This is a genomic window from Pseudonocardia sp. ICBG162 (genome assembly GCF_020496225.1).
Classification (GTDB): Bacteria; Actinomycetota; Actinomycetes; order Mycobacteriales; family Pseudonocardiaceae; genus Pseudonocardia; species Pseudonocardia alni.
In genome coordinates, this window is record NZ_JAHLJD010000017.1 from 503,539 (window position 1) to 618,881 (window position 115,343).

Below are 115,343 nucleotides of genomic sequence, written 5' to 3' on the forward strand. Positions count from 1 at the left end.
CAAGATCGAGGACCCGTCGGTCGGCGGTGACGTCGGCCGCGCGATCCCGCCCTACACCGCGCCGGGCGACTCGCTGTTCTTCCAGTCCTTCAACCGGGACAAGTCCTCGGTCACCCTCGACGTGCGCACCCCCGAGGGCCGCGAGGTGTTCCACGACCTGGTCCGCACCGCCGACGCCGTGTTCTCCAACCTGCGCGCCGACGTCCCGGCGACGCTGGGGATCCGCTACGAGGACCTCAAGGAGGTCAACCCGCAGATCGTCTGCTGCTCGCTGACCGGGTTCGGGATGACCGGCCCGCGCTCGGCGGAGCCGGGCTACGACTACGTCCTGCAGGCACTGGCGGGCTGGATGTCGCTGACCGGCGAGCCCGGCGGCGCCCCGCAGAAGACCGGGCCGAGCCTGGTCGACTACTGCGGCGGCTACGTCGCCGCGATCTCGCTGCTGGGCGCGATCCACGGGGCGCGGCGCGACGGCGTCGGCACCGACTGCGACGTCTCGCTCTACGACACCGCGGTGAGCCTGCTCGCCTACCCCGGGACCTGGCACCTGACCGCGGGCTTCGAACCGGTGCGCACCCGGCAGTCGGCCCACCCCTCGCTGGTGCCCTTCCAGGCCTTCGAGGCCTCCGACGGCTGGCTGGTCGTCGGGTGCGCGAAGGAGAAGTTCTGGCAGCGGCTCACCGTCGTGCTGGGCCGCCCGGACCTGGCCGAGGACCCCCGGTTCGCGACCTTCGCCGACCGCAACCTGCACCGCGACGCGCTGCTGCCCGAGCTGGAGGCGCTGTTCCGGACCCGCACGGTCGCGGAGTGGCTCGCCCCGCTCTACGCGGCCTCGGTCCCGTGCGCCCCGGTCCGCGACGTCGCGGGCGCGCTGACCGACCCGCACACCGTCGAGCGCGACCTCGTCGCCGAGACCCCGCACCCCGACTTCGGCCCGGTCCGCACCCTGCGCAGCGCGGTCCGGGTGGGCCCGCCCGGCGCCGACCGGGCCCCGACCCGCGCCGCACCCGTGATGGGTGCCGACACCGACCGCGTCCTGCGCGAGCTGGGCTACGACGACACCAGGATCACCGCGCTCCGGAGCTCCGGCGCGCTGGGGAAGGACTGACATGGACTTCCGGTTCACCGACGAGCAGCGCCTCTACCGGGACACGCTACGCGCCTTCGTCGACAAGGAGATCGTCCCCGTCGCGCGGGAGTGGGAGCAGTCGGGCCGCTACCCCACCGAGATCGTCGAGGGGATGAAGCAGCTCGGTCTGTTCGGCCTCGCCGTCCCGGAGGAGTACGGCGGCCTGGCCGCCGACACCGTCTCGTTCGCGCTCACCTTCGAGGAGATCTCGCGGGGCTGGATGGGCATCGCCGGCATCCTCGGCAGCCACTCGGTGTCCTGCTTCCTGCTCGCGAACCACGGCACCGAGGAGCAGAAGCAGCGCTACCTCCCCGAGCTCGCGACGGGCGCGCGGCGCACCGGGATCGCGCTGACCGAGCCCGGCGCCGGCACCGACCTGCAGGGCATCCGCACCACCGCCCGCCGCGACGGCGACGACTACGTCATCGACGGCACCAAGATGTGGATCACCAACGCCCGGCACGCCGACCCGCTCCCGGTGCTGGTCAAGACCGACCCGTCGGCCTCGCCCGCGCACAAGGGCATGAGCATCCTGCTCGTCGAGGCGGGCACTCCCGGCTTCGAGGTCACCGCCGACATCGGCAAGCTCGGCTACAAGGGCACCGAGTCCTGCGAGGTCGTGCTCGACGGCGTGCGCGTCCCGTCGTCGCAGCTGCTCGGCGGGGTCGAGGGACGCGGCCTGCAGCAGGCGCTGTCCTCGCTGGAGACCGGGCGGATCAACATCGCCGCCCGCAGCGTCGGGATCGCCCAGCGCGCCTACGACGAGGCCCTGTCCTACGCCCGCGAGCGCGAGGCCTTCGGCAGGCCGATCGGCGACTTCCAGGCCGTCCAGCAGCGGCTCGCCCAGACCGCGGTGCGGCTGCAGGCGGCCCGGCTGATGACCTACTGGGCGGCGTCGCGGATGGACGACGGCGTGCGGATGGACACCGAGTCCGGGATGGCGAAGATCTTCGCCTCCGAGCAGGCCCTGGAGTGCGCGCTCGACGCGATGCGCATCCACGGCGGCTACGGCTACTCCACCGAGTTCGAGGTCGAGCGGCTCTACCGCGACGCCCCGCTCATGTCGATCGGCGAGGGCACCAACGACGTGCTGCGCGGCGTGGTGGCGAAGGCGCTGCTCAGCGGCAAGGCCACCGTCCGGTGAGCACGGCCGACGAGCTGGGCGCACTCGCCGCGCGGCTCGGGTACACCCTCGACCCCGGCCAGGTGACGGCGATGCACGACGCGGTCGCGGGCGCCGAGCCCGCGGTGGCGGCGCTGCGGGCGGCCCCCGTCCCGGCGGCGGCCGCCGACCCGGCGCGGGGCGAGGCGTGGCTCGCCCCGCCCGCCGTCGCCGGGAGCGCCCCCACCGGGCCGGACCCCCGCGCCGCGGAGCTGCGTGCGGAGTGGTCCGGGCACGCGGCCGGGGCCGCGCAGCGGCTGGAGCGCCTGCACGCCGAGCTCAACTGCACGATCCGGGTGCTGCACGAGCGGGCCCGCGACCACCGCGCGCCCGAGGGGCCGCCCCGGCCGCTGGAGGGCGTGCCGTTCGCGGTCAAGGACGTCATCGACGTCGCCGGGGTGCCGACGACCGGGGCCTCGCGCACCCGCGCGGACGCCGCCCCGGCGGCGGCCTCGGCGACGGTCGTCGCCCGGCTGGAGGCGGTGGGCGCGGTACCGGTGTCCAAGGACGCGACGACCGAGTTCGCCGTCGGCGGGCCGCACCCGCCGCTGACCGGGCCGTGCCGCAACCCGTGGGCCCCCGGGCGGTGGGCGGGCGGTTCCTCGACCGGGACCGCGGCCGCGGTCGCCGCCGGCGTCGTCCCGTTCGGGCTCGGGACCGACGTCGGCGGCTCGGTCCGGCTGCCCGCGGCCTGGTGCGGCCTGACCGGGCTGAAGCCCACGGCCGGGGCGGTGCCGCGCACCGGGGTGATGCCGCTGTCCTGGACCACCGAGACGGTCGGCCCGCTGGCCCGCGACGCCCGCACCGTCGGTCTGCTGTTCGGCCTGCTCCGCGGCCCGGACGGCGTCGACCCCCGGGTGCCGCAGCTGCCGCCGCTGCCACCCACGACGGTCCCGGCCGACCTGCGCGGCCTGCGGGTCGCCCGTCCCGGCGGCTACCTCACCGCGCTGTGCGACGCGGCCGTCCGGGCGGGCGTGGACCACCTCGTCGACGTCCTCACCGACGCCGGGGCCACCGTCGTGCCGGGCGAGATCCCGTCGGCCGAGCAGGCGCTGCCCATCGGCTACCAGGTCGTGTTCACCGAGGCCGCCGCGGTGCACCGGGTCGACGCCGACCGCTGGGGCGACTACGACCCGGTGACGGTGCGCCGGATCAGCCAGGGCATCACCACACCGGCCGCCGACCTCCTGCGGGCCCTGCAGTTCCGGGTGCAGCTGCAGGCCGAGCTGGACGCCGTGTTCGCCGGGGCCGACCTGGTCGTCGTCCCCACCACGCCCGCGACCGCGCCGCGGCTGCCGGACTGCACGGTCGTCGTCGACGGGGAGCGGTACCCGCTCTACGCGGCGCAGTCGCGCGCCACGATGCTCGGCAACCTCACCGGGGCGCCCGGGCTGGCCCTGCCGACCGGCCTCGCCCCCGACGGCTGCCCGGTCTCGGCGCTGCTCATCGCCCGTCCGCACGACGAGATCACCGCGCTGCGGGTCGCCGCCCTGTTCCAGGACCGCACCGACCACCACCGGCGCACCCCACCGGTCGCCGACCGGATCACCTGACCGTCCCACTCCGACCCGGAGGTCACCGATGACCACCATCCCGGCCCCGTCCACGACCACCTCGCTGGCCGCCACCGTCGGCGCGTTCGCGGCCCGCGCGACCCTCGACGACGTCCCCGCCGAGGTGCAGGAGCGGGCCCGCCACCTGATCCTCGACGCCGTCGGGCTGGCGTTCGCCTCCACCGCCTACGGCTTCCCGGGGGTCGCCGTGGCGGCCCTGTCGTCCTTCGGGGGCGCGGGCGACCAGCCCGTGCTCGGCCTGCCCGACCGGCTCCCGGCCCGTGACGCCGCGGTGCTCAACGGCGTGCTGATCCACGGCATGGACTTCGACGACACCCACATCCCGGCCGTCACCCACGTCTCCGCCGCGGCGCTGCCCGCCGCGCTCGCCGCGGCCGTCGCCCGCGGGGCGGACACCCGGACGCTGCTCCTGGCCTACGTGCTCGGTGTCGAGGTCTCGGCCCGGGTCGGCATCGGCGGCGCGGGCGGGTTCCACGACGTCGGGTTCCACCCCACCGCGGTGGCCGGGGCGTTCGGGTCCGCCGTCGCCGCCGGGAAGGTCGCGGGCCTGGACGCCGACGGTCTCGCGACGGCACAGGGCGTCGTCGGCTCGATGAGCTCCGGGCTGCTGGAGTTCCTGGCCGACGGGGCCTGGACCAAGCGGCTGCACCCGGGCTGGGCCGCGATGTCCGGGCTCACCGCGGCCGGGTTCGCCGAGGCGGGCTGGAGCGGGCCGGGCGCGGTCTACGAGGGCCGGTTCGGCCTCTACAACTCCCACCTGGCCGGGCGCGAGACCCGGCCCGGCGCGGTCGGCGAGGGTCTGGGCGGGACCTGGGAGCTGATGCGGACCGCGGTCAAGCCGTACCCGATCTGCCACTTCATCCACGCCTTCGCCGACGCCGCGCTGCTGCTGCGCCCCGAGATCGGCGACACCGCGATCACCGGGATCCGCTGCGCGATCCACCCGGTGCCCGGCAAGGTCGTGTGCGAGCCGGCGGAGGCCAAGTGGACCCCGCGCGACGAGTACGACGCCAAGTTCAGCCTCCCCTACGTCGTCGCGACCACGCTGCTGCGCGGCCGCTTCGGGCTGACCGAGCTGTCCGACGCCGCGCTCGCCGACCGCGCCGCGCTCGACCTCGCCCAGAAGGTGCGGGTCACCGACGACCCGGACAGCGCCTTCCCGGCCGCCTACTCCGGCGCGATCGAGATCGAGCTGGCCGACGGCCGGGTCCTGCGCCACCGCGAGCAGGTCAACCGCGGCCACGACGAGCGCCCGCTCACCAACGACGACGTCGTCGCCAAGTTCCGGGAGACGATCGGCACGGTCGCCCCGGCCGCCGTCGCCGACCGGGTGCAGCGCGCGGTGCTGGGGCTCGGCGACGACACCCCGGCCGTGGAGTTCGCCGAGGCCTGCCGTGGCTGACCACCCGGTGCGGGTGGGGGTGTTCCTGACCCACCAGCAGCCCGCCGGGCGGGACCCGCTGCTCGCGCTGGCCGAGCAGCTGTCGCTGGTCCGCACCGCCCGCGACGGCGGTCTGGACTCGGTGTTCGCCGGCCAGCACCACCTGCCGGAGTCGTTCTCGCACATCCAGCCGCTGCCCTGGCTCGCCCGGCTGGCCGCCGAGGCCGGGGACATGCGGATCGGCACCGGCATCCACCTGCTGGCCCTGCACAACCCGGTCGACACCGCCGAGAGCTTCGCCGGCCTCGACGTCGTGACCGGCGGGCGCTCGGTGTTCGGGGTGGGGCTGGGCTACCGCGAGGTCGAGTACGCCGCGTTCGGGATCCCGCCCGGGGACAAGGTCCGCCGGTTCACCGAGAACCTGCGGATCGTCCGCGCGCTGTGGACCGGGGAGCCGGTGCACGCCGACGTGGACTGGTGCCGCCTCGACGGGGTCCGCGCCACCACGCTCCCGGCGGCCGTCCCGCCGGTCTGGATGGCCGCGAACTCCGACGGCGCGGTCCGCCGCGCCGCCCGGCTCGCCGACACCTGGATGATCAACCCGCACGCGACCGCGGCGACCGTGCGCCGTCAGCTGGACCTGTTCCACGCCGAGCGGGCCGCCGCCGGGCGCGGTCCGCTGCCCGAGCTGCCGCTGATGCGCGAGATCTACTGCGCGCCCACCCGGGAGCGGGCCGTCGAGCTGGCCCGGCCGTACCTCGCCGGGAAGTACGAGGTGTACGCGGACTGGGGTCAGGACCGGGTGCTGCCCGGCGCCGAGACCTTCCGCACCGGCTACGACGCGCTGGCCCGCGACCGGTTCGTCGTCGGGACCCCGGAGGACTGCCTGGCCGCGCTGCTGCCCTGGCGCGACGAGGTCGGCGTCGACCACTTCGTGCTCCGGACCGACTGGGCGGGCATGCCGGTCGAGGACGCCCGCGCCTCCCTGGACCTGCTCGCCCGCGAGGTGGCACCGGTGCTGCGTGCCGCCCCCGCCACGACCTCCCGACCGCACCCCCGACCCGAGGAAACCGGACTGTGAAACGAGTGGGAGTCGACGTCGGTGGCACGTTCACCGACATCATGTACTGCGACGACGACGGCGGGGTGGCCGTGCACAAGGTGCCCTCCACCCCGCACGACCCGTCGGTCGCCACCGTCGACGGTGTCCGGGAGCTCTGCGCCCGGCTCGGCGTCGACCTGGCCGAGCTGGACCAGTTCCTGCACGGCACCACGGTGGCCACGAACATCGTCCTGGAGCACGACGGTTCCGAGGTCGGCCTCATCACCACCGAGGGCTTCCGCGACATCCTGCACATCGCGCGGAAGAAGCGGCCGTTCAACTACTCCTCCTACCAGGACCTGCCGTGGCAGAAGTGGCAGCTCGTGCGGCGCCGCCACCGCCGCGTCGTCCCGGAGCGGGTGAACGCCGCCGGGGAGGTCCTCGTGCCGCTCGACGAGGACGCGGCGCGCGAGCAGGTCCGGCTCCTGCGTGACGCCGGGGTCACCGCGGTCGCGGTGTGCTTCCTGCACTCCTACCGCAACCCGGCCCACGAGCAGGCGGTCAAGCGCATCCTCGCCGAGGAGGCGCCGGAGATGTTCGTCTCGCTGTCCAGCGAGGTGGCACCGCAGTACCGCGAGTACGAGCGGTTCTCCACCACGGCGCTCAACGCCTTCGTCGGCCCGAAGGTGTCGGGCTACATCGACCGGCTCGCGACGACCGTCCGCGACGCCGGCGTGCGCGGTGACGTCGGGCTGATGACCTCGGCCGGTGGCCTGGTGACCGCGCGGCGCGCGGCCGAGAACCCGGTCCTGCTGCTCACCAGCGGTGTGGTCGCGGGGCTGCTCGGCGGCTGCGCGATCGGCAAGGCGTCCGGGTACCCGAGCGTGATCACCCTCGACGTCGGCGGGACCTCCGCGGACGTCGGCGTCGCACCGGACGGCGGGCTGCGGATGAAGCACCTGCTCGACACCCGGATCGGCGACTACCACGCGATGGTCCCGATGGCCGAGGTCGACACCATCGGCGCCGGGGGCGGCTCGATCGCCTTCGTCGACGAGGGCGGGATGTTCCGGGTCGGCCCGCGCAGTGCCGGGGCCTCCCCCGGCCCCGCCTGCTACGCCCGCGGCGGCACCGAGCCGACCAGCACCGACGCCATGGTCGCGCTCGGCTGGCTGCGCGAGGACAGCTTCCTGTCCGGGTCGATGCGGATCGAGCCGCAGCTGGCGGCCAAGGCCATCGGCGAGCACGTCGCCGACCGGCTCGGCACCTCGGTGCACGCGGCCGCGATCGGGATCTTCCGGATCGCCGCGCACGCGATGACCGAGGCGATCAGCCTGCACTCGGTCCGCAAGGGCTACGACCCGCGCGAGTTCTCGCTGGTCGCCGAGGGCGGCGCCGGTCCCCTGTACGCCTGGCACATCGCCGACCAGCTCGGCATCCCGCGGGTGGTCGTCCCGCACCACCCGGGCATCGCCTCGGCGATGGGTCTGCTCGCCACCGACATCCGCTCGGAGATCCCGGCGACGGTGTGGACCTCGACCGACGACCCGGACCTGGAGCGGATCACCGCCGAGTTCGACCGGCTCGCCGGCCAGGCCGTCGAGCAGCTCGGCGCCGACGGCCTCGACCCGGCCGACGTGCTCGTGGAACGCAGCCTGGACTGCCGCTACCTCGGCCAGGGCTACGAGCTGCGGGTCCCCGCCCCGGACGGCCCGATCGACGACGACTGGATCGCCCGGGCCTCGCGCACCTTCCACGAGGTGCACGAGCGGACCTACTCCCAGCGCTTCGACGACAAGCCGGTGCACATCGTCAACGTCCGCGTCACCGCCGTCGGCCGGGTCGGCGAGGTCCCCCTCGCCGAGATCGAGAGCGGCGGACCCGACCCGTCGGCGGCCGTGCGGGCCACGGTCGAGGCGATCTTCTGGGACGCCTCCGGGACGGCGGGCGCCGTGCCCACCACCGTCTACGACCGGGACCGGCTGCGCGCGGGGAACGTCGTCGACGGCCCGGCGATCATCGAGCAGTTCGACTCGACGACGATCGTCGGCACCGGCCAGCGCGCCGTCGTCGACCGGGTCGGCCATCTCGTCATCTCGACCGGGGCCGCCCGGGAGGACCAGCAGACCGGAGGAGACCCGCGATGACCGCTCTGGACCCCCGCGGGGTGTCGCTGGCCGGGACCGCGCCCGGCACCCACACGACCGTCGAGGTCGACCCGATCACGCTGCGGGTGATCGGCGGCGCGCTGAACTCCATCGCCAAGGAGATGGCGCAGATCCTCTACCGGATGGCGTACTCCAGCCTCATCCGCGAGTCCGAGGACCTCGGGGCCGGCATCTTCGACGTCAACGGCCGCGAGCTGTGCGAGTCCGACTCGACGCCGATGCACTGCGGCTCGATCCCCGCCTACATCCGCGGCATCGACCGGAGGCTGGCCGGCACCTACCGGCCGGGTGACGTCGTCCTGCACAACCACCCGTACCACGGCGCGGCGCACAGCCCGGACTACGGCATCGTCATCCCGATCTTCTTCGGCGGCGTGCACGTCGGGTTCGCCGGCTGCACCGGGCACGTGTCCGACGTCGGCGGCAACTTCCCCGGTCTGTGCATGGACGTCGTCGACGTCTGGGCCGAGGGCAAGCTGCTGGACTCGGCGAAGATCTACGACGGCGGCGTCCGCAACGACGCGCTGATCCAGCACGTCCTGGACAACGTCCGCACCCCGGAGCAGAACCTCGGCGACCTGGAGGCGCTGATCGCCTGCGCCCGGCTCGGCGAGCGCCGGTTCACCGAGCTGCTGGAGCGCTACGGCCTCGACGTCGTGATGTCGGCGGCCGACCGGTGGATGGACTACAGCGAGGAGATGCTGCGGCGCCGGATCCGGGAGCTGCCCGACGGCGAGTACGCCGCGCCGGTGTCCTACCTCGACGACGACGGCAAGAACCGCGACGTGCCGCTCGCCGTCGCCGTCACGGTGCGGGTCGAGGGCGACGAGGTCGTCGTCGACCTGACCGGGTCGAACCCGCAGGTCCCGACGGCGTTCAACGTCCCCTTCGAGGGGTCGGTGCTCCCGACCGTCGCCTCGGCGATCCGGACGCTGCTGCTCGACGAGGCGCTGACCGAGGAGTTCGTGCCGCAGAACGACGGCTGCTTCCGCCCCGCGAAGGCCTACGCGCCCGAGGGCACGCTGTTCAACCCGGACTTCCCGGCGTCGTGCTTCGCGCGGTTCTCCCAGATCAACCGGGTCTTCGACTCGATCAACCTGGCGCTGGCCGACGTGCTGCCCGATCGTGCGGTCGCCGGGTCCTCGGCGGCGCTCTGCGCGATCGCCTACTCCGGGCTGGCCCCGGACGGGCAGTCCTACTGGGTCTACATCGAGATCAACGAGGGGTCCTACGGCGGGCGCAACGGCAAGGACGGCCTCGACTGCGTCGACTCGCTGATGGCCAACACCCGCAACAACCCCATCGAGGAGGTCGAGCTCAACCACGCGATGCTCGCCGAACGCTACGAGCTGCGTGACGAGCCACCGGCGCCCGGCCGGTGGCGCGGCGGGGTCGGCAGCGTGCGGCAGTGGCGGATGCTCACCGACACCTTCATGGGGACCGAGGCCGACAACCGCACGGACCCGCCCCGGGGCCTCGCCGGTGGGCACGACGGTCTGCCCGGGTCCTTCGTCCGGAACGCGGGCACCGACCGCGAGGAGGTCCTGTACTCCAAGGTGACCCAGGAGCGGTGCGCGGACGGGGACACCCTGGAGATCCGGCTGCCCTCCGGCGGCGGCTACGGCGACCCGTTCGAGCGGGACCCCGCCGCGGTCCTCGACGACGTGCTCGACGACTACCTGTCCGCCGACGACGCCCGCATCCACTACGGCGTGGTGGTCGACGTGGCTGCGGGCACCGTGGACCGGGAGGCCTCGGCCCGGCTGCGCGCGGCGGCCCGGTGACGCGCGGGCGGGCCCCGGCCGGCACCGGGGCCCGCCCGCGCACCCGGGTCAGCGCACCGGGACCGGCCGCCCGGCCCGGTGCAGCAGCGCGACCGCGCGGTCGACGACCGGCTTGTCGACCAGCGCCCCGTCCAGCACGGCGACGGCGCCGGTCTCCGCGGCCGCCACGACCCGGTCCGCCCAGGCCAGCTCCTCCGCCGAGGGGCGGAAGGCCGCGGCGACGCCGGCGACCTGGGCGGGATGGATGCACAGCTTCGCGGTGAGGCCGAGGGCGAGCGCCGCGGCGCTGTCGGCGGCCAGCCGGGCGTCGTCGCGGACGGCGGTCGTGACCCCGTCGACCGGTGCCGTGACCCCGGCGGCGCGGGCGGCCAGGACGAGCTCGCAGCGGGTGTGGCGCAGTGCGACGTCGTCGAGGTGGTCGACGCCGATGTCCACCGCGAGGTCGACACTGCCGAAGGCGGGACGCACGACGCCGGGGGCGGCGCAGATCTCCTCGGCCCGGCGGACCCCGAGCGCGGTCTCGACGACGGGAACGAGCGGGGTGCCCGCGGGCAGCCGCTCGGCCAGCGCGACGAGCTCCGCGCCGCTCTCGGCCTTGGGCAGCACCACCGGGCAGCCGAGCGCGGCGACCACGGCGACGTCGTCGTCGAACCAGGGCGTGCCGGTGCCGTTCACCCGCACCGCGGCCCGGTCGCCGGCGGCCAGCCACTCCCGGACCTGCTCCCGCGCGGCGGTCTTGCCCTCGGGCGCGACGGCGTCCTCGAGATCGACGATCACGACGTCGGCACCGCTGGCGACCGCCTTGTCGTAGCGGTCCGGGCGGGAGCCGGGGACGAAGAGGAAGGTGGTCGCGGCTTCGATGGCGAGCATCTGTCCATGGTTAATGTCTGATGTTTAGCTGTCAACGCCGAACTCCGCGCATCGAGCGCTCCAAGGTGTCGTCGGGAAAACATCTGATGATTCCTTGAAACCGCGGTCGGCGCCGTGCGACGCTCCCTGTGACGCCCCACACGGTCCACCCCCGGACCGTGCCACCCCGACCGGTCGCCGACGCCCGGCCGGTGTCGTGGCCGCGCCCGCCCCCGCGTGCGCGGCGCGGCGCCGTTCCCGCGCGGTCCGCCCGGGACGACGCCGAGAGGAACCGATGAGGACGCTGGGCAAGGGAGCCGGGCTGACGACCTGCCTCGTCGCCGCGGTCGCGCTGCTGACCGCCTGCACACCCGCACGGGAGGCACCGCCCGACGGGGTCCGGACCCTCGTGGTCGCCGACTCCTACCCGGTGACCCACCCCGCGTCCCGGGACGGGATCGTCCACTTCACCGACCGGGTCCGCGAGCTCACCGGCGGTGCCCTGGACGTCGAGTACTACCCGTCCGAGCAGCTGGGCAAGTCCACCGACTACGTCAAGCTCGTCGCGAGCCGCGCCGTGGACGTCGGCGTCGTGTCGCCGCCCTACCTGTCCGACAAGCTCCCCCTGTCCAACGTCGGCGACCTGCCGGGCCTCAGCACCGACTCGTGCACCACCGCCCGCGCGGTCGGCGAGCTCACCCGGGAGGGCGGGCTGCTGCACCGCGAGGAGTTCGCGCCCCGCGGGCTGCGGACGCTGTTCGTCGGCGTCGTCCCGCAGTACGAGCTGTTCACCAACGGCCCGGTGACCGACCCGGCGCAGCTCCCCGGCCTGCTCACCCGCTCCCCCGGCGGTGTCGTCGACCAGACGCTGCGCACCCTGGGCGCCACCCCGGTCTCCATCGCCGGACCCGAGGTCTACGAGGCGATGTCCCGCGGCACCGTCGACGCGATGACCCTCCCACCGATGAGCGCGGTCCCCTTCCGCCTCGACGAGGTCGCCTCGCACGCCACCGAGGGCGCCCCGCTCGGCGGCTTCACCCTCACCTTCGCCATCTCCGAGGCGCTGTGGCAGGAGCTGCCCGAGGCCCACCGCGACGCCATGACCCGGGCCGGCGAGGAGACCTCCCGCCACCTCTGCGCGGTGATGGGCGAGCAGACGGCGCAGGCCCGGTCGACCCTCGAGGACGGGGGCATGACCTTCACCGCGCTGACCGCCGCCCAGCAGCAGCGCTGGCAGGACGCGGTCGCCTCGGTGCGCGCCGACTGGGCCGCGGACATGGAGGCCCGCGGGCGACCCGGCCGCGCCGCGCTGGAGGAGATGGAGGCGGCGCTCGACCGGGCCCGCGACGAGACCCCGGAGGCCGCACGATGAACGCGGGCACGACGAACGCGGGCACGACCCGGCCGGACCCGGTGGACCGCGTACTGCGCACGGTCGAGGACGCGGCGGCCGCCGTCGGCCTCACCGGCGTCGTCGTCACGGTCGCGCTGATCGTGATCGACGTGGCCCTGCGCTACCTGGTGGGGGCGCCGCTGTCCTGGTCGGTGGGCTTCGTCGGCGACTACGCGCTGGTGGGACTGTTCTTCCTCGGGCTGTCCTACACGGTCCGCGAGGGCGCCCACGTCCGGATCGACCTCGTCCACAAGCGCCTGGGACCGGCCGGACGACGCGTGCTGGCGGTCACCGGGTCGGCCCTGACCGCCGGGTTCCTGGCGCTGGTCGGCTACGGCGGGCTGCTCCTGACCGCGGGCGCGCTCCGCCACGGCGACGTCCCGCTGGCCGGGGCCTCGGAGCTGTCGTGGCCGGTGTGGACCTCGGCGGTGCTGGTGCCGATCGGCGCGGGGCTCGCGGTGCTCCGGTGCCTGCACACGCTGGTCCACGACCTGCGCGGCCCCGCGCCCGCCGCCCCCGAAACCCCCCTCACCTCGGCCGCGGAGGAGATCGCCTGATGGTGCTCGCCGGAGTCCTCGTCCTGCTGTTCGTCCTGCTGCTGGCCCGGGTACCGGTCGGTGTCGCGATCGGGGTGAGCGCCGTCGTCGGACTGCTCGCCCACGGCGGCCCGTCCGCCGCCGTCGGCTTCCTGGAGACCACCCCGTACGCGGCGGTCTCGACCTACACCCTCGCGGCGATCCCGCTGTTCATCCTCATGGCCCAGCTGGTGCTCAAGAGCGGGGTCACGACCGAGCTGTTCGCCGCGGCCCGGGTGTGGGTCGGGCGGGTCCCGGCGGGTCTGGGCGTCGCCACGACGACGACCGGCGCCACCTTCGCCGCGGTCTCCGGGTCGAGCACCGCGGCCGCGGCCGCCCTGGCCTCGACGACCATCCCGGAGATGGAGCGCGAACGCTACGACGGCCGGCTCGCGAACGGCCTGGTCGCCGTCGTCGGCACGCTCGCCGCCATGGTGCCGCCCAGCATCATCCTGGTGTTCTACGCGATCCTGGCCGAGGTCAGCGTGGGCCAGATGCTCGTCGCGGGCCTGGTGCCCGGGCTGCTCGTCACGGTGACGATCATCGTCACGACGCTGTTCCTGGTGCACCGCAAGCCCGCGCTCGCGCCGGCCGGCCGCCGGTACAGCCTGGCCGAGAAGCTGCGGACGGTCCCCGTCCTCGGCCCCGTCGCGCTGCTGTTCCTGCTGGTCGTCGGCTCGATCTACCTGGGGCTGACGACGCCGACCGAGTCGGCGGGCCTCGGTGTCGCCGGTGCGCTGGTCATCGGGCTGGCCCGGCGGCGGCTCGACCTCGCCCGGATCCGCGACGCGCTCGTCGAGACCCTCACCTCGACCGCGATGATCCTGCTGATCATCGCCTCGGCGTACCTGTTCGGCTACTTCATGACGCTGACCCGGATCACCGGGACCCTCGTCGACGCGATCGCCGGCGTCGCCGCGCCGCCGCTGGCGATCTTCGCCCTGATCGCGCTGATCTACCTCGTGCTCGGGGCGTTCCTCGACCAGCTCGCGATCCTCGCGCTCACCGTCCCGGTCGTGCTGCCGGTGGTCGAGCAGCTGGGCTACGACCCGATCTGGTTCGGGGTGATGGTCATCCTGCTGGCCGAGATCGGCCTGGTCACCCCGCCGCTGGGGATGAACGTGTTCATCGTGTCGAAGGCGACCGGACGCCCGGCCGAGGAGATCTTCGTCGGGGTCCTGCCCTACGTGGCGGCGCTGCTCGTGCTCGTGGCCGTGCTCGCCGCGCTGCCCGGTGTGGTGCTGTGGCTGCCCGAGACGATGGGCGGGTGAGCCGGGCTCAGCCGCGCCAGCGCCGCTCGTAGCGCTCGCGGGCCGCGTCCCGCTGCCCCGCGTCGGCCTGCTCCCGCACGGCGGCCGCGTGCCCCACGGGGTACCCGGCCTTCGCGACGCGGTGCTCGGCGGACTCGTACATGTAGGCCACCGAGTAGAAGTAGCCGAGGATCGCCCCCGCCAGCACCGACAGCGCCCGGACGTACACGGGGCCCGGGATGAGCAGGAACAGCAGCACCCCGACCGGCAGCAGCTGGACGGTGGTGCGGACGAGGTGACGCAGCTGCCAGGTCCGGGTCGTGACGTCGTGCAGCACCCAGCCGCGGTGCCGGGCGGGCAGCCCGGCGCCGTAGGCGTAGGCCAGCCACCGCAACGGGTTCGGCCGCTCGCCCACTGTTGGTCCCCCAATTCTTGGTGCACCAACAATGTACGATGGCCACCATGTCGAGCGCAGCCCCGGGGGACGGTGACACGGGTGACGGTGACGCGGCCGCCGGCGCCCCGGGTGGGGATCTGCTGCGGCTCGACCGGCAGGTCTGCTTCGCCCTCGCCGTCGCGGCCCGCAACGTCATCGCGCTCTACCGGCCGCTGCTCGAGCCGATGGGCCTGACCCACCCGCAGTACCTGGTGATGCTCGCGCTGTGGGAGGACTCCCCCCGCTCGCTGGGTGAGCTGGCCCGCGCGCTCGCCCTCGACCCGGGCACGCTCTCGCCGCTGCTCAAGCGGCTGGAGGCGGCCGGGCTGGTCGACCGCCGCCGGGTCCCCGGCGACGAGCGGACGATGGCGGTCTCCCTCACCGGCGCCGGCCGGGCCCTGCGCGCCCGGGCCGAGGCGATCCCGCCGGCGATCGTGGAGCGGCTCGGGATGCCGCTGCCCGAGCTGGAGGAGCTGCGGGCGGTGCTGGACCGGGTGATCGACGCGTCGCGGAGCTGAGACCGGCCTGCTCCCGGACCGGTCCGGTCCGGGAGCAGGAGCTCAGGCGCCGACGGTGGCGTCGGCCCGGTCGACGGCCGCCCGCAGCTCGCGCAGGCGCGGCAGCGCCCGGTGGGTCAGCAGGTCCTCGCGGACCGCGGAGGCGACCGAGAGGGAGTCCTTCCACAACGACCGTCCGGCCATCGCCCCACTGGCGCCGTGGGCCACCGCGGTGCGGACCTGCCCGATGAAGGTGCTGTGGTCGACACCCGCCGAGAGGACGGCCCACGGGACGCCCGCCGCGGCCTCGGTGACCGCGGCGCAGGCCTCCGCCGAGCCGGGGTAGGGCAGCTTGAGGACCTTGGCGCCGGCCTCGACCGAGAGGCGGGCGGCGTCGGCGACGAGCTGCGGGAAGCGCTCGGCGTACTGCTCGTCGGTCTCCCCCTCCAGCCGGTAGAGCAGGATCTCGACGATCAGCAGGACGCCCTCGGCGGTGCAGGCCTCGACCAGCTCGCGGATCCCGCGGACCACGTCGGAGTCGGCGCCCTGCCGGTCGGGGCGCAGGTACCAGAGCATCTTCGCGGCGTCGCCGCCCAGGTCGCGCACGGTCCGCGGGGTCACGCCCGCACTGAACCGGGTGTGGCGCAGGCCGTCGACGGTCTCGTAGCCCGAGGCGTCCATCCCGACGACGAGCGCGGTGCCCGAGGCGTCGAGCGTGCCGTCGTCGACGAGCTGCGGCAGCGCCACCTCGGGGTCGAGCAGGATGGCCGGGCCGTGGCTCGCGAGGTGGCGGACGAGGTCGCCCTTGGCCTGCGCGAGCTCCTCGCGGCTGATGGACTCCGGGCCGTCGGGGGCGTCCTGCATGACGGCCTTCATGCTGTTGCGCTGGTCGGCGGCGACGATGAGCATGTGGCCGTCGGCGGTGCTGATGCGCGCCATCGCGCGCTTCTCGAGGGTCGTCAGCTCGTTCACGGTGATCCTTCTCCTGGGTGGGCGGGTTCGTGGGACGGGGTCGCGCCGACGCCGACGGCGCGCGGCGGGCCCCAGTCGGCCAGCACGGCCGCGAGGCCGGTCTGGTCGGTGGCGCCGGTGGCGGCCAGCGCACCGAGCGCCGCCGCACCGCGGCACCCGGGCAGCGCGACGGAGGAGAACTCCAGACGCGGCAGTACGTCGTGCTTGAGGGCGCGCACGCTGGCCATCCGCGTCCAGCCGCCGACACAGAGCGCCGAGACGTGCGGTCCGACGGCCGAGGTGACGAGGTCCAGCAGGGCCGAGGTCCGTTCTCCGACGTGGTGCAGGGCGGCGGCCAGGAGCTCGGCGGGGTCCGCCTCCCGGGTCAGGACGATCTGCACGTCGTCGCTGCCGCGGCCGCCCGCCCGCACCGTGACGCCCGGGACGGGGCGGGGCACCCGCGCGGCGGCGGCGTCGACGGCGTCGCGGCGGTCGCCCTCGGTGGCGCCGGCCAGCGACAGGATGCGGCGCAGGATGACCCCGGCGCTGACACCGCAGAGCACGGCGCTGAGCCCGTCGACCACGTGCGCACCCACCGACACGCCCGCGTCCGCGAGCCGGGCGCGGTCGGCCGGGGAGACCGGGGTGGCCGCCGAGCGCAGCAGGACGTCCGCGGTGCCCGCCCCGTTGAACAGGTGCTCCGGGTCGGTGGCGCCGGCCCCGAGGGCCGCGACGGGGTGGTCGTGCCCGGCGACGGTGAGCACCGCGCCGCGCAGCCGGGCGTCGACGTCGGTCCGGGTGATCCGCCCGGCGCCGATGCCGGCGGGGCGCAGCGGGGGCAGCAGTGTGGGGGGCAGGCCCAGCGCGTCGGCGACGTGGTCGGCGGGTGCGAGCCGGGCGGTGTCGAGCAGCCCGGTCCGCGAGGCCAGCGACGGCTCGGCCACACGCTCGCCGCCCAGGGCGGCGACCACGTGCTCCGGCACGCTCAGCCAGGTCGACGACGGCGTGACGCGCCACCCGTGCCCGAGCCCCCAGGCCAGGGAGGCGGCGCTGGGCTGGGCGTCGGCGCGCAGCCCGGTGGCGGCGGTGAACGCCTCCCGGACCGGCGCCGGCAGCGCGGCCATCTGCGCGCCGCCGCGGGGGTCGTACCAGGCGACGACGGGTGCCGCCTCCGCCCCGGTGCCGTCGAGCAGGACGCCGCTCTCGGCCATGCCCGTGACGCCGAGGGACAGCACCGGCCCCCGTTCGGGCGGCAGCCCGGCGAGCAGGCCGTGGAGCACGGCGAGCACCCGGTCCACCAGGGCCGCGCCGGTCGTCTCACTCTCCCCGGTCCGCGACACGCGCCACGGGGTGTCGGCGCTGTACCGGCCCAGTGCGGTGCCCCGGTCGTCGTAGGCCACGGCCTTGGTCTGGGTCGAGCCGACGTCGAGCCCGATGTGCATGCCGTTCGCCATGCCCGTTCCCTCCTGGACGTATCGGTGGTGCTGAGCGGTGCTCACGGTCATGTCATCGGTGTCATGCACGCCACTGCGGCATCACCGGCCTCCCACGGTCGGGAGGGGGTACCGGTCGCTCAGCGGCAGCTGTAGCCGCCGTCGACCGGGAGCGACACGCCGGTGATCATCGAGGCGCCGTCGCCGAGCAGGAAGACGATGGGCGCGGCGATCTCGTCCTCGGTGGCCCAGCGGTGCAGCGGCATGGCCTCGAGGAACGGGGGCCCGACGTCCTCGCGGCCCCAGTACCAGGCCGACATCGGCGTCATGACGACGGTCGGGTTCACGCTGTTGACCCGGATCCCGTACCGGCCCAGCTCCAGGGCCGACACACGGGTGATGTTGTCCAGCGCCGCCTTGGACGAACCGTAGGAGACGTGCCCGGGCAGTGCCACGAGGCTCGCCTGGCTGGAGACGTTGACGATGGAGCCGCCCCGCCCGAGGCGGACCATCGACCGCGCGGCGTACTTGGTGACCAGCAGCGCGCCCCGCGCGTTGACGCTGATGACCTTGTCGAAGACCGCGATGTCGGTGTCCAGGGGCGTCGCGATCTCCCCGCCGACGCCGCCGCAGTTGACCACCCCCCAGAGGTCCAGCTCCTCCAGTGCCCCCCGGACCTCGTCCTCGGACTCGAGGTCGAAGGCCAGCGGGCGGGCACCGGTCGCGGCGACGATGTCGGCCAGGCCCGCCTCGTCGCGGCCGGCGGCGACGACGTCGGCACCGGCGGCGACCAGCCGGCGCACGGTGGCTCCCCCGATCCCGCCGGCGGCTCCGGTGACCAGGACGGTGCGGCCGTCGACGTCGGACATGGTGGTGGGTTCCTCTCGGGTGGCGTCGGCCCGGACGGGCGGGGATGGAGCCCCTCCGCGGGCCCGAGGACTCCGGGCCCGCGGAGGGAGGCGGGTCAGCCGGAGCAGTCCGACTTGTAGACGGCCGCCTGGCTGGCGGGCGAGTCGAGGTTCTGCGCGGTGATGATCGTGAAGTCGGTCTGGATCTTCGCCTCGGTCGGCTTGCCCTCGATCGCGTCGACCGCCTGCTGCACGCCGTCGGTGCCGATGGTTCCCGGCTGCTGGGCGATGAGCGCCTGGATCGTGCCCTCCTGCAGCGCCTTGACCTGGTCCGGTCCGGCGTCGAACCCGACGATCTTGACCGCGCCCTGCTTGCCCGCCTGGCGGACGCCGGTGGCGGCCCCCTCGGCGCCGAACAGGTTGGTCGCGAAGACGCCGACGATGTCGGGGTCCTTCTGCAGTGCGGCGGTCACCAGCTGCGCGGCCTTCGCGACGTCGTTCTGGGCGTACTGCACGCCGAGGTCGGTGTAGGCGGCGTCCTTCTTCGCGGCCTCGGCGAAGCCGGCGGTCCGCGCGTCGGAGGTGCTGATGCCGGGCTGGTTGTCGATCACCAGGACCTTGCCGCCGCCGGGGGCCAGCTGCTTGATCGCATCGAAGGCCGCCGCGCCACCGCCGAGGTTGTTCGACGAGATCTGCGAGGACACCTTCGCGGTGTCGTTCAGCGTGGTGTCGACGAGCACGACCTTGATGCCGGCGGCGATGGCCTGGTCGATCGGCTGCTGCATGGCGCTGACGTCGGTGGGCGCGATCATGATCGCGTCCGGCCGGGCGGCGATCGCCGAGGACAGGATCGGCGTCTGCAGGGTGGGGTCGAACTTCTGCGGGCCCTGGGTGTCGAGCGAGACGCCCAGCGTGCGGGCCTCCTGCTCGGCGGCGCACTGCATGGAGATGTAGAAGTTGTCACCCGCCACGCCCTGGATGAAGGTGATCTTCTTGGCGTCCCCGCCGGTGCTCCCGGCGGGGGCGTTGCCCTCCGCCGCACCGCAGGCGCTCAGCGAGGCGACGAGAGCCGCGGCCAGGCCGACGGAGAGAACGACACTGTTCCTGCGCACTTCAGTTTCCCTTCGAGGAGCCGCGCCCCAGACGGGCGAGGACGGACTGACGGGGTCTGCCCGACTGGGCGTTCGTGCGGCGCTTCTGGTCCAGCCAGACCGCGGCGACGAGGACGACACCGACCACGACCTGCTGCCAGAACGGCTGGACCCCGATGATCACGAAGCCGCTCTGCAGGGTGGTGGGGATGAACAGACCGATGACGGTGCCGAAGATCGTGCCGAGGCCCCCGAAGAGGCTCGTGCCGCCGATGACGACGCCCGCGATGACGTTGAGGTTGGTGTTCGACTGCCCACCGATGGTGGTGGACTGGAAGAAGGCCAGGTTGAGGATGCCGGCGAACCCGGCGAGCAGGCCGGCGAAGGCGTAGACCTTGATCGTCTGCAGGTCGACCTTGATGCCGGTACGGCGCCCGGCCTCGATGTTGGAGCCGATCGCGTAGGTGTGGAGCCCGAAGCGGGTCCGGTGCAGCAGGACCATGCCGAGCACGACGACCAGGCCCGCGATCACCGACAGGGTCGGGACCTGGCCGACGACGTTGCCGAAGCCGACGGTGTCCACGAGGACCTCCGGGGCCGCACGCAGGTCGATGCCGCCGGTGATGATCTGCGCGAAGCCCAGGGCCGCACCGAAGCTGCCCAGGGTGACGATGAGCGGGGGCACCTTCGCCTTGGCGATGAGGACGCCGTTGACCAGCCCCCACATCAGGCCGGACAGGCAGGCGACCACCGCGCCGAGCAGGGCGACCCCCCACCCCTCGCCCCCGGCGGCGACCATGACCTTGCTGGCCACGACGCCGGAGAAGACCAGCACGCTGCCGACGGACAGGTCGATCCCGCCGGTGATGATCACGAACGTCATCCCGACGCCGAGCACCGCCAGGATCGAGGTGTTGATGACGATGCTGCGGATGTTGAAGCCGGACAGGAACGAGACCGGGGCCAGCGTCCCGAAGATCGCGACGATCACCAGCAGGATCAGGACGATCTGCAGGGCCTGCAGGCGCAGCAGGCGCTGGACGCGGCGGGGCTCGGCCGGCGCGGCGGCGGCGGTCGTGGTCACGGGAGATTCCTTCGCGGCAGCGGACGTGGGGCCGGCCGGGCGTCGTCCCCGGTCGCCCGTCCGGGAGTGGGTGTCGGTGCTCATGCCCCCGCCTCACGCAGGTCGAGAGCACCGGTCATGGCGCCGACGAGCTCCTCGACGCTCGTCCCGGAGCCGCGGTAGACGGCGACGCGACGGCCGTGGCGCATCACCTGCACACGGTCGGAGACCTCGAGCACGTGCGGCATGGAGTGGCTGATGAACACGACGCCGATGCCCTCGTCGCGGACCCGGCGGATGAGGTCGAGCACGCCCTTGGTCTGCACCACACCGAGCGCCGCGGTCGGCTCGTCCAGGAAGATGACCTTGCTGGCCCACGCGGCGGCCCGGGCCACGGCGATGGACTGCTTCTGGCCGCCGGACATGGCGCCGACCGGGCTGGAGAAGCTGCGCACGGTGGAGCCGAGGCTGGTGAAGTTCCGCTCGCCGGACTCCCGCATCGCGGCGGTGTCCATGAAGCCGAGCTTGCCGAGCAGGCCCTTCCGCATGACCTCGCGCCCGAGGTAGAGGTTCTGGATCGGGTCCAGGTGGGGCGCCAGGGCGAGATCCTGGAAGACGGTCTCGATGCCGAGCTCGCGGGCCGCGATGGGGCTGCCCAGCACGACCTCACGGTTCTCGAACTCGATGCGACCGGCGTCGGGCTGCTCGCTGCCCGACAGCATCCGCACGAGCGTCGACTTGCCGGCGCCGTTGTCGCCGATGAGGGCGACCACCTCGCCGGCGTGGACGTCGAAGTCGGCGCCCTGCAGCGCCGTGACCTGGCCGTACTGCTTGGTGATCCCCTCGGCCCGCAACAGCGGCTCTGACATCTCTCACTCCTTTGTGGCGTCCGTGGCGGTGCTGCCGGCGTCGCGGCGCGCGCGGTGCCGGGTGCCGCCGTACCGGGCGGCACCAGAGGCTCGAGGCCGTGCGAGCGGGCGAGGGGCTGCGGTGCCGGTCGTGCTGATGGCCGCTCGATGACATCGGTGTCATCTCGCGCCGGAGAGAAGGAAACCAGGCCATGTCATCGGTGTCAAGGCGCGTCGTGGGGCGCCTTCCACCCCGGAACGGACGGGGTCAGGGCCGGGCGTCCCCGCCGGACGGGGTGGTCGACGGGAACAGCTCGACGAGGTCGTGCGGGGGGCGGCAGGAGGCCCGTTCGATGAGGCGCACCGGCAGGGTCACCAGGCTGCTCGGCTCCCGGTCGTCGCCCTCGAGCCGGTGGAGCACCCGTTGGGCGGCCAGCCGCCCCAGTGCGTCCGGGTCCTGGTCGACCACGGTGAGCGCCGGCGAGAGCGTCGCCGCCATCGGGAAGTCACCGAACGCCGCGATCGCCAGCCGGCGGCCGGACAGGGCCGGGACCAGGACCATGGTGGTCTGGGCGTCGGAGGAGAACACCGCGGTGGGAGCGGGGTCGGCGGCGGCCAGCGCGGCCGCGGCGCGCCCGGCGCCCGCGGCGGTGGTCGCCCCGAGCAGGACCAGGTCCCGCTCGAAGGGGAGCCCGGCCTCCTCCAGGGCGGCCCGGTAGCCGTGCAGCCGGTTCGCGGTCGTCGAGATGTCCTCGGAGTTGCCCACGAAGGCGATCCGCCGGTGGCCGCGGTCGATCAGGTGCGCGGTCGCCGTCCGCGCGCCGCCGAGGTCGTCCTCGACGAAGCAGTCGGCGTCGATCCCGCGGGGCGGGCGGTCGACGAACACGAGGGGCAGCTTGGACGACCAGCGCGACAGGTAGCCCTGGTCGGTCGCCGTCGGCGCCATCACCAGGGCCCCCAGCTGGCGGCGCAGCAGCGACTCGACGATCCCCTCCTCGCGCGCGCCCTCCGCACCGAGGCTCGTGATCAGGACGGACATGTCGTGCTGGGCGGCGACCTGCTCGACCCCGTCGGCGATGGCGGCGAAGAAGGGGTCGGAGATGCTGGGCACGGCCAGCCCGATCACCGGCGAGCGGCCGTCGCGGAACGTGCGGGCCAGCATGTTCGGGGTGTAGTTGAGGGCGGCGAGGGCCTCCTCCACCCGGCGGCGGGTCTCCGGGAGGACGTGGCGGTCCTCGTTGAAGACCCTCGAGACCGTCTTGACGCTCACGCCCGCCTGCCGCGCCACGTCACGCATCGTCGCCATCTGCCGTGCATCCCCCTCGCGTCGTCGTGGGCCGCGACCGGGGCCCACCACCGCCGCCCCTCGAACACCGCCTCTGGTGCGGCGCACCGTGCGAGGGCATCATGACACCGATGACAAGCAGCGCCACACCCCACGCGCCGGTCGCCGTGCTGGCCGGCCCGGCGGGAGCGGGGAAGACCACTGTGGCCAGAGCGCTGAGCGCGCACCTGCGGGCGTCCCTGCTGGACCTCGACACGGCCACCGCTCCCCTGGTCTCGGTCGTGGCGGGCCTGCTGGGCAGCGACGACCTCGACGGCGCCGTGCTGGCCGAGGCGACCCGGGACGCGCGCTACGAGACGCTCCTCGCGCTGGCCGAGGACTGCCTGGCCTGCGGCACCCCGGCGGTCCTGGTCGCGCCCTTCACCCGGGAGCGCCGTGACCCGGCGGCCTGGGCCGGGACCGAGCGGCGGTTGCGCGAGGCCGGTGGCCTGCCCCGCCTGGTCTGGGTGCACGCCTCCCGTGCGGTGCTGCGCGAACGGCTGCGGGGCCGGGGGGCCGCGCGGGACGCGTCGAAGCTCGCCGACCTCGACGCCCACCTGGACGGCCTCGACCTGCGGCCGCCCGCCGTCGGGCACCTGCCGGTCGACACCGGGCTGCCGGTGCGGATCGAGGAGCTGGCGGCGGCGCTGGGCGGCCGTGTCCGGACGGCGTCGCGGCCGTAGCGTGGGGCCGGTGCTGATGAACTCCGCCGCCGCGGTCCTGCTGCTGGTCGACCTGCAGGAGCGCCTGGTCCCCGCGATGCACGACGGCGAGCGGGTCGTCGCCCGGGCCGCCCGGCTCGCCGAGGCCGCGACCCTGCTCGAGGTCCCGGTGCTGGCCACCGAACAGGTCCCGGAGAAGCTGGGCCCGACCGTCGAGCCGCTCGCCGGGCTGCCGCACCTGGTGGTGCCCAAGACCCGCTTCGCCGCCGACGACGGCGTGCTGTTCCCGCCCGGACGCGGCGAGATCGTCGTCGCCGGGGTGGAGGCGCACGTCTGCGTGCTGCAGACCGTGCTGGAGCTGCTCGCCGACGACCGCCGGGTGGTGGTCGTCGCCGACGCGGTCGGCTCACGGTTCGTCGAGGACGAGCAGCTGGCGCTGCAGCGCGCCCGCGCGGCCGGGGCCGAGATCGTCACCTCGGAGATGGTGCTGTTCGAGTGGCTGCGCGACGCCGCGCACCCGCGCTTCCGCGAGGTCCAGAAGCTCCTCAGGTAGGGCGCACAGCCCGCGCACAGGATGCGGCGGGACCGTGGCCGGGTGACCACCACCGTCGCGGCCCCGCGTCCCGTCCCCGCCACCGCCGTGCTCGCCGTCGTCGGCGCGGCGCTGCTGCTCATCGCCGCCGTGACCGGGTTGGCGCTGCCGGGGACGGCGACCGCACGGCACTGGGACGTCGTGTGGGCCGGCCTCGACGTCGGGACGGCCGTGGCCGCGCTGGCCACGGCCGCGCTGCTGCGGGCGCGCGACGTGCGGGCGGCGCTGACCGCGGCGGCCGGTGCCGCGCTGCTGGTCGTCGACGCCTGGTTCGACGTCACCACCGCCGCGGGGACCTCCGGCGCCGCGCTCGCCGTGGCCGAGGCCGTGCTGCTGGAGCTGCCGCTGGCCCTGGCCGGGGCGCTGCTGACGGCCCGGCTGCTCGCGCCCCGTCGCTGACCGGCGGGGGCTACCCGTTGCGGGGCTGCAGGTAGTCCGGGTCGGGGTCGGGCAGCGGCACGTCGGCCCGGCCGGCGATCAGCGGGTCGACGGCCGCGAAGAACGGCGGTGCCGCGACCGTGCCGCCGAACGCGCCGTGTCCGCAGTCGCCCAGGTGGACCGGGTCCCCGGGGCAGATCTCGGACGGGTTCGGGCCGTCGGCGAACACCATCGAGGAACCGGCGACGCCGTCGATGCCCCCGGTGCCGCCGACGAACGCGACCGACTCCGAGGAGTTGGTCGTACCCGTCTTGCCGATCGTCGGCCGCGTCCAGCCCGCGGCCCGCGCCGCGGCCGCCGAGGTACCGGACACGGTGTCCCCGCCGAGCCCGGCGGACAGGGTGTGCGCGATCCCGGGTGCGACGGCCTGCTCGCAGGCGGGCCGGTTCACCGGCACCGCGGCGCCGTCGCGGTCGGTCACCGACAGCACGGCGTCCGGGGCGCACCACACGCCGTCGCTCTGGACGGTCGCGGCCACGTTCGCCATCTCCAGGGTGGACACCGGGCTGACCCCGAGGGTGAACGACGGCAGGTCGGCGAAGAAGGTCGACTGCGGCTGGGAGATCCGCGCGTCCGGCGACGACGGGTCCGGTGTCCCGCCCGCCGCATTCGACGCCAGGGTGTCGCGCAGCCCGAGCCGGCGCGCCATGTCCACGACCCGGGGGATGCCGGTGCGTTCCTCCAGGTCGACGAACGCGGTGTTCGGGGAGGTCGCGAGCGCGACGGGCAGCGGGATCGGGTCCGGGTAGTCCGGCGTGTCGTTGGCGACCGGGTAGCAGCTGGTCCCGGCGCCGGGGAAGCACGCCGAGGCCGGGTCGGGCAGCGTGCTGTCGTAGCCGACGGTGCCCGCCTCCAGCGCCGCGGCCGTGGTGAAGATCTTGAAGGTGGACCCGGCGCCGAAGACGTTCGACGGCGCGGCGACGAGGTCGCGGGTGGTGTCGCCGGCCGTGGCGTCGGTCCCGGGCCGCCGGTTGGCGACCATGGCGAGGATCTGGTGGTCGCCGGTGGCCGCGTCGCCGTGCCCGGGCCGGATCAGCGCCAGGGTGTTGGCGACGCCGTCCTGGGTGCGCGGCACGTTCGCGTCGACCGCCTGCTGCGCCGACGCCGTCGCGGCCGGGTCGAGGGTGGTGCGGATCGTGTAGCCGCCGGTGTCGAGCTGCTGCTCGGTGAACCCGGCCCGCTCCAGCTCGGACACCGCGTACTCGCAGAGGAACCCGGCGCCGTCGGTGGCGCCGTAGCAGTTGTGCCCGGGGACCTGCGGCCCGCCGGCGCGCACCCCGAGCGGCGCGGCGGTGGCCTCGGCGGCCTGGGCGGGGGTGAGCGACCCGGCGTCGCGCATGGCCGCGATGACGGTGTTGCGCCGGTCGGTCGCGGCCTGCGGGTGGCGGAACGGGTCGAACAGGGTGGGGTTGTTGACCGCGCCCGCGAGCAGCGCGGCCTGCGGGACCGTGAGGTGTGCGGCGTCGGTGCCGAACCAGGCGCGCGCGGCGGCCTCGACGCCGTAGACGTTGCCGGTGAACTCGACGGTGTTGAGGTACCCGGCGAGCACGTCCTGCTTGGACGTGCCGTGCGCCAGGCGCTGGGCGAGCACCGCCTCGCGGATCTTGCGGGTCGGGGTGTCGGCGTGGTCGGCCCGCTGGGCGGCGGGGTCGTCGCGGTCGACGACGTCGATCAGCCAGTTCTTCACGTACTGCTGGGTGATGGTGGAGCCGCCCTGCACCGCGCCGCCCGCGGCGTCGGTGACCAGCGCGCGCAGGGTGCCGACCGGGTCCACCCCGGACTCGTCGAAGAACCGGCGGTCCTCGACGTCGACGATCGCGGCGACCATCGCCGGGGCGATCCGGTTGTAGGACACGGGGATCCGGTACTGCTCGTCGAGGTAGGCGATCGGGGTGCCGTCGCGGTCGGTGAGGACGGTCGCCGCGGGCAGCGCCGCGGCGCTCGGCAGGTCGCCGGTCGTACCCGGCGGCACGACGGAGGCGACCGCGGCGACGCCGACCGCGGCGGGCGCCGAGCACCCGGCGAGGACGAGCCCGCCGGCCAGGATCCCGAGCCCGAGCCGCCGCAGCACCGACGGGTCCGGGCGGCGCCACCGCCTCGGGGTCCGGGTCTGCCGGAGACGGTCGTTCCAGTGCTGCGCGATCAGGCGTTCCCCCACGCGGGCGATTGTGCGCCGCAACGCTGAGGCGCGCCTGAGACCCGCCCGCGCGAGTCGCTGAGAGTCAGCCGGTCAGGGCGGCGAGCGCGGCCCGGGCCTGCTCGCGGAACCGCTCGACGTTGCCGAGCTTGACGTTCTCGTAGCCGCGCACCAGGTCCGCGGTGTCGGCGACGGCGACCACACCGTCCACGGTGTCGACCTCGAGCCGGTCGAGCGCCGAGCGGACCAGCGCCTGGTACTCCCCCACCAGCTCGCGCTCCACGCGGCGGACCCCGGCCCGGCCGAACACGTCCAGCGGGGTGCCGCGCAGCCGCCGGGCCGCGCGCAGCGCCCGGAACGCGGGGGTGGCCAGCCGTCCGTCGAGGGCGATCTTGCGGTTCATCCCCAGCGCGCGCAGCACCGGCGGGTGCAGCATCACCGACACCCGGGCGTCGGGACCGAACGCGGCGTCGCGGCGGGCGGTCTCCACCGGGTCCAGGTGCAGGCGGGCGACCTCGTACTCGTCCTTGTAGGCCATGAGCCGGTGCAGGCCGTGGGCGTAGGCGGCGCCGATGCGCTCCCCGGCCGCGTCCCCGGCCCGCGCGGCGGCGACGGCCGTGACCCTGCGGACCTCCTCGGCGTCCTGGTAGCCGGTGAGGTCGGCGATGCGGGTGGCGAGCACGTCGGCGAGCCCGGTGCCCGCGGCGACCGAGCGGGCCAGCTCCGCGGACGCCTCGTCGACGGCGACCGGGGCCGGCTGCGGCGCGACGAGCGCGCTGCGCACGGCGGCGGCGTCGATCGCGGCGGCCCGGCCCCAGCGGAACGCGGTCAGCGTGGTCTCCACGGCCGCGCCGTTGACCCGGATCGCCTCCTCCAGCGCCTCGGCCGACACCGGGAGCACCCCGTGCTGGTAGGCGGCGCCGAGCAGCAGCATGTTGGTCGGGAGGTGGTCGTCGAACAGCGCCTCGGACAGCGTCTGGGCGTCGACGGCGAGCAGGTCCCGGGTGACCGCGCCGATCCGCTCGACGGCGTCGTCGGTGGAGCCGGGCAGCACGACGCGGCCGGTGACCATGGCCGCGGTCGGCACGAGCGAGGTGTTGACGACGGCGACGGTGTGCCCGGGCCGGGCGACCGCGAGTGTCGCGTCGGAGGCGGTGCCGACGAGGTCCATGCCGATCAGCACGTCCGCGGTGGCGCGGGAGGCACGCAGGATCCCGTGGTGGGGCTGCTTGGAGATCCGGACGTCGGAGACGACCGGGCCGCCCTTCTGCGCGAGCCCGACCTGCTCCAGCCCGGCGGCGAAGAGCCCGTCGAGGTGGGCCGCCATCTGCAGGATCGCCGAGGCGGTGACGACGCCGGTGCCGCCGATGCCGGGCATCCGGATCAGGGTCGCGTCCGGGTCGACCCGCGGCTCGGGGTCGACGAGCGTGACCGGCAGCGCCGGGATCTCCCGGCGCGGCCGGGTGCCGGGCACCACGGTGAGGAACGACGGGCAGTCGCCCTTGAGGCAGGAGTAGTCGGTGTTGCAGGACGCCTGGTGGATGGCGGTCTTGCGACCGAACTCGGTCTCCACCGGCAGCACCGACAGGCAGGTGGACGCCTCGCCGCAGTCGCCGCAGCCCTCGCAGACCCGCTCGTTGATCAGCACCTTCTCGGCCGGGGCGGGCAGCTTGCCGCGCTTGCGCAGGCGGCGCTCCTCGGCGGCGCAGCGGTCGTCGTGGATCAGGACGGTGACGCCGTCGAGGGCCTTCAGCTCCTCCTCGGCCGCGGCGAGCTCGTCGCGGTGGCGGACGCTCGCGATCGGGTCGAGGGCGATGCCGCGGTAGTCACGCGGGCTGTCGGTGGTGACGACGATCCGGCGCACGCCCTCCAGGGCGAGCGAGCGCGTGATGTCGGGGACGTTCATCCGGCCCTCGGCGCGCTGCCCGCCGGTCATGGCGACGGCGTCGTTGTAGAGCAGCTTGTAGGTCATGGTGACCCCGGCCGCGACGGCGGCGCGGATCGCGAGCGAGCCGGAGTGGTGGAAGGTGCCGTCGCCGAGGTTCTGGACGAGGGTGCGGTCGTCGGTGAACGGGGCCAGGCCGATCCACTGGGCGCCCTCGCCGCCCATCTGGGTCAGCCCGATCTGGTGGCCGCGGTGCTCGCCGTCGAGGGCGATCATCGCGTGGCAGCCGATCCCGACCCCGACGAGCGTGTCGTCGCCGGTGCGGGTGGAGGTGTTGTGCGGGCAGCCGGAGCAGAAGTACGGCGTCCGGTTCCCGAGCAGGTCCAGCCCGATCCGCGACGGCTTCGGCGGTGCGAGGCGCTCCAGGTGCGCGGTCGCCGCGGCGGGCAGGGTCCGCCCGGCGGCGGTGAGCCGGGCGGCGAGGGCGCGGGCGACGTCCTCGGAGCCGAGCTGGCCGCGGGCGGACAGCAGCGGGCGGCCGCGCTCGTCGCGGCGGCCGGTGACGGTGGGCCGGTGGTCGCGCCCGTAGAGCGCGTCGCGCAGGTGGCCCTCCAGGAACGGCACCTTGTCCTCGACGACGAGCACCTCCGCGCAGCCCTCGACGAGCCCGGCGAGCGCGTCGGCGTCGACCGGGAACGGCATGGCGAGGCGGATCAGGCGCACGCCGAGCGCGTCGAGCTCGGCCTCGCCCAGGCCCAGGTCCTCGCACGCCCGCAGCACGGTGGCGTAGGCGGTGCCCGAGGCGAGCACGGCGAGGTGCGGGTCGCGGGAGGTGAAGGTGACGCGGTTGAGCCCGGTCTCGCGGGCGTACTGGCGGGCCAGGTCGAGCCTGCGGGTGAGCTGGTCGTGCTCGGCCTCGATGGCGGCGGGCCCGACGAGCGGGCCGGACTGCGCGCGGTCGGTGGCGGGCGGGGCCGGGATGCCGACCAGCTCGGGGCGCAGCGCGCCGAGGTCGACGGTGCAGGACGCGTCGGCGACGTCGGCGACGATCTTCAGGCCGGTCCAGAGCCCGGTGGCGCGGGACAGCGCGACGGCGTGCAGGCCCAGCTCGATCACCTCGGCCACCGAGCCGGGCGCGAGCAGCGGCATCGCCAGGGACTGCGCCATCGGCTCGCAGGAGCTGGGCACGGTGGAGGACTTGCAGGACGGGTCGTCGCCGATGATCGCGACGGCGCCGCCGAGCCGGGCGGTGCCGGCCAGGGTGCCGTGCCGGATCGCGTCGGCGGCCCGGTCGAGGCCGGGGTTCTTGCCGTACCACCAGCCGACGACGCCCTCGTGGCGGCGGCCGGGGACGGCGTCGAGCAGCTGGGTGCCCGCGACGGCGGTGGCGGCGAGCTCCTCGTTGAGCCCGGGCCGGAACACCACGCGCTCGGCGTCGAGGTGGGCACGGGCGCGGCCGAGCTCGGCGTCGAAGGTGCCGAGCGGGGAGCCCTGGTAGCCGGAGACGAACGAGGCCGTGTCGAACCCGCGGGCGGTGTCGAGGCGGGCCTGCTCGAGCACGAGCCGGACCAGCGCCTGGATCCCGCTCATCGGGGCCCGACCGTGGGCGGCGAGGTACTTGTCGTCCAGCACGGTCATTCTCGGCTCCTCGGCGAGTCGGGCGGCGCGTCCGCACCAGGACAGCGCGACGACGGCCTCGACACAATGCCTATGGCAGTGATCGCCGCGGATACGCAACGGATACCGTCGAAGGCCCACGAGACCGTGGATCCGTTGCGCTGGAGGTGCCGTGCCCGAGACCGAGGTCGACGACCTGGACCACGCGATCCTGCGGTTGCTGCACGAGGACGCGCGCCGCACCTACGCCGACATGGCCGAGCGGGTCGGGCTGTCCACCGCCGCGACCAAGCGGCGGGTCGACCGGATGCGCGAGTCCGGGGTGATCACCGGGTTCACCGTGCAGGTGGACCACGCCAGGCTGGGCTGGCCGGTCGAGGCGTTCAGCGAGATCCGCTACGCCGGCACCGCGAGCGTCTCGGAGATCGTCGACTCGGCGTCGCGCCAGCCGGAGGTGCAGGCGGTCTACACCCTGGCCGGTGACCTCGACGCCCTGGTGCAGGTCCGGGTCCGCGATCTCGCGCACCTGCAGGAGGTGATCGACCGGCTGCGGCGCAACGGCACGGTCACCGGGACCCGGACGCTGATGGTGCTGGGCCGCTGGACCCGCACCTGATCATTTGCTTACCGCAACGATCGGGTCGATCATGATCGGGTGCTCGTCCTCTGCAGTGTCACCGGTTACCCCTCGCACGGCCGGGCCGTGCTCCCCTTCGCCCGCGCGCTGGGCGACGCGGGCCACCGGGTCGTGGTGGCGTGCCCGCCCGACATCGCGGGGGTGTTCGACGGTGCGCCGGTCGTCGTCGAGCCGGTGTTCGCGACGATGGCCGACTCCGCCGAGCACCTCGGCCCGGCCGTCGCCCGGCTCGGTGGGCCCGCCGCACTCGCGACGCTGACCGCCACCGAGGTGACGACGGCACTGCTGCCGACCCTGTTCGCCGGTCCGCAGGTGACGAGCTCGGCGCGGGCGCTGCTCGCGCTGGTGGGGTCGCACGGGACCCCGGACCTGGTGCTGCGCGACGGCGGCGAGACCGCGGGGTTCCTGGTGGCCGAGCACCTGGGGGTGCCGTGTGTGGCGGCGCCGTCGGGTGCGGGCAACGTCCTCGCCCCGCACGTCGTCGCCGACGCGCTGGCGGAGCGTCGCGACGAGCTCGGCTTCGCCGCCTCGGACGACCCGGCCGCACTGCACCGGTGGGGGCGGCTGGACTGCATGCCGCCGCAGTTCTCACTGGCGGGGCCGCAGATCGCACCGGCGCGGGCGTTCCGCCAGGACGACCAGGTCTCCCGCGGCGAGACGCTGCCCGGCTGGGTCGGCGCGCTGCCCGGGAGCCGGCCGCTGGTCGTCGCGGGGCTGGGGACGGCGATGCCGGCGATGGCCGGGCGCGCCGAGCGCCGCGCCCCCGTCGACCCGCACGCCGCGCTGCGCACGGTGGCCGAGGCGGCGTCCCGGCTCGATGCCGAGGTGGTGCTGTCCACCGGCGGCCTGCCGGTCGACGACCTGGCGCTGCCCGCACACGTGCATCCCGCGCCGTGGGTGCCGCAGCCGCTGCTGCTGCAGGTCGCGGACCTGTTCCTGACCCACGGCGGCTACAACGGCGTCCGCGAGGCCGTGCGGCATGGCGTCCCGCTGGCGGTGCTGCCGCAGTTCGGGGACCAGGAGCACAACGCCCGGCGGATCGCCGAGCTCGGGCTGGGCGCGCACTGCACGCCCGACGCCGCCGAGGTCGCCGCGACGTGCACCCGGCTCCTGGGCGACGACGACGTCCGCGCGCGGATGCGCTCGGCCCAGCGCGCGATGCTGGCGCTGCCGCCGGTGGAGGACGCCGTCGGCGTCCTGGAGGACCTGGCCGCGCGTCGGGTCCCCGCGCTCGTGCCCTGACCGCCCGGGTCAGGCGGGCGGGCCGTGCGGGGCGCGCGGCCCGCAGGCGACGACGGTGCGCGCCCAGGTGCCGAACAGCACGAGCACCCCGAGCACGGTGACGACCAGGCCCGGCCCGATGTCGTCGGTGCCGGCGACCGCGGTCTGCCGCGACCACACCGCCCAGAGCCCGGTGACCGCACCGACGCCGGTGACGGTGGCCGCGGTCCAGGCCAGCGGCCAGAACCGGGTCAGGAGGGCGAGCACCGACACCCCCACCGCGACGACCGCGACGACGGTGAACAGCCACGGCAGCGGCCCCATCGCGGCCCGGCCGGCGAGGACCTCCCATCCGGCGCCGCGGGTGGACCAGGGCATGAGCAGGGCGGCGACGACGGCGGCGACTCCCGCCCCCGCGACGACCGACGCGGGGCCGGGGTCGATCCAGCGGTCGACCCGCCATGCGATGCGGGTGAGCTCGTCGGCGAGCTCGGGTGACGCCTGCGGGGACAGCGCGCCCGGGCCGGGCGTGCGCGGTGCGCTCATGCGGCTCCCTCGTCGTCACTGCGGTGCCGGGATGTCGGGACGGTCATTGCACCACGACGGTGCCGGCCGCGGCGCCACCGACGGGGTGGCTCCGCGGGCCGGTCCGCGAGCCCGCAGCGCGCACCGCCCGGCGGTTCCGGCGGCACCGGACCGGCCGTCGCGGTCGGCACCCGCTCGCCTAGTACTACAGTCGCGTTTATGGGTTGTGGCTGCGGTGTTGGTAGTGGTGCTGTTGGGCGGTGTGTTGGTGTCTTCGTCGCCAGCGTGAGCGGCGCAGCACGTGGCCGGGGTCGGCGATCGTGTCCAGTGCGAGGGTGGCGATGAGGTGGCGGATCTCGGGCAGGCTCAGCGCGATGAGCTCGCCGCTGTCGGCGTGGAGAGCCCCCTTTTGACCGTGTCACGGTGAGGAAGGCGTGCGCGAGCATGGAGAGAGTGATGTGCCGGTACCAGCCGGTGTATTGCCGGACTTGGTAATGATCGAGGCCGGTCTGGCCTTTCGCGGTCTGGAAGGTCTCCTCGATCGCCCACCGCGCGCCGGCGACCCGGGCCAGCTCGCTGAGCGCGACTCGCTTGGGCGTGTGGCAGAGGTAGTACGCCAGCTCTGAGGGGGCAGTCAGGCTGCGGCGGGCCAGCAGCCAGTACTCGGCGTCGGGATCGCGTTCCCCGTTGATCCGCGCCCGCGCCCACGCGTAGCGACGGTCGCCCTTCGATCCGGCGCCGGCTGACCTGCTGCGCCACGCGGTGGCCGGCAGTCCTGCGATGAGCGCGTCGGCCCGGTACTCGCTCCCGATGATCGACGAGGTGGTCTTGGCGATCACGCGCTGGTTGGAGGGGATCGCGAGCACGTAGCTCATCTGACGGTCTTCGAGGCTCTTGCGGAGCCGGTAGTGCTGTCCGTAGACGGCATCGCCGGTCACCCACGACGCCGGAACCCCGCCGTCGATCGCGCGGGCGATCATCTCGACCGCCAGCTCGGGCTTGGTGCGGAACTCACGATCAGCAGGGATCCCCGCACGGTCACATCGGGGGCGATCCTCGGTCCACGCCTTCGGCAGATACAGCTCCCCGTCCAGGAACGTCCGCCCATGCGGCGTCGCATAGGTCAGGAACACACCGACCTGCGCGTTCTCAATCCGACCCGCCGTGCCGGTGTATTGCCGCGCGACACCCGCCGACCGGTCTCCCTTCTTCAGGAACCCGGTCTCGTCGACGACGAGGATCCCAGCCCGGTCGCCCAGGTGCGCAACGACATACGTGCGCAGATCGTCCCGCACTGCATCGGGATCCCAGTCCGTCGTCGACAGCAGCCGCTGCATCGGATCCGGCACCGGCTGACCGGCCTGCTCGGAGATCGTCCACGAGTTCTTCCGCTCCCGCTCCGAGAGCAGCCCCCGCACATACGCGACCGCGTTCGCCCGCGGCTCCGAACGCGCGAACCGCGACCCAATCAACCGCGCGATCTCGTCCAGACCCGCCGCCCACTCCCGCACATCCGCCACACCAATATCGTCACCCACCGCCAAGGGTTAACACAGTCACGAACACCAGAACCGGAAACACACCGATCACCCTCAACATAAACGCGACTGTAGTACTAGGCGGCGCGCACGGCGCAGCGGCAGGGTGCGCCCTGCTGGCAGCCGCAGCCACAGGTGCTCGCGCACCCGCAGGCCGAGGTCGCCGCACTCATCGGGGCCGGGCCCGCCGACCCGCTGCAGCAGCCGCCGTCGAGACAGCTCAGCCGCGGGACGGACGGGAGCGGTGGTGCCGGGGCCGGGGCGGCGACGCCGAGCACGGCGAGCACCCGGTCGGCGAGATCGGGGACCGGGTCCGCCGGACCGACGCGTGCGAGCCGGCCGAGCCGGTCGGCACCGTCGGCGAACGCGCGGCAGGACGCGCACCCGGCGAGGTGGTCCTCGGCCGCCGCGCGCTCGTCGTCGCCCGCCTCACCGTCGAGACAGGCGGACAGCACCTCGCGGTAGCCCTGACAGTCCATACCGTCACTGTCGTACACGAGGCCCGTCTGGTTCCACCCGACCCCCGTCCGTGTCCCGTCCGCGCGCCCCAAGGCCTGTCGGGCGGGTCCGACCGTCCCGGGTCCACGGGCGCACACACGCCACGGTGCCCGACGTCGCACACGTTCCTGCGACCTCGCACCCTCTGCAGGGTCTGCGAGGTCGCAGGAAAGCATGCGAGGTGCGCCGGCCCACCGGCCGTGCGGGAACTCCACGAGGGAGCACACCCCGGACCCGATACGTGGCGGCGCGAAAAGGGTCCGGAAATGAGAAATGCCCCGGACTCGAAAGTCCGGGGCACATCCCATCAAAGTTGAATGTCGGCGACGACCTACTCTCCCACACCCTGGCGAGTGCAGTACCATCGGCGCTGGAAGGCTTAGCTACCGGGTTCGGAATGGGACCGGGCGTTTCCCTACCGCAATGACCACCGACAACACTATCCAACTATCACCCCACCCCCAAAAACCTAGGGGCAGGGGTCGAGCACACACACCACCCCACACTCCCCCGGATCACCGGGGAAACGTGGATGGTTGTGGACTCAGGGTCACACAGTGGATGCGAACAACTCGTTGTGGCAAGCCCTCGGCCTATTAGTACCGGTCAACTCCACCCCTCACAGGGCTTCCATCTCCGGCCTATCAACCCAGTCATCTACTGGGAGCCTTACCCACTCGAAGGTGGTGGGAGACCTCATCTTGGAACAGGCTTCCCGCTTAGATGCCTTCAGCGGTTATCCCTCCCGAACATAGCCAACCAGCCGTGCCCCTGGCGGGACAACTGGCACACCAGAGGTTCGTCCGTCCCGGTCCTCTCGTACTAGGGACAGCCTTCCTCAAGTCTCCAACGCGCGCGGCGGATAGGGACCGAACTGTCTCACGACGTTCTAAACCCAGCTCGCGTACCGCTTTAATGGGCGAACAGCCCAACCCTTGGGACCTACTCCAGCCCCAGGATGCGACGAGCCGACATCGAGGTGCCAAACCATGCCGTCGATATGGACTCTTGGGCAAGATCAGCCTGTTATCCCCGGGGTACCTTTTATCCGTTGAGCGACACCCCTTCCACAAGGTGGTGCCGGATCACTAGTCCCGACTTTCGTCCCTGCTCGACCCGTCAGTCTCACAGTCAAGCTCCCTTGTGCACTTACACTCAACACCTGATTGCCAACCAGGCTGAGGGAACCTTTGGGCGCCTCCGTTACTCTTTGGGAGGCAACCGCCCCAGTTAAACTACCCACCAGGCACTGTCCCTGAACCAGATCATGGCCCGAGGTTGAGACACCCAATTCGACCAGAGTGGTATTTCAACAACGACTCCACCACCACTGGCGTGGCGATTTCACAGTCTCCCACCTATCCTACACAAGCCGAACCGAGCACCAATACCAAGCTATAGTAAAGGTCCCGGGGTCTTTCCGTCCTGCCGCGCGTAACGAGCATCTTTACTCGTAGTGCAATTTCGCCGAGTCTGTGGTCGAGACAGCGCCCAAGTCGTTACGCCATTCGTGCAGGTCGGAACTTACCCGACAAGGAATTTCGCTACCTTAGGATGGTTATAGTTACCACCGCCGTTTACTGGCGCTTAAATTCTCCGCTTCGCCCCGAAGGAGCTAACAGGTCCTCTTAACGTTCCAGCACCGGGCAGGCGTCAGTCCGTATACATCGTCTTGCGACTTCGCACGGACCTGTGTTTTTAGTAAACAGTCGCTTGGGCCTGGTCTCTGCGACCGGCCGTCCCTAGCCCGCAAGGAGCCTCAAGACAACCGGCCCTCCTTCTCCCGAAGTTACGGAGGTATTTTGCCGAATTCCTTAACCACAGTTCGCTCGATCGCCTCGGTATTCTCTACCTGACCACCTGTGTCGGTTTGGGGTACGGGCCGCAACAGCACTCGCTAGAGGCTTTTCTCGACAGCATGGGATCACCCTCTTCGCCTCAATCGGCTACGCATCACCTCTCACCCTTATATGAGCCCCGGATTTACCTAGGACTCGGGCTACAGGCTTACACCACGACAACCACCGCGTGGCGGAGCTACCCTCCTGCGTCACCCCATCACTTGCCTACTACCAGATCGGATCCCACGCTCCCCCACAAACACAACTCCCGAAGGAGCCGAGGTGGGTTCGGATGGTTAGCATCACCAGATTCAGCATGGACGCACTATCACGAGCACGGGAATATCAACCCGTTGTCCATCGACTACGCCTGACGGCCTCGCCTTAGGTCCCGGCTCACCCTGGGCGGAACAACCTGGCCCAGGAACCCTTGGTCATCCGGCGGCAGAGATTCTCACTCTGCATTCGCTACTCATGCCTGCATTCTCACTCCCACACCCTCCACCCGTAAATCACTCCCGGGCTTCACCAGATGCAGGACGCTCCCCTACCCAACAACACCTAAAGATGTCATTGCCACGGCTTCGGCGGTGCGCTTGAGCCCCGCTACATTGTCGGCGCAGGACCACTTGACCAGTGAGCTATTACGCACTCTTTCAAGGGTGGCTGCTTCTAAGCCAACCTCCTGGTTGTCCGGGCGATCCCACATCCTTTCCCACTTAGCGCACGCTTAGGGGCCTTAGCCGGTGATCTGGGCTGTTTCCCTCTCGACCACGAAGCTTATCCCCCGCAGTCTCACTGCCGCGCTCTCACTCACCGGCATTCGGAGTTTGGCTGACTTCGGTAAGCTTGTCGGCCCCCTAGGCCATCCAGTGCTCTACCTCCGGTGAGAAACACACGACGCTGCACCTAAATGCATTTCGGGGAGAACCAGCTATCACGAAGTTTGATTGGCCTTTCACCCCTACCCACAGCTCATCCCCCAGGTTTTCAACCCTGGTGGGTTCGGGCCTCCACGACGTCTTACCGACGCTTCACCCTGGCCATGGGTAGATCACTCCGCTTCGGGTCTACACCCCGCGACTACAGCGCCCTATTCGGACTCGCTTTCGCTACGGCTACCCCACACAGGTTAACCTCGCCACGAAGCATAACTCGCAGGCTCATTCTTCAAAAGGCACGCCATCACCCTGTACCACGAAAGCACTGCAGGCTCTGACGGCTTGTAAGCACACGGTTTCAGGTACTATTTCACTCCCCTCCCGGGGTACTTTTCACCTTTCCCTCACGGTACTTGTCCGCTATCGGTCATCAGGTAGTATTTAGGCTTGACGGGTGGTCCCGCCAGATTCACAGCGAATTTCACGGGCTCGCTGCTACTCGAGAACACGCCCACAACAGAACCCAGTGTTTTCGCGTACGGGGCTATCACCCACTACGGCCGACCATCCCAGAGTCGTTCCGCTAACACAGATCCAAGTTGTCCCATCCTCGGCAGAAGATGAACGACACGTCTCACAACCCCGCACCCGCAACGCCTGCCGGCTTGACACGGACACGGTTTAGCCTCTTCCGCTTTCGCTCGCCACTACTCACGGAATCACTATTGTTTTCTCTTCCTGTGGGTACTGAGATGTTTCACTTCCCCACGTTCCCTCCACGCACCCTATGAATTCAGGTACGGGTAACGCCCCATGACGGGCGCTGGGTTTCCCCATTCGGACACCCTCGGATCACAGCTCGGTTGACAGCTCCCCGAGGCCTATCGCGGCCTCCCACGTCCTTCATCGGCTCCTGATGCCCAGGCATCCACCATGTGCTCTTAACAACTTGACCACAACAAGATGCTCGCATCCACTATGCAACACTCAACCCACAACCACACCCGACCAAGAAACAACCACCACCCACACACAAGCAGGCGTTAGGAAGCCCCCGACCAGAGCGGCCAAAGAAGAACCACCGTTCCGAAGAACCGCAGATGTCTTCTCAGGACCCAACAGTGTGCCAAGCCAACACGGTCCGACGTGCTGCGTTCCACCCAACGCACCCAACCCACGAACGGGGCCGCTGATGCGATTCAATGAAGGAACCACAGACACCCAAAATGAGCACAACTCACTTACGAGCGTGTGGTGCCCCATCACATGATGGGACTCCTTAGAAAGGAGGTGATCCAGCCGCACCTTCCGGTACGGCTACCTTGTTACGACTTCGTCCCAATCGCCAGTCCCACCTTCGACAGCTCCCTCCACAAGGGTTGGGCCGCCGGCTTCGGGTGTTACCAACTTTCGTGACGTGACGGGCGGTGTGTACAAGGCCCGGGAACGTATTCACCGCAGCGTTGCTGATCTGCGATTACTAGCGACTCCAACTTCACGGGGTCGAGTTGCAGACCCCGATCCGAACTGAGACTCACTTTAAGGGATTCGCTCCACCTCACGGTCTCGCAGCCCTCTGTATGAGCCATTGTAGCATGTGTGAAGCCCTGGACATAAGGGGCATGATGACTTGACGTCATCCCCACCTTCCTCCGAGTTGACCCCGGCAGTCTCCCATGAGTCCCCACCATTACGTGCTGGCAACATGGAACAAGGGTTGCGCTCGTTGCGGGACTTAACCCAACATCTCACGACACGAGCTGACGACAGCCATGCACCACCTGCACACCAACCACAAGGGAAGCCCTATCTCTAGGGATGTCTGGTGCATGTCAAACCCAGGTAAGGTTCTTCGCGTTGCATCGAATTAATCCACATGCTCCGCCGCTTGTGCGGGCCCCCGTCAATTCCTTTGAGTTTTAGCCTTGCGGCCGTACTCCCCAGGCGGGGCGCTTAATGCGTTAGCTGCGGCACAGAAACCGTGGAATGGTCCCCACACCTAGCGCCCAACGTTTACGGCGTGGACTACCAGGGTATCTAATCCTGTTCGCTCCCCACGCTTTCGCTCCTCAGCGTCAGTATCGGCCCAGAGACCCGCCTTCGCCACCGGTGTTCCTCCTGATATCTGCGCATTTCACCGCTACACCAGGAATTCCAGTCTCCCCTGCCGAACTCAAGTGATGCCCGTATCGACCGCACGCTCAGAGTTAAGCCCCAAGTTTTCACGGCCGACGCGACACACCGCCTACGAGCTCTTTACGCCCAATAATTCCGGACAACGCTCGCACCCTACGTGTTACCGCGGCTGCTGGCACGTAGTTGGCCGGTGCTTCTTCTCCAGGTACCGTCAATTGCTCTTCGTCCCTGGCGAAAGAGGTTTACAACCCGAAGGCCGTCATCCCCCACGCGGCGTCGCTGCGTCAGGCTTCCGCCCATTGCGCAATATTCCCCACTGCTGCCTCCCGTAGGAGTCTGGGCCGTGTCTCAGTCCCAGTGTGGCCGGTCGCCCTCTCAGGCCGGCTACCCGTCACCGCCTTGGTAGGCCATCACCCCACCAACAAGCTGATAGGCCGCGGGCCCATCCCCCACCGAAGAAACTTTCCACCACCAACCATGCGATCAGTGGTCCTATCCGGTATTAGACCCAGTTTCCCAGGCTTATCCCAGAGTGGAGGGCAGGTCACCCACGTGTTACTCACCCGTTCGCCGCTCGTGTACCCCCGAAAGGGCCTTACCGCTCGACTTGCATGTGTTAAGCACGCCGCCAGCGTTCGTCCTGAGCCAGGATCAAACTCTCCAACAAAACCCTGACTTACAGCAAACAACTGGCCACAACACCCGACGGGATCGAATGCTGCAACCAAACAAACAATTTGGCACAAAACGCCAAACCGAATAAATAGCTCGACACACTGTTGAGTTCTCAAAAGACACCCGCACCGCAATCACCCAACCCCCGAGAAGGAAGCGGGATCCTGAAGGCGGATCGCCTTGACCCACAAAGGTAACCACACCGAGAAACTCGGTGAACCACCGGGGGTCGCTGTCCGCGGGGCCTGTTGACCGAGCCTCTCAGGGCCCGTTCTGTCCGGCTCACTCGCTGACAGGAAGAAAGTTACACGGCCCGTCGGGCGCCGTTCACAGGGGGGTCGGCTTTCGGCGTCGTCGCAGGTCAGAGGCATGGAAGCCCTGATCGGCCCCGACCGCGCCCCCGTCGTCCACAGTGCTCCCGGTCCCCCGCGGCGGTCAGGCCGCCTGCGCGGCGGGGCGACGGAGCAGACCGCGGCGCTCGCGGCGGTGCTCGGACTCCCGGATTCCGCGGGCCGGCAGCGACAGCCGCCAGATCGAGCGGGTCGCCTGCCAGAACTGCCGCGGGAACGGTCCCGTCGTGTAGGGCAGGTCGTACTTCTCGCAGAGGGCCCGGACCTTCACCGCGATCTCCGGGTACCGGTTGGACGGCAGGTCCGGGAACAGGTGGTGCTCGATCTGGTAGCCGAGGCTGCCGGACATGACGTGCATCAGGCGGTTGCCGGTGAAGTTGGCCGAGCCGAGCAGCTGACGTAGGTACCACTCGCCGCGCGTCTCCCCCTTCAACTCCTCCTCGGTGAAGACCTCGGCGCCGTCGGGGAAGTGCCCGCAGAAGATGATCGCGTAGGACCAGATGTTGCGGACGACGTTCGCGGTGGCGTTGGCGGTCAGCGTCGAGACCGCGGCGGGGCCGGTGAGCAGCGGGAACAGCAGGAAGTCCTTGCGCATCTGCCGGGCGTGCTTGCGGCCGACGTCGAGCAGCTTGCGGCGGAACTCCTCGGGGTCCTCCAGCTGCATCTTCAGCAGGCCGTCCACGTCGAGGTCGTGCAGCGACACACCGTGCTCGAACAGCAGCATCAGCAGGACGTTCCAGAACGGCTGCCCCAGGTAGGCGGGGTGCCAGGGCTGGTCGGCGCGGACCCGGAGGATCTCGTAGCCGACGTCCTTGTCCTTGCCGATCACGTTCGTATACGTGTGGTGCAGGTAGTTGTGCGAGTGCCGCCACTGCTCGGCGGGGCACACGTTGTCCCACTCCCACGTCGACGAGTGGATCTCCGGGTCGTTCATCCAGTCCCACTGGCCGTGCATGACGTTGTGCCCGATCTCCATGTTCTCCAGGATCTTCGCGACCGAGAGCATGGCGGTGCCGGCGAGCCAGAGCGGCGGGATCCGGCTGCCGAACAGCGTGACCCGCGCGGCGACGTTCAGCCGCCGCTGCCAGGTGATCATCGTGCGGATGTAGTCGGCGTCGTACTGGCCGCGACGCTCCTCGACGTCGGCGCGGATCGCGTCGAGCTCGCGCCCGATCGCCTCCACGTCGGCCTCGGTGAGGTGGGCGAACTCCTTGACGTCGGAGATGGCCACGACGTTCCTCCTGGGTGTGAGCGGTGTCGGGACTCGGTGTCAGATCTCCAGGACGCAGTCACCGGCGGCGGCGGTGATGCAGGTCTGGATCCTCTCGGCGGGGGTGTCGGGGTCGCCGCGGCGTTCGGTGCCGTCGCGCAGGTCGCGCACCGAGCCCGACCGCAGGCCGACGGTGCAGGTGTGGCAGATGCCCATCCGGCAGCCGTAGGGCAGGTCGAGGCCGGCCTGCTCCCCGGCGTCGAGCAGGGTGGTGGCGCCGTCGACGTCGACGGTGGCGTCGCCGTCGCCCGAGGAGGTGGCGGCGGAGCCGCGGCGGACGAAGGTGACCGTGCCGCCCTCCGCCTCACCCCCGCGCAGCGACGCGGAGAAGCGCTCGACGTGCAGCGCCTCGCCCCGGCCCGCGGACTCCCACAGGTCCTCGGCCTCGTCGAGCATCGCCTCCGGGCCGCAGGCCCAGGTGCTGCGCTCGCGCCAGTCCGGGCAGTACTCCGCCAGCCCGTCGGGGGTGAGCCTGCCGTGCTCCCCGGTGAGGTGCAGCTGCACCCGCAGCGACGGGTGCCGCGCGGACAGGGCGTCGAGCTCGTCGGCGAAGATGACGTCGCCGTCGCGCGGGGCCGAGTGCACGAGCACCACGTCGGTCACGGTGTCGCGACGGTCCAGGGTGCGCAGCATCGCCATGATCGGGGTGATGCCGCTGCCCGCGGTGAGGAACAGCAGCCGCTCCGGGGGCGGGTCGGGCAGCACGAACTCGCCCTGCGGCAGCGCCAGGCGCACCACCGTGCCGGGCCCGACACCGTCGACGAGGTGGCGGGACAGGAAGCCCTCCGGCATCGCCTTCACGGTGATCGAGATGTGCCTGCGGTCGCGACGCGGCTCGGAGGTCAGCGAGTAGGAGCGCCAGTGGAAACGGCCCTCCACCTCGACGCCGATCCCGACGTACTGGCCGGCGCGGTGGTCGAACGACCACCCCAGGCCGGGGCGGATGACCAGCGTCGCGGCGTCGGCCGTCTCGGGCACGACCTTCACCACCCGCCCGCGCAGCTCCCGCACCGACCACAGCGGGTTGAGCAGCAGCAGGTAGTCGTCGGGCAGCAGTGGCGTGGTGAAACGGGCGGCCGCCTTGCGTGCGCGGCGCAGTCCCCTCGGCAGTACGGCGTCGGTCATGACCCACCTCGTCGTCGCGGTCGGGGACCATCGGACCCGATCTCGGTGGCGACGGCAAGTTGGGACGGCGACACCCCCGTCACCAGTGACGACGGCGTCGGCCTCCGACCTGCGGGAACGTTACATCGGTTCTCTCGTCAACGATGTCGAGATCGACTGTCTAGGATCGTCCGGGTGGCGGACTTCCCGATCGAGGAGCTGGCCCGCCGGGCGGGGATGACCGTGCGGACGGTGCGCTCCTACATCACGCGCGGGCTGCTCCCGCCGGGCGAGCGGGCCGGCCGGGCCGCCCGCTACACCGACGCCCACCTCGACCGGCTGGACCTGGTCAACGGGCTGCGCCGGCGCGGCTTCTCCCTCGGGGCGATCGAGGTGCTCGTCACCCAGGACCCCGGACGGACCGCCGAGGAGGCGCTGCGGCTCTACCGCGGGATGCTCGCCCCGTGGCAGCCGGAGGAGCCCGTCGAGGTCGACGGGACGGAGCTGCCCACCCACCTCGGGCTCGACCCGGACGCGGTGTCGGCCGACGAGCTGGTCCGCCACCTGTGCGCGACGGGCGTCGTCGAGACCGCGGCCCACGGACGGCTGCGCATCCTGCGGCCGGACCTCGCCCGGGCCGCCGCGGAGGCCGTGCGGCTGGGCATCCCGCCCGCCGCGCTGGTGGGGCTGCGCCGGCGGCTCGACGACCACACCGGCGCCGTCGCCGAGATGTTCGTCGAGCTGTTCGCCCGGCAGGTGTGGGACGGCCACGTCGAGGCCGGGCTGCCCGCCGGCGACGCGCCCCGGATCCAGCAGACCGTCGAGCAGCTGCAGCCGGTCGCGACGCTGGCGCTGCTGTCGTCGTTCCGCTCGCGCATGCAGGACGCGATGGACGCCTTCATCACCCGGATATCCGACGACATCTCCCCCGAGGCCGGACGCGCGATGGGGATCCGGACGACGGACCTGGACGATCGTTGACTCTTCAACGATGATGCGCCGGGTGAGCACCGTGACGACGGACGTCCTCGTGATCGGCAGCGGGCCCGCGGGCTCCTCGGCCGCCCTGTTCCTCGCCGGTCTCGGCGTCGACCACCTCGTGATCACCAAGTACCGGTGGACCGCCGACACCCCGCGCGCGCACATCACCAACCAGCGCACCGTCGAGATCCTGCGCGACCAGGGGGTGGAGGCCGACGTCGTCGCCGAGGGGACGCCGTCGCACCTCATGGGCGAGACGGTGTTCTGCACCGCGCTCGCCGGCGACGAGCTCGGCCGGGTCCGGACCTGGGGCACCCACCCCGCGCGGCGCGCCGACTACACCCTGGCCAGCCCGTCGTCGCACTGCGACCTGCCCCAGAACATCCTCGAGCCGATCCTGGTGGGACGGGCCGCCGAGCGCGGCAGCCGCATCCGCTTCGACACCGAGTACAGCCACCACGTCCAGGACGACGACGGCGTCACCGTCACCGCGCGCGACCGGCTCACCGGGGCGGAGCTGACGATCCGGGCCCGCTACGTGATCGGCGCCGACGGTGGGCGCAGCGCCGTCGCCCGGGACGCCGGCCTGCCCTTCGACGGCCGCGGCGAGCTCGCGGGCAGCATGAACATCGTCTTCGACGCCGACCTCACCGCGCTGGTCGAGCACCGGCCGAGCGTCCTGTACTGGGTGTTGCAGCCCGGTGCCGACGTCGGCGGCATCGGGATGGGCGTGCTGCGCATGGTGCGGCCGTGGACCCGCTGGATGGCGATCTGGGGCTACGACCTCGCTGGTCCCCCGCCGGAGCTCGACGACGCCGCGGCCACCGCGATCGTCCACGACCTGATCGGCGACGACTCCGTGCCGGTGACGATCCGCTCGACCTCGGTGTGGACGGTCAACGAGCAGTGGGCCACCCGCTACCGGTCGGGCCGGGTGTTCTGCGCCGGTGACGCCGTGCACCGCCACCCGCCGTCGAACGGGCTGGGCTCCAACACCTCGATCCAGGACTCCTACAACCTGTGCTGGAAGCTCGCGATGGTGCTGCGCGGCACCGCCGGGCCGGGGCTGCTGGACTCCTACGACGCCGAGCGCGCTCCCGTCGGTGAGCAGATCGTGCGTCGCGCCAACCGCTCGGTGGAGGAGTTCGGCCCGATCTTCACCGCGCTCGGGCTCACCCCGGGTGCCGATCCCGAGGCCATGCGCGCCTCGATGGCGGCCCGTGCCGACGACTCCCCCACCGGGGCCCGGCGGCGCGGCGAGCTGCGGGCGGCGCTGGAGGCCAAGGACTACGAGTTCAACGCGCACGGCGTCGAGATGGGGCAGGCCTACACCGGCCCCGGCGTCGTCGCCGACGGCACGCCCGAGCCGCCGCCCGAGCGCGACCCGGAGCTGTTCTACCGGCCGACCACCCGGCCCGGGCACCGGCTGCCGCACTGCTGGCTGGGCCGCGACGGGCACCGGGTCTCCACCCACGACATCACCGGCAAGGGCCGGTTCGCCCTGCTCACCGGCATCGCGGGCGGCGCCTGGGCCACGGCCGCGGCCACCGTCGCCGCCGAGCTGGGGATCGACCTGGCCGCGCACGTGGTCGGCCCGGGCCGCGAGCACACCGACCTCTACGACGACTGGGCGCGGCTGCGCGAGGTCGGCGAGGACGGCTGCGTGCTCGTCCGCCCGGACGCCCACGTCGCCTGGCGCAGCGACGCGCTCGTCGCCGACCCGGCGGCCGCGCTGCGCGCGGTGCTGGGGAGCATCCTGGACCGGACCCCGGAGGTGACCGCATGACCGGCTTCGTCCACGAGCCCTCCCCCGCGCGGGTGGTGTTCGGCCCCGGCACGATCGACGACCTCGCCGCGGAGGTGACGCGGCTCGGCCGGTCGCGGGTGTTCCTCGTCGGCGGCCGCCACCCCGCGGGCGCGGCGGACCGGGCGCGGGCCGCGCTCGGGTCGCTGCTCGCCGGACGGTTCGACCGGGCCGCCGTGCACACCCCGGTGACCGTGACCGACGAGGCGCTGGCGGCGTTCACCGCGGCCGGGGCGGACTGCGTCGTCGCGATCGGGGGCGGCTCGCAGATCGGGCTGTCCAAGGCGCTCGCGGTGCGGACCGGTGCCGACCAGGTCGTCGTCCCCACGACGTACTCGGGCTCGGAGTGCACCGCGGTGCTCGGCGAGCTGGGGGTGGACACGCCGGGGGTGAAGACCACCCGGACCGACCCGGCGATCCGGCCCGAGACCGTCGTCTACGACACGACGCTCGTCGCCGGCCTGCCGTCGCAGGTGGGAGTGCCGAGCGCGGTGAACGCGCTGGCGCACGCCGTCGAGGCGCTGTGGAGCACCGACCGCGACCCGCTGACCGACGCCGCCGCGCTGGAGTCGGTGCGGCTGCTCACCGCGGGGCTGCGCGACGGGGACACCGACGCGCTGCTGCGCGGGGCGTGGCTGGCCGGGACCTGCCTGGACCGGGCCGGGATGGCGTTGCAGCACAAGCTCGCCCACACCGTCGGCGGCACGCTGGACCTGCCGCACGCGCCGACCCACGCCGTGCTGCTGCCGCACGTCATCTCCTACAACGCGGCCGCCGCGCCGCGGATCGCCGAGGCGCTCGGGCCGGACCCGGCCGGGGCGGTGTACGACCTGCTCGTCGCCGCGGGCGGGCCGACGTCGCTGGCCGCGCTGGGCGTCGACGAGGCCGACCTGGACCGGCTCGCCGAGCAGGCCGTCGCCCGGCCGTACCCGAACCCGGTGCCGGTGACCCGCGACGGCGTGCGCGCCCTGCTCGGGCGGGCCTGGGCCGGGCAGCGGCCGGGGGACCCGGTGCGCGCCACCCTGGACGCGCTGACCGCGCAGGTCACCGCGTCGTTCGGCGGGCCCGACGAGCGGCTCCGCACCCTGCTGGCCGATCTCGCGGCCACCCTGCACGGCTACGCGCGCGAGCACGACCTGACCCAGGACGAGTGGCAGGCCGCGATCGACTTCCTCACCCGCACCGGGCACCTCACCGACGAGCGGCGCCAGGAGTTCGTGCTGCTGTCGGACACCCTCGGGCTGTCCAGCGTGGTGGACGTGCTGACCCACTCGCGCACCCCGGACACGACGTCCTCGGCCGTGCTCGGGCCGTTCTACACCGACGGCCCGCCCGAGCTGGACCAGGGAACCGACGTCTCCGCGGGGAAGAAGGGGACCCCGCTGTGGGTGGACGTGGTCGTCACCGACACCGGTGACGAGCCGGTCGCCGGGGCGGTCGTCGACATCTGGCAGTCCGACGAGGACGGTTTCTACGACCTGCAGCTGCCCGAGACCGAGGGCCCCGTCCTGCGCGGCCGGTTCCGCACCGACGACGCGGGCCGGCTGCGGTTCCGCTCGATCCTGCCCGCCGCCTACCCGATCCCGGCCGACGGACCGGTCGGGGAGATGCTGCACGCCACCGGACGGCACCCCTTCCGGGCGCCGCACCTGCACTTCCTCATCGAGGCGCCGGGGCACCGGCAGCTGATCACGCAGCTGTTCGTCGCCGGTGGGGAGCACCTCGACTCGGACACGGTGTTCGGGGTGAAGGACGACCTGGTCGTGGAGTTCGCCCCGCGCCGCGGCCCGATGCCCGACGGCGTCGAGCCCGACGGGGAGTGGCGGCTGCTGGAGTTCACCTTCCGGATCGCCCGCGATCGCTGATTCCTGCCCGATTCCGGGCAGGATCCTGGCCCTTCGGCCCGCCGCCGGTCAGGATCGGCGGTGTGGATCCGGATCTCGTGCGGCACGTGGCCGCCACCACCGGGCTCGCCGAGCCGGTGGCGGCCCGCGTGGTCGCCGACGTCGTCGCCTACTTCGGCGAGACCACCGAGGAGTTCGTCCGCCGCCGGCACCGCGAGCTGCAGGCCCGCGACCGGCGCAACGACGAGATCTGGCCGCGGATCGCGGCCGAGCTCGCCGCGCGGGTGGTCGCCCCCGGTGACGTCTCCCAGCGGCGGCTGCGCCGGATCGTCTACGGCTGAGCGGACGACGGGGGAACGTGCATGTGCGGGATCGTGGGTTACGTGGGGCCGCGGGAGGCGGCGGGTGTGCTGCTCGACGGGCTGTCCCGGCTGGAGTACCGGGGCTACGACTCGGCGGGCCTGGCCGTGGCGCACCGCCGGAAGGTGACGGTGCGGCGGACCGCCGGGCGGGTGGAGGACCTGCGCACGCTGCTGGGTGACGCCCCTCCCCCGGGCCGGTCGGGCGTCGCGCACACCCGGTGGGCCACCCACGGCGAGCCGAGCGAGGCCAACGCGCACCCGCACACCGACGCGTCCGGGCGGGTCGCGATCGTGCACAACGGCATCGTCGAGAACGCCGACGCGCTGCGCGGCGCGCTCACCGCGCGCGGGGTCGTGCTGCGCAGCGACACCGACTCCGAGGCGCTCGCGCACCTGGTCGCCGAGGCGCTCGACGGCGGGGCGGCGACCCTCGCCGACGCGGTGCGCACGGCGCTCGCCGGCGTCGAGGGCACCTACGGCCTCGCGGTGCTCGACGCCCGCACCCCCGACGAGATCGTCGTCGCGCGCAACGGCAGCCCGATCGTGCTCGGCATCGGCGACGGCGAGATGGTCGTCGCCTCCGACCTGGCCGCGGTCGTGCGGCACACCCAGAAGGTCGTGTTCCTCGACGACGGCGAGATCGTCACCGTGCGCGCCGACGGCATCGAGGGCTCCACCCGGATCAGCCCGACCACCGTCGACACCGGCTCCGAGGACTACGCGCTCGGCGGGCACCCCGACTTCCTGGCCAAGGAGATCGCCGAGCAGCCCGACGCCCTCCGCCGCGCGCTGGCCGGGCGGTTCGACACCCGGTTCGCCACCGCCCGGCTGGGCGGGCTCGGGATGGACCCGCGCGAGCTGCGCGGGGTGCGCCGGGTGCTGTTCCTGGGCTGCGGGTCGGCGTACTACGCCGGGGAGATCGGCGCCGGGCTGGTCGAGCAGCTGGCCCGGATCCCGGCGGCGGCCGAACCGGCCGGCGAGTTCCGCCACCGCAATCCGGTCGTCGACCCGGACTGCCTCTACGTCGCGGTCAGCCAGTCCGGCGAGACCGCCGACACCCTCGCCGCGGTGCAGGAGCTGCGCCGCAAGGGCGGCCGGGTGATCGGCGCGGTGAACGTGATCGGGTCGGCGATCTCCCGCGAGTGCGGGGCCGGGGTGTTCCTGCACTCCGGGCCGGAGGTGTCGGTCGCCTCGACCAAGGCCGTCACGACCATGAGCGTGTCGTTCGCGATGCTCGCGGTGCTGCTGGGCCGGGTGCGGGACCTGTCGGTGGCCGACGGGCGGCGGCTGCTCGACGGGCTGGCGGCGCTGCCCCGCCACGTCGAGGCCGTCCTGGCCGACGACGCCGCCCACGGCACGGTCGCCGCGGTCGCGCAGCGGTGGGCGCACGCGTCGTCGATGTTCTTCGTCGGGCGCACCCGGTGCAGCCCGGTCGCGCGGGAGGGCGCGCAGAAGCTCAAGGAGATCTCCTACTGCCACGCCGAGGCCTACCCCGCCTCCGAGCTCAAGCACGGCCCGCTGGCGCTGGTCACCCCGGACATGCCCAGCGTCGTCGTGGTCCCCGACGACGAGCTGCTCGCGAAGAACGTCGGCACGATCGAGCAGATCCGGGCCCGGGGCGGGCCGGTGATCGCGGTGACCGACGCCGAGCTGCCCGCCGGGCTCGCCGACGCCGTGCTGCGGGTGCCGCGCACCGAGCCGGAGCTGGCGCCGATCCTGCTCGGGATCCCCCTGCAGCTGCTCGCCCGGCACGCCGCCGTCGCGCTCGGACGCGACGTGGACCGGCCGCGGAACCTCGCGAAGTCGGTGACGGTGGAGTGAGGGTCCTCGGGCTGCACGTGGCCGCGGAGCGGGGTGCGCCGATGCACGACGTCGGGCGGGTCGAGGTGGTCGCGGGCAGCGGCGTCGTCGGCGACCGGTACTTCGGCACCCGGCACCGGCACGTCTCGGTGCAGAGCCGCGACGAGCTCGACGACGCCGCGGCCGCGCTCGGGGCCCCGGTGCCCTCGGGCGGCACCCGGCGCACCGTCACCGTCGACCACGGCACCGTCCCGACGACGCCCGGCACCCGGCTGCGGCTCGGCGACGTCGAGCTGGAGGTGGTGCGGAAGGCCGCACCCTGCCGGGTGATGGAGACCGCCGTCGGGCCGGGGGCGCGCCGCGCGCTGCACGACCGCGGCGGCGCGGTCTGCCGGGTGCTGACCTCCGGTGCGATCGCCGTGGGCGACCCGGTGGAGGTCAGCTGACGGGGGCCTGGGCCACGGTGCGGCGCCGGACGAGCAGCGACAGCAGGACGGCCAGCACCCCGACCCCGCCGGCGACGGCGAACGCGGCGTGCAGCCCGTCGGCGTCCGGGGAGGCCCCGGCGGCGCTCGCCGAGCCCAGCGCGGCGACGGTGACGAACAGCGCCGTCCCCAGCGCGCCCGCGACCTGCTGCAGCGTGGACAGGATCGCGCTGCCGTGGGAGTACAGCTCGTCGGGCAGCGAGCCCAGCGCCTCGGTCATCAGCGGCGTCATCATCAGCGCGAGCCCGCCCATCAGGACCAGGTGGAAGCCGACGACCACGCCCAGCGGGGTGCCCGGGCCGAGGGTGGAGAACAGCAGCAGACCGGTCGCCATCAGCACCGCGCCGGGGATGACCAGCGGGCGGGCGCCGACGCGGTCGAACAGCGCGCCGACCGGGCGGCCGAGCAGGCCGAGCAGCAGCCCGCCGGGCAGCACCACGAGCCCGGAGACCAGCGTGCTCGTGCCGAGCACGGTCTGCAGGTAGAGCGGCAGCAGCACCGCGGCGACACCGATCAGCGACAGCAGCACCAGCGCGGTGAGCACCAGTGCCACGACGAACTGGCGCCGCCGGAACGGGCGCAGGTCCAGCAGCGCGTGGCCGGAGCGCATCAGCCGCAGCTGGCGCAGTACGAACACCGCCAGCGCGACCAGCCCGACGACGACCGGCACCCACGGCGGGAGCCCCCCGCCGCCGTGGCCGCCCAGCGAGGACAGCCCGTAGACCAGGCCGCCGAACCCGACGGCGGACAGCAGCACCGACACCACGTCGAGCGGGACCGGGCGGCCGCCGCCGTCGATGCGCAGCCACCGTGCGCCGGCCGCCATGGCGATCACGGCCAGCGGCAGGACCAGCCAGAACATCCAGCGCCAGCCCAGACCGGAGAGGATCGCGCCGCCGATCGTCGGGCCGATCGCGGGCGCGACGGCGATGACGATCGTGATCGTGCCCATCGTCGCGCCGCGCCGCTCGGCGGGCACCAGACGCAGGATCGTGGTCATCAGCAGCGGGATCATCATCGCCGTGCCGCCGGCCTGCACGATGCGGCCGACGAGCAGCACCGCGAATCCGGGTGCGAACCCGGCGATCGCGGTCCCCGCGGTGAACAGCCCGAGCGAGGTGAGGAAGACCTGCCGCGGGGTGAAGCGGTCGAGCAGGTAGCCGGTGGTGGGGATGACCACGGCCATCGTCAGCAGGAAGCCGCTGGTCAGCCACTGGGTGGTGGTGGCGGGGACACCGAGGTCGACGCTCAGGTCGCGCAGCGCGACGCTCAGCACGGTCTCGTTGAGGATCATCACGAACGCGGCGCCGACGAGGACGGCGATCAGCGGTCCGGTCCGGTTCGCCGGTACCGGTTCGGTACGGGACGGGGTGGTGGTCACGCGGGGTCTCCTGCCCGGGGAAGGGTCGTGGTGGCCGCGCGCAGGGCGCGGCCGAGTCGGTCGACGGGGTCGGTGCACCGGACGCCCGCGGCGAGCTCGACGGCGAGGTCCTCGCCGCTGATCCGCAGGGCGGCGGCGACGGCGGCGGCGTGCACCCGGACGTCCAGGTCGCCGGGCTCGCGGCCGGCGCGGGCCGCGATCACCTCGGCGAGCACCGGCTCGGCCCGCTCGTGCACCGCCAGCCACACCGCCCGCAGACCGGGCTCGGTGCGCGACAGCGCGATGACGGTCATCGCGGCGTCGGCGTCGGCGGCGTCGACCGGGTCCTGGGGCGGGCGGTACTCGGCGAGCAGGTGCTCGTCGAGGCCCACCCCCGCCGGCCAGCGCCGCAGCGTCGCGACGACGGCGTCGATGCTGCGTGCGAGGACCGGCTCCACGCAGCTCTCCTTGGTGCGGAACCAGCGCCACAGCGTCCGGCCGGACAGCCCGACCTCCTCGGCGATCCGCTCGCCGCTGGTGGCGTGCACGCCGTGCTCCCGGAACAGCGCCACGGCCGCGCGGGAGATCTCGAGGCGCTGCAGCTCGCGCCGGCGGTCGCTCATCGGCACCCGCCCGCGTCTGGTGTCGTCGAGTGTCTTCATGTCACTGCCTGACAGTAATGAGACCGGCCGGGACCGGCCACGAGACGCTCGTCTCACAGTGCCTTTTTGGCAGTTTGTGCCACGCTGGTCGGGCACGTGATCATGCAACGCCGAGGGAGCCACGAGCGTGACGACGACCGGGACCACCGACCCCACCGCGGCCGACCTGGACCGGCTGCGGGAGCGCTACCGCGCCGAGCGCGACCGCAGGCTGCGCCCCGACGGCACCGCCCAGTACCGGGCGTCGACCGGGGAGTTCGGCTTCTACGCCGACGACCCGTGGTCCGAGCCCACCGACCGCGACCCGGTCCGGGACGAGGTGGACGTGCTGGTCGTCGGCGGCGGTTTCGGCGGGCTGGTCGCCGCGGCCCGGCTGCGGCAGGCCGGCCACGAGCGGATCCGGATCGTCGACGTCGCCGGGGACCTCGGCGGGACCTGGTACTGGAACCGCTACCCCGGCATCGCCTGCGACATCGAGAGCTCGATCTACCTGCCGCTTCTGGAGGAGCTGGGCGGGATGCCCAGCCGTCGCTACCCGCCGGGCGGGGAGATCCGGGCGCACGCCCGCGCGGTCGGCGAGCACTTCGACCTCTACCGCGACGCCCTGTTCCACACCGAGGTCACCACCCTGGTCTGGGACGACGACGCGCGGGCCTGGCAGGTCGGCACCGACCGCGGCGACGCGGTCACCGCCCGGTTCGTGGTGATCTCCTCCGGGCCGTTCAACCGGCCCAAGCTGCCCGGGATCCCCGGCATCGCCGACTTCGCCGGGCACACCTTCCACACCAGCCGGTGGGACTACGGCTGGACCGGCGGCGACGAGCGGGGCGGCCCGCTCGACCGGATCGGCGACCGCACTCTCGCCGTGGTCGGTACCGGGGCCACGGCGATCCAGTGCGTCCCGCACCTGGCCGGGGCCGCGCGGCACCTCTACGTCGTGCAGCGGACGCCGTCGTCGGTCGACACCCGCGACGACGCCCCCTACGACGAGGCCTGGTGGCGGGCGCTGACCCCGGGCTGGCAGCGCCGCCGTCGCGAGGACTTCCTGAACCTGATGGACATGCGACCGGCGCCGCACGGCTCGCACGGCCCCGACGGCGTCGCGGACAGGTGGACCGACACCGCCCCGATCCGGGGCGCGCAGCGGCTCGCCCGGACCCGGGGCACCGAGGACCCGGCCGAGGCGCTGGAGATCGCCGACGCCGAGAAGATGGACGAGATCCGGGCCCGGGTCGACCAGATCGTCGCCGACCCGGCGACGGCCGCGGCGCTCAAGCCCTGGTACCGCCAGATGTGCAAGCGGCCCACCTTCAGCGACACCTACCTGCAGACCTTCAACCGGGACGACGTGACGCTGCTCGACACCGGCGGGCAGGGCGTCGAGCGGATCACCCGCGACGGTCTGGTGGTCGACGGCGTCGAGTACCCGGTGGACGCGATCGTGTTCGCCACCGGGTTCGAGCTCGGCGCCGACCCCGCCACCCGGGCCGGGGCCGACATCCGCGGGCGCGACGGCGTCACCCTCGCCGAGCACTGGGCGGACGGGCTGTCCACACTGCACGGCTGGGTCAGTCGCGGCTTCCCCAACCTGTTCCACGTCGGGGCCGGGCAGAACTCGGCGTCGGTGAACTTCGCGCACGTGCTGGAGGAGCAGGCCGGGCACATCGCGGCGGTCTGCGCCGAGGCCGACCGGCGCGGGGTCCGCGTCGTCGAGCCGACCGCCGAGGCGGAGGCGGCGTGGGTCGCCACCATCCGCGAGCGGGCGCAGGACCAGCACGGTTTCCTCGCCGGGTGCACACCCGGCTACTACAACTTCGAGGGCCGCCCGCGGAAGCGCAGCGAGCAGTTCGGCGGCGGTCCGGTCGAGTTCCACGAGATCCTGCGCGACTGGCGCGCCGGCGGGATGGACGACGTGCTCTCCGGCGGCGCCCCGTGAGCGTGCGCCCGGTCGCGGGGCCGGACCGGGGACCCGTGCGGACCACGCCCGGGCTGCGGGCCGAACCGCTGTGCCCGCCGAACCCGCTGTGGGCGTCCAACGGGATCGTGGCCGGTCCGGACGGCCGGCTGTGGATCGCGCAGTTCCTCGGCGGCACCGTGTCCGCGTTCGACCCGGCGACCGGCGGGCTCGAGACGGTGCTCGGGCCGGACGGGCCGCTCACCGCGCCCGACGACCTCGTGTTCGGCGCCGACGGCGAGCTGTTCGTCGTCGACCTGCCCGCCGGGCTGGTGTGGCGCCGGGCGTCCGACGGGGCCATGACCGTCGTCGCCGACGGGATCACCGCCCCGGACGGGATCGCCTGGCACCGCGGACGGCTGTTCGTCAACGAGCTGTGCCCGGACGGCCGGCTGCTGGAGATCGACCCGACCGGCGGGCCGCCGCGGGTGCTCGCGACCGGGCTCGCGCTCGGCAACGCGATGGAGGTCGGCCCGGACGGGCTCCTGTACTACCCGCACCTGCTCTCCGGCGAGGTCTGGCGGGTCGACCCGGACGGCGGCGCCCCCGAACGGCTGCTCACCGGGCTGGACCGGCCGGTGGCCGTGCGCTTCGACCCCGCGGGACGGCTGCGCATCCTGTCCAACGGCGGACGCGGCGCCCTGTGGACCGCCGACGGTGGGCGGGTCACCGCCACCCTCGACACCGGCGTCGGCGGCGCGGACAACGTGGTGTTCACCGCCGACGGCGCGGCCTGGGTGACCGGCGCCTTCCACGGCGGGCTGGTCCGGGCCGGCGTCGACGGCACGGTGACCACGATGCTGCCGGCCGGGCTGTGCGGCCCCTGGGGCGTGGCCGCCGACGGTGCGGGCGCGCTCGTCGCCGACCACTTCTCCCTGGCCCGGGTGGCCGGCGGCGCCGTCACCGCGCTCGGCGACGTCGTCACCGAGGTCCGCGGCGGGGTCCGCGGACTCGCCCGGCACCACGGCGACACGGTCGTCACCACCGGGACCGGGGTGTGGCGCGGACATCCCGGCTCCTGGACGCCGCTGGCCGACGGGCTGGCCGGGGCGACCGGCGTCGCCTCCTGCCGGGACGGGCTGCTGGTCGCCGAGACCGGCGCCGGGCGGGTCCTGCACCTCGCCGACGACGGCACCGTCACCGTGCTCGCCACAGGTCTCGACGGGCCGGTGGACGTGGCCGTCGACGGCACCGGCACCGCCTACGTCACGCTGACCGGCGGCGGGCAGGTCGTGCGGCTCACCCGCGGCCACGAGGGCGCCGGCGCCGGAACCGTCCTCGCCGCGGGCCTGCACCGGCCGGAGGGGATCGCCGTGGCCGGGGGCGCGCTGTGGTGCGCCGAGGCCGCCGCGGGACGGCTGCTGCGCATCGACCCGGACGGCCGGGCGGTCACCGTCGCGGCGTCGGGGCTGCCGTTCGACGTGCGGCCGCCGCACGTTCCCGCGGACTGCCGCAGCGGCGCGGCCGCCCGGCCCGCCCCGTTCGCCGGGGTCGCGGGGGCCGACGACGACTCCGTGCTCGTCGCGGTCAACGGCGCGGGCTACGTGCTGCGGGTCGGCCCCTGACCGGCCGCCCGCTCGCCGTCGACGCCGTGGGTCGCGGCGTCGACGGCCGCCGACAGCCGCTCCCGCAGCTGCGCGGCCGGTGGGCGGCGCCCGTCGGCGGTGGCGGCTGCGATGTCCTCGGTGGCGACCCGCAGCGCCCCGTTGAGCGCCGCGGCCTGCACCCGCACGGCGACGTCCTCGGGGTCGCGGCCGAACCGTCCCGCGAGGATCCCGGCCAGGACCGGCTCGGCCCGTTCCTGCACGACCAGCCAGATCGCGCGCAGGGCGGGCTCGGAGCGGCTCATCCGGATCACCGCGAGGACGAGGTCACCGTCGTCCGGCCCCGCGTCCGGGTGCTCGGCGTAGTCCCCGGCGAGGTGCTCGGTCAGCGCGACGCCCGCGGGCCAGCGGGCCAGGCTCGCGGTGAACGCGTCGGTGGCCAGGCTCAGCACCGGCTCGACGCAGCTCTCCTTGGTGCGGAACCAGCGCCAGAACGTGCGTGCCGACAGCCCGACCGCCTCGGCGATCTGCTCCCCGCCGGTCGCGGCGACGCCGTGCTCGCGGAACAGCCGGATCGCCGCCCGGGAGATCTCCAGGCGCTGCAGGGTGCGGCGACGGTCGCTCATCGGCCGCCGTCCGCGCCGGACCGCCGTCCCCTCCGTCACACCGCACCCCCGAGTGCTCGCCGGGCGGTCAGCCTAGACGGCGGGCGTTGGCCCGCACCCGGGTGCGGATCGGCTCCAGCGCCCGCCCGAGGGTCTCCGGGCCCGGCTTCGAGGTGACCAGGACGACCGCGGCCCGGGAGAACCCGTCGACCTTCTCGGCCCACATCCGGTGGAACTCCCGGACCTCGCGCGCCGGGGGCGGGAAGCCCGAGGTGAGCATCCGGGCGGTGCGACGCGCGATGACCAGCGGCGCGAACACCGCGATCTCGGCGAGCGAGAGGACGGCACGAGTGGTGGCGGGCACGGGACGGACGGTAGCCCCTGTCCCCGACACCCACGGGCCGCGCGCCGGTCACCGAGGGCTCGCCGCCGGTCACCGCCGGTTCGGGTGGCGACACCCCCTCCCACGTTAACGATGGGGCGCGGGGCCACGACAGGTAACCGAACGCGACCCCGGGGAGGGCTCACACGCATGGCCGTCGAGACGTTCTGGGACGGGCTGGAACGGCGCATCGCCGCCGGCGAACCGCCGTACGGGGAGCACCCGGGCGTCGCGCCGGACGGAGTGACTCCCGAGGCGCTGCGCCGCGTCCTGGACCTCGAGGCGCACCACCTGCGCCGCTCCGGCACCGCGCCGGTCGCCCAGCACCTGCTCGCCGGGGCCGTCCTGGCCGGGGAGGCCGCGCTGGCCGGGGCCGCCCGGGCCCGGCTCACCGCCCAGGGCGTCCCCGCGCTGACCACCCGCTGGCGCACCCGGCCGCCGTCGGCCGCGCTGAGCCGGGTCCTGGAGGGCCACGGCGACGCGGTCGTCGCGCTGCTCGCCGGGCCGGACGGCCTGCTGCTGTCGCTCGACGCCTCCGGTGAGAGCGGCGCCTGGGACGCCGGGACCGGACACGCGGTCCCGGACCCGCTGGCCGGGCCCGGCGGTCCGCGACCCCCGGCCTCCGCGGTCCACGCCCGGACGGTCGCCCTGTCCCCCGACGGCGGCCTGCTCGCCCTCGCCGGTGACGACCCCGTGGTGCGGGTGCTGGCCACCGACGGCCCGGCCCGCGGCGCCGAGGTCACGACCCTGGCCGGGCGGCCCGGCCCGGTGACCGCGCTCGCGGTGACCGGGACCGCCCCGACCCGGGTGGTCGCGGGCGGCGCCGACGGCGCGGTGCGGGTGTGGGACGTGACCAGCGGCGCGGCCGTCTCGGTCGCCCGCGGCCACGCCGGCCCGGTGACCGCGCTGACCGCGACCGGCCAGGGCACCGTCGTGTCCGGCGGGGTGGACGGCACGCTGCGGTCCTGGGACCCGGCCACCGGGGCCCCGCTGGGGCTGCTGGAGGGCGGGCCCGCCGTGGTCGCCGTGGTGGTGCCGACGGCGGGGCAGCTGCTCGCGGCCACCGCCGACGGCGCGCTGCACGTGTTCGCGCTGGTCGACGGGGTGCCGCAGGACGCGGTGCGGCTCGACGTCCCCGGCGACGGCGTCGCGGTCACCGCGGCCGCGTGCGCCGGTGAGGGCCGGGTCGTCGTCGGGCGGGTGGACGGGACCGTGCAGCTCGTCCCGACCACCGGCCCCGGCCCGGTCGCCGAGCTCGCCGGGCACGGCGCCGCGGTGCGGGCGGTCACCGCCGACGCCGCGGGCACCGTCGTCGCGTCCGGGGACGACCACGGCCGTGTCCTGGTCTGGGACCCGGCACGGGCCCGGCCGGGTGCCGGCGGGCACGCCGGGGTCTCCCCCGCGGTCGGTGCGGTCGCCGCGGGCACGGGCCTGGTCGTCTCGGCCGGTCGCCGCTCCGACGGGCTGCTCGCGCACGACCCGGCCACCGGCGCGCGTCGCTGGGGCGTCCCGGCCGGTGCGGGCCCGCTGTGGTTCGACCCGTCCGGGACGAGGCTGTTCGCGGTCACCGGGACCGCGACCGTCGAGGAGCGCTACGCGACGACCGGGGTGCGGGCCGGTGCGGTGTCGCTGCCCGGCCGTGTGCTGGCCGGGCGGGGCGCGCTGGTGGTGACCGGTGAGCCGGACGGCACGGTCGCCGTGCGCGACGCGCGCAGCGGGCGGGCCTTCCGCACCACCCGGCTGCCGTCGGCACCGCGGGTGGCCGCGCCGACCCCCGGCGGGGCGACGGTGCTGCTCGCCGCGGACGGCTTGCTGGCCTGCTGGCGGCCCGCCTCGGCGGAGGTGGTCACGGTGGAGCTGCCGGCCGGGCTGGTCACCGCCGTCGCCGTCGACGACGACGGCTGCCACGGCGTGGTCTGCGACGCCGACGGCCGGGTGCACATCTGGCGGGCCGGGTCGGCCACGGTGACGACGGTGCGCGCCGACGCGGCGCACCTGACCGCGGCCGCCGGTGCGGGCCGGTGCCGCGCGGTGACCGCGGGCTCGGACGGCACGGCGGTGCTGTGGGACCTGACCTCGGCGACGGCGCTCGGCCGGGTGCCGCTGGACGCGCCGCTGACCGCGGTCGCGGTGGGGGGCGGGACGGTGGTCGTCGGCGACGGGTGCGGCGAGGTGCACTGCCTCGACCTGCTCGCCGGGGCCGCCGCGGCCGTCCCGGACGGTGTCATCCCCGAGCAGGGCGGCGCGGCCGTGGTCCCGGCGCCACGCACCGGGACCACGGACCGCGAGGCGGCCGCTCAGCTCAGCGAGTAGCCCTCGAACTTCTCCCGCAGGGTCTTCTTGGAGAACTTGCCGACGCTCGTCTTGGGCACCTCGTCGATGAACTCGACGGCGTCGGGGAGCCACCACTTGGCGACCCGGTCGGTGAGGAAGGCGATGAGCTCGTCGGCGGTGAGCGTCTCGCCGTCCTTCACCACGACGCACGCCATCGGGCGCTCCACCCAGCGCTCGTGCGGGATCGCGATGACCGCGGCCTCGGCGACCTTCGGGTGCGCCATGATCTCGTTCTCCAGCTCCACCGAGCTGATCCACTCACCACCGGACTTGACCAGGTCCTTGGTGCGGTCGACGAGCTTGACGTAGCCCGAGCCGTCGACGACGGCGACGTCGCCGGTGCGCAGCCAGCCGTCGGAGGTGAACTGCGTGCCGCCGCCCTCGCCGCGGTAGTACTCCGAGGCGATCCACGGGCCCGCCACCTGCACCTCACCGCTGGTGGTGCCGTCCCAGGGCTGCTCGGCACCGGTCTCGGGGTCGGCGATGCGCAGGTCGACGAGCGGGACCGGGGGGCCCTGCAGGGCGCGCACGGTGGCCTTGTCGTCGTCGGACAGGTCGTCGTGCTGGGAGCGCAGCACGCCCAGGGTCGCGACCGGCGAGGTCTCGGTCATCCCCCAGCCCTGCAGGACCGGCAGGCCGATCGCGGCGCGGAAGCCCTCCGACATCGACTTCGGCACCGCCGAGCCGCCGCAGAGCAGGATCCGCAGCGACGAGCAGTCGTACTCGCCGAGCTTGGGCAGCAGGCCCATCCAGATCGTCGGGACGCCCGCGGCGACGGTGACCCGGTGGTCCTGGATCAGTGTCAGGACCGCGTCCGGGGTCATGCCGGGCCCGGGCAGCACCAGCGAGGTGCCGGCGAGCAGGCAGCCGTAGGGCAGGCCCCAGGCGTTGGCGTGGAACATCGGGACGACCGGCAGGACCACGTCGCGCTCGCAGAGCCCGACGCCGTCGGCGAACAGGGTCGCGAGCGAGTGCAGCAGCGTCGAGCGGTGCGAGTAGACGACGCCCTTGGGGTTGCCGGTGGTGCCGGAGGTGTAGCACATGGCGGCGGCGGTGTTCTCGTCCTCGACGACGAACGGCCCGCGAACGGCTCGGCCGCGGCCAGGAGCTCCTCGTAGAGCCGGATCCGCGGGTCGTCGGGGATCTCGGTCGGCGCGCCGTCGTCGATGACGACGACGTGGCGCACCGTGGTCATCCGGTCCACGTGCGGCCAGAACAGGCCGAGCAGGGAGCGCTCGACGAACACGACCTCGTCCTCGGCGTGGTCGGCCACGTAGACGAGCTGGTCGGGGAACAGCCGCAGGTTGAGCGTGTGCAGGACCCGGCCGGTGCACGGCACCGCCAGGTACAGCTCCAGGTGCCGGTCGGTGTTCCAGCAGAACGTCCCGACCCGGCCGTCGGCCGAGACGCCGAGGGTGTCGAGCACGGTGGCCAGCCGGCGGGTGCGCACGGCCCACTCGGCGACCGTGGTGGTGCGGACCGTCCCCGCCGGGGTGGCGGTGACGATCTCCTTGTGTCCGAAGTACTGCTCGGCACGGTGGAAGACGTGCGGCAGCGTCAGGGGACGGTCCTGCATCAGACCGAGCATCGTTGCTCCTGGGGGCGTTCCGGGTGGGGTCGACGCGACCCTACCGTAACTTCGGATATGGATTGGACTATCCGATCACTGCATCCGGGGGTCGCGAACGCGGCGTCCGGAGTAATCGGACACCCGCTGTCAGCAGGTGTGACGCACTGTCCTAACGTTCTTCCCGACGTCCGCGAACCGTCAGGTTCCGGACGCGTGCACGCAGGGTCAAGCAACCGGCCCGGCATCCCGGGGTCCGCCCCGGGAACCGTTTCCGCGCAGACATCATCTGCCGGACGCGCCGGGCCAGGCCTCCGGTGCCGCTCGCCGCGGCACCCGCCGAACCGTCGCGTTTCCGGCGCGGCGGAGGTCGAGATGCTTTCCGGGTCCTCGGACGCGCAGATCCTGCGCGCCTGCTGCGACGATCCCGCGTTCCGTGCCACGCGCTCCCCGTACGTGGTCGTCGACGGGGAGCTCACGGTCGTCGGGGCGAACGCGGCCTTCTGTGCAGCGACCCTGCGCGCGCCCGGCGAGCTGGTCGGCAGGCCGCTGACGGCCGCGCTGCCGGACAACCCGGACCAGCCCGGCGCCGACGGCGTCGCGCGGCTGACGGCGTCGCTGTCGCGGGTGCTGCGCCTCGGGCTGCGCGACCACCTGCCGGTGCAGCGTCACGACGTGCCCGCGGCGACGGGCACGCCCGGCTTCGTCGAACGGGTGTGGGTCACGGTGAACTCCCCGCTGGTCGCCCCGGACGGGCGGGTCATCGGGGTGCTGCACCACATCGAGGACGTCACCGGTCTGATCAGCCCCGGCCCCGACGGCAGCGACCTCGCCGCCGCGGCGCTGGCCCGCGCCCTGGACACCGAGAACAGCCACCTGCGGGCCCGCTTCGCCCGGCACGTCAGCATCGAGCAGGCGAAGGGGGCCCTGATGGCCCAGCGCGGCTGCTCCGCCGACGAGGCGTTCACCCTGCTGCGCCGGCTCTCGCACGAGACGAACCGGAAGCTGCACGTGGTCGCCGAGGCGCTGCTGGCGGACACGGTCGGGCAGCAGCCCTGAGCCGTCACCACCCGTTCGCCCGCAGACCGTGCCGGAGCGCGATCACTGGGGCACGATGGGTGGTCACGAGTCGATCGACGGAGGCGACATGGTGGACCTGCACGCGGCCGTCCCGGGCCGGACCGCAGGCACGCTGACCGGCCGGTACCTGCTGGTGCTCAGCGACGACCTGCTGGCCGACCACGACACGGCACGCTCGGCGGTGGCGGAGCTGACCGGTCTGTCCGAGGTGACCAGCAGCCGCGACGACACCCCGGGGGTCCACCCGACGCTGTTCGCCCGGCTCGGCGTCGCCGTCGCCGAGCTGGACCCGGCCCGGCTGCGCACCGTGCGGGCCGACCGCCGGGTGCTGTCGGTGGAGCCCGAACGCGTGCTGCGTGCCCTGTCCGGGCCCGGGCTGAGCGCCGACTACCTGCGCGGGTTCGCCGACGCGGCGGGCTTCCTGGCCGAGCGCGCCGCCGCGTCGGAGACCGCCGACGCGCCCGTCGCGGCCCGGTTCGCCGACAACGACCAGGTCACCTGGGGGCTGCAGGCCACGGGCGCGGACGTCGCCGCCGAGACCGGCGCCGGGATCACCGTCGCCGTCCTCGACACCGGCCTCGACCTCGGCCACCCCGACTTCGCCGGGCGGCAGATCGAGTCGCGCTCGTTCGTCGACGGCCAGGAGGTCGCCGACGTGCAGGGGCACGGCACGCACTGCATCGGCACCTCCTGCGGGCCGCTCGCCCCCGGCTCGGGACGCCGCTACGGCATCGCCCACGAGGCGAGGATCCTGGTCGGCAAGGTGCTCGGTGACGACGGCTCCGGCACCGACGCCGGCATCCTCGAGGGCATCGAGTGGGCGATCTCCTCCGGCGCGCAGGTCGTGTCGATGTCGCTGGGCGCGGACCTGAACGAGGTCTCCGCCGCCTACGAGAACGCCGGGCGGCGCGCGCTGGACGCGGGCACCCTGATCGTCGCCGCGGCCGGCAACAACGCCGAGCGCTCGACCGGGAACGTCGGGTTCGTCGGCGTCCCGGCGAACAGCCCGTCGATCATGGCGGTCGCCGCGGTGGACGCCGCGCTGGCCATCGCCGACTTCTCCGCGGCCAGCTCCGCGGTCGAGGGCGGGCAGGTCGACATCGCCGGTCCCGGTGTGGACGTCTACTCGTCGTGGCCGATGCCCCAGCGCACCAACACGATCTCGGGCACCTCGATGGCCACCCCGCACGTCTCCGGGATCGCGGCGCTGTGGTCGCAGCGCACCGGGGCCCGCGGGCGTGACCTGTGGACCCAGCTCACCCAGGCCGCCCAGCGGCTGCCGCTGCCCTCGGGCGACGTCGGCGCGGGCCTCGTCCGGGCCCCGGGCCGATGAGCACGACCGGGAGGCTGCTGGTGTCGGTGGCCGACGGGCACGTCGCCGACGACGTCGCGCGGGCCTGCGCGGCCGCCGGACTGCAGGTGGAGAAGGTGCTCACGGGGGTCGGGGTGGTCGTCGGGACGTGCGACGACCCGGACGCCCTGCGGGCGGTCACGGGGGTCGTCGCGGTCGAGCCGGACCGCGAGGTCCACCTCGACCGCGATCAGCCGGGGCCCGCGTAATCGGTCGACGCGCCACCCGTATGTCCGATACGGTGGTGTCAGTCGATCGCGCCCGGTGACACGCCGGCCGTGACGAACCGCCCGGACCGTCCCCGGGAGGCGCCCACCCGGCGCCCCGGCCACGGCCGGTGCCACCGACCCCGTACCGGCACCGCGCGAACCCGCGCGGCGCGGCACTCCGCCGCGTACCGGACACCACCTCGACCGAAACGACCACTCCTGTGCAGGCCTCCGTCCACCCACCCGTCACCGACCCCACCGTCCGGGGCGCCGTCGACCGGCTCACCGCCGAGTTCGCCGGCCGTTTCACCCAGGACCTCGTCGACCACGTCGTGCGCGGCTCCCGCCGCGACCTCGACGTCGTCTCCGCCGCGGCGCTCCCCGAGATGGTCGAGCGCCTGGCCCGTCAGCGGCTGATCGAACACCTCTGATCCGTCCGGCCGCACCGCCGGGCAGGATGGTCGCCATGTCGCGCCCGCTCTCCGGTCTGCACGTCGTCGAGTGCGCGAGTTTCGTCGCCGGTCCCACCGGTGGCATGACGCTCGCGCAGCTCGGGGCCTCGGTCATCCGCATCGACCCGCTCGGGGGCGGCCCCGACCACGGTCGCTGGCCCGCCGCCGGGCACGGCACCGGCGACTCCTACTACTGGGCATCGCTGAACAAGGGCAAGCGGTCGATCAGCATCGACCTGCGCTCCGACGAGGGCCGCGAGCTCGTCCTCGGCCTGGCGACGGCGCCGGGCCCGGACCGCGGTGTCCTCGTCGACAACGTCGTGGGCCGCCGCTGGATGGCCAACGACGCGCTCGTCGCGCGTCGCCCGGACCTGGTGCACGTGCGCGTGCAGGGCTACCCGGACGGCCGCCCCGCCGTCGACTACACCGTCAACGCCGAGGTCGGGATCCCGCAGATCACCGGCAGCGAGGAGGGCGCGGCCCCGGTCAACCACGTGCTGCCCGCGTGGGACCTGGTCACCGGCATGTCGGTCGCGACGGCCGTGCTCGCCGGGGTGTACCAGCGCTCCCGCACCGGCGCCGGGGTGTACTCCGAGATCGCGCTGTCCGACGTGGCACTGGCCGGCGTCGCCAACCTGGGGTGGCTCTCCGAGGCCGATGAGCGCGGGCACGAGCGGCCGCGGCACGGCAACCACGTCTACGGCAGCTTCGGCGTCGACTTCGCCTGCTCCGACGGGAACCGGGTGATGGTCGTCGCGCTGACCCCGGCGCAGTGGAACGCCCTGGTGTCGGTCACCGGGACCGGCGACGTGTTCGCCGCACTGGAGCCCGCCCTCGACGCCGACCTGACCTCGGAGACCGAGCGCTACCGGCTGCGCGAGACGATCGCGGCGGTGCTGCGGCCGTGGTTCGCCGCGCGCGACTCGGCGACCGTCGAGTCCGAGCTGAACACGGCGCGGGTGCTGTGGGGCCGCTACCAGGGGATGACCCACGTCGTCGCCGAGCACCGCGCCGGAGGGCACCCGCTGCTCGCCGACCTGGCGCTGCCCGGTGGTGCCACCGGCATCACCGCGCGCTCGCCGATCCGGTGGGACGCCGACCACGGCGACCCCGGCGCCGCCCCCGAGCTGGGCCGGGAGACCGACGAGGTGCTCGCCGACGTCCTCGGTCTCGACGAGCGCACCATCGGCGGGCTGCACGACCGCGGCGTCGTCGGGTAGAGAATCCCCGTGACCGACGCACAGCTGACCGAGGCGCGGTGGACCCACGTCGCGCTGCCCACCGGCGACCTCGACGCCGCCATCGACTTCTACACGACGATGACACCCCTCACCGTCGTCGAACGCTTCTCCGACGACGCCGGGCGGAGCGCCTGGCTGTCCAACGCCGGTCAGGTGGAGACGCCGATGGTGCTGGTCCTGGTGTCGTTCGACGCCGAGCAGGGTGGCGAGCTGGGGCTGCTGCGCCCCTTCGCCCACCTGGGGATCGAGGTGCCGACCCGCGACGACGTCGACGCCGCCGCCGACCGCGCCCGGGACGCGGGATGCCTGCACTGGGAGCCGCGGCAGATGCCGGGGCCGGTGGGGTACATCTGCGCGCTGACCGATCCGGACGGGAACGTCGTGGAGTTCTCGTACGGGCAGAAGGTGTTCACCTCGGTGCGGGAGAAGTGGGGCTGAGGGCCCTGTCAGGCTCCGCGGTTCCGGGTCGCGTCGGCCGGGTGGCAGCGTCGCTCCGATGGCCGCACTCGTCCGCGCGTCGTCCCCCGGCGCGGTCGCCGGACCCCGGCCCGGACCAGTGCCCGGAGCCGTCTGCGATCCGTCCTCGCCACCTCCTGCCGGTGGCGGCCACGCCGTCACGACGGGTAACCGGTGCGGCCGTCCCTCTCGCGCCACCTCACGATGCAGCCGGTCGGCATCTCACTGTCCCCTGTCGGCGCGCGGCCACCACGCCACGAGGCACCGTCGCGAACTGTCCGCATCGCCGCAGGCCACGGATTCGCAATAGTGAACGGAAACTAGCGGTCGAACACTAGTTCGAGTATCGTCGATGGTGTGACCGCCACCCAGGGACCACCCGCCCACGCCACCGGCGTGCCCAGCGGCGGGTTCCCCTCCGGTGACCTCACCCTGCTCCGGTTCCTCGTCGAACAAGCCCTCAGCGCCGACACCTGCGCGTGGTCCGAGGCCGAGCTGGTCGACCAGATCCAGCAGATCGAAGCCCTCCAGGCCTCGCTCGCCGCCCTCCAGGCGAGCCGGATCCGCGCCTTCGCCCGCAGTCAGGTGGAGAGCGGCTCGACCGACCTGGATCCCGAGAAGCTCCACCGCAGCGTGGTCGCCCAGATCCAGCTCGCCTGCCGGGTCTCCACCACCGAGGCCCGAACCCGGGCGGCGAACGCCCGCGACCTGCACTCCGGGCTCGACCGGATCCGCGGCCTGCACCGAGCCAGCGAGCTCAGCGCCGCGAAGGTCACCGCGATCGCCGTCGAATGCCGCGACCTCGACACCACCCAACGCGCGCAGGTCGACGCCCGGCTTGCCACCAACCGGGACCTGACCCGGTACGGCATCGGCCGGCTGCGGGCGATGACCCGGCGTCTGGTCGCCGAGATCGCCCCCGACCGCTTCCGCGCCCGCGTCCACGCCGCCAAGGCCGAACGCCGAGTGACACTGCGCCCGGCACCGGATGCGATGAGCTACCTGACCACCTACGTCCCGGTCGAACAGGGCGCCGCCTGCCTCGCCGCGCTCCAGAGAGCGTTCGTCGAGGTCCAGGTCGACCCGCAGCCGCTGACCCGCACCCGCGGGCAGGTGATGGCCGACACCCTCGTCGAACGCGTCACCGGACAGGCCACCGCGACGGCGGTGAACCTCGAAGTACAGGTCACCGTGCCCGTGCAGTCCCTGCTCGACCCGCATTCCCCGCTGCCCGCCGAGATCCCCGGGCTCGGACCGGTGCCGGTCGACCTGCTCGCGAACCCCGAGGGCACCAAGTCGCTGCGCAGACTGCTCACCGACCACGGTCTGGTCATCGGCGGCGACTCCCGCAGGCGTACCTTCACCGGACTGCTCGCCACCCTGGTCAAAGCCCGCGCCGGGAACCGGTGCACCGAGCCCTACTGCGACGCTCCCGTCCGCCATGTCGACCACATCCACCGCGATGCCGACGGTGGGCGGACGGAGCTGGAGAACGGGCGTGGGGTGTGCGAGTTCCACAACCACGTCCGCGAACAACCCGGGTGGCAGGTCTTCCGCGCACCCGACGGCATCGTGGTCACCGTGACACCGACCGGGCACAGGTACTGCGGTCCGGCACCACCACTGCCGCCCGCACCACCACCGCGCGCACCGACCTGACCTCGACGCCGACGACCGCCCCGTCGCGGCGCCGGCGTGCACGCCGGGCTGCGTCGGGCCGGGCTACGTCGCGTCGCCACGCCCCACCCGCCCGCCGCCGGCCCATCGGACCGGCATGTGGTCGGCGCCGTCCCCGCATCCGTCGGGCCTGGCTACGTCGGGCCTGGCTCGGCCGGGACCGGGAGCGGGGCCGGGACCGGATACAGCCCCTCGCCCGGACACATACCCACCGGCAACGCCGCGCGCACCCCACCGATCCGATGGGGTGCGCGAGGTGGCGACGAGCGTGTCAGGAGGTCGGGGCGGACAGGTCGTAGACGGTCTGACCACCGACGGTCGTCGCCGTGTAGTGCTCGGCGACCCAGGTCGCTATCCGGCTGCTCGTCGAGTCGCTCTGCCCACCGGGGCCGCCGCCCTGGCCGCCCGCCACGTAGTAGGCGATCCGGCCCTGCTCCACGTCGGACCGGAACTCGGCGAGGGTGACGGCGGAGTCGCTGCCGGCCCACCCACCGGTCGACATGACCGCGGTCCCACTCGCCAGCTCCAGCGACGCCGCGGTCTGGGAGGTGGCGACCGCGGCCGCCCAGGTCGTCCCGGACGAGGACCGGGTCGCGGCGAGCAGTGCGGTCAGCTCCGCCGAGGTCGCGCCGCCGGAGCCGGGTCCACCACCGCCCTGCCCCGGGGCCGTTCCCCCGGCACCACCGAACCCACCCGTGCCGTCGGCCGCACCCGGACCCCCCGGACCGGCCGATCCCGGGCCCGAGCCGGGACCACCGGACGAACCGGCGGCGGTGCCGAACGAGCTCGACACCGTCCCGACCGACGGGATGCTGCCGGTGTGCCCGGTCGACGCCGTCGCCACCGCGTACACCCCGGTCCCGAGCATCCCCGCCACCAGCACCGCGACCAGACCGGACCGCACCACCGCGCGTCCCCGGCCGGGCGCGAGCATCAGCCCCGCCGCGACCACCGTGACCACCCCGACCGGCCAGCACAGCCAGGAGAAGGACTCCGCGCTCACCACCAGCAGCGCGACCGCCCAGCCACCGGTGACGAGCACCGTCGTCGCGGCGACGATCCGCGCCCACCGGGCACCCCGCTCCCGCCACAGCGCCGCCCCGCCGACGGCCACCACTCCGGCGAGCCCCGGGGCCAGCGCCACCGTGTAGTACGGGTGCATCGTGCCGCTCATCATCGAGAACACCGCCGCCGTGACGAGCGTCCAGCCACCCCACAGCAGCAGCGCCGCGCGGGTCCGGTCGGTCCGCGGCGCCCGCCGGGTGACCCACAGCCCGGCGACGAGCAGGATCAGCGCGGCCGGCAGCAGCCAGGAGATCTCGTAGGCGAGCTCACCGGTGAACAGCCGCAGCGGACCGGCCGAGCCGCCGAAGCCGGTGTTGCCACCACCACCGCCACCACCGCCACCCCCGCCGGCGCCGCCACCGTTGCCGGTGCCGCCGAGCAGCCGGCCGAGGCCGTTGTAGCCCAGCGCGAGCTCGAGCAGCGAGTTCGTCGTCGACCCGCCGATGTAGGGCCGGTCGGACGCGGGCCACAGCTCCACCAGCGCGATGAACCACCCCGCGGAGACGACCATCGCCGCCACCGCGGCACCCAGCTGCAGGATCCGGGTCCGCAGCCGCGGCGAGCCCGCGACCAGGTACACCAGCCCGAGCGCCGGGACGACCAGCAGCGCCTGCCCCATCTTCGTGAGGAACGCGAACCCGACCGCCGACCCGGCCGCGACCAGCCACCAGGTGGACGTCCGCACCGAGGCGGCGTCGACGGCGCGCGAGGTGGCCCAGGCCGCGACGACCAGCAGCAGCGTCAGCAGCGCGTCCGGGTTGTCGAACCGGAACATCAGCACCGCCGCCGGGGTCAGCGCCAGCGCCGCGCCCGCGAGCAGACCCGCGGCGGGCCCGGCCCACCGCCGCACCGTCGCGTGCAGCAGGGCCACCGCGCCCACACCCATCAGGGCCTGCGGCACGAGCAGGCTCCACGAGGAGAACCCGAACAGCCGCGCCGAGGCCACCATCACCCACAGCGCCGCGGGCGGTTTGTCGACGGTGATCGCGTTCCCGGAGTCCAGCGACCCGAACAGCCACGCCGTCGGAGACTGCGTCCCGGCCTGCACCGCGGCGGCGTAGAAGTCGTTCGCCCAGCCCGACGACGACAGGTCCCACAGGTACAGCAGCGCGGTCGCGGCGAGCAGCACCACCAGCCCGGGCCGCGCCCAGCGTGGAGCGCCCGCCGGGACCGTCCCGGGGCGCGTGTCGGGGGGCGGGGCGGACTGCGGAGGGGCGGTGCGGTGCCGTCCCGGCCGGACGGGGGTCGCGGTGCTCACGGACGATCTCCTCGGGGTCGGGGCGTACTGGCATCACCGTCGGTCCCGGCACTGTCGCGATGCTGTCGGCTCCCTGTGCCCGGTCTGTGAGCGATGAGTTCCGGGCGCGACGCCGGTCACCCCTCACATGACCGAGCCGACCACCGCCGCCCTGCCCCCCGTCGTCGACACCGCCACCTGGGAGCGCGAGCTCGCCGCGCTGCGCGTCCGGGAGAAGGCCGCCACCCGCGAGCTCGACGCCATCGCCGCCGCCCGTCGCCGGCTGCCGATGGTCGAGATGCCCGACTACGTCCTGCGCGGCGAGGACGGCCCCGTCCGCCTCGCCGAGATCTTCGACGGCCACCCGCAGCTGATCGTCTACAGCCACATGTGGCACGACGGCGCCGACTGGCAGTGCGGCGGGTGCACCGGGTTCACCTCGCAGTTCACCCGGCTCGCCGGCCTGGAGAAGTTCGACGCCCGCTTCGTGATCGTCACCCAGGGCCCGATCGACGAGGCGCTGGCCTACCGGCGTCGCGTCGGCAACACCATGACCTGGTACTCGACGGCCGACAGCAGCTTCGGCACCGACGTCGGCGCCCCGCCCGGGGGCGGCTTCGCGGTCAACGTGTTCCTGAGCGACGGCGACCGCGTCTTCCGCACCTGGCACACCGACGGCCGCGGCACCGAGCAGCTGTCCCACCTGTTCCCGCTGGTCGACGTGCTGCCCTACGGCCGCCAGGAGGTCTGGCAGGACTCCCCCGAGGGCTGGCCGCAGGGCCCCACCTACAGCCGGTGGGCCGGGCCGCAGGAGATCGCCGCCGCCTACGGTGAGGGCTGAGCCCGCGCCCGTACCCCGGCCAGGACGGTGTCGACGACCGCGGCCGCGTGGCCGCGGGCGTCGTCGCGGGCGGCGAGGTGCGCGGGGGTGGTCGCGACGTGGTTGCGCACCGCCCCCGCGACCAGGTCCGCGACCAGTGCCACCGACGTCCCGGCCGGGAGCTCGCCGCGCTCGATGCCGCGGCGCACCATCGTCCGGGCGCCACGGACGTGCTCGGGATAGGCGTCGTCGGCGAGCGCGCCCGCGATCTCCGGGACCCGGTGGGAGTCGACGAGCAGCCGCTCGACCAGCCGGCCGTCGTCGCTGGTGGCGAACGCCGTCCACAGCTCGGCGAAGGTCACCAGGTCCTCGCGCAGCGAGCCGGTGTCGATGTCGGCGACGAACCGGGCCCGGTCACGCACCGCGGCCACCAGCAGCGCCGCCCGGGTCGGCCAGCGCAGGTACAGCGACCCCTTCCCGATCGACGACCGGCGGGCCACCTCCTCCAGCGACAGCCCGGACCAGCCGCGCTCGCCGTAGACCTCGCGGGCGGCGGCGAGGGCGCGACGGTCGACGTCCGGGTCGCGCGGACGTCCGCTGCGGCGCGACGGCGGGGGCACGGCGGCGATCCTGCCAGACGGTGCTGTGACCACCGACCCACTTATGGACGGTGTCCGTCCGTAATACGCTCACCGGTGTGATCAGGACAGCGCTGACCGATCTGCTGGGCGTCGAGCACCCGATCGTCGGGTTCAACCGGTCCCCCGCGGTGGTGACCGAGGTGAGCCGCGCCGGCGGGTTCGGGGTGCTCGCCGCGGTCTCCTACACCGCCGAGGAGCTCGACGCGCAGCTGACCTGGATCGAGGAGCAGCTCGACGGGCGCCCCTACGGGGTCGACCTGCTCGTCCCGGAGAAGACCGCCGACACCGGTGCCGACCGGGAGGACCTGGTCGCCACGCTGCGTGCGCAGCTCCCGGCCGAGCACCTCGCCTTCGTCGACGACCTGCTCGACCGCTACGGCATCCCGCGGCTGCCGGTCGACCCCGGGCGCGACGCGATCGCGGCGGGGATGAGCCGGCGCGGCGCCGAGGCCCAGCTCGACGCGGTGTTCGCCCACCGGCCGGCGCTCGTCGCGAACGCGCTCGGTACCGCGCCGCCGCACCTCGTGGAGCGCGCGCACGACGCCGGGATGGCCGTCGCCGCGCTGGTCGGGACCCGCCGGCACGCCGAACGGCAGCTCGCGGCCGGGGTCGACGTGCTCGTCGCGCAGGGCACCGAGGCCGGTGGGCACACCGGCACGATCGCGACGACGGTGCTGACCCCGGAGATCGTCGGCGTCGCCGGGGACCGTCCGGTGCTGGCCGCGGGCGGCATCGCCTCGGGCGACCAGATGGCCGCCGCGCTCGCGCTCGGCGCGGCCGGGGTGTGGTGCGGCTCGGTGTGGCTGTCCAGTGTGGAGGACGTGGCGCCGGAGTCGGTGAAGCGCAAGTTCCTCGCCGCGGGCAGCGGCGACACCGTCCGCTCCCCCGCCCGGACCGGTAAGCCCGCCCGGCAGCTGCGCAGCGCCTACCACGACGCGTGGTCCGCACCCGGCGCGCCGGCGCCGCTGCCGATGCCGCTGCAGCCGCTGCTCACCCTGCAGGCCTGGTCGAGCATCGACGCCGCCGCCGACGCCGGGAACCCGGGAGCGACGGAGCTGCAGTCGTTCTTCGTCGGGCAGGTCGTCGGCGCGTTCACCGAGCTGCGCGGCGCGGGTGAGATCACCCGGGAGATGGCGCGCGGCTGCGAGCAGCGCATCGCCGCGCTGGCGGGGCTGGTCCGATGAGCCTCGACCCGCGGACACCCGTCGTCGTCGGGGTCGGAGAGGCCTCGGAGCGGATCGGCGAGCCCGGCTACGCCGCCCTGTCACCGGTCGGGCTCGGCGCCGCCGCGGCCGCCGCGGCGCTCGCCGACACCGGCGCCGACCCGGCCGCGGTCGCGGCGGCGCTGACCGTCGTCGCCGGGGTGCGGCAGTTCGAGATGTCGGTGCCCGGGGCGGTCGCGCCGCTGGGCCGGGCGGACAACTACCCGCGCGCGGTCGCCCGCCGCGTCGGCGCCGACCCGCGGCGGGCGGTGCTCGACGTCGTCGGCGGGCAGTCCCCGCAGCGGCTGGTCACCGAGTTCGCCGGCGCGATCGCCCGCGGGGAGGCCGGGGCGGTGCTGCTCGTCGGGGCCGAGGCGATGTCGACCGTGCGGGACCTGATGTCGCGCCCCGAGGCCGAGCGGCCCGACCACGGCGAGCACGTCGGCGGCACGCTGGAGGACCGCGGGTACGGCTCGGAGCTGCGCAGCCCGGTCGCCGAGGCGCACGGCGTGCTCTCCCCCGCCGCCTACTACGCGCTGTGCGAGAACGCCCGACGCGCCCGGCTCGGCCTCGGCCGGGACGCCTACGCCCACGGGATGGGCGAGCTGTTCGCGCCGTTCACCCGGGTCGCCGCCGGGCACCCGCACGCCGCCGCGCCACAGGTCCGCAAGCCCGACGAGCTCGTCACCGCCGACGACCGCAACCGGATGATCACCGACCCGTACCCGCGGTTCCTCGTCTCGCGCGACCAGGTCAACCAGGGCGCCGCGGTCCTCCTCACCTCGGTCGGCACCGCCCACGACCTGGGGATCGACCCGCAGCGGTGGGTGTTCCTGCACGGCCACGCCGACCTCACCGAGCGCGCCGTGCTCGACCGCCCCGACCTGGGCGCCTACCCGGCCGCCGAGGCCGCCGTCCGGCACGCCCTCGACCGCGCCGGGACCGGCGTGGACGACCTGGCCGCGATCGACCTGTACTCCTGCTTCCCGATCGCGGTGTCCTCGGTCGCCGACCCCCTCGGGCTGGCCGCCGACGACCCGCGCGGGCTCACCGTCACCGGTGGGCTGCCGTTCTTCGGCGGGCCGGGGAACGACTACTCGATGCACGCGGTCGCCGAGGTCGTGCGACGCCTGCGGGCCGACCCGGGCACGTACGGCCTGGTCGGTGCGAACGGCGGGTTCCTGTCCAAGTACTCCGCCGGGGTCTACTCCACCCGCCCCACCCCCTGGCGCGACGACGACAGTGCCGCACTCCAGGCCCGGCTCGACGCCGTGCCCACCGTCCCGACGACGACCGCCGCCGACGGCACCGCGACCGTCGAGACCTGGACGGTGCGCCACGACCGCGACGGCAGCCGGCACGCGGTCGTCGTCGGCCGGCTCGACGACGGCGGTGCGCGGTTCGTCGGCTGCGGCCGCGACGACGAGCTGCTGGAACTGCTCGCCGGCGACCCGGCCGGGGCGGCTGTCCGGGTCCGGCCCGACGGGAAGCTGCTGATCGTCACGCCGCGCTGACGGGTATCCGGGCCCCATGACCGAGAAGTCGCTGAGCGCCAGCCGTCACGTCGCCGCGCCGCCGTCGGCGGTGTTCGACCTGCTCGCCACCCCCGCCCGGCACCCGGAGATCGACGCCTCGGGCACGGTGCTCCGGTCGCGCACCGAGGGCAGGCTGACCGGCGCCGGGGACGTGTTCGTGATGGAGATGCACGGCCGCGACATGGGCGACTACCTGGTCGACAACCACGTCGTCACCTTCGTCGAGGACCGCGAGATCGAGTGGGCGCCCGCCACCCACGGCGGCGACCGGGGCGGGCAGCGCTGGGCCCATCACCTCGCCCCCGAGGGCGACGGCACCCGGGTCACCCACGTCTACGACTGGTCCGAGGTCACCCTGGAGCGGCTGCTGCCCTACCTGCCCGTCGTCGACGCCGACGGGCTCGCCGCGACGCTGGACCGGCTCGCGGCCGCCGTCGAGGGCTGAGCCACCTCCCCCAGGGCCGTGCCGAGGATGTCCACGCCGCGGCGGATCTCGGCCTCGGTCGCGGTCAGCGGCGGCGCGATCCGGAACGTCCCGCCCATGCCGGGCAGCTGCACGATGTTCATGTGCAGTCCCAGCTCGGCGCACCGCGCGGTGACGGCCGCCCCGAGCGCGTCGGTGTCGGAGCCCGCCAGCTCCAGCCCGACCAGCAGGCCGCGGCCGCGGACGTCGCCGATCATCCCGGTCGTGCGGGCCAGGTCCCGCAGACCGTCCTGCAGCAGCGTGCCCAGCTCGCGGGCGCGCAGGTCGAGCCGGTCGCGGGTGAGCACGTCGAGCACGGTGAGCCCGACCGCCGCCGGGAGGGGGTCGTTGACGTGGGTGGTGAAGAACAGGAAGCCGCGCTCGTGCGCGACCTGCTCGATCGCGGCCGTGGTGAGGACGGCGGCGAGCGGCAGGCCCGCCCCGAGCGTCTTGGACAGCGTGAGGATGTCGGGGACCACGCCGTCGCGCTGGTGGGCGTACCAGTCGCCGGTGCGGCACAGACCGGTCTGGGCCTCGTCGAGGATCAACAGCATGCCGCGCTCGTGGCACTTGTCGCGCAGCGCCGCCAGGTAGCCCGGCGGCAGGTCGACGACCCCGCCGGAGGACAGCACCGGCTCGACGATGCAGGCGGCGAGGCTGCCGACGGACTGGGCGTCGATCAGGGCGAACCCGAGGTCGAGCTGGCGGCGCCAGTCGAGCTCCCCGGCGTCGTCGACGAGGTCGGGGCGGTAGCGGTCGGGAACCGGCAGCGCGAAGTTGCCGGGGGCGGCGGGCCCGTACCCGGCGCGGCCGGCGACGTAGGTCGCGTTCGCCGCGGCCTGGGTCATGCCGTGCCAGGACCGGGCGAAGGAGACGATCTCGTGCCGGCCGGTGACGAGCTTGGCCATCCGGATCGCGGCCTCGTTGGACTCCGCGCCGGTGGTCAGCAGCATCGCCCGGTCCAGGCCGCCGCCGACCGAGGCGCACAGCCGCTCGCACAGCTCCAGCACCGGCCGCGACAGCATCCCGCTGTAGAGGTGGTCGAGCCGCCCGACCTGGTCGCGGACGGTCGCGACGATCTCCGGGTGCGAGTGCCCGAGGATCGCGCTCATCTGCCCGGAGGTGAAGTCGAGCAGCTCCCGGCCGTCCTCGGTGGTGACGGTGCTCCCTGGGCCCGGGCGATCACGCCGGGGGTGAAGCCGCCGCGGCCGGAGTAGCGGATGAGGTGCTCGGTCACAGCCAGGTCCTCTCGCGGGCCCGGATGGTCCGGGCGACGGTGGCGTTGACCGGGGTCGGCACGCCGAGCCGGGCGCCCTCGCGGGCCACCGCCCCGTTGATGGCGTCGACCTCGCAGCGGTGCCGGGCGAGCGCGTCGAGCAGCATCGACGGGCGGGCGTGCGGGATGGCGCCGCCGAGGCGACGGACGTGCTCGATCGGGTCGCCGACCTGCAGGGTCACCCCGGACGCCGCCGCCACCGCGACGGCCTCGGCCGCGCAGGCGCGGGCGACGGCCCAGGCGTCGGGGTCCTCGAGCACCCCGCCGATGGTGAGCCCGGTCAGACAGGTCGAGCCGGAGAACGCCGCGTTCATGACCAGCTTCTCCCACACCATCCGGCCCAGGTCGGTGTAGAGCGCGACCGCGAAGCCCGACGAGCGCCAGATCTCCGCCGAGGCCTCCAGCTGCGCCGCGGGCAGCCCGTCGTAGGGGCCGAAGCGGACCATCTCCATGCCGTTGTGGTGCGCGACGCCCGGCTCGGGCAGCGACGCCCCGAACCCGCCGACGACGCCGACCGCGATCCGCCCCGGGTCCAGCTCGGCGGCCGCGACCTCCGGGGAACCGAGCCCGTTCTGGATGGTCTGCACGACCGTGCCCGGGCCGACCAGATGCGTGCACGACCGCGCGGCGACGGCGACGTCGTAGGCCTTCGTCGCGACGATCACCAGGTCCGCGGGCCGGTCGAGGGTGACGTCGGCGGCGTCGAGGACCGCCGAGGCGAGTCCGACCGTGCGGTCACCGCTGTGCCCGGTCACCCGCAGGCCGCGTTCCCGCACCGCCGCGGTGTGCCCGGCGCGCCGGCAGACGGCGTGCACCTCGTGCCCGGCGTCGGCCATCAGCCCGGCGTACACCGAGCCCATCGCGCCGCAGCCGACGATCACCACCACCGCCATGCCGACCTCCTCCGGCGCAGTCTGGCATCCCGGGGACCGTCCGGTCAGCCCGCCGACGGTGCCGCGATCCGCACCCCGTGCCCGGCGGCGTGCGCGGCGACCGCGTCCGGCGCGGGCGGGCCGGAGCGCCCGAGCTCGCTCATCCCGCGCAGGAACGGCACCTGCGTCGCACCCGTCACCAGCACGACCAGCCGGGCGTCGGTGTCGGCCCGGTAGCGGTGCAGCACCCCGGCCGGGACGTGCGCGACGTCCCCGGCGCGCAGCCGGTGGGTGACGCCGTCGAGGTCGACGTCGAGCTCGCCGGCGGCCAGGTAGAACACCTTGTCCGCGGACAGCGTGTGCGGCGGCGACGCCGCACCCGGGCCCAGCGTCAGCTCGAGTGCCTCCCAGGCGTCGCCGGTGTCGACGCCGGTGGCGAGCGGGACGGCGCGGGTGTGCGGCATGCCGAACGCGTCGGCGTCGTCAGTCGTGATGATCCTGGCTTCCATGGCGGCCTCCTGTGGGGTGTGCTGCTGGGACGACGGTAGGGAGCGGCGGGTGCCGGTCCCATCCCTGCTTCCAGGGGGGTGGCCCCGTGGCCGACCACGCCGAGCTGCGTCGCCGTGCCGCCGCGGCGCTCGCCCGCCGGGTCCCGGCCGACCTCGCGGTGTGGGCGGTGCTGGACCCGGCGACGCTGCTGTGGTCGGACTGCGTGCTGGTGGGCGCCGAACGCGACGTGGCGTTCGAGAACGCGGTGTTCGACAACGAGTACCGCGTCGACGACGTGCTGAAGCTGACCGACGTCGCCGCGACCGGCCGGGCCGGGGCGCTGAGCGCCGTCACCGGCGGGGACCCGGCGGCCAGCGCCCGCTACCGCGACGTCCTGGCCCCGCGCGGGTTCACCGACGAGCTGCGGGTGCCGCTGCACGACGGCCGCACCACCTGGGGCGCGGCGGTGCTGCTGCGGGCGGGCGGCACGTTCGCCGCCGCCGACGTCGCCGCGGCCTCGGCGGTGGCCCGCCCGCTCGGCGAGGCCCTGCGCGACGCGCTGGTGCGGACGGGGCGCGACCTGGTCGGCGGTGCCCCGGCCGGGACGATCCTCACCGACGCCGACGGCCGGGTGCTCGACCTGTCCGAGGACGCCCGTGCCCTGCTCGGCGGCGACGCCGTCCCGCAGGTGGTGCAGGCGGTCGCGGCGCGCCGGGCCGCGGGCCTGCCGGCCGAGGGCACGGTCCCGCTGACCGACGGCCGGTGGCTGTCGTTCCGGGCGTCGCCGCTGGGCGGGGCGCTCGCCGTCGTCGTGGAGGAGGTGCGCCCGCACCAGGTCGCCGACCTCGTGGTGCGCAGCAAGGGCCTCACCCCACGTGAACGGCAGGTGCTCGCCGCGCTCGCCCGGGGCGCGTCGAACCGGCGGATCGCCCGCGAGTGCGGGATGAGCGAGTACACGGTGCTCGACCACGTCAAGCGGCTGTTCGCGAAGTTCGGCGTGTCCGGGCGCGGCGAGCTGACCGCGGCGCTGTTCTTCGACCACTACGCCGACGCCCACTCGGGGCGCTGACCGCCGGATACGGCAGGGTGGTGGAGGAGCAGGAACCGGACGAGGGGGACGTCGTGACCTGGAGCACCCGTGAGGTCGCCGAGCTGGCGGGGACCAGCCTGCGGGCGGTGCGGCACTACCACGACATCGGGCTGCTGGCCGAGCCCGATCGGCGCGCGAACGGCTACAAGCAGTACGGGGTGGCGCACCTGGTGCGGCTGCTGCGGATCAAGCGGCTCGTCGACCTCGGGTTCTCGCTGGCCCAGATCTCCGAGATGAACGAGGCCGACGCCCACCCGGAGGAGGCCGCCCGCGCGCTGGACGCCGAGCTGGCCGCCACCATCGACCGGCTGCAGCAGGCCCGCGCCGAGCTCGCGCTGATCCTGGACGGCGCCGCACCGACCGACCTGCCCACCGAGTTCGCCGCGGCCGCGGACCAGCCGATGTCCGACGCCGACCGGTCGCTCACCCTCGTCCTGCCGCGGGTGCTGGGCTCGGAGCGGCTGCAGGCCGTCGCGGACATGCTGGCCGACGCCCGCCCGGACCCGACGCAGGACCGGTTCGACACGCTCCCGGCGGACGCCGACGAGGCCACCCGCCAGGAGCTCGCCGACCGGATGGTGCCGTACCTGCGTGCGCTCTACGAGACCCATCCCGGCCTGGTCGCGCCGAACACCGACGCACCCGTCGGGGAGCAGCGGGCGGAGCAGACCCTGGGCCGGGCGATGCGGGAGCTGTACAACCGCGCCCAGCTCGACGTGCTCGTGCGCGCCGGGAAGGCACTCGCCGCGGAGCGCGACGCGGACTGACCCACCCGCCTCAGCCGCCGGGGTGCAGCTCCCGCGCCGCCCGCTCGGCCAGCAGGAACTTCCGTGCGCGCCCCGACGGGGTCAGCGGGACGTCGTCGACGGCGATCTCCGCGACGTGCCGGGGCACCTTGAACCGGGCCAGGTGCTCCGCGGACCAGGCGACGAGCACCCCGGCGTCGACGGTGTGCCCGGCGCGCGGCACGACCCACGCCCATCCGGCCTCGCCGCTGCGGGCGTCGGGCACCGGCACGACGAACGCCTGGTGCACGCTCGGGTGCCGGGCCAGGACGGCCTCGACGTCGCCGGGCACGACCTGTTCGCCGCCGCGGCGGTAGCTGTCCTTGGTCCGCCCGACCAGGTGCAGGTAGCCGTCGGCGTCGAACGTGCCCAGGTCCCCGGTGCGCAGCCAGCCGCCGGGCAGGAACGCGGCCGCGTCGGCCTCGGGGTTGCGGTAGTAGCCGGGGGTGACGCCCGGGCCGCGGCACACCAGCTCCCCGGCCGCGCCGGCCGGCAGCTCGGCGAGCGTCGCGGTGTCGAGCACCCGGTACTCGACGAGGCGTCCGCCCCGTGCCGGGTCACCGGCCACGCCCGCGGTCTTGACGCAGCCGTTGGTCGTCGCGCGGCGCTCCGCCGGGTCCTCCGGCCAGGTGCAGGTGGTCGACGCCGTCGTCTCGCTCATGCCGTAGCCGGTGACGACCTCGCCGGGGGCGAGCACCTCGTCGATCTCGGCCCAGATCCCGTGCGGGGACACCCCGCCCGAGGAGTACAGGTGGGTGAGCGACGACAGGTCGTACCCGCGCTCGCGCTGCACCCGGACCAGCTCGGCGGTCATCGTCGGGATCAGCAGCGCGTCGTGGGCGCGGTGGGCCTCGATCGCGGCGAGCAGCGCGGCCGGGTCGAAGGTGCGCCGGGTGATCACCGCGCCGCCGACGAACCCGACGGTGAGCAGGCCCTCGACGTAGCCGTAGACGTGGAACAACGGCAGCGAGAACACCACGCGGTGCCCGTCGGCGTAGGCCCGGCCCCAGGTGGAGCCGTAGGCGGTGCGCAGCAGCATGTCGTGGGTGAGCTGGACGCCCTTGGGCTCGCCGGTGGTGCCGGAGGTGAACAGGATGTCGGCGACGTCGCCGGGCTCCCCCGCCGTCGCCGTGACCGGGTCGGCGGCGGCGAGGTCGGCCACGGTGGTGACGCCGGGCCGCGGCGGGGCCGCGCCCCCGGGGTGCACGACGACGTGGCGCAGGTCCGGCAGCGCCTCCCCGCCCGCGCCGCCGGGCCGCTCCGCCCAGCCGGGGGCCAGCGCGTCGAGCGCGGCGAGGTGGTCGACGTCGCGGAACCGGTCGACCGTGACCAGCACGCGGGCACCGGAGCGGCGCAGCACGAAGCCGAGCTCGGCGGTCCGGTTGGCCGTGTTGACCGGCACGGTGACCGCGCCGAGCCGGGCGATCGCGTAGCGCAGGGCGGGGAACTCGGCGTCGTTGGGCAGGACGACCGCGACCCGGTCGCCGCGGCCGACGCCGAGCCGGGCGAGGCCCCCGGCCAGCCGGTCCGCCCACGCCCGCAGCTCGCGGTAGGTCCACGTCCCGGCCTCGGTGACCACGAACGGCCGGTCCGCGAACTCCGCGCAGGCCGCGTCGAGCGCCCCGGCCAGCGTGCGGGGCACCCACCGCGGGTGCCGGGCCCCGATCGCGGCCCGCCGCTGCGCCGGGGGCAGCGGGTGCGCGGTCACGACGCCCTCACGTCCCGTCCCTTCCCGGACAGGAGGAAGCCGTCGTAGCCGTCGGCGACGACGGACTCCAGGATCCGCCGGTAGCCGCGCACCCCGCCGACGTAGGGGGTGAAGACGCGTGGCTTGCCCGGCACGTTCGTGCCCATGTAGTAGGAGTCGGCCCGCGGGTAGAGCGTCGCCTCGGCGCGGGCGTTGACCTGCTCGACCCAGCGGGCCTCGGCACCGGGGTCGGCCTCGACGACGGTCGCGCCGCGGTCCCTCGCGTGGTCGAGCAGGTCCGCGAGCCAGTCCACGTGCGCCTCGATGGACAGCAGAACGTTCGACAGCAGCGACGGGCTGCCCGGCCCGGCGATCACGAACAGGTTCGGGAACCCGGCGACGCCGACGCCCAGGTAGGTCCGCGGCCCGGCGTCCCAGTGCTCGCGCAGGGTCTCCCCGCCCCGGCCGGCGATCTCCGGGCGCAGCAGGGCCCCGGTCATCGCGTCGAAGCCGGTGGCGAACACGAGGACGTCGAGCCCGACCTCGCCGGCGGTGGTGCGCACCCCGGTGGGGGTGATCCGCTCGATCGGGGTCTCGCGCAGGTCGACGAGGTCGACGTCGTCGCGGTTGAAGGTCTCGAAGTAACCCGAGTCCACCGGCGGCCGCTTCGCGCCGAACGGGTGGCCGCGCGGCATCAGCTTCTCCGCGGTCGCCGGGTCGTCGACCTTCTCGGCGATCTTGGCGCGGACGAAGTCGGCGGCGGTGTCGTTGGCCTCCTGGTCGAGCATCAGGTCGTAGTAGGCCAGCAGGAAGCCGAACCCGGCGGTGCGCCACTGCTCCTCGTAGAGCGCGCGACGCTCGTCGTCGGACACCTCCAGCGCGGACTGCTTGTTCGGGACGAACCCGAGCCCGCTCGGGGAGCGGCGCGCCCGCTCGCGACGGTCGGCGTAGCCGGCCTTGACCTCGGCGTCGCGGGCGTCGTCGATCGGCCCGTTGTTCGCCGGGACCGAGAAGTTCGGGGTGCGCTGGAAGACCGTCAGGTGCGCCGCCTCCCGGGCGACGACCGGGATCAGCTGGGTGCCCGAGGAGCCGGTGCCGATCACCCCGACCCGCTTCCCGGACAGGTCCGCGCCCTCGTGCGGCCAGTCCGCGGTGTGCAGGGTGGTGCCCGCGAAGTCGTCGGCGCCGGGGATCCCGGGGGCGGCGCGGACCGACAGCTGCCCGGTCGCCATCACCAGGTACCGGGCGTCCCAGGTGCCGCGATCGGTGTCGACCCGCCAGCGCCCGGTGGTCTCGTCGAACTCGGCGCGCTCCATCCGGGTGGACAGGTGCACGTCGCGCCGCAGGTCGAACCGCTGCGCGACGTGCTCGACGTAGCGCAGGATCTCCGGCTGGGTGGCGTAGCGCTCGCTCCAGCGCCACTCCTGCTCCAGCTCGGGTGAGAACGACAGCGAGTAGTCGTAGCTCTCCACGTCGCAGCGGGCGCCCGGGTACCGGTTGACGTACCAGACCCCGCCGATGTCGTCGTTGGCCTCGACCACGGCCACGTCGTAGCCGCGCTCGCGCAGCGTGTGCAGGCTGCGGAGCCCCGCGAAGCCCGCCCCGACGACGAGCGCGTCGACCACGCGTCCGGTCATTCCGACCTCCCTCGGACGGTCACGACACCGTTGCCGCGACCGGCCCGGCCGAGGGTAGGCAGCACCGGCGCCGTCCGTCAACGGATGTGTTGACGATTCCGCAGCGCGCTCCTAGCGTGGGCCACGACGGCCGAGGACAAAGGAGTCGAGGCGTGGAGTTCGAGCACCTGATCTACGAGAAGGAGGGTCGGATCGCGACCCTCACGCTCAACCGCCCGCACCGCGGCAACGCGCTGTGCCGGGCGCTGCGCGACGAGATCGACCTGGTCCTCGACGACCTCGACTCCGACGACGACACCCGGGTGCTCGTCGTGAAGTCCAACGGCAAGAACTTCTGCACCGGCTACGACCTGACCGAGTGGGCCTACCTCTGGGGCACCGCCGAGACCCCGAGCCGGCCCGAGGACGCCCGCCCGCACCGCCGGGCGCCGATCTTCTCCCGTCGCGAGTTCCACGAGTCCCGCGAGCGCTGGATGCGGCTGTGGCGGATCCGCCAGGCCACGATCGGTGTCGTGAAGGGCGCCTGCGTCGCCGGGGGGCTCGACCTCGCCGGGGTTCTCGACATCGTCTTCACCGCCGAGGACGCCCGGTTCGGCCAGCCCGAGGCCCGCACCATGGGCGAGATCCACATGTTCGGCATGTGGCCGGTGCACCTGGGGATGCGCAGGACCAAGGAGTGGCTGTTCACCGGCGACGAGATGACCGGGGTCGAGGCCGCCGAGCTGGGCCTGGCCAACCGCGCCGTGCCCGCCGACGAGGTCGAGGCCGTCGCCTACGCCTACGCCGAACGCGTCGCGAACGTGCCGCTGGAGATGATCTACGCGCACAAGGAGTCGACGAACCGCTGGTGGGACGCCATGGGCATCACCGCCGCGATCGCCGCCGCCAACGACGCCGACGCGATGGCCATCGCCGGGCCCGCGATGGCCGACTTCGAGCGGATCCAGCGGGCGAGCGGCGTGCGGGCCGCGGTCGAGGACCGGGACGCGCCGTTCCGCGAGCACCGCACCTACTGGGAGGCCTACCAGGCCGGGAAGCAGCGATGACCGCGGCGCCGGAGCTGCACCCGCTGGGGTCGCTGATGCGCCGCTTCGCCGTCGACTGGCTCGACCGGGCCGACCCCGCGGTGCCCGCCGAGATCATGGCGCCGGACTACACGATCGTCATCGGCGCGTACACGATGCGCGGCCGCGAGGACTACGTCGAGGCCACCTCCGGGCAGCTCGCCCGCTTCCCCGGTCTGACGATCACGGTGCACGACGCGCTCTACACCCCGGACGGCCGGGTCGCGCTGCGGTTCACCGAGCACGGCGCCTCGGCCCGCGGCGGCGCGGCGGCCTGGCGCGGGATCGGGCTGTTCACCGCCCGCGACGGCGTGCTCGTGCACAACGCCTGCGAGGAGGACTACCTCGGCCGGCGACGCCAGCTCCACGGCGGCGCGCCCGACCCGGTCGACCCGCCGATGGTGGCGCCGTGGACCGAACCGGTCGCCGGGCCCGACCCCGGCGCCGAGGAGGCGGTGCGCAGCTGGCTCGCCGCGGGCCGGGTGACCGGGCCGCTGCCCGGCGTCGTCGCCGACGACGGCCGGGGCGCCGACCCCGTGCTCGACGACGTGACCTGCGAGGTCACCGCGCTGTTCGCGGCCGGGCGGCGGGTCGCCTTCCACGCGGTGGCGCGCGGCCGCTACGCCGGCGGTCTGCCCGACGCCCCCGGTGCGACCGGCACCCCGGTGGCCCTCGGGATCGCGGGCCTGGTCGAGCCCGGCGCCGACGGCACGGTCACCGGGCACGTCGTGCGCGACCGGCTCGGTCTGCACCGCACCCTGGAGCGGGCCCGGTGAACGCCCCCGCCCCGGAGGCCGCCGCACTGCTCGCCCGGCTCGACGACCTCGGGATGCGCCCCTACACCGAGATCGGCGTGTTCGGGGCGCGGCACGCGGTCGAGGCGTCGCGCTGGATGCAGGGCGCGAAGCCCGGCGGCGTCAGCACCCGCGAGGTCCTCGCCGACGGCGGGGACGGCCCGCTGCCGGTCCGGGTCTACCACCCCGAACCGGGCACCGAGCTGCCGCTCACCGTCTGGCTGCACGGCGGCGGCTGGGTCACCGGGAGCGTCGCGCTGGCCGACCGGCCGTGCCGGGCGATCGCCGCGGCGTCGCGCACGGTCGTCGCCTCGGTGGAGTACCGGCGGGCCCCCGAGACGCCCTTCCCCGGCCCGCTCGACGACGCCGTCGCCGCGACCCGGTGGCTCGCCACCCACGCCCACACCCTGGGGGCCGACGGCTCGCGGGTCGCCGTCGGTGGCGACAGCGCGGGCGCGACGCTGGCCACGGCGGCCGCCCGCCGGCTGCGCGGGGCCCGGTGGCTGCGCCGGCAGGTGCTGGTCTACCCGCCGCTGACCCCGCCCGACCCGGACGCGCACCCGTCGTGGAAGGAGTTCGGCGCGGGGCACCTGCTGACCCGCGAGGACATGACCTGGTTCTGGCACCACTACCTGGGCGGCGACCCCCACGCCGCCACCCCGCCGCCCGACGCCGCCCCGCTGACCGCACCCGGGCACGCCGGGGTGGCGCCGGTGTCGATCGCGGTCGCCGGCTGCGACCCGCTGCGCGACGAGGGCGTCGCCTACGCCGTCCGGCTGGGTGAGACCCGCGTGCCGGTGTCGCTGCGCGAGTGGCCCGACATGATCCACGGCTTCCTCGGCATGGGCGGCGAGCTCGCCGCCACCGCCGAGCTCGTCGCCTGGATCGCCGACGAGCTGTCCCGGGAGGAGACATGAGCAGTCCGGACTCGGGCACGGCGGCCGTGGTCGGCGGCGGCACGATGGGCGCCGGCATCGCCTACGTGCTCGCCGCCGCCGGGACCGCGACGACGGTCGTCGAGCCCGACGCGGGCCGCGCCGACCGGCTGGTCGGGGAGCTGACCGCACGGGCTCGCACCGGCGTGGAACGCGGCCGGGTCGACCCGGGCGTCGCCGAGGCGCTGCCCGGGCTGCTGCGGGTCGTCGGCGCGGTGTCCGAGCTGCCCACCGGCCTGGACCTGGTCGTGGAGTCGGTGCCGGAGGACCCGGAGCTGAAGGCGCGGGTGCTCGCCGCCGCCGAGGCCCGCTCCCCCCGGCTGCTGGCCACCAACACCAGCTCGGTCGGGATCGGGTCGCTGGCCGCCGGGCTCGCGGCGCCGGACCGGTTCCTGGGCATGCACTTCTTCAACCCGGTCTGGTCGATCGCGCTGGTCGAGGTGGTGCGGGGCCCGGCGACCTCCGACGACGCCGTGGCCGCCGCCCGCGACCACGCGACCCGGATCGGGAAGGAGTCGATCGTCGTCGCCGACGTGCCGGGCTTCGCGACCTCCCGGCTGGACAACATCGCGGCGTTCGAGGCGATGCGGATGCTGGAGGAGGGCGTCGCGAGCGCCGAGGACATCGACCGGGCCGCCGTGCTCGCCTACGGCCACCCGATCGGCCCGCTGCGGCTGTCCGACGTCGTCGGGCTGGACGTGCGGCTCGACATCGCCCGCCACCTCGAGAGCGTGTACGGCGAGCGCTACGCCGCCCCGGCGATCCTGCGACGGCTGGTCGGCGAGGGCCGGCTGGGTCGCAAGACCGGCCGCGGGTTCTTCCACTGGACGTGACGGTCGGAGTACCGTCAACACCTACGTTGACCTAGGAGGCAGTGTGGCCGCCGACGGACGGATGCAGGACGACCTGCTCGTCGACACCGACGAGCGCCGCGCGTTGCGCGAGGCCGTCGCGAAGCTCGTGGGCGCCTACGGGCGCAGCTACTTCCAGGAGGTGACACGCTCCGGCGGCCGCCCGGACGACCTGTGGGCCGACCTCGGCCGGGCCGGGTACCTGGGCGTGCACCTGCCGGAGGAACACGGCGGCGGGGGCGGCGGGCTGACCGACCTCGCGATCGTCATCGAGGAGACCGCAGCGCAGGGCTGCCCGCTGTTCATGCTGGTCATCTCCCCCGCGATCGCCGGGTCGCTGCTCGTGGCACACGCCTCGGACGAGCAGAAGCGCACCTGGCTGCCGGGCGTCGCCGACGGCACGAAGCGGATCGCGTTCGCCATCACCGAGCCCGACGCGGGCACCAACACCCACAACATCACCACCACGGCCCACCCCGACGGCGACGGCTGGCGGATCCGCGGGCAGAAGTACTGGACCTCCGGCATCGACGACGCCGACGCCGTGATCGTCGTGTGCCGCGGCGCCGAGGCGGGGCCCGACGGACGGCACCCGATCTCGATGTTCCTGGTGCCCACCGACGCCCCGGGCCTGTCGTTCACGAGGATCGACGCCGCGCTGCAGATCCCGGAGAACCAGTTCACCACCTTCTTCGACGACGTCCGCGTGACCCGCGACGACCTGATCGGCGTCGAGGGCGCGGGGCTGCGCCAGGTGTTCGCGGGCCTCAACCCCGAGCGCGTCACCGCCGCGGCGCAGGCCAACGGCATCGCCCGCTACGCGCTGCGCCGCGCCGCGCGCTACGCCGCCGAGCGGACCGTGTGGTCGACGCCGATCGGGGCGCACCAGGGCGTCGCACACCCCCTGGCGGCCTGCTTCGTCGACGTCCAGCTCGCCCGGCTGATGACCATGCACGCCGCGGAGCTGACCGACGCCGGCGCCGACGCGGGCAGCGCCTCGACCGTCGCCAAGTACGCGGCGGGCGAGGCCGCGGCGAAGGCCGTCGACCAGGCGATCCAGACCCACGGCGGCAACGGTCTGTCCAACGAGTACGGGCTGGCCGACCTGTGGTTCACCGCGCGGATGTTCCGCACCGCGCCGGTGAGCCGGGAGATGGTGCTCAACCACGTCGCCCAGTACAACCTGGGCCTCCCGAAGAGCTACTGACCATGGACGCCACGCTCTCGGACCTGCTCGACCGGGTCACCGCGCTGGGGGCCGACCGCCCCGCCGTCTCCCTCGACGACCGCACCGTCACCTTCGGCGAGCTCGACGCCCGGGCCAACCGGGTGGCGCACGCGCTCGCCGCGGCCGGGCTGCGGCCCGGGGACCGGCTCGCGGTCCTGCTGCGCAACACCCCGGAGTACGTCGAGGTGCTGTTCGGCTCCGCCCGGGCCGGGGTCGTGCTCGTCGCGCTGAACTGGCGCCTCGCCGCGCCGGAGATCGCGGCCGTGCTCGGCGACGCCCGCCCGGCGCTGGTCCTCACCGGCCGGGGCGAGGCGCACCTGCTCCCGGCGGGCACCGACCCGCTGCTGCTGGAGGACGGCTACGAGGCGTGGCTCGCCGGGCACCCGGCCACGCCGCCGGACGTCCCGGTCGGGCCCGACGACGTCGTCCTGCAGCTCTACAGCTCCGGCACCACCGGCCTGCCCAAGGGCGTGCTGATCACCCACGCCAACCTCGCGTACACCCCGCGGATGGGCCGGGAGTTCTACGGCATGGGCCCGGACACGGTGAACCTCGTGCCCTCGCCGCTGTTCCACATCGGCGGGATCGGCTACGGGCTCACCGCGCTCGGGCAGGGCGGGCACACCGTGCTCCTGTCCGCGCTGACCCCGGAGCACCTGCTCGCCGAGCTGGAGCGCCGGCGGGTCACGCACGCCTTCGCCGTCCCCGCGGTGGTCGCGGCGCTGCTCACCGCGCCCGGCATCGCCGAGGCGGACCTGTCGGCGCTGGACCGGATCGCCTACGGCGGCGCCCCGATGACCGAGGCGCTGCTGCGCCGCGCGATCGACGTGCTGGGCTGCGGGTTCATGGCCGTCTACGGGATGACCGAGACGTCCGGGACGGTGGTGACCCTCACCCCCGACGAGCACGACCCCGGCGGGCCGCGGGCACACCTGCTGCGCTCGGTCGGGCGGCCGCTGCCGTGGCTGGAGGTCGCGCTGACCGACCCGGTGACCGGCGCGCCCGTCGCCGACGGCGAGGTCGGGGAGATCCGGGTCCGCTCCGGGCAGAACACCCCCGGCTACTGGAACCGCCCGCAGGAGACCGCGGCCGCGCTCGACGACGGCTGGCTGCGCACCGGCGACGCCGCCTGGCGCGACGCCGACGGCTACCTCCACCTGCACGACCGGATCAAGGACATGATCATCACCGGCGGGGAGAACGTGTACCCCGCCGAGGTCGAGAACGCGCTCGCCGCGCACCCGTCGGTCGGCGACGTGGCCGTGATCGGAGTGCCCTCGCCGCGCTGGGGCGAGACGGTCGCGGCCGTCGTCGTCCCGGCCGAGGGCGCCGTCGTCGACGCCGAGGCACTGCTCGCCGACGTCCGCACCCGGCTGGCCCGCTACAAGTGCCCCACCTCGGTCACTATCGTGGACAGCCTGCCGCGCAACGCGTCCGGGAAGGTGCTCAAACGCGAGCTGCGGGCAGCACACCGGGTCTGACGTGGGGGGATCTGTGACCAGCGGGATCGGCAGGCGGCGCAGCGCGGCACGCGACGAGGGCGGCGCCGCCTACCTGGCCCGGCGCGAGGAGATCATCCGCGCCGCCGGGACGGTGTTCCGCGAGCGCGGCTTCCGCGGCACCCGGATCACCGACATCGCCGAGGCCGTCGGGATGGACCGGGCGTCGATCTACTACTACGCCGGCAACAAGGACGAGCTGTTCCAGACCGCCGTCGGCGACGCCGTGGAGCGCAACTGCCTGCGCGCCGAGGAGATCCTCGCCGGGCCGGGCACACCCGCGGAGAAGCTGCGGACGCTGGTCACCGAGCTGATGGTGTCCTACGCCGAGTACTACCCGTACCTCTACCTCTACATCCAGGAGGACCTCGCGGCGTTCGCGGAGCGCTCGCAGTGGACGCGCACGATGGCCCGCTACAACAAGCGCTACGAGAACGTCGTCGTCGCGATCGTCGAGGACGGCATGGCCGACGGCTCGTTCCGCCGCACCGGGGAGCCCTGGGTGATCGCCTACGGGGTCATCGGGATGGTGGCGTGGTCGAACCGCTGGTTCGACCCGTCGACCTCACCGGTCGAGGCCGCGGAGATCGGGCGGTCCTACGCCGACACGATCGTCTCCGGGCTCACGACCGGTGGTCGTCGGTAGGGGGATCAGCCCGCCGCGTCGCCCAGCCGGCGGGCCCCGACCGCACGCCGGCGCATGGCCGCCTCGGCGAGCTCGTCGTCGACGCCGACCCAGATGTGGCCCTCCTCCTCCCGCACCGGGAAGACGGTGAGGGGCCGGGTCGCCGGCGGGCACAGCGGCTCGCCGGAGGTGTAGTCGAAGACGCTGCCGTGACACGAGCACAGCAGTCCCTCGTCGGTGACCTTGCCGCTGGACAGCAGGCAGTCGAGGTGGCTGCAGTAGTTCGAGGTGGCGTGCACCTCGCCGTCGGAACGGGAGACGGCGACCTCGACCTCTCCGGCGAAGAAGCGGCGGACGACCCCCTCGGGGACCTGACCGGAACGGGCGATCTTGTGGAAGTCCACGGCGTCTCTCCTCAGGCGCTGATGGTGTCGAGCAGGTCGAACAGGTCGTGGTCGTCGTCGGCGAGCTGCGCGCGGGGCACCGGGGCGTCGAGCGCGAGCAGGGCCCGGACGGCCGGGACGTCACCGCCGCGCTCGACGCAGAACGCGGCGCGCACCCGGTCGGCGGTCAGGTAGAAGGCGGTGAAGTCGCGGTCGGCGACGCTGCCGCGGACCACGACCTCCGCACCGGCCGGGGCGTGCCCGACGACCTGCAGGTTGAGGTCGAACTGGTCCGACCAGAACCACGGCGCCTCCGGCGGCGGCACCGCCTTCCCGAGCAGGGCCCGGGCGACGGTCCCGCCCTGGGTCGTCGCGTTGTCCACGTGCTCGACGCGGACGAACCCGTCACCGACGGCACGGCAGGCGACGTCCCCGGCCGCGAACACGCCGGGAGCCGAGGTCCGGCACAGCTCGTCGACGACCACTCCCCCGCGGACCGGGTCGACGGCGATCCCCGCCGCGCGGGCGAGCTCGTCGCGGGGCACCGACCCCACCGCGACGACGACGAGGTCGGCCTCCACCGGCCCGGACGAGGTCTCGACCACGACTCCCGCGGCCGTCGGCGAGACGGCCGAGATCTCCTGGCCGCACCGCAGGTCCACCCCGTGGTCGCGGTACAGCCCGGCGCAGAACGCGGCCATGTCCGGCCCGAGCGCACCGAGCATCGGCAGTGGTCCGGCCTCCAGCACCACGACCTCGACCCCGAGCTCCCGCGCCGACGAGGCGACCTCGGCGCCGATCAGCCCGCCGCCGACGACGACGAGCCGCCGCAGCCCGGGCAGGGCGTCGCGGAGCCGCACGGCGTCGCCGACGGTCCGCAGGTGCACGACCCGGTCGCCGGACACCCCGGGCAGCGTGCGGGCCCGTACCCCGGTGGCCAGCAGCACGGCGTCGGCGCTCACGTGCGACCCGTCCCCCAGCTCCACCCGGCCCGGTGCGACGGCGGTGACGGCCGCCCCGGTCCGCAGCTCGACGTCGTGGGCCGCGGCCCAGGTCTCGTCGAGCAGCACGAGGTCGGCGGAGCCGGCGTCGCCGCGCAGGAACTCCTTCGACAGCGGCGGCCGCTGGTAGGGCAGGTGCGGTTCGTCGGACAGCACCGTCAGCGGACCGTCGAAGCCACGACGGCGGAGCATCCGGACGGTGGCCACGGCGGCCTGCCCGGCCCCGACGGTGACGAGGCTGCGTACCGGCTCGGACATCAGTTCTCCTCCTGGCTGCGGGGGCGGGCGTCGACGTGGATCACGCCGTCGACGACCTGGACGTCGTGGACCGGCTGGCACTCGTCACGTCCGTCGGCCCGGCCGGTCACGGGGTCGAAGGCCCACTGATGGGCGGGGCAGACGACCCGGCCCTGCCACAGCACGCCGCGGGCCAGGGACCGTCCCTTGTGGATGCAGACGTCGTCGAGCGCGACGACGCGGTCCCCGGCCAGGAACAGGGCGACCGGCCTGCCGTCGACCTCCACGCGGAGGCGACGGCGGCGGGCCAGGTCGGCGAGCGGGACGGTGGCGACCCACCGGGTGGTCTCGATGTCGCTCACGTGCACTCCCGGGCGTCGGGCCGCGACGGGCGCGGCGTGCGCGCCCGTCGCGGTGGTCGGTCAGAGGGACGGAGCGACGTAGGTGTCGTAGAGCGCGCGGGTGTAGGAGAAGCGCATCTCCGCGCCCCAGCGCACGAACTGCAGGCAGCGCTGCTGCAGCTCGGGGGTGTCGGCGTGGTCGAGCACGATCTGGTAGCCGCGCTCGCCGTGCACCTCGTCGGAGGTGATGTGCAGGTCGAAGAACTCGATCTCGTCCTCGGTGAACCCGTAGGTCTCGCGCAGCGGCACGATCTGCTTCCGGTAGATGCCCGGGACCTGCGACTCCAGCCCCACCACCAGCGCCGCGGTGGCGACCACGAAGTGCTCGCGCATCGCGACGGCGTAGCACCAGGACTGCAGCCCGCGGGTGACCGCGTTCATGTTGTCCGGGTTCTCGATGCGCTCCTTGCTCGTGCCGCAGGCCTCGCCGAACCGGATCAGCAGGTCGGTGTGCCGGATGTCGGCGAGCTCCTCCTCGTACATGTTCTGGAGGGTGAAGTCCTTGGCGTCGGTGCAGTGGTCGGGAGTGTTGCCGTAGATGTAGCCGAGGTAGTCGGCGAACGGCCCGACGTAGTGGTAGTGGTTCTCCGCCCACCGGCTGAAGTGCTCGCGGGTCAGCGTCCCGTCCGCCCAGGCCTGGGAGAACGACGCGTTCTTGGCCTCGCGGCCCTTGATGGCGTCCTCCAGTGCGGCCCGGAAGTCCTCGCGGGAGAGCAGACCCGGCACCGGGGTGCCTGCGGTCTCGTCCACGGTCAGGGTCATGACGAACCCTCCAGATCAGGGATGTGGGGTGGAACCGGGGGCGTCGCACCGCCTCTCCGGTGACCTCGACGCTAGGCGTCGGCACCCCCGTCCTCCCTGGTCAGACAGCACAAGGATCGGCGACGAGTTGCAGCAGGACGCACTGGCTCCGCCGGCGGACGGGCGCACGACGACGGCCCCGGTCCCCGCAGACCGTCGCTGCGGGGACCGGGGCCGGGTGGGCGCCGCGGGGACTCAGAGCAGCAGGGCCGCCACGAGGGTCGAGACCGCGAGCCCGGCCATCACAGGCAGGAAGCAGCGCCGGGCCAGCTCGATCACCGGGACCCGGGTCACCCCGGCGACGACGAGCAGCGACGACCAGGCCACCAGGACACCACCGCCGGCCCAGACCGAGCCCATCTGCCCGACGGCGGCCAGCGTCGCGGGGTCCACCCCCACGCTGGGCCCGAGCTCACCGGCGAGCGACCCGGTCAGCGGCAGCCCGGAGAACCCGGAGCCCTCCAGCCCGCAGAGCAGGCCGATCACCAGCACCCCGAAGCACATGACCACGGGGTTGCCGGGGATGAACCGCTCGGCCGCGACGACGAGGTCGACCAGCAGGCCGGGGGCGTGGGTCCCGTCCGGCAGTCCCAGGATGCGGCCGGCGAACTCGGCGTTGCCGAGGAAGAAGAACCCCGCGATCGGCAGGACGACGCCCATCGCCCGGAAGGCGAACACCAGTCCGTCGGTGACGTGCTCGCCGACCGAGGTCAGCGCGGCCCGCGGGCCGTCGAGCGCGACGCAGGCGACCACGACGAGCACGGTCGCGAGCCCGCCGACCAGGGCCGCCGCCGACCCGCTCTGCACCGCGGGCACGACACCCACCTGGCCCAGCACCAGGTAGACCATCATCAGGCCGAACGCGGCGGGCACGGCGACGGCGAAGATGCGGGCCAGCCGCTGCGTGCGCGGGTCGTCGGGGGCGCCGTCCGGAGCGGGGCCGGGAGCGCCGGGGCCGTCACCGGGGGCGGGGCCGGCGGGTCCGGGGACGTCCGGGACGCCGCCGGACGCGGGCGGCGGTCCGCCGACCCCCACCGCGACGCGCTCCTCGACCTCCTCGACGACCGTCACCGGCTCGGCGGCGCCGGGACCTCCGCCGAGCCGGCGGCGCAGCCGCCGGAGCAGCCCCGTCGACGGCCGTGGCCCGGTGACCACACCGGACTCCCACTCCTCCAGCAGCGCGTCCGAGGGCGTCCGCATCTGGCGGGCCAGCATCAGCCCCATGATCGTCAGCGCGGTGCCGCCGGTGACGAGCGACAGGAGCAGCGCGATGTCGGCGACCCGGCCGGGGTCCGCACCGGCCGCCGTCGCCGACAGACCGGGCGCCACCTGCATGACGTAGTCGCTGGACAGCGCCATGCCCTGCCCGGCCACCGCGATCGCCATCGCCGCGCCCATCGCGGGGAGCCCGGCACGGATCGCGGCGGGCACCAGGATGGCCCCGATCAGCGGCACCGCCGGGGTGGGCCAGAAGAACAGGCTGATCACGAACGTCGCGACGATCAGCACCGTCCAGGCCGACCACCCGCCGCGCATGACCTTCTGGAACGGCGTGACCATCCGCTGGTCGGCGTGCATGGCCCGCAGCGTCCCGAGCAGCGCCGTCACCATCGCGATGATCAGGAAGATGTTGAACAGCTCGGACGCGGCGGTGAGCGTGGCGTTGAACAGGGCCTGGATCGCGACGACGGGGTCACCCGTCATCGCGGCGGCCGTCGCGACCGTCGCCAGGAGTGCCGGGACGAGGACGTTCCTCCGGGCGATCGTCGTGCCGAGGATCAGCACGATCCCGCCGAGATAGACCCAGTGCGCAGCAGACAAGGCCACTGCGGCCTCCTTCCCGCCGGGATCCGGCGGTGGTGTGGTGGTGTGTGGTGGTGGTGTGACGGAACACACTCACACCCCGTCGCCACCCCGAGAAGGCCCACAGTGCACAGGCAGCGGGTTTCCGATTGTGCACCGTACTGTTACGGCACCATGCCCAGGTCGCGGCCGTGCCGGTGTGCACCTTCGCCATAGGCGCCGGGTCGTCGCGCGGGGAGGGTCGCGCGCATGACCGTCCTCGCGCCCGCGTCCTTCCCCCCTTCCGCCCGGGTCCCCGCCCTCGGTGCCGACGGCATGGTGTCCGCCAGCCATCCGGCGATCAGCCGGGCCGGCGCCGAGGTGCTGTCCTCGGGTGGCAACGCCGTCGACGCCGCGCTCGCGATGGCGGCCGTGGCGTGGCTCGCCCTGCCCGGCCAGTGCGGTGTCGGTGGCGACGCGTTCGTCCTGGTCCGCGACCCCGACGGCCGGGTCCGGGCGTTCTGCGGGAGCGGCTTCGGCCCCGACGGCGGCACGCCGGAGCACCACCGCCGCGCGGGGTCCGGACGGCTGCTCCCCCGGTACGGGGCGTCGTCGGTGACCGCGCCCGGTGCGGTCGCGACGCTGGCCGCCCTGCACGCCCACGGCGCCTCCCGGCCGCTGCCCGAGCTGTGGGGGCCCGCGGTCCGGGTCGCGACCCGGGGGCTGCCCTGCACGGCGCGGACCCGCGACGACATCGCCGGACACCGCGACCGCCTCGCCGCCGACCCGGACACCGCCGCGGCGTTCCTCCCGGGGGGCCGGCTGCCGCGGGTCGGGACCCGGCTGGTCCATCCGCGGCTGGCGGCCACGATCGCGACGCTGGCCCGGGACCCGGCCGCGTTCTACACCGGGGCGCTCGCCGACCGGGCGGTCGCGGACCTCGTCGCGGGCGGCGCCCCCTTCTCCGGGGACGAGTGGGCCGAGTCCGGCCGGGTCGTCGCCGAGGACGCGGTCTCCACCCGCTACGCGGGCCACGTCGTGCACCAGACCCCGCTGCCGACGCCCGGCTGGATGGTGCTCGACCAGCTCGCCCTCTGCGACGGCCTGCTGGGCCCCGGCGGTCCGGCCGGGGTGCCCCTCGGCGTCGACGCCGTGCACCGGCTGGCCGGGGCGGCCCGGATCGCCTTCGACGACCGGTTCCGGCTCGCCGGGTCCGACCGGCCCGCCCCGGACCGCAGGCTCGACCCGGTGCTGCTGGCCCGGGGCCGTGAGCTCCTGGGGACCGGTCCGCTGCCGGATCCGGCGGGCGCCCGCCCGGACGGGGACACCACCTCGATGGTCGCCGTCGACGGCGACGGGCGCGCGGTCGGTCTCATCGGGTCGCTGGCGTTCACCTTCGGCTCGGGGCGCGCGGTCCCGGGCACCGGTGTCGTGCTGAACAACCGGCTCGGCCGGGGCGCATACGCGATCCCCGGGCACCCCAACGAGGTGCGGCCGCGGCGCCGCCCCCTGCACACGCTCAACACCTGGATCGTCACCGACGACGCGGGCCGGCTGCGCCACGTCGGCAACACCCCCGGCGGTGACGGCCAGGTCCAGTGGAACACCCAGCTGCTCTCGCACCTGCTCGACCACGGGGCCGGGCCGCAGGACGCGGTCGACGCCCCGCGGTTCACCGTGTTCCCCGGCAGCGACGCCGGTGACCTCGGCGAACCCGCCGAGCTGCGGTGCGAGGACCGGCTCGGCGCGGACGTGCTCGCCGGTCTCGCGGACCTCGGGCACCGCGTCGTCGGGGTCGGTGACCACGGTGCGGGCGGCAGCGCACAGGTCGTGTCGGTGGACCCGGACACCGGCTGTCTCGCCGGCGGCAGCGACGGGCGCCAGGAGGGGGTGGCGCTCGGTGTCTGAGGCCGCCGCACCCGCGCCCCGGGGTCGCTACGTCGCGGCGGTGGTGCACGGCGACGCCGTGCACAGCGCCGGGATGACGCCCCGCCGCAGCGACGGGGTCCTGCTCGTCACCGGCCGGGTGGGGGCCGGGACCGACGCCGCCGCGGCCGTCGACGCGGCCGGTCTCGCCGCCCGCAACGCGCTCGCCGCCTGCACCGACGCCGCCGCCCGCGCCGGCCGGACCCTGCTGCGCCCGGTCGCGATGACGGTGTGGGTCGCCTGCATCGACACGTTCACCGGGCACTCCGCGGTGGCCGACGGCGCGTCCGCGGTGCTGGCCGGCCGCTTCGGCCCCGACGGGCTCCCCGCCCGTGCCGCGGTCGGGGTGTGCTCGCTGCCCGGGGGCTCCCCGGTGGAGGTGGCGCTCGTCGTCGCCCTCGCCCCGGACCGACCGCGGTGACCCGCCCGGCGGCGGCGCCGGCGACGGTGTTCCTCGTCGTCGGGACGTTCGCCAGCACCATCGCCAACACCCTGGTGACAGTGCCGCTGGACCGGATCGTGACCGACCTGGGCGCCCCGCTCGGGGCGGGCAGCCTCGTCGTGGTCGCGTTCAACCTGACCTGCGCGGCGATGCTGCCGCTGGCCGGCTGGCTCGGGGACCGGGTCGGGCGGCGCCGGCTGTTCCTGGTGTCGATGGTGGGGGTCGCCGTGGGCGCGGCGGGCGCCGCCCTGGCGCCCGGGCTGCCGGCGCTGGTCGCGTTCCGCGCGGTGCAGGGGCTCTCCGGTGCGCTGGTGCTGCCGACCGTCCTGGCCCTGCTCACGACCACCGCGGGCCCGGAGCACCGCGCCCGCGCGGTCTCCTGGTGGGCCGCCGCGAACGGCGCGGGCCAGGCGGCCGGTCCCTCGGTGGGTGGGGTGCTGGCCGACGCCACCGGATGGCGCAGCGTGTTCGTGGTAATCATCCCGTTCGCGCTGGTCGCGTTCGGGGGTGCGGCCCGGCTGCTGGAGCGCGACGCCCCGCGGCCGGTCCGGCTCGACGTCGCCGGGGCGCTCACGCTGACCCTCGGCACCCTCGGCCTGCTGGGGGGTGCCGCGACGGCGGCCGCGGCGGGCCCCGCCTCCCCCGCGGTCTGGGTGCCGGTGGCCGCCGGCGTGCTGGCGCTGGTCGCCTTCGTCGTGGTGGAACGGCGGGTGGAGCAGCCCTTCGTCCCCCTGTCGCTGCTGCGCGAGGCCCGGTTCGCCCGCTCCGCGGTCGCCGCGCTGGCGCAGATGCTGTGCCTGACCGCGACGCTGCTGGTGGTCCCGCTGTACCTGCTGACCGCCCGCGGGATGTCGACCGCCGAGGCCGGTCTGCTCGTCGTCGCGGTGCCGGCGGTGATGACGGTGCTGGCGCCGGTCGTCGGGCGGCTGACCGAGGCCTGGCGGCCCCGGCTGGCCCTGCGCCACGGGTTGGGCGTGCTCGTCGCCGCCGAGACGTGCCTGGCCGTCGCGGTCGGCCGGGGCTCCGGCCCGGTGGCGCTGGCCGTGGTGTGCGGTGTGGTCGGTGTCGGCATGGCGCTGACCCAGACGCCGGCGGCGGCGGGCGCGGCGCGTTCGGCGCGCGAGGCGGACTCCGGTGCCGGGCTGGGGGTGTTCAACGCGCTGCGCTTCGTCGGTGCGGCGCTGGGGGGTGTGGTGGTCGCGCTGGCCGTCGGCGACGCGCCCGCGGACCGCCTGTCCACCGTCGTGGTCGCGCTGGTCTGCGCGGGCTGCGCGCTGGTCGCGCTGGGTGTGTCGTTCGCGGGTCGCGTCCGCTGACGCGGGACGGCCCCCGTCGCGCGCGGGCGACGGGGGCCGGTGGGGCGGGAGCGGGTCAGGCCGGGACGGCGGCGACCAGGTCCGCGAAGGCCGCGAGCGTCGCGGCGCCGACGGCCTTGTCCTGCTCCCCGTTGCCGCCGCTGATGCCGACGGCTCCGACGACCTGCCCGTCGTGGACGAGCGGGAAGCCGCCGACGAACACCGTGAAGCGGCCGGGATGCATGTGCTGGATGCCGAAGGCCTCGTTGCCGGGCAGGGCGGGGCCGTCGGGCGCCTCGTTGAACAGGTGCGTCGCCCGCTGGTGCCCGGCCGCGGTGAACGCCTTGGCGATGGCGATCTCCACGCCCGTGAGGCGGGCACCGGTCATCCGGTGCAGGGCGATCGGGTGGGCGCCGTCGTCGGCGATGCAGATGGTCTGGCGGACGCCGATGCGCTCGGCCTCGGTCTCGGCCGCACGCAGCAGGACCAGGGCGTCGTCGAGGGTCAGGCGGTGGACGGTGTGCACGGTTGCCTCCGGGGTGGGGTGGTGGCGGTCAGGGCGTGAGGTAGACGGTCCGGGTGTCGGTCACGAAGTCGAGGGCCTGGCGGCCGCCCTCGGGGAAGGCCCCGCCGGACGACGCGCGGTGCCCACCGAAGGGCGGGGCGACGCCGTTGCCGGTCGTCGGACCGTTGATCTTGATGACGCCGCAGGGGACCTCGGCGGCGAAGCGGTGGGCGGCGGCCAGGTCGCGGGTGTGCACCGACGCGGCCAGCCCGTGGGTCGAGGCGCCGACGATCCCGAGCGCCTCGTCGAGGTCGGCGACGGGCAGCACCGTGGCGAACGGCCCGAAGACCTCCTCGGTCAGCAGGTCGTGGCCGGCCGGGACGTCGGTGAACAGGGTCGGCGGCACCCAGTAGCCGTCCGGGTCGCGGCCCTCGACGTCCCACGCCGTGGCGACGACCCGGGCCCCCGCCGCGAGGGCGCTCGTGCGCAGCGCGCCGAGCCGGTGGAACTGGGCCTCGGTGGCCACCGGGCCGGTGGTGGTCGCCGGGTGGTCGCCCGGGCCGACCCGCAGCGAGCGGACCCGGTCGGCGAGCAGCGCCATGAGCTCCGCGGCGACCGGGGTGGCGACCAGGATCCGGTCGGTCGAGGTGCACGCCTGCCCGGTGAGCCCGAACGCGCCGGTCACGATGTCGTCGGCGGCCCGCTCGAGGTCGGCGTCGGAGCACACGACGGCGCAGTTGCGCCCGCCGAGCTCCAGCTGGAGCCGGGCCTGACCGTGCGCGCGGTCGCGGATCAGCGCGCCGACCCGGTCGGAGCCGGTGAAGCTGACCGCGCGGACCCGCAGGTCGCCCAGGAGCACGTCCATCGCGTCCGGGTCGTGGCCGTGCAGGACGGGCATCGCGTCGCGGGGCAGCCCGGCGTCGTACGCGGCCGCGGCGAGGGCCTCACCGACCCCGGCGGTGACCGGCGAGGGCTTGAACAGCACGGTGTTCCCCGCCGCCAGCGCCGGGCCGATCTTGCGGGCGGCCAGCGACAGCGGGAAGTTCCACGGGGTCACCGCGGCGACCACGCCCAGCGGGCCGCGCAGCGTGTGCGCGGTCGTGCCGGGGGTCTCGGCCGGGAACGTGGTCCCCTCCACGAGGAACGCCAGCTGCGCGGCGAGCCGGAACTGCTCGGCCGCCTTGCCGACCTCGCCGCGGGCGGCGGCCAGCGGCTTGCCCTCCTCGGCCGTGACCAGGGCCGCGATCCGGTCGCGGGACTGCTCCAGTGCCCCGGCGAGGCCGGTGAGCACGGCCGCCCGGCGGGCCGGGGTGGTCGCGGGCCAGTCGCTGCCGGCGGCCCGGTCCACCGCGGCGCGGACGTCGTCCGGGGTGGACGGCCGGTAGTGGCTCACGGTGCGGCCGGGACGCGCCGGATCGACGGTCCGGGCCTCGGACCCGGACGCATCCGGGGCGGGACGTGTCGGTGCGGGGTGCACGAAGAACCTCCGGCGGATTGTGGAGTGTGACGGCTACCGCCGATTCTGGGGCGGGGCCAGCATGACCGGCACTGGACGAAGTGCAGCCGCCCACGGATCGGATATAGGCAGATGGCACAGAGCGCAGGACCCGTCGAGGAGCACGACGTCCCGGCCGCCCGGGGCGAGGAGGCCGAGACCGTCACCGTCACCGACCTGCTGGCGGAGCCACAGCTGCGCAACACGCTGGTGGCGGGCCGGGACGGGACGTCCGCGGTCGCGCGGTGGTGCGTGCCGCTGTCCGAGCTGGCGGAGGGCGCCGACCCCACCGAGGCGGGCCTGGTCGTGCACGCCCCGGTGTCACGGCTGCGGGGACCCGACGGGGCGGGCCTGGTGCGGGAGGTGGTGGCCGCGGGCGCGGTCGCGCTGCTGGTGCGCCTCGACCCCGTCGACGCCGCCGCGCCCGCGGTGCTCGCCCGCCTGCTGCCCGAGGCCAGGGCCGCCGCCGACGAGGCACGGCTGCCGCTCGCGCTGCTGCCCTCCGGCGCGGACTTCCGGTCGGTGAGCCGGCTCGTGGCGACCAAGGTGCTGGCCCAGTCGACGCACGTCCTGGAGTACAGCGACCGGGTGCACCGCTCGCTCGGCGAGATCCTGGCCCGCGGCACCGGGATCCCCGCGCTGGCCCACGGCATGTCCCGGATGGCGGGCGTCCCCGCGCTCGTCGTCGACCTCGACGGCACGGTCCTCGCCCACGAGTCCGCCGTCGGGCGGGTGGCACGGGCCCCGGAGCAGGTCGTGCAGGCGCTCCACCGCTACTCCGACACGGTGGGCGTCGCCGCAGGGGGGCACCAGCACGCGGTCTCGCTCGAACCCGTCGGCACCCCGGCGGGCGCGGTGGTGCCGCTGGTCTCGCCGGTCGCGATCGGTGGTGAGCCCTGTGGTCTGGTCGCCGTCCTGGAACCGGTCGACGCCACGGCCCACGACCGCGCCCAGCGCCGCGTCGTGGTCCAGGAGGGGGCCGTCCTGATCGGCGCCGAGATGCTGCGGATCCGGTCGATGACCGAGGCGGAGGAACGGACCCGGGGCGACTTCGTCGTGGACCTGGTCCACGGACGCTTCGCCGACGGCCAGCAGCTGCTCGCCCGCGCCCGTCACCACGGCTTCGTGCCCGACGAGCGGTACGTGACCCTCGTCGTCGAACCCGACCCCCCGGTGTCCGACGACGCCCGGACCGTGCGCCGGTTCCAGGCCGCGGCCCGGGCGGCCGAGCGCATCGAGCACCGCGGCAGTGCCCCCGTGCTGGCCGCGCCGCTCGGCGGCAACCTCGTCGTGGTCGCGCCGGTCGGCACCGGGGCCGACGGGAACGAGCCGCGCGCGCTGGCCGGTGCGGTCGCGTCGGCGGTGCAGGCGAAGCTGTCCGGCACTGCACGCGTGGCGTTCGGCGCCCCCGGTCCCGGCGCGAGCGGCACCGCGCAGAGCTACCGCGAGGCCCGGACCGCGCTCTCGCTGGCCCGGCGGGTCGACGCCGCCCCGGTGATCGGCTACGAGGACCTGCGGATCTTCGTCGCCCTGCGCGAGGTCGCCGACTCCGAGAACGGACGGCGGTTCGCCCGCGAGGTGCTCGCCCCGCTGCGCCGCGCGGACGGGCACAACCGCAGCCTGGAGAGCGTGGTGCTCGCCTACATCGCCGAGTCGGGCAACCTCAACGCGGCCGCGCGACGGCTGGGCCTGCACCGCAACACGACCCTCTACAAGCTCGACCGGGTCTCGCGGGCGATCGGGATGGACATCCGCTCCTCGGACACCCAGTTCATGGTGTGGCTGGCCCACCACGTGGACACGCTCGCGACCGTGAACGACGGGCTGGACGCGGAGCTGGCCCCACCGCCCTGAGCCCGCCCGCGCTCAGGCGTGCCGGACGCACGCCCGCCCGACCGCCCGCGCCGGTCCGCGCAGCGGGGCGCCGACCCCGGCCGGCACGGGCACCGGCACCGGACGGGCGGGGGGCGCGGCCAGCACCACGTCCGGCAGCACCGTCCCCGGCCCGAGGTGCACGTGCTCGCCGAAGGGTGCGGGCCCGGCGACGGCCGGTGCGGCGACGAGCAGGTGCGTCCCGGTCGGCACGCGGACGGCGAACCCGCCGTCGTCGCCGGTGGTGACGCGGTCCAGCTGGCGGCCCGCCCCGTCGACGACGGTGACCGTCGCCGCGGCGGGTGCGCCGTCGGGTCCGCGGACCCGCCCGACCGCGGCCGGGACGGGCCCGTCGTCGCCGGTCTCCAGCAGCGCCGGGAGCTCGGCGGCCAGCAGCCCGGCCTCGCGGGCGAGCGCGGCGCCGCGCCCGGTCCCGCCGGCCGGGCCGATCAGCAGGTCGAGCACGGCCGCGCAGCTGCCCGCGGGCACCGGCCGCCCGGCGACGGCGTCGGCGGTGAGCTGCGCGAGGCGCGCACAGCCCGCGGTCAGCGCCGGGGTCCCGGACACCCCCTCGGCGGAGCGGGCCAGGCGCCGCGCGTGCTCGGCGACGGCGGTGCAGGCGGTCAGCCCGTGCGCGACGTCGCGGTGGGTGGAGCCCAGCCAGGTCCGGGTCAGCGGCCGTCCCAGCAGCAGTGTCTGGTGCAGCGCGGCGTCGAGTGCGCGCGCCCCGGCACGCAGGTCCTCGCACGGGCCGGGACGGCGCAGCGCACGGTCGACCGTCCCCAACAGCTCGGCCAGCGCGTCGAGCAGCCCGCGGCGGGCCTCCTCGGCGGCGGACCGGGTGCGGGTGGGCAGCACGAGCACCGACACCGCGCAGCCGATGAGACCGCCGACCACGGTCTCCTCCAGGCGCAGCACCATCAGGTCCACCGTGAAGGTGCCGAGCAACGCGTAGAGCTCGCCGAGCATCAGCGTGATGAAGAAGATCATCAACGCGTAGGAGAGCCGGAACAGGTAGAGCGCGCCGAAGATGCTGAGCAGGATCACCGGCAGCACCACGGCGACGTCGGGTCCCAGCACCGGCACCAGCGCGATCGCACCGACCAGGCCGATCATGGTGCCGACGATGCGGTGCGCGGCCTTGCGCACCGTCTCGGCGACGGTCGCGGTGCCGGTGAAGGCGATGAACGCGGCCAGCACCGCCCAGTAGTAGCGCTGCTCGGACAGCGCGTCGCCCACCGCGATCGCGACCGCGGTGGCCACCGCGACCTGCACGGCCTGGCGGGTGGTCAGCGACAGCCGCGAGGCGGGACGGCCGGGGTCCGGCGGGCGGTGCAGCCGGGTCACCGTGCCCGCCGAGCCGGGCAGGTTGCCCCCGAACAACTGGACCGCGGGGGCGAACGCGGCTGCCTCCCCGACCGTCGCGGGCCCTCCCTCCGGCGCGGTCCCGAGGGCGCCCTCCAGCGCGGTGTCGAGGGCGGCGGTCCAGTCGGCGCGGGCGTCGGCGAGCACCGTGGCGTCGACGGCGAGCCGGCGCGGCCCCGGGGCCGCCACCCGGTCGGCGACCCGTCCGGCCCGCTCGCGCACCGCGTCCCAGCGGCCGCCGTGCAGCGCGGTGAGGACCGCGCGGGCGTCGTCGCAGTCCAGGGCGCCGGGGCCGACCCGGGTCAGCGCGGTGACGGCCAGCTCGGCGTCGAACACCGCCCGGCGGACGATCCGGGCGGCGTCGTCGTCGGCGACGGCGGCCGGGGTCCCCAGCTGCCCGTCGATGACCAGCGCGGCCTCGTTCACCCGGACCAGAAGGCTCGCCAGCCGGGCCTCGGCGCGCTCCCGCTCCGTCGTGCCGGGCGCGTGCCCGTCGAGGGCCAGCACGGTCCCGGCGAGACCGGCGAGCCGCGCCTCGAACGAGCGCAGCATCCGGCGCAGCACCCGGTCGTTGCGGATCGGGAGCAGCACCAGCGTCAGCAGCATCACCCAGACGATCGCGACCGCGACGACGAACGCCACCCCGGGCAGCATCTCCGGACGCAGGCTCAGGAACAGGGCGAAGAAGTAGCCCATGAACCCGCCCATGCCGCAGACGAAGTACCGCAGCCCGAAGCGCCGTACCCAGACCGCGACGAACACCACCACGACGAACGCGGTCAGGGACGCGAGCCGGTTCCGGTCGACGAGCAGCGCCACGCCCATCCCGGCGAGCATCGAGAGGGCCAGGAAGCACAGCGTGACCGCCTGCCCGGCGCGGGTGACGTCGAAGATCCCGAACGAGGCCAGCATGGCCACCACCGCCCCGAGCATCATCGGCACCAGTGGCGGGGTGCCCGTCGTCGTCGCGACGAGGTACTCCACGCCCAGCGTGCTGGCGATCGCCAGCACGGCGCGGACCGCCGAGACGAGCCGGACGAGGCCGGGGTCGGAGGCGACGAACCGGTCACGGGCCCGGAGGAGGCGGTCGGACGCGGTCGGCACAGTCCGTTGCATATGCTAACGGTATACCGGATCGTGATCTTCGCGCATTCCGGGCCCGCCGGACGTAGCGTGGGCGCCCAGGACCGATCACGGAGGTGGCGGGTGCGCGGGTACGGGTTCGTGGCGGCGGGTGGCCCGGAGCAGCAGGCGTTCGTCGAGGTCGAGGAGCCGCGGCCCGGGCCGGGTGAGCTGCTCGTGCGGGTCCGGGCGGCCGGGGTCAACCCGGGCGACTGGCGGATGCGCGACCGCGACTACGGCGTCGCCGGGCCCGCGGTGCTCGGCCGCGAGGTCGCCGGGACCGTGCTGGAGGTCGGCGACGGTGTCACCGGGTTCGCCCCAGGCGACGAGGTGTTCGGCGGCTGCCCGGACATGCAGGGCGGCTGGGCGCCGCGGGCGCGGGTCACCGCCGGGTTCGCCGCACACCGCCCGCCGGGGGTCCCGCCCGAGCAGGCGGCGGCGCTGCCGGTCGCCGCGGGCACCGCCTGGGACACCCTCACGAACCTCGACCTGCCCGCCGGGGCGACGCTGCTGGTCAACGGGGCGGGCGGCGGGGTCGGCCTGCCGCTGGTGCAGCTGGCCCGCCGCCGCGGGCTGGCCGTCGTCGGCACGGCGAGCCCCGCCAAGCACGCCCTGCTCGCCGGGTTCGGCGCCGTCCCGGTGGCCTACGGCGACGGCGTCGCCGACCGGATCCGCGCGGCCGCGCCCGGCGGTGTCGACGGCGCCCTGGACCTGGTCGGCGGCGACGCGCTGCGCGCGGTGGCCGGGCTCGTCCCGCCCGCGACGCTGTACTCGATCGCGGACAAGCCACTGGTCACGCAGCTGGGCGGCCGCGACGTCACCCGCGACCGCAGCACCGCGGTGCTCGACGCGCTCGCCGCACTCGTCGCGGCCGGGGAGCTCGACCCGCTGGTGCGCGAGGTCCGGCCGCTGGCCGAGGCCGGGGCGGCGCTCGCCCTGGTCGAACAGGGTCACGTGACCGGCAAGGTCGTCCTGGTGCTCTAGTCCCGACGGAACAGGAACAGCCCGTAGCGGTGCTGGTCGTCGACCCACTGGGCCTCGGCCCGCAACCCGTGCCGGGCCACGTCGGTGCGCAGCCGGTCGGGCTCGAACTTCGCCGAGAACCCGACGTTGACGCTGTCGCCGCGACGCAGCTCCAGCGTCCGGTCCAGGCCGGGCAGCACCACGGTCTGGTCCCGGCGCGCCCACAGCCGCCCGTCGACGACGTCGGCGGCGGCGTCGTAGTGCGCCGCCGGGTGCACCGCGTCGAGGGCGACGCTCCCGCCGAACCGGCGTGCCAGATGGTCGAGGTGGTTGAGCCGGAACCGGGCGAAGGCGTCGTACCCGGGCGGGTCGTTGTAGCAGGTCTCGAACACCGCGGCGGGTTTGACGAGGTCCGCGGACAGCAGCAGCGCGTCGCCGGGGCGCAGCGTGGCGCCGATCCGGGCGAGCAGTGCGGAGCGCTCGTCGGCCGTGGTGTTGCCGATGTTGGCGCCGAGGAACAGCACCGCCACCGGTGCGCCGCCGTCGTCGCGCAGCCGGTCGAGGCCGGCCTCGTAACGCCCCCACAGCCCGGTGACGGTCAGCCCCGGCAGGTCCGCCATGCGTTCGGCGCTGAGCACGAGCATCTCGCGGCTCACGTCGATCGGCAGGTAGGTCGTCGGCCGGGTCGCCGAGCAGTGTTCGAGCAGCAGCCGCGTCTTCTTCGCGCTCCCGGACCCCAGCTCGGCGACGCGTGGGCAGCCCAACCGGGCCGCGATGTCGGTGCCGTACCGCTCCAGGAGCGCTCGCTCGCAGCGGGTCAGGTAGTAGGTCGGGAGGTCGGTGATCTGCTCGAACAGCGCCGAGCCGAGCGCGTCGTAGCCGAACCAGGGAGGGATCCGCGGCAGCGGCTCGGCGAGGTGGGCGCGCAGCACGGCGACGTCGTCCCAGAAGGACCCCTGTTCCAGCTCGACCGGTGCGGCGGTCACCGGGAGGGCCCGTCCCCGAGCGGGCGCAGGCTGGACTCCCCCGCCGACCAGCGGGCCAGCACCCGGTCGGCGAGCCGGTCGCCGAGCAGCCCGGCGGCCCGGATGCCGAACACGACCTCGGCGGCGAGCGCGGGCTCGATCTGCAGCAGCGGCGCCAGGACGTCGCGGCGCACGACCTGCTCGTGGACGGCGTCGGCCTCCACGTGCTCGTCGTAGAACCGGACCGCGGCCGGGCCGCAGCCGAGCCGGCGCATCGCCCGGACCAGCCGTTCCGACCCCGGCGACGACGTCAGCTCCACCAGCGCGAACTGCCCGACCAGTGCGCCGCGCAGGCCGCGCCGCAGGCCGCACAGCGACATGAAGTTGACCTCGGCGAGGGTCTCGGCGCCGACGACGTCGACGTGCGCGCCGTAGGCGTCGGACAGGCCGAGGTCGCGCATCATGTCGGCGAACAGCACGGCGTGCATGAGGGCGGCGTCGCCCGCGCCGTACTCGTCGTGCTCGACGGTGACCAGGCCCGCCTTGGCGGCCGGGGGCAGCCGCGGGATCACCCAGGCCTGCGGATCGGCCTCCTTCAGGTGGTAGATCGAGCGGTGCACGACGTACTCACGCAGCTGCCACAGCTCGCCGCGGCGCAGCAGGTGGTGGGTCACGCCGGTCTCCGCGCCCGGCCCGACCGGCTCGACGAGCAGCGCGGCGACGGTCGCGTCGACGTCGTCGCCGGGCGGGACCGCGGCACGCAGGGCGGCCAGGAACCGGTCCTCCAGCGCCACGCGCAGGCCGAGCAGGGCCACGTCCCACTCGTGCTCGTCGCCGACCCCGGCGAAGCCGCGGTAGTGCAGCTCGTAGCAGCAGTGCAGGGCCAGGTGCAGGTCCTCGCCCCACGGGTCGGCGTCGCCGGGGGCCGGCAGCGCGGCGGGGTCGCCGCCCAGCCGGGCCAGGACGGCGCCGGACAGCGGGCCGCGCGCCGCCGGTAGCGGCGCGGTCCCGGTGCCCGGGTGCGGGGGTGCGGTCACGTCGGGTCCTCCTGTCGCACGCGGGCGCGGTGGCTGGTGTCGCAGAACGGCGGGCGGCGGGTGCGCCGGCAGGTGCACAGGGCGGTGACCGGGCGCCGCGACGTCACCCGGGTGCCGTCGGGCAGCTCGACCTCCACCGGGCCGGACACCAGGACCGGGCCGTCCTCGGTGAGCCGCACCCGGGCGGGGCCGGCGCCGGTCTCACGACCCACGGACGGCCTCGATCACCACGAGCTCCTCGTCGGCGGCGCCGGGCTCGACCAGGCCACGCGTCTCGTGCAGCACGGCGCGGGCCCGCATCACCGGGCCGAGCGGGATCCGGGACCGGTCGGCGACCCGCACGGTGAGCCCGGCCGCGGCGAGCCGGTCCAGTGAGGCCTGCACCCCGGAGACGGCGCTGTGCACCATGAGCAGCGCGCCGCCCGGTCCGAGGTGGGCGGCGACGCCGTCGCAGATGCGGTCGATCACGGCGCGGCCGTCGCGGCCGCCGTCCCAGCTGCGCGCCCGGCGGTGCCGGACGAGCCGGTCGGTGTGCGACGGCACGTACGGCGGGTTGGCGGTGACCAGGTCGAACCGCCGGCCGTCGACGGGGCCGAACAGGTCACCGCGGTGCACGGTCAGCGCGGTGCGGTGCAGCCGGGCGTTGACCCGTGCCGCGAGCACGGCGCGCCGTGACAGGTCGACCGCGGTGACCGCGCCGGCACCGCAGCGGGCCGCGGCGAGCGCCACGGTCCCGGTGCCGGTGCCCAGATCGAGCACGGCACCGCGGGCCCGCCCGGAGACGGCGACGGCGCGGGCCAGCATCTGCGAGTCCGACTGCGGCCGGTAGACCCCGGGCGGGGTCAGGAGCATGGGCGCCACGTCAGTGCGCGACCGTCTCGCGGGCCACCTCGGCGTGCCGGGTGCGGGCCGCGGTGAGCACGCCCGCCCGGTTCTTGTGCTGCTCCTCGTAGCGCAGCACGGCCTGCACGTCCTCGGGCCTGTCGAGCTCGCGGACGGCGCGGGCCGCGTCGGGGACGGACAGGTCGTCGTAGCCGTCGACCGGGAGTTCGCCGGCGCCGAGCGCGCCGCGGGACCGGCGGGTGTCGTGCAGGGCGCGGGCGGTGTCGCCGGCCCGCTCGCGGCGGGCGATGTCCTCGGCGCGCTCCAGGGCGGCGTCCAGCCCGGACCCGAGGACGTCGGCGGCGTCGCGTCCGGCGCGGTCGGCGCCGTCGCCGAGTGCCGACGCGGTGCGCCGCACCCGTTCCCCGGCCCGGGTCAGCTCGTGCCCGGCCCGGTTCAGGCCGACGGCGCCGAGGCGGGCCGGTAGCCGCACGACGTCGGTGACGGCGCCGCGCACGACCTGCAGCGGGGTGGCCCGCAGCGGTGCGGGCCCGCCGACGGCCTCCTCGGCGAGCACGGTGGTCAGCCACTCGACGGTCTCGGTGTGGGCCTCGACGAGCTCACCGGCGAGGCGGTGCACCCGGTCGGGCCCCGACGCGGTCAGCGCCTGCAGGTAGCGGGCGCGGTCCTGCAGCTGCCGCTCCAGCGCGAGGTCGCCGAGCAGCGCCTCGTCGAAGCGCTGGGCCTGCTCGACCTGGCTCTTCACGAACGCGAGGATCCGGCCGCCGACGGCACCGACCAGGTCGGGTACGGCGTCGAGCTCGCGCAGGGCGTCCTGGATGCGACCGAGACGGGCCTCGGCGCGGCGGGCGTTGTCGGTGAGCTCGCGGCGGGTCTCGTCGGTGCGGGCCTGCACGGTGCGCAGGCCCGCGATCCGGTTCTCGGTGCGGGTCAGCTGCTCCAGCACACGGAGCTGGGCGACCACGGCGGCGGTATCGGTCACGAACACGTCCTCTTGCGGCGGCGACAGGGTCGGACCGCGCCTACCCGCGATCCGCGGTCCCACTCCTGCCGCCGGTGCCGCTCCGGTCAGACCACCGGCATGTTCAGCTCGGTACGCAGGTCGGCGGGGTCCATGTCCGGCGACGGCTCGGTGAGATAGACCTCCCAGAACACGTCGCCGCCGCGCAGGCCCTGGCCGGCGACCCACTCCCCCAGCCGCTGCCAGGCGGCGCCGAGCCCGTCGAACGAACCGGCGTGCACGACGCGGGCCACCCGGCAGGCGGGCAGCGCGCCGGCGACGACGTCGCCGTCCGGGACGACCTCCCGGTCGGTGGGGAACCCCGTCTCGAGGTCGGCGGTCGCCGTCAGCGGCCCCCGGTACAGCGCGAACGCCGGCCCGCTCACCGTCACCCCCTGCCCGGCGACGGTCCCGGGGAGGACGGAGTAGGCGCGGTCGAAGAACGCGGGCAGGTCGGTGACCGGGACCCTGCCGCGGACGACGGCGGTGGGGCGGGCGGTGACCTCGACGAGCTCGGGGGTGGTCATGGACGGGTCCTTCCGGCGGGGTGGGTGGTCCACCGGGGTGGACCGCTCCGGGCGGGCGGACTCATCGGTCCGCGCGGGGCGCGAGGTGGGTGGCGAGGAAGCGGTCGGCGGCCTCGAACATGGTGGCCAGGTTCTCCGGGTTGACGATGGCGTGCCCCTCGTCGTCGAACACCAGGTACTCCACGTCCACCCCGCGGCCACGCAGCGCGGCGACGAGGTTGTCGGACTCGGCGCGCACCACCCGGACGTCGTTGGCGCCCTGCACCACCATCAGCGGGGTGCGGATGTCGTCGACCCGGGTGATCGGCGAGCGGGCCAGCATGTCGGCCTCCTGCGCCGGGTCGGCCGGGTCGCCGACGTAGCGGTACCAGTTGTTGACCAGGCCGGGCCGGGTGAACTCCGGCACGGTGCGCAGGAAGTCCGCCAGGTTCGAGATGCCGACGTACTCCACCGCCGCGGCGAACCGGTCCGGGGTGAACGCGACGCCGACCAGGGTGGCGTAGCCACCGTAGGAGCCGCCGAACATCGCGACCCGGTCCGGGTCGGCGTACCCGCGCGCGACGGCCCAGTCGACGGCGTCGATCAGGTCGTCGTGCATGGCGCCGGCGAACTCCCCGACCGCGGCCTCCATGTGGGCGCGGCCGAACCCGTAGGAGCCGCGGAACTGCGGCTGCAGCACCGCGTAGCCGCGGTTCACCCACAGCTGCACGCTCGCGTCGAAGCCCCACCAGTCCCGAGCCCACGGCCCGCCGTGCGGCATCAGCACCAACGGCAGCCCCTCGGGTGCGACGCCGACCGGCAGCGTCAGGTAGGCGAGCATCTCCCGGCCGTCGCGGGCGGTGATCGTGAACGCCTCGACCGGCGCGAGCTGTGCCGGGTCGAGGTCGGCGCGCGGGCGGAACAGCAGCCGCGACTCCCCCGTGGCGCGGTCGTGGAACCAGGTCTGGGGGTCGCGGTCGTGGACGAAGGTCGCGACCCAGCGTCGGCCCTCGACGTCGCCGGAGACACTGGACAGGTCGCCGTCGCACAGGTCGCGCAGCGCGACGAGCACCTCGGCGAAGTCCGGGTCGACGGCCCGGATCTCCTGGCGCGCACCGAGGTAGCGGACGCCGAGCAGCTCCCCGGTGCCGCGGTGGCGGATCAGCGCCGACGGGAGGCTGGGGAAGATCTGGGCGCGGATGTCGATGTCGTGCTCGGGGTGCCGGTCGACCTCGGTGACCTCGCCGGTCCTGGTGTCGAGCCGGCCGAGGTGCAGCCGGTCGCCGTCGCCGTAGGTGCCGATCCAGATTCCGGTGCCGTCGGGGGTCGGTTCGTAGGGGTACGCGCCGAGCGGATGGGCGTCGCCGTCGACGGTCGCGACGAGCTGCTCGCCGCGCCACACCTGCGCCGTCCCGTCGTCGGTCATCGTCTCGCGCAGCAGCTCGTCGCCGACGAGGGTCCAGCCGTCACCGGGGCCGGGGCTCTGCGCGAGCACCGTCATCTCCCCGGTCGCGACGTCGAGCTCGCACAGGTCGAACTCGACGGGGTTGCGGGCGTTGCTCTGCAGCAGCAGCGTCCCGGGCCGCTCCGGGCGCTGCTCGAGGCCGAAGGTCGTCGCGTCCTCGAACGGGGTGAGGTCCACCGCGGGCGCGTCCGGCGCGGTCAGGTCGACGCGGAACACGTGCCAGTTCTCGTCGCCGCCGGTGTCCTGCAGGTAGAGCAGGTAGCGGGGATCGTCGGTCCAGAAGTAGCGCAACACGGTGCGGGTCTCGTCGGCGGTGACGCAGCGCTCGTCGCCGCCGTCCACGTCGGTCACCCACACGTTCAGGCGCCCCTTCCAGGGGGCGAGGAAGGCGATGCGGGTGCCGTCCGGGGAGATCGTGGCGGCGGTGCGGTCGGGCATGCGCAGCAGGTCGCGGGCGGGGATCCGGTCGGGCGGGGCCATGGTGGTCTCCGGGGTCGGGGTGCCGGTCACAGCGCGGTCCAGATCGTCTCGGCGTCGACGACGCGGTGGCGGCGCCAGGTGAGGGCGCGCTCGGCCGCGGCGACCACGCCGGCGACCAGGAGGCCCGTGTTGAGCCAGCCGGGCAGGGTGACCGGTGAGGTGAAGGTCCCGAACCGTGCGGCGACGGCGTCGATGCCGGTGAGCATCTCCGGCGCCACCGGGATGGCCAGGACGAGGTTGACGAGCAGCACGACGACGGCGACCGCGGCGATCGTGCGGCTCACCGCGGGTGAGCGGCGGGCCAGCCGCGCGCGGCGGTACTCGAGCGTGCCGGGCACCGGGGGCAGCCGCCGCTCCCCGCCGTCGGGGGTGACCAGGTGCATCCGGGTGATGCCGTAGAGGCCGGCGTCGACCTCGATCCGGCCGCCCGGCACCGGCAGCGACGCCGGCATCTCCGCCCGCGCGACCTGCTCGCCGTCGCGGTACAGGCGTGCGTCCCAGTCCCGTGCCTGGTCGACCTCGACGGTCCACATCGCGCCGGGCCCGCCGGGCTCGGGGAGAGGGGCCGCGTACACCGAGCGGGTCAGGATCTCGTGGCGGCGCAGCGGCCGCAGCCGCGGGCTCACCGGGCACCCGCCGTCGCCGGGGCCGGTGCGGCGGCGTCGGCCGCACCCGGTTCGCCGAGGTCACGGAACGCGGGCGCCACCAGCGCGACGAGCGCGGTGCCGACCGCGACCGCGGCGAGCGCGATCCCGGCGGCGCCGAGGCCGACCGCGGAGGCCAGCGCCGCGACCGGCGCCGCGGTCAGCGCGGGCGCGGCGAGCAGCAGGGTGTTCTGCGCTCCGAGGACGCGGCCGCGCAGGGCGTCCGGGGTGGCCTCGATGGTGAGGACCCCGAGCACCGCGCCGACCGGGGCGTTGGTGAACCCCACGAGCGCGGCGGCGCCGAGCACCACCCACGGCGAGGCCAGGCTCCCGACCAGCGCGAACCCGGCGCCGAAGCCGAGCATCCCGAGCACGAACCAGGTCCGGCGCCGCACCCGGTTCACCAGCGCCGCGTACAGCACGGAGCCGGCCAGCCCGCCCGCGGCGAGCGCGCTCAGCGTCAGCCCGGCGAGCGCGGGCAGGTCCAGCGCCGTGAAGTAGGCGGGCATCAGCGTCGTCTGCAGGGCCGCGATGACCGCGACCAGCACCGCCGACACCAGCGTCGCCCCGAGCACCAGCCGCTGCCCGGCGAGGAACACCCACGACGCCGCGAGATCCCGCACGGCCCTGCGCACCGCACCCCCCGGAGCGGTGCGCAGGACCACCTCGACCCGCCCGGCCCGCGGGTCCAGCAGCGCCGCGGTCAGCGCCGCGAGCAGGCTCGTCAACGCCGTCACCACCAGCACCGTCGACGCCGGGCCGGCCAGGGCGACCAGCAGGCCGCCGATCGCCGGTCCGGCCAGCAGCAGCACGTTGGCCAGGTTCTCCCGCAGCGCGATCAGCCGGTCCAGCCGGCCCGGCCGCGGGTCGAGCCGGACCAGTGCCGGCAGCAGGACCTCCTGCGCGGTCATCGCGGGCACCCGCACGACCGCGCCGAGCACGCCGAGCACCAGGAAGGCGGTCATGCCGAGCCCCCACAGCGCGTCGACGACCGGCAGCGCCGCGACCACCGCGGCCCCCAGGACCCCGGCGACGACGGTGACCAGCCTGCGGTCGACCCGGTCCACGACCAGCCCCGAGACCAGCCCGGTCAGCGCGGACGCCGTGGTGGTGACCGTCGCCAGCACGCCCGCGGCCAGCACGTCCCCGGTGCGCTGCAGGACCAGCAGCGGCAGGACCGCCGCCATGATCCCGCCGCCGAGCAGGGTCAGCCCGTAGGCGGCGAGCCACAGCGCCGGGCTGCGTCGCAGCGTGCTCACCGGACCAGGGCCTTGGTGCTGCGCCGGAACGCCCAGACGACCACCAGCGCGGCCAGCACGGTCAGCGGGGTGCCCATGGCGACCCGGGCGATGCCCAGCCCGCCGGTGGCCTCGGCGACGTAGAGCCACTGCTGGATCCCGAATCGGGCGCCAAGCACCAGCGCCGCGGCACCGGTGGCGAGGTCGTGGGCCCGCAGGACCGCGGGCGTCGAGCGCCAGGGGTGCGTGCCCCCGTGGACGGCGTTCCAGATCACGCCGGTGATCGGCCGGCGGGCCAGCAGCGACCCGGCCGTGACGACGAACCCGGCCAGCGAGGCCCAGATGCCGATCACGAAGAAGTCGCGCGCCGACCCGGTCCAGGCGACGATCCCGGCCGCCAGCGCGACGCCGAGCAGGCTGCCGACCGCCGAGCTGAACTTCTCCCGCTTCAGCAGCCGGTACCCGAACAGGGCCAGACCGGTCGCGACGGCGATGCCGATGGTCATCGGCAGGGACAGGAAGGCGTTCGCCGTCACGAACACGATCACCGGGATCGTCGAGTAGACGAACCCCGCGGTCCCGCCCATCTGATCGAGCAGGCTCGGGGTGGCGCGGTCGCGGGTCCTGTCGTGCTGCGGCTCGGTCATGGTCATGCCGTCCTCCCTCGTCGTGATGTGCTGCAACGAGGGAAGGCCGTGCCGCCACGGCACACTCAAGCCCGAGGGCCCGTCGTGTGGTTCAGGTCACTGCCGGCTTGACCGTGCCGCGACGGCACGGTGTGGGCTCGCCCCATGACTTGGAGCACCCGGGAGATCGCCGAGCTGGCCGGCACCAGCCTGCGGGCGGTGCGGCACTACCACGAGGTGGGGCTGTTGACCGAGCCCGCGCGACGGGCGAACGGCTACAAGCAGTACGGCGTCGAGCACCTGGTCCGGCTGCTGCGCATCAAACGCCTGGCCGACCTCGGGTTCTCGCTGCCGCAGATCGCCGACACCCTCGACGACCGCGACCACCCCGAACAGGCGCTGCGCACGCTCGACGCCGAGCTGGCCGCCACCGTCGACCGGCTGCAGCGAGCGCGCGTCGAGCTCGCCGCGATCCTGGATCGGCGCGCACCGGCGGACCTGCCGGTCGAGCTGGTGCCCGCGCAGGCGTCGTCGCTGACCGACGCGGACCGCTCGCTGGTGCTGCTCATGACCCGGGTGATGGGGCCGCGCAAGCTCGCCGCGTACGGCGCGCTGCTGCGCGACATGCCGGCCGACCCCACCGACGGCGAGTTCGACGCGCTGCACGCCGACGCCGGGGAGGACGTCCGCCGCGACCTCGCCGAACGCATGCTGCCGCACGTGCGTCGGGTGCAGGAGGCCCACCCGGAGCTGCGCGGCCCGGACGACGACGCCCCGCGCGGCGCCCGGGTGCTCGCCGAGACGACGAACGCGGCGATGCAGGAGCTGTACAACCCGGCCCAGGTCGACGTCCTCGTCCGGGTCGCGGCGCTGCTGCGGACCGACCACTGACCGCTGTCCACCGCTCGATCGAGAGGGAGAGAGATGTTCGACCACAAGCTGCTGAAGTACAAGCTCGGCTGGAAGGGCTTCGACTACGCCGGGATGGAGAAGGAGCTGAACGAGCTCGGGACGCAGGGCTGGGAGGCGGTCGGGACCCTCGTGCCCTCGTCGGGCAACGGGCAGGCGCTCGAGGTCGTGGTGATCATGAAGCGGGCGCGGGGGTGATCATCACGGCGGCGGGACAGGAGCCGTTGCGCCGCAACATCCTTCAACCCGAGAGGGGGGTCCGCCACCGTGTGTAACGTATGGCGCCAGTCCTTCGGTTATCACCGCACGGGGTGAGGTCGTCACACGGCGTCGTACGTGCTCGATAGCCTCACGCCACCGGTTCCGGTGAGGCGAAGGGCGCGATGTGGCGGACGGCGTGACGGACGAGCAGGTCTCGAAGATCTACAAGATCTTCCTGAAGTACGCGGACACCAGCTCGCCCCGGGAAGCCCTCGACGACCTCCAGTTGATGGGCCAGCCGCCGGAGATGATCGACCGGATCCGGGAGCGTCACGAGGCGGAGACGGTACGCATCCGCAATCTCGAGGAGCCGCCGTCGGTCTGGATGGACGGTCGTCTCACCTGGTACACGGGTCCCGACATGGCCAAGGACCGGAACTGGCCCGCCATCCGGGCGTCGATGGACCGCAAGGGTTTCGGCGTGGAGAACATCGAGTCGGTGGACGCGGCGTCGACGAAGGTCGTCGCACTGCTCGACCACCCCAAGCAGGAGTCCTACCGCACCCGCGGCCTGGTCGTCGGTTACGTGCAGTCGGGGAAGACGACCAACTTCACCGCCGTGATGGCGAAGGCCGCGGATCGTGGCTACAAGCTGTTCATCGTCCTGTCCGGTATCCACAACACCCTGCGGCGTCAGACGCAGACCCGGCTCGCGGGCGACCTCGTCCACGCCAACCCCGGCAAGTGGTACGAGGTCACCAACGACCGGCACGACTTCGTCCCACCGGGCAATCCGAAGGCCTTCTTCGCCGCCAAGGACCAGCACCTGCTGATGGTGGTGAAGAAGAACGCCACCGTCCTGCGGAAGCTGCGCAACTGGCTGGCCTCGGCGGGCGAGTACCTGGACAAGTGTCCGACCCTGATCATCGACGACGAGGCCGACCAGTCGACGGTGGCGACAACCAAGATCAATCCGCTGTTGTTCGACGTCCTGAACAACTTCCCGAAGGTCGGCTACATCGGGTACACGGCGACGCCGTTCGCCAACCTGCTCATCAATCCCGCGGACGAGAACGACTTCTACCCGCG

The 115,343-nt window shown here is 74.2% G+C and carries 97 protein-coding genes, 3 rRNA genes and 3 pseudogenes (2 of these 103 only partly in view); 53 read left to right on the forward strand and 50 right to left on the reverse strand.

The features are described from left to right. The 7 genes in view from KPL60_RS16465 to KPL60_RS16495 are tightly spaced (at most 28 nt apart) and all read left to right on the forward strand, a layout consistent with a single transcriptional unit that may run on beyond the window. On the forward strand, window positions 1-1,108 hold the 3' portion of the coding sequence (locus KPL60_RS16465) for a CaiB/BaiF CoA-transferase family protein (protein ID WP_226358010.1). 104 nt of this gene lie to the left of the window's left edge; the window shows 1,108 of its 1,212 coding nt (coding positions 105-1,212); the start codon falls outside the window, past its left edge; its stop codon occupies window positions 1,106-1,108. Window position 1,109: 1 nt separating this feature from the next. Continuing rightward, window positions 1,110-2,273 carry an acyl-CoA dehydrogenase family protein gene (locus KPL60_RS16470; RefSeq protein WP_226358011.1) on the forward strand — a complete coding sequence of 388 codons (1,164 nt, stop codon included), beginning with the start codon at window positions 1,110-1,112 and terminating at the stop codon, window positions 2,271-2,273. After that, a complete protein-coding gene (locus tag KPL60_RS16475) occupies window positions 2,270-3,844 on the forward strand; it encodes an amidase (protein WP_226358012.1) in 1,575 nt (524 codons plus the stop codon). The genes KPL60_RS16470 and KPL60_RS16475 overlap by 4 nt, the downstream gene beginning before the upstream one ends. Window positions 3,845-3,872: 28 nt before the next feature. Continuing rightward, a complete protein-coding gene (locus KPL60_RS16480; protein WP_226366375.1) occupies window positions 3,873-5,267 on the forward strand; it encodes an MmgE/PrpD family protein in 1,395 nt (464 codons plus the stop codon). Then, window positions 5,260-6,327 carry an LLM class flavin-dependent oxidoreductase gene (locus tag KPL60_RS16485; RefSeq protein WP_226366376.1) on the forward strand — a complete coding sequence of 356 codons (1,068 nt, stop codon included), beginning with the start codon at window positions 5,260-5,262 and terminating at the stop codon, window positions 6,325-6,327. The genes KPL60_RS16480 and KPL60_RS16485 overlap by 8 nt, the downstream gene beginning before the upstream one ends. Beyond that, window positions 6,324-8,435 (forward strand): hydantoinase/oxoprolinase family protein, encoded by a 2,112-nt coding sequence (locus KPL60_RS16490; RefSeq protein ID WP_226366377.1) that lies wholly within the window; start codon window positions 6,324-6,326, stop codon window positions 8,433-8,435. The genes KPL60_RS16485 and KPL60_RS16490 overlap by 4 nt, the downstream gene beginning before the upstream one ends. Continuing rightward, entirely contained in the window at window positions 8,432-10,240 is a 1,809-nt protein-coding gene (locus KPL60_RS16495; RefSeq protein WP_226366378.1) for a hydantoinase B/oxoprolinase family protein, read from the forward strand. The genes KPL60_RS16490 and KPL60_RS16495 overlap by 4 nt, the downstream gene beginning before the upstream one ends. A gap of 48 nt (window positions 10,241-10,288) precedes the next feature. On the opposite strand, the gene KPL60_RS16500 is transcribed toward KPL60_RS16495, so the two are convergent. Next, window positions 10,289-11,110 (reverse strand): CoA ester lyase, encoded by an 822-nt coding sequence (locus KPL60_RS16500; RefSeq protein WP_226366379.1) that lies wholly within the window; start codon window positions 11,108-11,110, stop codon window positions 10,289-10,291. A 274-nt stretch (window positions 11,111-11,384) separates the two neighbouring features. On the opposite strand from KPL60_RS16500, the gene dctP reads away from it, so the two are divergent. From dctP to KPL60_RS16515, 3 genes are read left to right on the forward strand one after another with little or no spacing between them, the layout of a single operon-like run. Beyond that, window positions 11,385-12,461, forward strand: a complete 1,077-nt coding sequence (dctP, locus tag KPL60_RS16505; protein WP_226358018.1) for a TRAP transporter substrate-binding protein DctP — start codon at window positions 11,385-11,387, stop codon at window positions 12,459-12,461. Next, the gene (locus KPL60_RS16510; RefSeq protein ID WP_226366380.1) at window positions 12,458-13,039 is read left to right on the forward strand and encodes a TRAP transporter small permease; all 582 of its coding nucleotides are present in this window, start codon (window positions 12,458-12,460) and stop codon (window positions 13,037-13,039) included. Before dctP ends, KPL60_RS16510 begins: the two co-directional genes overlap by 4 nt. Further along, window positions 13,039-14,328: a TRAP transporter large permease gene (locus KPL60_RS16515; protein WP_226350609.1), complete on the forward strand. Its 1,290-nt coding sequence runs from the start codon at window positions 13,039-13,041 to the stop codon at window positions 14,326-14,328. The genes KPL60_RS16510 and KPL60_RS16515 overlap by 1 nt, the downstream gene beginning before the upstream one ends. A 7-nt stretch (window positions 14,329-14,335) precedes the next feature. On the opposite strand, the gene KPL60_RS16520 is transcribed toward KPL60_RS16515, so the two are convergent. Next, window positions 14,336-14,722 (reverse strand): DUF5313 family protein, encoded by a 387-nt coding sequence (locus KPL60_RS16520; protein WP_226366381.1) that lies wholly within the window; start codon window positions 14,720-14,722, stop codon window positions 14,336-14,338. A 47-nt stretch (window positions 14,723-14,769) separates the two neighbouring features. Between KPL60_RS16520 and KPL60_RS16525 the strand changes: the two genes are divergently transcribed. Then, a complete protein-coding gene (locus tag KPL60_RS16525) occupies window positions 14,770-15,261 on the forward strand; it encodes a MarR family winged helix-turn-helix transcriptional regulator (RefSeq protein WP_226366382.1) in 492 nt (163 codons plus the stop codon). Between the two features lie 42 nt (window positions 15,262-15,303). Here KPL60_RS16525 and KPL60_RS16530 read toward each other — a convergent pair whose 3' ends face one another. The 7 genes from KPL60_RS16530 to KPL60_RS16560 all read right to left on the reverse strand — a co-directional run bounded on the left by KPL60_RS16530 (window position 15,304) and on the right by KPL60_RS16560 (window position 22,780). Next, the gene (locus KPL60_RS16530; protein ID WP_226350606.1) at window positions 15,304-16,212 is read right to left on the reverse strand and encodes a tagatose-bisphosphate aldolase; all 909 of its coding nucleotides are present in this window, start codon (window positions 16,210-16,212) and stop codon (window positions 15,304-15,306) included. After that, entirely contained in the window at window positions 16,209-17,690 is a 1,482-nt protein-coding gene (locus KPL60_RS16535) for an FGGY family carbohydrate kinase (protein ID WP_226366383.1), read from the reverse strand. Before KPL60_RS16535 ends, KPL60_RS16530 begins: the two co-directional genes overlap by 4 nt. 74 nt (window positions 17,691-17,764) lie before the next feature. Continuing rightward, window positions 17,765-18,493 carry an SDR family oxidoreductase gene (locus KPL60_RS16540; RefSeq protein WP_226350604.1) on the reverse strand — a complete coding sequence of 243 codons (729 nt, stop codon included), beginning with the start codon at window positions 18,491-18,493 and terminating at the stop codon, window positions 17,765-17,767. Between the two features lie 95 nt (window positions 18,494-18,588). Beyond that, a complete protein-coding gene (locus KPL60_RS16545) occupies window positions 18,589-19,584 on the reverse strand; it encodes an ABC transporter substrate-binding protein (RefSeq protein ID WP_226350603.1) in 996 nt (331 codons plus the stop codon). A gap of 1 nt (window position 19,585) precedes the next feature. Then, window positions 19,586-20,647, reverse strand: coding sequence for an ABC transporter permease (locus KPL60_RS16550; protein ID WP_226366384.1), 1,062 nt, complete (start codon window positions 20,645-20,647; stop codon window positions 19,586-19,588). An 80-nt stretch (window positions 20,648-20,727) separates the two neighbouring features. Then, window positions 20,728-21,495: an ATP-binding cassette domain-containing protein gene (locus tag KPL60_RS16555; protein ID WP_226350601.1), complete on the reverse strand. Its 768-nt coding sequence runs from the start codon at window positions 21,493-21,495 to the stop codon at window positions 20,728-20,730. Window positions 21,496-21,742: 247 nt separating this feature from the next. Next, window positions 21,743-22,780 carry a LacI family DNA-binding transcriptional regulator gene (locus KPL60_RS16560; protein ID WP_226366385.1) on the reverse strand — a complete coding sequence of 346 codons (1,038 nt, stop codon included), beginning with the start codon at window positions 22,778-22,780 and terminating at the stop codon, window positions 21,743-21,745. Window positions 22,781-22,890: 110 nt separating this feature from the next. Between KPL60_RS16560 and KPL60_RS16565 the strand changes: the two genes are divergently transcribed. Genes KPL60_RS16565 through KPL60_RS16575 form a run of 3 tightly spaced genes read left to right on the forward strand, consistent with a single transcriptional unit; the run spans window position 22,891 to window position 24,451 of the window. Beyond that, window positions 22,891-23,481 carry an ATP-binding protein gene (locus KPL60_RS16565; protein WP_226366386.1) on the forward strand — a complete coding sequence of 197 codons (591 nt, stop codon included), beginning with the start codon at window positions 22,891-22,893 and terminating at the stop codon, window positions 23,479-23,481. Window positions 23,482-23,497: 16 nt separating this feature from the next. After that, the gene (locus tag KPL60_RS16570; protein ID WP_226350657.1) at window positions 23,498-24,013 is read left to right on the forward strand and encodes an isochorismatase family protein; all 516 of its coding nucleotides are present in this window, start codon (window positions 23,498-23,500) and stop codon (window positions 24,011-24,013) included. A 42-nt stretch (window positions 24,014-24,055) separates the two neighbouring features. Beyond that, window positions 24,056-24,451 (forward strand): hypothetical protein, encoded by a 396-nt coding sequence (locus KPL60_RS16575; RefSeq protein WP_226366387.1) that lies wholly within the window; start codon window positions 24,056-24,058, stop codon window positions 24,449-24,451. A 10-nt stretch (window positions 24,452-24,461) separates the two neighbouring features. Here the strand turns inward: KPL60_RS16575 and KPL60_RS16580 are convergent, their stop codons facing one another. After that, entirely contained in the window at window positions 24,462-26,648 is a 2,187-nt protein-coding gene (locus KPL60_RS16580) for a transglycosylase domain-containing protein (RefSeq protein WP_226350598.1), read from the reverse strand. 64 nt (window positions 26,649-26,712) lie between these two features. Next, window positions 26,713-30,150: an indolepyruvate ferredoxin oxidoreductase family protein gene (locus KPL60_RS16585; RefSeq protein ID WP_226366388.1), complete on the reverse strand. Its 3,438-nt coding sequence runs from the start codon at window positions 30,148-30,150 to the stop codon at window positions 26,713-26,715. A 151-nt stretch (window positions 30,151-30,301) separates the two neighbouring features. On the opposite strand from KPL60_RS16585, the gene KPL60_RS16590 reads away from it, so the two are divergent. Both KPL60_RS16590 and KPL60_RS34710 read left to right on the forward strand, forming a co-directional pair. After that, the gene (locus tag KPL60_RS16590; RefSeq protein ID WP_179762271.1) at window positions 30,302-30,745 is read left to right on the forward strand and encodes an Lrp/AsnC family transcriptional regulator; all 444 of its coding nucleotides are present in this window, start codon (window positions 30,302-30,304) and stop codon (window positions 30,743-30,745) included. Window positions 30,746-30,784: 39 nt separating this feature from the next. Then, window positions 30,785-32,008, forward strand: a complete 1,224-nt coding sequence (locus KPL60_RS34710) for a glycosyltransferase (protein ID WP_226366389.1) — start codon at window positions 30,785-30,787, stop codon at window positions 32,006-32,008. 9 nt (window positions 32,009-32,017) lie between these two features. Here the strand turns inward: KPL60_RS34710 and KPL60_RS16600 are convergent, their stop codons facing one another. The 8 genes and pseudogenes from KPL60_RS16600 to KPL60_RS16635 all read right to left on the reverse strand — a co-directional run bounded on the left by KPL60_RS16600 (window position 32,018) and on the right by KPL60_RS16635 (window position 42,826). Continuing rightward, window positions 32,018-32,533, reverse strand: a complete 516-nt coding sequence (locus KPL60_RS16600; RefSeq protein ID WP_226350595.1) for a hypothetical protein — start codon at window positions 32,531-32,533, stop codon at window positions 32,018-32,020. A gap of 386 nt (window positions 32,534-32,919) precedes the next feature. Then, window positions 32,920-34,032 (reverse strand): annotated as a pseudogene (locus tag KPL60_RS16605) (IS701 family transposase); the annotation flags it as partial. A gap of 95 nt (window positions 34,033-34,127) precedes the next feature. Beyond that, window positions 34,128-34,529, reverse strand: a complete 402-nt coding sequence (locus KPL60_RS16610; RefSeq protein ID WP_226366390.1) for a zf-HC2 domain-containing protein — start codon at window positions 34,527-34,529, stop codon at window positions 34,128-34,130. Window positions 34,530-34,866: 337 nt separating this feature from the next. After that, a 5S ribosomal RNA gene (gene rrf / locus KPL60_RS16615) occupies window positions 34,867-34,983 on the reverse strand. 141 nt (window positions 34,984-35,124) lie between these two features. Then, window positions 35,125-38,225, reverse strand: a 23S ribosomal RNA gene (locus tag KPL60_RS16620). 328 nt (window positions 38,226-38,553) lie between these two features. Further along, a 16S ribosomal RNA gene (locus KPL60_RS16625) occupies window positions 38,554-40,073 on the reverse strand. Together the 16S, 23S and 5S rRNA genes form the textbook arrangement of a ribosomal RNA operon. Before the next feature lie 443 nt (window positions 40,074-40,516). Further along, complete coding sequence (locus tag KPL60_RS16630) at window positions 40,517-41,662, reverse strand: fatty acid desaturase (protein ID WP_226366391.1); 1,146 nt, start codon at window positions 41,660-41,662, stop codon at window positions 40,517-40,519. Window positions 41,663-41,701: 39 nt separating this feature from the next. Beyond that, the gene (locus tag KPL60_RS16635) at window positions 41,702-42,826 is read right to left on the reverse strand and encodes a ferredoxin reductase (RefSeq protein WP_226366392.1); all 1,125 of its coding nucleotides are present in this window, start codon (window positions 42,824-42,826) and stop codon (window positions 41,702-41,704) included. Between the two features lie 174 nt (window positions 42,827-43,000). Between KPL60_RS16635 and KPL60_RS16640 the strand changes: the two genes are divergently transcribed. The 6 genes from KPL60_RS16640 (at window position 43,001) to KPL60_RS16665 (ending at window position 50,042) form a co-directional block, all read left to right on the forward strand. Continuing rightward, on the forward strand, window positions 43,001-43,786 hold the full coding sequence (locus tag KPL60_RS16640; protein ID WP_226366393.1) for a MerR family transcriptional regulator: 786 nt from the start codon (window positions 43,001-43,003) through the stop codon (window positions 43,784-43,786). Window positions 43,787-43,808: 22 nt separating this feature from the next. Continuing rightward, entirely contained in the window at window positions 43,809-45,572 is a 1,764-nt protein-coding gene (locus tag KPL60_RS16645; RefSeq protein ID WP_226350590.1) for an FAD-dependent monooxygenase, read from the forward strand. After that, a complete protein-coding gene (locus tag KPL60_RS16650; RefSeq protein WP_226366394.1) occupies window positions 45,569-47,455 on the forward strand; it encodes a maleylacetate reductase and hydroxyquinol 1,2-dioxygenase domain-containing protein in 1,887 nt (628 codons plus the stop codon). Before KPL60_RS16645 ends, KPL60_RS16650 begins: the two co-directional genes overlap by 4 nt. A gap of 62 nt (window positions 47,456-47,517) precedes the next feature. Next, complete coding sequence (locus KPL60_RS16655; protein ID WP_226350588.1) at window positions 47,518-47,775, forward strand: hypothetical protein; 258 nt, start codon at window positions 47,518-47,520, stop codon at window positions 47,773-47,775. A 21-nt stretch (window positions 47,776-47,796) separates the two neighbouring features. After that, entirely contained in the window at window positions 47,797-49,617 is a 1,821-nt protein-coding gene (glmS, locus tag KPL60_RS16660) for a glutamine--fructose-6-phosphate transaminase (isomerizing) (protein WP_226366395.1), read from the forward strand. Continuing rightward, on the forward strand, window positions 49,614-50,042 hold the full coding sequence (locus KPL60_RS16665) for an MOSC domain-containing protein (protein ID WP_226350586.1): 429 nt from the start codon (window positions 49,614-49,616) through the stop codon (window positions 50,040-50,042). The genes glmS and KPL60_RS16665 overlap by 4 nt, the downstream gene beginning before the upstream one ends. On the opposite strand, the gene KPL60_RS16670 is transcribed toward KPL60_RS16665, so the two are convergent. Then, a complete protein-coding gene (locus tag KPL60_RS16670; RefSeq protein WP_226366396.1) occupies window positions 50,035-51,462 on the reverse strand; it encodes a DHA2 family efflux MFS transporter permease subunit in 1,428 nt (475 codons plus the stop codon). The genes KPL60_RS16665 and KPL60_RS16670 overlap by 8 nt on opposite strands. Beyond that, window positions 51,459-52,064: a TetR/AcrR family transcriptional regulator gene (locus KPL60_RS16675; protein WP_226366397.1), complete on the reverse strand. Its 606-nt coding sequence runs from the start codon at window positions 52,062-52,064 to the stop codon at window positions 51,459-51,461. Before KPL60_RS16675 ends, KPL60_RS16670 begins: the two co-directional genes overlap by 4 nt. 166 nt (window positions 52,065-52,230) lie before the next feature. On the opposite strand from KPL60_RS16675, the gene KPL60_RS16680 reads away from it, so the two are divergent. Together KPL60_RS16680 and KPL60_RS16685 are read left to right on the forward strand one after the other, a co-directional pair. Then, window positions 52,231-54,039 (forward strand): NAD(P)/FAD-dependent oxidoreductase, encoded by a 1,809-nt coding sequence (locus KPL60_RS16680; RefSeq protein ID WP_226350583.1) that lies wholly within the window; start codon window positions 52,231-52,233, stop codon window positions 54,037-54,039. A gap of 35 nt (window positions 54,040-54,074) precedes the next feature. Further along, a complete protein-coding gene (locus tag KPL60_RS16685) occupies window positions 54,075-55,622 on the forward strand; it encodes a hypothetical protein (protein WP_226366398.1) in 1,548 nt (515 codons plus the stop codon). Here the strand turns inward: KPL60_RS16685 and KPL60_RS16690 are convergent. Both KPL60_RS16690 and KPL60_RS16695 read right to left on the reverse strand, forming a co-directional pair. Continuing rightward, entirely contained in the window at window positions 55,598-56,227 is a 630-nt protein-coding gene (locus KPL60_RS16690; protein ID WP_226350581.1) for a TetR/AcrR family transcriptional regulator, read from the reverse strand. The two genes, KPL60_RS16685 and KPL60_RS16690, sit on opposite strands and share 25 nt — an antisense overlap. A 67-nt stretch (window positions 56,228-56,294) precedes the next feature. Next, window positions 56,295-56,570 (reverse strand): hypothetical protein, encoded by a 276-nt coding sequence (locus KPL60_RS16695; RefSeq protein ID WP_062396425.1) that lies wholly within the window; start codon window positions 56,568-56,570, stop codon window positions 56,295-56,297. 168 nt (window positions 56,571-56,738) lie between these two features. On the opposite strand from KPL60_RS16695, the gene KPL60_RS16700 reads away from it, so the two are divergent. Then, window positions 56,739-58,901, forward strand: a complete 2,163-nt coding sequence (locus tag KPL60_RS16700; protein WP_226366399.1) for a WD40 repeat domain-containing protein — start codon at window positions 56,739-56,741, stop codon at window positions 58,899-58,901. Here KPL60_RS16700 and KPL60_RS33820 read toward each other — a convergent pair. Together KPL60_RS33820 and KPL60_RS33825 are read right to left on the reverse strand one after the other, a co-directional pair. Then, entirely contained in the window at window positions 58,886-59,965 is a 1,080-nt protein-coding gene (locus KPL60_RS33820) for an AMP-binding protein (protein WP_255655964.1), read from the reverse strand. The two genes, KPL60_RS16700 and KPL60_RS33820, sit on opposite strands and share 16 nt — an antisense overlap. 167 nt (window positions 59,966-60,132) lie before the next feature. Continuing rightward, window positions 60,133-60,510, reverse strand: a pseudogene (locus KPL60_RS33825) (AMP-binding protein); the annotation flags it as partial. Window positions 60,511-60,864: 354 nt separating this feature from the next. Here KPL60_RS33825 and KPL60_RS16715 point away from each other — a divergent pair. The 7 genes from KPL60_RS16715 to KPL60_RS16745 all read left to right on the forward strand — a co-directional run bounded on the left by KPL60_RS16715 (window position 60,865) and on the right by KPL60_RS16745 (window position 66,937). Beyond that, window positions 60,865-61,548 carry an ANTAR domain-containing protein gene (locus tag KPL60_RS16715; RefSeq protein WP_226366400.1) on the forward strand — a complete coding sequence of 228 codons (684 nt, stop codon included), beginning with the start codon at window positions 60,865-60,867 and terminating at the stop codon, window positions 61,546-61,548. A gap of 88 nt (window positions 61,549-61,636) precedes the next feature. Then, window positions 61,637-62,902, forward strand: a complete 1,266-nt coding sequence (locus tag KPL60_RS16720) for a S8 family serine peptidase (protein ID WP_226366401.1) — start codon at window positions 61,637-61,639, stop codon at window positions 62,900-62,902. Further along, window positions 62,899-63,129, forward strand: coding sequence for a hypothetical protein (locus KPL60_RS16725; protein ID WP_226366402.1), 231 nt, complete (start codon window positions 62,899-62,901; stop codon window positions 63,127-63,129). Before KPL60_RS16720 ends, KPL60_RS16725 begins: the two co-directional genes overlap by 4 nt. A gap of 221 nt (window positions 63,130-63,350) precedes the next feature. Beyond that, complete coding sequence (locus KPL60_RS16730) at window positions 63,351-63,560, forward strand: hypothetical protein (protein ID WP_226350574.1); 210 nt, start codon at window positions 63,351-63,353, stop codon at window positions 63,558-63,560. A gap of 35 nt (window positions 63,561-63,595) precedes the next feature. Further along, window positions 63,596-64,801 carry a CoA transferase gene (locus KPL60_RS16735; protein ID WP_226350573.1) on the forward strand — a complete coding sequence of 402 codons (1,206 nt, stop codon included), beginning with the start codon at window positions 63,596-63,598 and terminating at the stop codon, window positions 64,799-64,801. Between the two features lie 9 nt (window positions 64,802-64,810). Continuing rightward, the gene (locus KPL60_RS16740) at window positions 64,811-65,260 is read left to right on the forward strand and encodes a VOC family protein (RefSeq protein ID WP_060711293.1); all 450 of its coding nucleotides are present in this window, start codon (window positions 64,811-64,813) and stop codon (window positions 65,258-65,260) included. 375 nt (window positions 65,261-65,635) lie between these two features. Further along, window positions 65,636-66,937: an HNH endonuclease signature motif containing protein gene (locus KPL60_RS16745; RefSeq protein WP_226366403.1), complete on the forward strand. Its 1,302-nt coding sequence runs from the start codon at window positions 65,636-65,638 to the stop codon at window positions 66,935-66,937. 289 nt (window positions 66,938-67,226) lie between these two features. On the opposite strand, the gene KPL60_RS16750 is transcribed toward KPL60_RS16745, so the two are convergent. After that, window positions 67,227-69,278, reverse strand: a complete 2,052-nt coding sequence (locus KPL60_RS16750) for a glycosyltransferase family 39 protein (RefSeq protein ID WP_226366404.1) — start codon at window positions 69,276-69,278, stop codon at window positions 67,227-67,229. 127 nt (window positions 69,279-69,405) lie between these two features. On the opposite strand from KPL60_RS16750, the gene KPL60_RS16755 reads away from it, so the two are divergent. Next, window positions 69,406-70,098 carry a DUF899 family protein gene (locus KPL60_RS16755; RefSeq protein ID WP_226366405.1) on the forward strand — a complete coding sequence of 231 codons (693 nt, stop codon included), beginning with the start codon at window positions 69,406-69,408 and terminating at the stop codon, window positions 70,096-70,098. On the opposite strand, the gene KPL60_RS16760 is transcribed toward KPL60_RS16755, so the two are convergent. After that, window positions 70,083-70,697: a TetR/AcrR family transcriptional regulator gene (locus KPL60_RS16760; protein WP_226350569.1), complete on the reverse strand. Its 615-nt coding sequence runs from the start codon at window positions 70,695-70,697 to the stop codon at window positions 70,083-70,085. The two genes, KPL60_RS16755 and KPL60_RS16760, sit on opposite strands and share 16 nt — an antisense overlap. 77 nt (window positions 70,698-70,774) lie before the next feature. Here KPL60_RS16760 and KPL60_RS16765 point away from each other — a divergent pair, with 77 nt between their 5' ends. Genes KPL60_RS16765 through KPL60_RS16775 form a run of 3 tightly spaced genes read left to right on the forward strand, consistent with a single transcriptional unit; the run spans window position 70,775 to window position 73,900 of the window. After that, window positions 70,775-71,902, forward strand: a complete 1,128-nt coding sequence (locus KPL60_RS16765; protein WP_226350568.1) for a nitronate monooxygenase family protein — start codon at window positions 70,775-70,777, stop codon at window positions 71,900-71,902. After that, window positions 71,899-73,434, forward strand: coding sequence for an acetyl-CoA acetyltransferase (locus KPL60_RS16770; protein ID WP_226366406.1), 1,536 nt, complete (start codon window positions 71,899-71,901; stop codon window positions 73,432-73,434). Before KPL60_RS16765 ends, KPL60_RS16770 begins: the two co-directional genes overlap by 4 nt. Before the next feature lie 16 nt (window positions 73,435-73,450). Beyond that, window positions 73,451-73,900, forward strand: coding sequence for an SRPBCC family protein (locus KPL60_RS16775; protein ID WP_226366407.1), 450 nt, complete (start codon window positions 73,451-73,453; stop codon window positions 73,898-73,900). On the opposite strand, the pseudogene KPL60_RS16780 reads toward KPL60_RS16775, so the two are convergent. The 3 genes and pseudogenes from KPL60_RS16780 to KPL60_RS16790 all read right to left on the reverse strand — a co-directional run bounded on the left by KPL60_RS16780 (window position 73,828) and on the right by KPL60_RS16790 (window position 76,575). Then, a pseudogene (locus KPL60_RS16780) lies at window positions 73,828-75,161 on the reverse strand (aspartate aminotransferase family protein). The gene KPL60_RS16775 and the pseudogene KPL60_RS16780 overlap by 73 nt on opposite strands. Next, entirely contained in the window at window positions 75,152-76,087 is a 936-nt protein-coding gene (locus tag KPL60_RS16785; protein ID WP_226366408.1) for a ketopantoate reductase family protein, read from the reverse strand. Before KPL60_RS16785 ends, KPL60_RS16780 begins: the two are co-directional and overlap by 10 nt. A 44-nt stretch (window positions 76,088-76,131) precedes the next feature. Beyond that, entirely contained in the window at window positions 76,132-76,575 is a 444-nt protein-coding gene (locus KPL60_RS16790; RefSeq protein ID WP_062396457.1) for a cupin domain-containing protein, read from the reverse strand. 86 nt (window positions 76,576-76,661) lie between these two features. On the opposite strand from KPL60_RS16790, the gene KPL60_RS34715 reads away from it, so the two are divergent. After that, window positions 76,662-77,624: a helix-turn-helix transcriptional regulator gene (locus KPL60_RS34715; RefSeq protein WP_062396460.1), complete on the forward strand. Its 963-nt coding sequence runs from the start codon at window positions 76,662-76,664 to the stop codon at window positions 77,622-77,624. Between the two features lie 20 nt (window positions 77,625-77,644). Then, window positions 77,645-78,412, forward strand: coding sequence for a MerR family transcriptional regulator (locus tag KPL60_RS16800; protein ID WP_374203656.1), 768 nt, complete (start codon window positions 77,645-77,647; stop codon window positions 78,410-78,412). Between the two features lie 10 nt (window positions 78,413-78,422). Here KPL60_RS16800 and KPL60_RS16805 read toward each other — a convergent pair whose 3' ends face one another. Together KPL60_RS16805 and KPL60_RS16810 are read right to left on the reverse strand one after the other, a co-directional pair. Next, window positions 78,423-80,138: a class I adenylate-forming enzyme family protein gene (locus tag KPL60_RS16805; protein ID WP_226366409.1), complete on the reverse strand. Its 1,716-nt coding sequence runs from the start codon at window positions 80,136-80,138 to the stop codon at window positions 78,423-78,425. Further along, the gene (locus KPL60_RS16810) at window positions 80,135-81,754 is read right to left on the reverse strand and encodes an NAD(P)/FAD-dependent oxidoreductase (RefSeq protein WP_226366410.1); all 1,620 of its coding nucleotides are present in this window, start codon (window positions 81,752-81,754) and stop codon (window positions 80,135-80,137) included. Before KPL60_RS16810 ends, KPL60_RS16805 begins: the two co-directional genes overlap by 4 nt. A 152-nt stretch (window positions 81,755-81,906) precedes the next feature. Here KPL60_RS16810 and KPL60_RS16815 point away from each other — a divergent pair, with 152 nt between their 5' ends. The 7 genes from KPL60_RS16815 (at window position 81,907) to KPL60_RS16845 (ending at window position 88,771) form a co-directional block, all read left to right on the forward strand. After that, window positions 81,907-82,800: an enoyl-CoA hydratase-related protein gene (locus KPL60_RS16815; RefSeq protein ID WP_062396465.1), complete on the forward strand. Its 894-nt coding sequence runs from the start codon at window positions 81,907-81,909 to the stop codon at window positions 82,798-82,800. After that, window positions 82,797-83,594: a nuclear transport factor 2 family protein gene (locus KPL60_RS16820; RefSeq protein ID WP_226350562.1), complete on the forward strand. Its 798-nt coding sequence runs from the start codon at window positions 82,797-82,799 to the stop codon at window positions 83,592-83,594. Before KPL60_RS16815 ends, KPL60_RS16820 begins: the two co-directional genes overlap by 4 nt. Continuing rightward, window positions 83,591-84,529 carry an alpha/beta hydrolase gene (locus KPL60_RS16825; protein WP_062396469.1) on the forward strand — a complete coding sequence of 313 codons (939 nt, stop codon included), beginning with the start codon at window positions 83,591-83,593 and terminating at the stop codon, window positions 84,527-84,529. The genes KPL60_RS16820 and KPL60_RS16825 overlap by 4 nt, the downstream gene beginning before the upstream one ends. Continuing rightward, window positions 84,526-85,380 carry a 3-hydroxyacyl-CoA dehydrogenase family protein gene (locus KPL60_RS16830; protein WP_062396471.1) on the forward strand — a complete coding sequence of 285 codons (855 nt, stop codon included), beginning with the start codon at window positions 84,526-84,528 and terminating at the stop codon, window positions 85,378-85,380. The genes KPL60_RS16825 and KPL60_RS16830 overlap by 4 nt, the downstream gene beginning before the upstream one ends. A gap of 61 nt (window positions 85,381-85,441) precedes the next feature. After that, window positions 85,442-86,605 (forward strand): acyl-CoA dehydrogenase family protein, encoded by a 1,164-nt coding sequence (locus tag KPL60_RS16835; protein ID WP_226350655.1) that lies wholly within the window; start codon window positions 85,442-85,444, stop codon window positions 86,603-86,605. A 2-nt stretch (window positions 86,606-86,607) separates the two neighbouring features. After that, window positions 86,608-88,107, forward strand: coding sequence for an AMP-binding protein (locus tag KPL60_RS16840; RefSeq protein ID WP_062396473.1), 1,500 nt, complete (start codon window positions 86,608-86,610; stop codon window positions 88,105-88,107). 13 nt (window positions 88,108-88,120) lie between these two features. After that, the gene (locus KPL60_RS16845; RefSeq protein WP_226350560.1) at window positions 88,121-88,771 is read left to right on the forward strand and encodes a TetR/AcrR family transcriptional regulator; all 651 of its coding nucleotides are present in this window, start codon (window positions 88,121-88,123) and stop codon (window positions 88,769-88,771) included. A gap of 5 nt (window positions 88,772-88,776) precedes the next feature. Here the strand turns inward: KPL60_RS16845 and KPL60_RS16850 are convergent, their stop codons facing one another. The 5 genes from KPL60_RS16850 to KPL60_RS16870 all read right to left on the reverse strand — a co-directional run bounded on the left by KPL60_RS16850 (window position 88,777) and on the right by KPL60_RS16870 (window position 93,400). Continuing rightward, on the reverse strand, window positions 88,777-89,154 hold the full coding sequence (locus KPL60_RS16850; RefSeq protein WP_226366411.1) for a Rieske (2Fe-2S) protein: 378 nt from the start codon (window positions 89,152-89,154) through the stop codon (window positions 88,777-88,779). A gap of 11 nt (window positions 89,155-89,165) precedes the next feature. After that, window positions 89,166-90,392, reverse strand: a complete 1,227-nt coding sequence (locus KPL60_RS16855; protein WP_226366412.1) for an NAD(P)/FAD-dependent oxidoreductase — start codon at window positions 90,390-90,392, stop codon at window positions 89,166-89,168. Further along, window positions 90,392-90,733, reverse strand: a complete 342-nt coding sequence (locus KPL60_RS16860) for a Rieske (2Fe-2S) protein (RefSeq protein WP_226366413.1) — start codon at window positions 90,731-90,733, stop codon at window positions 90,392-90,394. Before KPL60_RS16860 ends, KPL60_RS16855 begins: the two co-directional genes overlap by 1 nt. 60 nt (window positions 90,734-90,793) lie before the next feature. After that, window positions 90,794-91,534, reverse strand: coding sequence for a TenA family transcriptional regulator (locus KPL60_RS16865; RefSeq protein ID WP_062396477.1), 741 nt, complete (start codon window positions 91,532-91,534; stop codon window positions 90,794-90,796). A gap of 234 nt (window positions 91,535-91,768) precedes the next feature. Beyond that, window positions 91,769-93,400 (reverse strand): hypothetical protein, encoded by a 1,632-nt coding sequence (locus KPL60_RS16870; protein WP_226366414.1) that lies wholly within the window; start codon window positions 93,398-93,400, stop codon window positions 91,769-91,771. 225 nt (window positions 93,401-93,625) lie between these two features. On the opposite strand from KPL60_RS16870, the gene KPL60_RS16875 reads away from it, so the two are divergent. The 3 genes from KPL60_RS16875 to KPL60_RS16885 are packed head-to-tail and all read left to right on the forward strand — an operon-like array spanning window position 93,626 to window position 97,039. Beyond that, window positions 93,626-95,263: a gamma-glutamyltransferase family protein gene (locus KPL60_RS16875; RefSeq protein ID WP_226350557.1), complete on the forward strand. Its 1,638-nt coding sequence runs from the start codon at window positions 93,626-93,628 to the stop codon at window positions 95,261-95,263. Then, window positions 95,256-95,702, forward strand: a complete 447-nt coding sequence (locus KPL60_RS16880; protein ID WP_226350556.1) for a RidA family protein — start codon at window positions 95,256-95,258, stop codon at window positions 95,700-95,702. Before KPL60_RS16875 ends, KPL60_RS16880 begins: the two co-directional genes overlap by 8 nt. Next, window positions 95,699-97,039, forward strand: a complete 1,341-nt coding sequence (locus tag KPL60_RS16885) for an MFS transporter (RefSeq protein ID WP_226366415.1) — start codon at window positions 95,699-95,701, stop codon at window positions 97,037-97,039. The genes KPL60_RS16880 and KPL60_RS16885 overlap by 4 nt, the downstream gene beginning before the upstream one ends. Window positions 97,040-97,094: 55 nt before the next feature. On the opposite strand, the gene KPL60_RS16890 is transcribed toward KPL60_RS16885, so the two are convergent. Further along, the gene (locus tag KPL60_RS16890) at window positions 97,095-97,544 is read right to left on the reverse strand and encodes a heme-binding protein (protein ID WP_226350554.1); all 450 of its coding nucleotides are present in this window, start codon (window positions 97,542-97,544) and stop codon (window positions 97,095-97,097) included. Between the two features lie 28 nt (window positions 97,545-97,572). Further along, complete coding sequence (locus KPL60_RS16895; RefSeq protein ID WP_226366416.1) at window positions 97,573-99,000, reverse strand: aldehyde dehydrogenase; 1,428 nt, start codon at window positions 98,998-99,000, stop codon at window positions 97,573-97,575. A 111-nt stretch (window positions 99,001-99,111) separates the two neighbouring features. Here KPL60_RS16895 and KPL60_RS16900 point away from each other — a divergent pair, with 111 nt between their 5' ends. Beyond that, the gene (locus KPL60_RS16900) at window positions 99,112-100,872 is read left to right on the forward strand and encodes a CdaR family transcriptional regulator (protein ID WP_226366417.1); all 1,761 of its coding nucleotides are present in this window, start codon (window positions 99,112-99,114) and stop codon (window positions 100,870-100,872) included. Window positions 100,873-100,884: 12 nt separating this feature from the next. On the opposite strand, the gene KPL60_RS16905 is transcribed toward KPL60_RS16900, so the two are convergent. Further along, window positions 100,885-103,371 carry an FUSC family protein gene (locus KPL60_RS16905; protein ID WP_226366418.1) on the reverse strand — a complete coding sequence of 829 codons (2,487 nt, stop codon included), beginning with the start codon at window positions 103,369-103,371 and terminating at the stop codon, window positions 100,885-100,887. A 90-nt stretch (window positions 103,372-103,461) separates the two neighbouring features. On the opposite strand from KPL60_RS16905, the gene KPL60_RS16910 reads away from it, so the two are divergent. Continuing rightward, on the forward strand, window positions 103,462-104,361 hold the full coding sequence (locus tag KPL60_RS16910; RefSeq protein WP_226366419.1) for an NADP-dependent oxidoreductase: 900 nt from the start codon (window positions 103,462-103,464) through the stop codon (window positions 104,359-104,361). Here the strand turns inward: KPL60_RS16910 and KPL60_RS16915 are convergent. The 10 genes from KPL60_RS16915 to KPL60_RS16960 all read right to left on the reverse strand — a co-directional run bounded on the left by KPL60_RS16915 (window position 104,358) and on the right by KPL60_RS16960 (window position 113,171). Then, window positions 104,358-105,326, reverse strand: coding sequence for an L-histidine N(alpha)-methyltransferase (locus KPL60_RS16915; protein WP_226366420.1), 969 nt, complete (start codon window positions 105,324-105,326; stop codon window positions 104,358-104,360). The genes KPL60_RS16910 and KPL60_RS16915 overlap by 4 nt on opposite strands. After that, a complete protein-coding gene (locus KPL60_RS16920; RefSeq protein WP_226366421.1) occupies window positions 105,323-106,342 on the reverse strand; it encodes an iron-containing redox enzyme family protein in 1,020 nt (339 codons plus the stop codon). Before KPL60_RS16920 ends, KPL60_RS16915 begins: the two co-directional genes overlap by 4 nt. Beyond that, a complete protein-coding gene (locus KPL60_RS16925) occupies window positions 106,339-106,554 on the reverse strand; it encodes a CDGSH iron-sulfur domain-containing protein (RefSeq protein ID WP_062396505.1) in 216 nt (71 codons plus the stop codon). Before KPL60_RS16925 ends, KPL60_RS16920 begins: the two co-directional genes overlap by 4 nt. Further along, window positions 106,544-107,194, reverse strand: coding sequence for a HemK2/MTQ2 family protein methyltransferase (locus KPL60_RS16930; protein ID WP_083474778.1), 651 nt, complete (start codon window positions 107,192-107,194; stop codon window positions 106,544-106,546). Before KPL60_RS16930 ends, KPL60_RS16925 begins: the two co-directional genes overlap by 11 nt. A 10-nt stretch (window positions 107,195-107,204) precedes the next feature. Continuing rightward, window positions 107,205-108,167, reverse strand: coding sequence for a ferritin-like domain-containing protein (locus tag KPL60_RS16935; protein WP_202968221.1), 963 nt, complete (start codon window positions 108,165-108,167; stop codon window positions 107,205-107,207). 86 nt (window positions 108,168-108,253) lie between these two features. Beyond that, on the reverse strand, window positions 108,254-108,712 hold the full coding sequence (locus tag KPL60_RS16940; protein WP_226366422.1) for a GyrI-like domain-containing protein: 459 nt from the start codon (window positions 108,710-108,712) through the stop codon (window positions 108,254-108,256). 61 nt (window positions 108,713-108,773) lie between these two features. Then, a complete protein-coding gene (locus KPL60_RS16945) occupies window positions 108,774-110,666 on the reverse strand; it encodes a S9 family peptidase (RefSeq protein ID WP_226366423.1) in 1,893 nt (630 codons plus the stop codon). Next, window positions 110,663-111,262, reverse strand: a complete 600-nt coding sequence (locus KPL60_RS16950; RefSeq protein ID WP_226366424.1) for a hypothetical protein — start codon at window positions 111,260-111,262, stop codon at window positions 110,663-110,665. The genes KPL60_RS16945 and KPL60_RS16950 overlap by 4 nt, the downstream gene beginning before the upstream one ends. Beyond that, the gene (locus KPL60_RS16955) at window positions 111,259-112,539 is read right to left on the reverse strand and encodes an MFS transporter (RefSeq protein WP_226350544.1); all 1,281 of its coding nucleotides are present in this window, start codon (window positions 112,537-112,539) and stop codon (window positions 111,259-111,261) included. Before KPL60_RS16955 ends, KPL60_RS16950 begins: the two co-directional genes overlap by 4 nt. Beyond that, window positions 112,536-113,171 carry a DUF3159 domain-containing protein gene (locus KPL60_RS16960; RefSeq protein ID WP_226366425.1) on the reverse strand — a complete coding sequence of 212 codons (636 nt, stop codon included), beginning with the start codon at window positions 113,169-113,171 and terminating at the stop codon, window positions 112,536-112,538. Before KPL60_RS16960 ends, KPL60_RS16955 begins: the two co-directional genes overlap by 4 nt. 138 nt (window positions 113,172-113,309) lie before the next feature. On the opposite strand from KPL60_RS16960, the gene KPL60_RS16965 reads away from it, so the two are divergent. From KPL60_RS16965 to KPL60_RS16975, 3 genes are all read left to right on the forward strand, one after another. Next, window positions 113,310-114,035, forward strand: coding sequence for a MerR family transcriptional regulator (locus KPL60_RS16965; protein WP_226366426.1), 726 nt, complete (start codon window positions 113,310-113,312; stop codon window positions 114,033-114,035). Window positions 114,036-114,068: 33 nt separating this feature from the next. Next, window positions 114,069-114,251, forward strand: coding sequence for a DUF4177 domain-containing protein (locus KPL60_RS16970; RefSeq protein WP_226366427.1), 183 nt, complete (start codon window positions 114,069-114,071; stop codon window positions 114,249-114,251). A gap of 199 nt (window positions 114,252-114,450) precedes the next feature. Further along, window positions 114,451-115,343 carry the 5' end (the start) of a Z1 domain-containing protein gene (locus KPL60_RS16975; RefSeq protein WP_226366428.1) on the forward strand. 1,693 nt of this gene lie beyond the right edge of the window, so only the first 893 of its 2,586 coding nucleotides appear in the window; the start codon lies at window positions 114,451-114,453; its stop codon lies beyond the right edge, outside the window.

Coding starts and splice junctions, on each gene's coding strand:
- KPL60_RS16555 (WP_226350601.1), bottom strand. CDS start 21,495: ATGTCAGAGCCGCTGTTGCGGGCCGAGGGGATCACCAAGCAGTACGGC.
- KPL60_RS16810 (WP_226366410.1), bottom strand. CDS start 81,754: ATGACCGGACGCGTGGTCGACGCGCTCGTCGTCGGGGCGGGCTTCGCG.
- KPL60_RS16715 (WP_226366400.1), top strand. CDS start 60,865: ATGCTTTCCGGGTCCTCGGACGCGCAGATCCTGCGCGCCTGCTGCGAC.
- KPL60_RS16970 (WP_226366427.1), top strand. CDS start 114,069: ATGTTCGACCACAAGCTGCTGAAGTACAAGCTCGGCTGGAAGGGCTTC.
- KPL60_RS16720 (WP_226366401.1), top strand. CDS start 61,637: ATGGTGGACCTGCACGCGGCCGTCCCGGGCCGGACCGCAGGCACGCTG.
- KPL60_RS16735 (WP_226350573.1), top strand. CDS start 63,596: ATGTCGCGCCCGCTCTCCGGTCTGCACGTCGTCGAGTGCGCGAGTTTC.
- KPL60_RS16875 (WP_226350557.1), top strand. CDS start 93,626: ATGACCGTCCTCGCGCCCGCGTCCTTCCCCCCTTCCGCCCGGGTCCCC.
- KPL60_RS16965 (WP_226366426.1), top strand. CDS start 113,310: ATGACTTGGAGCACCCGGGAGATCGCCGAGCTGGCCGGCACCAGCCTG.
- KPL60_RS16755 (WP_226366405.1), top strand. CDS start 69,406: ATGACCGAGCCGACCACCGCCGCCCTGCCCCCCGTCGTCGACACCGCC.
- KPL60_RS16500 (WP_226366379.1), bottom strand. CDS start 11,110: ATGCTCGCCATCGAAGCCGCGACCACCTTCCTCTTCGTCCCCGGCTCC.
- KPL60_RS16785 (WP_226366408.1), bottom strand. CDS start 76,087: ATGGCGGTGGTGGTGATCGTCGGCTGCGGCGCGATGGGCTCGGTGTAC.
- KPL60_RS16690 (WP_226350581.1), bottom strand. CDS start 56,227: ATGAGCGACCGTCGCCGCACCCTGCAGCGCCTGGAGATCTCCCGGGCG.
- KPL60_RS16510 (WP_226366380.1), top strand. CDS start 12,458: ATGAACGCGGGCACGACGAACGCGGGCACGACCCGGCCGGACCCGGTG.
- KPL60_RS16470 (WP_226358011.1), top strand. CDS start 1,110: ATGGACTTCCGGTTCACCGACGAGCAGCGCCTCTACCGGGACACGCTA.
- KPL60_RS16610 (WP_226366390.1), bottom strand. CDS start 34,529: ATGGACTGTCAGGGCTACCGCGAGGTGCTGTCCGCCTGTCTCGACGGT.
- KPL60_RS16930 (WP_083474778.1), bottom strand. CDS start 107,194: ATGCTCCTGACCCCGCCCGGGGTCTACCGGCCGCAGTCGGACTCGCAG.
- dctP (WP_226358018.1), top strand. CDS start 11,385: ATGAGGACGCTGGGCAAGGGAGCCGGGCTGACGACCTGCCTCGTCGCC.
- KPL60_RS16480 (WP_226366375.1), top strand. CDS start 3,873: ATGACCACCATCCCGGCCCCGTCCACGACCACCTCGCTGGCCGCCACC.
- KPL60_RS16525 (WP_226366382.1), top strand. CDS start 14,770: ATGTCGAGCGCAGCCCCGGGGGACGGTGACACGGGTGACGGTGACGCG.
- KPL60_RS16675 (WP_226366397.1), bottom strand. CDS start 52,064: ATGAGCGACCGCCGGCGCGAGCTGCAGCGCCTCGAGATCTCCCGCGCG.
- KPL60_RS16515 (WP_226350609.1), top strand. CDS start 13,039: ATGGTGCTCGCCGGAGTCCTCGTCCTGCTGTTCGTCCTGCTGCTGGCC.
- KPL60_RS16820 (WP_226350562.1), top strand. CDS start 82,797: ATGACCGCGGCGCCGGAGCTGCACCCGCTGGGGTCGCTGATGCGCCGC.
- KPL60_RS16600 (WP_226350595.1), bottom strand. CDS start 32,533: ATGAGCGCACCGCGCACGCCCGGCCCGGGCGCGCTGTCCCCGCAGGCG.
- KPL60_RS16495 (WP_226366378.1), top strand. CDS start 8,432: ATGACCGCTCTGGACCCCCGCGGGGTGTCGCTGGCCGGGACCGCGCCC.
- KPL60_RS16940 (WP_226366422.1), bottom strand. CDS start 108,712: ATGACCACCCCCGAGCTCGTCGAGGTCACCGCCCGCCCCACCGCCGTC.
- glmS (WP_226366395.1), top strand. CDS start 47,797: ATGTGCGGGATCGTGGGTTACGTGGGGCCGCGGGAGGCGGCGGGTGTG.
- KPL60_RS16830 (WP_062396471.1), top strand. CDS start 84,526: ATGAGCAGTCCGGACTCGGGCACGGCGGCCGTGGTCGGCGGCGGCACG.
- KPL60_RS33820 (WP_255655964.1), bottom strand. CDS start 59,965: ATGTGCTACACCTCCGGCACCACCGGCAACCCCAAGGGCGTCGTCTAC.
- KPL60_RS16900 (WP_226366417.1), top strand. CDS start 99,112: ATGGCACAGAGCGCAGGACCCGTCGAGGAGCACGACGTCCCGGCCGCC.
- KPL60_RS16565 (WP_226366386.1), top strand. CDS start 22,891: ATGACAAGCAGCGCCACACCCCACGCGCCGGTCGCCGTGCTGGCCGGC.
- KPL60_RS16960 (WP_226366425.1), bottom strand. CDS start 113,171: ATGACCATGACCGAGCCGCAGCACGACAGGACCCGCGACCGCGCCACC.
- KPL60_RS16790 (WP_062396457.1), bottom strand. CDS start 76,575: ATGGAAGCCAGGATCATCACGACTGACGACGCCGACGCGTTCGGCATG.
- KPL60_RS16725 (WP_226366402.1), top strand. CDS start 62,899: ATGAGCACGACCGGGAGGCTGCTGGTGTCGGTGGCCGACGGGCACGTC.
- KPL60_RS16650 (WP_226366394.1), top strand. CDS start 45,569: ATGACCGGCTTCGTCCACGAGCCCTCCCCCGCGCGGGTGGTGTTCGGC.
- KPL60_RS16905 (WP_226366418.1), bottom strand. CDS start 103,371: ATGCAACGGACTGTGCCGACCGCGTCCGACCGCCTCCTCCGGGCCCGT.
- KPL60_RS16855 (WP_226366412.1), bottom strand. CDS start 90,392: ATGTCCGAGCCGGTACGCAGCCTCGTCACCGTCGGGGCCGGGCAGGCC.
- KPL60_RS16540 (WP_226350604.1), bottom strand. CDS start 18,493: ATGTCCGACGTCGACGGCCGCACCGTCCTGGTCACCGGAGCCGCCGGC.
- KPL60_RS16585 (WP_226366388.1), bottom strand. CDS start 30,150: ATGACCGTGCTGGACGACAAGTACCTCGCCGCCCACGGTCGGGCCCCG.
- KPL60_RS16835 (WP_226350655.1), top strand. CDS start 85,442: ATGCAGGACGACCTGCTCGTCGACACCGACGAGCGCCGCGCGTTGCGC.
- KPL60_RS16560 (WP_226366385.1), bottom strand. CDS start 22,780: ATGGCGACGATGCGTGACGTGGCGCGGCAGGCGGGCGTGAGCGTCAAG.
- KPL60_RS16865 (WP_062396477.1), bottom strand. CDS start 91,534: ATGACCCTGACCGTGGACGAGACCGCAGGCACCCCGGTGCCGGGTCTG.
- KPL60_RS16700 (WP_226366399.1), top strand. CDS start 56,739: ATGGCCGTCGAGACGTTCTGGGACGGGCTGGAACGGCGCATCGCCGCC.
- KPL60_RS16840 (WP_062396473.1), top strand. CDS start 86,608: ATGGACGCCACGCTCTCGGACCTGCTCGACCGGGTCACCGCGCTGGGG.
- KPL60_RS16635 (WP_226366392.1), bottom strand. CDS start 42,826: ATGACCGACGCCGTACTGCCGAGGGGACTGCGCCGCGCACGCAAGGCG.
- KPL60_RS16770 (WP_226366406.1), top strand. CDS start 71,899: ATGAGCCTCGACCCGCGGACACCCGTCGTCGTCGGGGTCGGAGAGGCC.
- KPL60_RS16775 (WP_226366407.1), top strand. CDS start 73,451: ATGACCGAGAAGTCGCTGAGCGCCAGCCGTCACGTCGCCGCGCCGCCG.
- KPL60_RS16570 (WP_226350657.1), top strand. CDS start 23,498: ATGAACTCCGCCGCCGCGGTCCTGCTGCTGGTCGACCTGCAGGAGCGC.